Source organism: SAR86 cluster bacterium, from assembly GCA_023703615.1.
In the GTDB taxonomy this organism is placed as follows: domain Bacteria; phylum Pseudomonadota; class Gammaproteobacteria; order Magnimaribacterales; family D2472; genus MED-G85.
In genome coordinates, this window is sequence record CP097971.1 from 865,071 (window position 1) to 980,413 (window position 115,343).

120 protein-coding genes and 1 tRNA gene (2 of these 121 cut by a window edge) are annotated in these 115,343 nt (G+C 31.4%); 29 read left to right on the plus strand and 92 right to left on the minus strand.

The window, feature by feature from the left end; all coding sequences use genetic code 11:
- Together M9C80_04480 and M9C80_04485 are read right to left on the minus strand one after the other, a co-directional pair.
- On the minus strand, positions 1-148 hold the 5' portion of the coding sequence (locus tag M9C80_04480) for a hypothetical protein (protein URQ69195.1). Its footprint begins 44 nt before the window's first position; only the first 148 of its 192 coding nucleotides appear in the window; its start codon is at positions 146-148; its stop codon lies off the left edge, out of view.
- Positions 141-392 (minus strand): hypothetical protein, encoded by a 252-nt coding sequence (locus M9C80_04485; protein URQ69196.1) that lies wholly within the window; start codon positions 390-392, stop codon positions 141-143. The genes M9C80_04480 and M9C80_04485 overlap by 8 nt, the downstream gene beginning before the upstream one ends.
- A 79-nt stretch (positions 393-471) precedes the next feature.
- On the opposite strand from M9C80_04485, the gene M9C80_04490 reads away from it, so the two are divergent.
- Both M9C80_04490 and M9C80_04495 read left to right on the plus strand, forming a co-directional pair.
- Positions 472-801, plus strand: a complete 330-nt coding sequence (locus M9C80_04490) for a DUF393 domain-containing protein (GenBank protein ID URQ69197.1) — start codon at positions 472-474, stop codon at positions 799-801.
- Between the two features lie 135 nt (positions 802-936).
- Positions 937-1,371 carry a bacterioferritin gene (locus M9C80_04495; protein URQ69198.1) on the plus strand — a complete coding sequence of 145 codons (435 nt, stop codon included), beginning with the start codon at positions 937-939 and terminating at the stop codon, positions 1,369-1,371.
- 6 nt (positions 1,372-1,377) lie between these two features.
- Here M9C80_04495 and M9C80_04500 read toward each other — a convergent pair whose 3' ends face one another.
- Entirely contained in the window at positions 1,378-1,815 is a 438-nt protein-coding gene (locus tag M9C80_04500; protein ID URQ69199.1) for a DUF1289 domain-containing protein, read from the minus strand.
- Positions 1,816-1,907: 92 nt separating this feature from the next.
- Between M9C80_04500 and acnB the strand changes: the two genes are divergently transcribed.
- Entirely contained in the window at positions 1,908-4,490 is a 2,583-nt protein-coding gene (acnB, locus tag M9C80_04505) for a bifunctional aconitate hydratase 2/2-methylisocitrate dehydratase (protein ID URQ69200.1), read from the plus strand.
- Here acnB and purF read toward each other — a convergent pair.
- From purF to M9C80_04600, 19 genes are all read right to left on the minus strand, one after another.
- On the minus strand, positions 4,487-5,971 hold the full coding sequence (gene purF / locus M9C80_04510; GenBank protein URQ69201.1) for an amidophosphoribosyltransferase: 1,485 nt from the start codon (positions 5,969-5,971) through the stop codon (positions 4,487-4,489). The two genes, acnB and purF, sit on opposite strands and share 4 nt — an antisense overlap.
- On the minus strand, positions 5,971-6,555 hold the full coding sequence (locus tag M9C80_04515) for a CvpA family protein (GenBank protein ID URQ69202.1): 585 nt from the start codon (positions 6,553-6,555) through the stop codon (positions 5,971-5,973). Before M9C80_04515 ends, purF begins: the two co-directional genes overlap by 1 nt.
- Positions 6,543-7,028, minus strand: coding sequence for a hypothetical protein (locus M9C80_04520; GenBank protein URQ69203.1), 486 nt, complete (start codon positions 7,026-7,028; stop codon positions 6,543-6,545). The genes M9C80_04515 and M9C80_04520 overlap by 13 nt, the downstream gene beginning before the upstream one ends.
- Positions 7,029-7,113: 85 nt before the next feature.
- Entirely contained in the window at positions 7,114-7,899 is a 786-nt protein-coding gene (trpA, locus tag M9C80_04525; protein URQ69204.1) for a tryptophan synthase subunit alpha, read from the minus strand.
- The gene (trpB, locus tag M9C80_04530; protein URQ69205.1) at positions 7,896-9,101 is read right to left on the minus strand and encodes a tryptophan synthase subunit beta; all 1,206 of its coding nucleotides are present in this window, start codon (positions 9,099-9,101) and stop codon (positions 7,896-7,898) included. Before trpB ends, trpA begins: the two co-directional genes overlap by 4 nt.
- Positions 9,091-9,711: a phosphoribosylanthranilate isomerase gene (locus M9C80_04535; protein URQ69206.1), complete on the minus strand. Its 621-nt coding sequence runs from the start codon at positions 9,709-9,711 to the stop codon at positions 9,091-9,093. The genes trpB and M9C80_04535 overlap by 11 nt, the downstream gene beginning before the upstream one ends.
- The gene (gene truA / locus M9C80_04540) at positions 9,708-10,493 is read right to left on the minus strand and encodes a tRNA pseudouridine(38-40) synthase TruA (protein ID URQ69207.1); all 786 of its coding nucleotides are present in this window, start codon (positions 10,491-10,493) and stop codon (positions 9,708-9,710) included. The genes M9C80_04535 and truA overlap by 4 nt, the downstream gene beginning before the upstream one ends.
- Entirely contained in the window at positions 10,490-11,791 is a 1,302-nt protein-coding gene (locus M9C80_04545) for a hypothetical protein (protein URQ69208.1), read from the minus strand. Before M9C80_04545 ends, truA begins: the two co-directional genes overlap by 4 nt.
- Positions 11,788-12,804 carry an aspartate-semialdehyde dehydrogenase gene (locus M9C80_04550; GenBank protein ID URQ69209.1) on the minus strand — a complete coding sequence of 339 codons (1,017 nt, stop codon included), beginning with the start codon at positions 12,802-12,804 and terminating at the stop codon, positions 11,788-11,790. Before M9C80_04550 ends, M9C80_04545 begins: the two co-directional genes overlap by 4 nt.
- Entirely contained in the window at positions 12,794-13,873 is a 1,080-nt protein-coding gene (gene leuB / locus M9C80_04555) for a 3-isopropylmalate dehydrogenase (protein URQ69210.1), read from the minus strand. The genes M9C80_04550 and leuB overlap by 11 nt, the downstream gene beginning before the upstream one ends.
- Positions 13,866-14,513: a 3-isopropylmalate dehydratase small subunit gene (gene leuD, locus M9C80_04560; GenBank protein ID URQ69211.1), complete on the minus strand. Its 648-nt coding sequence runs from the start codon at positions 14,511-14,513 to the stop codon at positions 13,866-13,868. The genes leuB and leuD overlap by 8 nt, the downstream gene beginning before the upstream one ends.
- The gene (gene leuC, locus M9C80_04565) at positions 14,513-15,907 is read right to left on the minus strand and encodes a 3-isopropylmalate dehydratase large subunit (GenBank protein URQ69212.1); all 1,395 of its coding nucleotides are present in this window, start codon (positions 15,905-15,907) and stop codon (positions 14,513-14,515) included. The genes leuD and leuC overlap by 1 nt, the downstream gene beginning before the upstream one ends.
- 5 nt (positions 15,908-15,912) lie before the next feature.
- Positions 15,913-16,995, minus strand: a complete 1,083-nt coding sequence (aroC, locus tag M9C80_04570; protein URQ69213.1) for a chorismate synthase — start codon at positions 16,993-16,995, stop codon at positions 15,913-15,915.
- 53 nt (positions 16,996-17,048) lie between these two features.
- A complete protein-coding gene (locus M9C80_04575; GenBank protein URQ69214.1) occupies positions 17,049-18,506 on the minus strand; it encodes a bifunctional 2-methylcitrate dehydratase/aconitate hydratase in 1,458 nt (485 codons plus the stop codon).
- Positions 18,507-18,509: 3 nt separating this feature from the next.
- On the minus strand, positions 18,510-19,631 hold the full coding sequence (prpC, locus tag M9C80_04580) for a 2-methylcitrate synthase (protein URQ69215.1): 1,122 nt from the start codon (positions 19,629-19,631) through the stop codon (positions 18,510-18,512).
- The gene (prpB, locus tag M9C80_04585) at positions 19,628-20,506 is read right to left on the minus strand and encodes a methylisocitrate lyase (protein ID URQ70203.1); all 879 of its coding nucleotides are present in this window, start codon (positions 20,504-20,506) and stop codon (positions 19,628-19,630) included. Before prpB ends, prpC begins: the two co-directional genes overlap by 4 nt.
- Position 20,507: 1 nt before the next feature.
- A complete protein-coding gene (locus M9C80_04590; protein ID URQ69216.1) occupies positions 20,508-21,167 on the minus strand; it encodes an epoxyqueuosine reductase QueH in 660 nt (219 codons plus the stop codon).
- On the minus strand, positions 21,160-21,771 hold the full coding sequence (thrH, locus tag M9C80_04595) for a bifunctional phosphoserine phosphatase/homoserine phosphotransferase ThrH (GenBank protein ID URQ69217.1): 612 nt from the start codon (positions 21,769-21,771) through the stop codon (positions 21,160-21,162). Before thrH ends, M9C80_04590 begins: the two co-directional genes overlap by 8 nt.
- Positions 21,772-21,773: 2 nt before the next feature.
- Positions 21,774-22,682 (minus strand): 5'-nucleotidase, encoded by a 909-nt coding sequence (locus M9C80_04600; GenBank protein URQ69218.1) that lies wholly within the window; start codon positions 22,680-22,682, stop codon positions 21,774-21,776.
- 64 nt (positions 22,683-22,746) lie between these two features.
- On the opposite strand from M9C80_04600, the gene lexA reads away from it, so the two are divergent.
- On the plus strand, positions 22,747-23,361 hold the full coding sequence (gene lexA / locus M9C80_04605; GenBank protein ID URQ69219.1) for a transcriptional repressor LexA: 615 nt from the start codon (positions 22,747-22,749) through the stop codon (positions 23,359-23,361).
- Here the strand turns inward: lexA and M9C80_04610 are convergent.
- From M9C80_04610 to M9C80_04645, 8 genes are all read right to left on the minus strand, one after another.
- Complete coding sequence (locus M9C80_04610; protein ID URQ69220.1) at positions 23,358-23,612, minus strand: hypothetical protein; 255 nt, start codon at positions 23,610-23,612, stop codon at positions 23,358-23,360. The two genes, lexA and M9C80_04610, sit on opposite strands and share 4 nt — an antisense overlap.
- Positions 23,613-23,635: 23 nt before the next feature.
- Complete coding sequence (locus M9C80_04615) at positions 23,636-24,091, minus strand: hypothetical protein (protein URQ69221.1); 456 nt, start codon at positions 24,089-24,091, stop codon at positions 23,636-23,638.
- On the minus strand, positions 24,067-26,685 hold the full coding sequence (topA, locus tag M9C80_04620) for a type I DNA topoisomerase (protein URQ69222.1): 2,619 nt from the start codon (positions 26,683-26,685) through the stop codon (positions 24,067-24,069). Before topA ends, M9C80_04615 begins: the two co-directional genes overlap by 25 nt.
- Positions 26,686-26,749: 64 nt before the next feature.
- On the minus strand, positions 26,750-27,184 hold the full coding sequence (locus M9C80_04625; GenBank protein URQ69223.1) for a hypothetical protein: 435 nt from the start codon (positions 27,182-27,184) through the stop codon (positions 26,750-26,752).
- Positions 27,185-27,186: 2 nt separating this feature from the next.
- Positions 27,187-28,167 carry a quinone-dependent dihydroorotate dehydrogenase gene (locus tag M9C80_04630; protein ID URQ69224.1) on the minus strand — a complete coding sequence of 327 codons (981 nt, stop codon included), beginning with the start codon at positions 28,165-28,167 and terminating at the stop codon, positions 27,187-27,189.
- Positions 28,164-29,030: a UTP--glucose-1-phosphate uridylyltransferase GalU gene (gene galU, locus M9C80_04635; GenBank protein URQ69225.1), complete on the minus strand. Its 867-nt coding sequence runs from the start codon at positions 29,028-29,030 to the stop codon at positions 28,164-28,166. Before galU ends, M9C80_04630 begins: the two co-directional genes overlap by 4 nt.
- Positions 29,027-29,650, minus strand: coding sequence for a rhomboid family intramembrane serine protease (locus M9C80_04640; protein ID URQ69226.1), 624 nt, complete (start codon positions 29,648-29,650; stop codon positions 29,027-29,029). The genes galU and M9C80_04640 overlap by 4 nt, the downstream gene beginning before the upstream one ends.
- A 2-nt stretch (positions 29,651-29,652) precedes the next feature.
- Positions 29,653-30,525, minus strand: coding sequence for an NAD(+)/NADH kinase (locus M9C80_04645; GenBank protein ID URQ69227.1), 873 nt, complete (start codon positions 30,523-30,525; stop codon positions 29,653-29,655).
- Between the two features lie 127 nt (positions 30,526-30,652).
- Between M9C80_04645 and M9C80_04650 the strand changes: the two genes are divergently transcribed.
- From M9C80_04650 to M9C80_04660, 3 genes are read left to right on the plus strand one after another with little or no spacing between them, the layout of a single operon-like run.
- The gene (locus tag M9C80_04650) at positions 30,653-31,846 is read left to right on the plus strand and encodes an acyl-CoA dehydrogenase family protein (protein ID URQ69228.1); all 1,194 of its coding nucleotides are present in this window, start codon (positions 30,653-30,655) and stop codon (positions 31,844-31,846) included.
- Positions 31,847-31,855: 9 nt separating this feature from the next.
- Positions 31,856-32,995 carry an acyl-CoA dehydrogenase family protein gene (locus M9C80_04655; protein URQ69229.1) on the plus strand — a complete coding sequence of 380 codons (1,140 nt, stop codon included), beginning with the start codon at positions 31,856-31,858 and terminating at the stop codon, positions 32,993-32,995.
- 15 nt (positions 32,996-33,010) lie between these two features.
- Complete coding sequence (locus M9C80_04660) at positions 33,011-33,895, plus strand: acetyltransferase (GenBank protein URQ69230.1); 885 nt, start codon at positions 33,011-33,013, stop codon at positions 33,893-33,895.
- On the opposite strand, the gene rraA is transcribed toward M9C80_04660, so the two are convergent.
- Positions 33,884-34,369: a ribonuclease E activity regulator RraA gene (gene rraA, locus M9C80_04665; protein URQ69231.1), complete on the minus strand. Its 486-nt coding sequence runs from the start codon at positions 34,367-34,369 to the stop codon at positions 33,884-33,886. The two genes, M9C80_04660 and rraA, sit on opposite strands and share 12 nt — an antisense overlap.
- A 72-nt stretch (positions 34,370-34,441) precedes the next feature.
- On the opposite strand from rraA, the gene M9C80_04670 reads away from it, so the two are divergent.
- Positions 34,442-35,596, plus strand: a complete 1,155-nt coding sequence (locus tag M9C80_04670; protein ID URQ69232.1) for a nitronate monooxygenase — start codon at positions 34,442-34,444, stop codon at positions 35,594-35,596.
- Positions 35,597-35,602: 6 nt separating this feature from the next.
- Here M9C80_04670 and M9C80_04675 read toward each other — a convergent pair whose 3' ends face one another.
- Genes M9C80_04675 through M9C80_04685 form a run of 3 tightly spaced genes read right to left on the minus strand, consistent with a single transcriptional unit; the run spans position 35,603 to position 37,867 of the window.
- Entirely contained in the window at positions 35,603-35,983 is a 381-nt protein-coding gene (locus M9C80_04675) for a VOC family protein (protein ID URQ69233.1), read from the minus strand.
- Complete coding sequence (gene msrA / locus M9C80_04680) at positions 35,980-37,263, minus strand: peptide-methionine (S)-S-oxide reductase MsrA (protein ID URQ69234.1); 1,284 nt, start codon at positions 37,261-37,263, stop codon at positions 35,980-35,982. Before msrA ends, M9C80_04675 begins: the two co-directional genes overlap by 4 nt.
- On the minus strand, positions 37,247-37,867 hold the full coding sequence (locus tag M9C80_04685; GenBank protein URQ69235.1) for a glutathione S-transferase family protein: 621 nt from the start codon (positions 37,865-37,867) through the stop codon (positions 37,247-37,249). The genes msrA and M9C80_04685 overlap by 17 nt, the downstream gene beginning before the upstream one ends.
- Positions 37,868-37,958: 91 nt before the next feature.
- On the opposite strand from M9C80_04685, the gene M9C80_04690 reads away from it, so the two are divergent.
- The 10 genes from M9C80_04690 to M9C80_04735 are packed head-to-tail and all read left to right on the plus strand — an operon-like array spanning position 37,959 to position 50,374.
- On the plus strand, positions 37,959-39,617 hold the full coding sequence (locus M9C80_04690; protein URQ69236.1) for an acyl-CoA carboxylase subunit beta: 1,659 nt from the start codon (positions 37,959-37,961) through the stop codon (positions 39,615-39,617).
- Positions 39,614-41,536 (plus strand): biotin/lipoyl-binding protein, encoded by a 1,923-nt coding sequence (locus tag M9C80_04695; GenBank protein URQ69237.1) that lies wholly within the window; start codon positions 39,614-39,616, stop codon positions 41,534-41,536. Before M9C80_04690 ends, M9C80_04695 begins: the two co-directional genes overlap by 4 nt.
- 7 nt (positions 41,537-41,543) lie before the next feature.
- Complete coding sequence (locus tag M9C80_04700; protein ID URQ69238.1) at positions 41,544-42,158, plus strand: TetR/AcrR family transcriptional regulator; 615 nt, start codon at positions 41,544-41,546, stop codon at positions 42,156-42,158.
- On the plus strand, positions 42,158-43,933 hold the full coding sequence (locus tag M9C80_04705) for a DUF1446 domain-containing protein (protein URQ69239.1): 1,776 nt from the start codon (positions 42,158-42,160) through the stop codon (positions 43,931-43,933). Before M9C80_04700 ends, M9C80_04705 begins: the two co-directional genes overlap by 1 nt.
- The gene (locus tag M9C80_04710; GenBank protein URQ69240.1) at positions 43,930-44,715 is read left to right on the plus strand and encodes an enoyl-CoA hydratase-related protein; all 786 of its coding nucleotides are present in this window, start codon (positions 43,930-43,932) and stop codon (positions 44,713-44,715) included. Before M9C80_04705 ends, M9C80_04710 begins: the two co-directional genes overlap by 4 nt.
- 12 nt (positions 44,716-44,727) lie before the next feature.
- Positions 44,728-45,954 carry an acyl-CoA dehydrogenase family protein gene (locus M9C80_04715; protein URQ69241.1) on the plus strand — a complete coding sequence of 409 codons (1,227 nt, stop codon included), beginning with the start codon at positions 44,728-44,730 and terminating at the stop codon, positions 45,952-45,954.
- A 1-nt stretch (position 45,955) separates the two neighbouring features.
- Positions 45,956-47,044 carry an acyl-CoA/acyl-ACP dehydrogenase gene (locus M9C80_04720; protein ID URQ69242.1) on the plus strand — a complete coding sequence of 363 codons (1,089 nt, stop codon included), beginning with the start codon at positions 45,956-45,958 and terminating at the stop codon, positions 47,042-47,044.
- 5 nt (positions 47,045-47,049) lie between these two features.
- On the plus strand, positions 47,050-49,113 hold the full coding sequence (locus tag M9C80_04725; GenBank protein ID URQ69243.1) for a carboxy terminal-processing peptidase: 2,064 nt from the start codon (positions 47,050-47,052) through the stop codon (positions 49,111-49,113).
- Between the two features lie 2 nt (positions 49,114-49,115).
- A complete protein-coding gene (gene xthA, locus M9C80_04730; GenBank protein URQ69244.1) occupies positions 49,116-49,931 on the plus strand; it encodes an exodeoxyribonuclease III in 816 nt (271 codons plus the stop codon).
- Positions 49,931-50,374 (plus strand): GNAT family N-acetyltransferase, encoded by a 444-nt coding sequence (locus tag M9C80_04735; protein ID URQ69245.1) that lies wholly within the window; start codon positions 49,931-49,933, stop codon positions 50,372-50,374. The genes xthA and M9C80_04735 overlap by 1 nt, the downstream gene beginning before the upstream one ends.
- Here M9C80_04735 and M9C80_04740 read toward each other — a convergent pair whose 3' ends face one another.
- From M9C80_04740 to M9C80_04750, 3 genes are read right to left on the minus strand one after another with little or no spacing between them, the layout of a single operon-like run.
- A complete protein-coding gene (locus M9C80_04740; protein URQ69246.1) occupies positions 50,375-50,830 on the minus strand; it encodes a nucleoside deaminase in 456 nt (151 codons plus the stop codon).
- Positions 50,831-50,833: 3 nt separating this feature from the next.
- Positions 50,834-51,373, minus strand: coding sequence for a CIA30 family protein (locus M9C80_04745; GenBank protein URQ69247.1), 540 nt, complete (start codon positions 51,371-51,373; stop codon positions 50,834-50,836).
- Positions 51,373-52,524, minus strand: coding sequence for a glycine cleavage system protein T (locus tag M9C80_04750; protein ID URQ69248.1), 1,152 nt, complete (start codon positions 52,522-52,524; stop codon positions 51,373-51,375). Before M9C80_04750 ends, M9C80_04745 begins: the two co-directional genes overlap by 1 nt.
- Positions 52,525-52,629: 105 nt before the next feature.
- Between M9C80_04750 and M9C80_04755 the strand changes: the two genes are divergently transcribed.
- From M9C80_04755 to M9C80_04770, 4 genes are read left to right on the plus strand one after another with little or no spacing between them, the layout of a single operon-like run.
- Positions 52,630-53,727, plus strand: coding sequence for a hypothetical protein (locus tag M9C80_04755; GenBank protein ID URQ69249.1), 1,098 nt, complete (start codon positions 52,630-52,632; stop codon positions 53,725-53,727).
- Positions 53,727-54,137, plus strand: coding sequence for an adenylyl-sulfate kinase (locus M9C80_04760; protein URQ69250.1), 411 nt, complete (start codon positions 53,727-53,729; stop codon positions 54,135-54,137). Before M9C80_04755 ends, M9C80_04760 begins: the two co-directional genes overlap by 1 nt.
- Positions 54,130-54,522 (plus strand): cytidyltransferase, encoded by a 393-nt coding sequence (locus M9C80_04765; GenBank protein URQ69251.1) that lies wholly within the window; start codon positions 54,130-54,132, stop codon positions 54,520-54,522. Before M9C80_04760 ends, M9C80_04765 begins: the two co-directional genes overlap by 8 nt.
- A complete protein-coding gene (locus M9C80_04770) occupies positions 54,519-55,040 on the plus strand; it encodes a cupin domain-containing protein (GenBank protein URQ69252.1) in 522 nt (173 codons plus the stop codon). Before M9C80_04765 ends, M9C80_04770 begins: the two co-directional genes overlap by 4 nt.
- Here M9C80_04770 and M9C80_04775 read toward each other — a convergent pair.
- The 7 genes from M9C80_04775 to M9C80_04805 all read right to left on the minus strand — a co-directional run bounded on the left by M9C80_04775 (position 55,037) and on the right by M9C80_04805 (position 59,604).
- Positions 55,037-56,206 (minus strand): saccharopine dehydrogenase NADP-binding domain-containing protein, encoded by a 1,170-nt coding sequence (locus M9C80_04775; protein URQ69253.1) that lies wholly within the window; start codon positions 56,204-56,206, stop codon positions 55,037-55,039. The genes M9C80_04770 and M9C80_04775 overlap by 4 nt on opposite strands.
- A complete protein-coding gene (locus M9C80_04780; protein URQ69254.1) occupies positions 56,199-57,005 on the minus strand; it encodes an enoyl-CoA hydratase in 807 nt (268 codons plus the stop codon). The genes M9C80_04775 and M9C80_04780 overlap by 8 nt, the downstream gene beginning before the upstream one ends.
- A 4-nt stretch (positions 57,006-57,009) precedes the next feature.
- On the minus strand, positions 57,010-57,420 hold the full coding sequence (locus tag M9C80_04785) for a CoA-binding protein (GenBank protein ID URQ69255.1): 411 nt from the start codon (positions 57,418-57,420) through the stop codon (positions 57,010-57,012).
- Positions 57,421-57,443: 23 nt separating this feature from the next.
- Positions 57,444-57,854 carry a DoxX family protein gene (locus tag M9C80_04790; protein ID URQ69256.1) on the minus strand — a complete coding sequence of 137 codons (411 nt, stop codon included), beginning with the start codon at positions 57,852-57,854 and terminating at the stop codon, positions 57,444-57,446.
- An 8-nt stretch (positions 57,855-57,862) separates the two neighbouring features.
- Positions 57,863-58,471: an NAD(P)H-dependent oxidoreductase gene (locus tag M9C80_04795; GenBank protein ID URQ69257.1), complete on the minus strand. Its 609-nt coding sequence runs from the start codon at positions 58,469-58,471 to the stop codon at positions 57,863-57,865.
- A 90-nt stretch (positions 58,472-58,561) separates the two neighbouring features.
- Complete coding sequence (locus tag M9C80_04800; protein ID URQ69258.1) at positions 58,562-58,852, minus strand: hypothetical protein; 291 nt, start codon at positions 58,850-58,852, stop codon at positions 58,562-58,564.
- A gap of 224 nt (positions 58,853-59,076) precedes the next feature.
- The gene (locus tag M9C80_04805; GenBank protein URQ69259.1) at positions 59,077-59,604 is read right to left on the minus strand and encodes a YHYH domain-containing protein; all 528 of its coding nucleotides are present in this window, start codon (positions 59,602-59,604) and stop codon (positions 59,077-59,079) included.
- Positions 59,605-59,743: 139 nt separating this feature from the next.
- Here M9C80_04805 and M9C80_04810 point away from each other — a divergent pair, with 139 nt between their 5' ends.
- Positions 59,744-60,046, plus strand: coding sequence for a hypothetical protein (locus M9C80_04810; GenBank protein ID URQ69260.1), 303 nt, complete (start codon positions 59,744-59,746; stop codon positions 60,044-60,046).
- Between the two features lie 15 nt (positions 60,047-60,061).
- On the opposite strand, the gene M9C80_04815 is transcribed toward M9C80_04810, so the two are convergent.
- The 6 genes from M9C80_04815 to M9C80_04840 all read right to left on the minus strand — a co-directional run bounded on the left by M9C80_04815 (position 60,062) and on the right by M9C80_04840 (position 66,148).
- Complete coding sequence (locus M9C80_04815; protein URQ69261.1) at positions 60,062-60,964, minus strand: endonuclease NucS; 903 nt, start codon at positions 60,962-60,964, stop codon at positions 60,062-60,064.
- 142 nt (positions 60,965-61,106) lie between these two features.
- Complete coding sequence (gene guaA / locus M9C80_04820; GenBank protein ID URQ69262.1) at positions 61,107-62,672, minus strand: glutamine-hydrolyzing GMP synthase; 1,566 nt, start codon at positions 62,670-62,672, stop codon at positions 61,107-61,109.
- Positions 62,673-62,675: 3 nt separating this feature from the next.
- On the minus strand, positions 62,676-64,139 hold the full coding sequence (gene guaB / locus M9C80_04825) for an IMP dehydrogenase (GenBank protein ID URQ69263.1): 1,464 nt from the start codon (positions 64,137-64,139) through the stop codon (positions 62,676-62,678).
- Between the two features lie 41 nt (positions 64,140-64,180).
- The gene (locus M9C80_04830; GenBank protein ID URQ69264.1) at positions 64,181-64,408 is read right to left on the minus strand and encodes a hypothetical protein; all 228 of its coding nucleotides are present in this window, start codon (positions 64,406-64,408) and stop codon (positions 64,181-64,183) included.
- Positions 64,409-64,420: 12 nt separating this feature from the next.
- Complete coding sequence (locus M9C80_04835; GenBank protein ID URQ69265.1) at positions 64,421-64,762, minus strand: 4a-hydroxytetrahydrobiopterin dehydratase; 342 nt, start codon at positions 64,760-64,762, stop codon at positions 64,421-64,423.
- On the minus strand, positions 64,763-66,148 hold the full coding sequence (locus M9C80_04840) for a class II fumarate hydratase (GenBank protein ID URQ69266.1): 1,386 nt from the start codon (positions 66,146-66,148) through the stop codon (positions 64,763-64,765). It abuts the gene before it with no gap.
- 58 nt (positions 66,149-66,206) lie between these two features.
- Between M9C80_04840 and M9C80_04845 the strand changes: the two genes are divergently transcribed.
- Positions 66,207-67,016 carry a class II aldolase/adducin family protein gene (locus M9C80_04845; protein ID URQ69267.1) on the plus strand — a complete coding sequence of 270 codons (810 nt, stop codon included), beginning with the start codon at positions 66,207-66,209 and terminating at the stop codon, positions 67,014-67,016.
- On the opposite strand, the gene M9C80_04850 is transcribed toward M9C80_04845, so the two are convergent.
- The 6 genes from M9C80_04850 to M9C80_04875 form a co-directional block, all read right to left on the minus strand.
- Positions 67,013-68,440, minus strand: coding sequence for an aldehyde dehydrogenase family protein (locus tag M9C80_04850; GenBank protein ID URQ69268.1), 1,428 nt, complete (start codon positions 68,438-68,440; stop codon positions 67,013-67,015). The genes M9C80_04845 and M9C80_04850 overlap by 4 nt on opposite strands.
- A gap of 67 nt (positions 68,441-68,507) precedes the next feature.
- The gene (locus M9C80_04855) at positions 68,508-70,187 is read right to left on the minus strand and encodes a formate--tetrahydrofolate ligase (protein URQ69269.1); all 1,680 of its coding nucleotides are present in this window, start codon (positions 70,185-70,187) and stop codon (positions 68,508-68,510) included.
- A 53-nt stretch (positions 70,188-70,240) separates the two neighbouring features.
- Positions 70,241-71,662, minus strand: a complete 1,422-nt coding sequence (locus M9C80_04860; protein ID URQ69270.1) for a DNA photolyase family protein — start codon at positions 71,660-71,662, stop codon at positions 70,241-70,243.
- Positions 71,655-72,641 (minus strand): mitochondrial fission ELM1 family protein, encoded by a 987-nt coding sequence (locus tag M9C80_04865; GenBank protein ID URQ69271.1) that lies wholly within the window; start codon positions 72,639-72,641, stop codon positions 71,655-71,657. The genes M9C80_04860 and M9C80_04865 overlap by 8 nt, the downstream gene beginning before the upstream one ends.
- A 9-nt stretch (positions 72,642-72,650) precedes the next feature.
- Positions 72,651-73,400: an inositol monophosphatase gene (locus M9C80_04870; GenBank protein URQ69272.1), complete on the minus strand. Its 750-nt coding sequence runs from the start codon at positions 73,398-73,400 to the stop codon at positions 72,651-72,653.
- Positions 73,400-74,521 carry a PQQ-dependent sugar dehydrogenase gene (locus tag M9C80_04875; protein URQ69273.1) on the minus strand — a complete coding sequence of 374 codons (1,122 nt, stop codon included), beginning with the start codon at positions 74,519-74,521 and terminating at the stop codon, positions 73,400-73,402. The genes M9C80_04870 and M9C80_04875 overlap by 1 nt, the downstream gene beginning before the upstream one ends.
- A 38-nt stretch (positions 74,522-74,559) precedes the next feature.
- Here M9C80_04875 and M9C80_04880 point away from each other — a divergent pair, with 38 nt between their 5' ends.
- Both M9C80_04880 and M9C80_04885 read left to right on the plus strand, forming a co-directional pair.
- The gene (locus M9C80_04880; GenBank protein ID URQ69274.1) at positions 74,560-75,945 is read left to right on the plus strand and encodes an undecaprenyl/decaprenyl-phosphate alpha-N-acetylglucosaminyl 1-phosphate transferase; all 1,386 of its coding nucleotides are present in this window, start codon (positions 74,560-74,562) and stop codon (positions 75,943-75,945) included.
- A 2-nt stretch (positions 75,946-75,947) separates the two neighbouring features.
- Positions 75,948-76,385, plus strand: coding sequence for a TerB family tellurite resistance protein (locus M9C80_04885; GenBank protein ID URQ69275.1), 438 nt, complete (start codon positions 75,948-75,950; stop codon positions 76,383-76,385).
- On the opposite strand, the gene M9C80_04890 is transcribed toward M9C80_04885, so the two are convergent.
- Positions 76,382-78,085 carry a carboxylesterase family protein gene (locus M9C80_04890; protein URQ69276.1) on the minus strand — a complete coding sequence of 568 codons (1,704 nt, stop codon included), beginning with the start codon at positions 78,083-78,085 and terminating at the stop codon, positions 76,382-76,384. The genes M9C80_04885 and M9C80_04890 overlap by 4 nt on opposite strands.
- A 145-nt stretch (positions 78,086-78,230) precedes the next feature.
- Between M9C80_04890 and M9C80_04895 the strand changes: the two genes are divergently transcribed.
- Positions 78,231-78,307: transfer RNA gene (locus M9C80_04895), tRNA-Pro, on the plus strand.
- Positions 78,308-78,561: 254 nt separating this feature from the next.
- Here M9C80_04895 and M9C80_04900 read toward each other — a convergent pair.
- The 10 genes from M9C80_04900 to M9C80_04945 form a co-directional block, all read right to left on the minus strand.
- Positions 78,562-79,005 carry a hypothetical protein gene (locus M9C80_04900; GenBank protein ID URQ69277.1) on the minus strand — a complete coding sequence of 148 codons (444 nt, stop codon included), beginning with the start codon at positions 79,003-79,005 and terminating at the stop codon, positions 78,562-78,564.
- A gap of 79 nt (positions 79,006-79,084) precedes the next feature.
- Positions 79,085-81,103 carry a YjbH domain-containing protein gene (locus tag M9C80_04905; GenBank protein URQ70204.1) on the minus strand — a complete coding sequence of 673 codons (2,019 nt, stop codon included), beginning with the start codon at positions 81,101-81,103 and terminating at the stop codon, positions 79,085-79,087.
- Between the two features lie 130 nt (positions 81,104-81,233).
- Positions 81,234-82,988, minus strand: a complete 1,755-nt coding sequence (locus M9C80_04910; GenBank protein URQ69278.1) for an SLBB domain-containing protein — start codon at positions 82,986-82,988, stop codon at positions 81,234-81,236.
- Positions 82,985-83,260 carry an HU family DNA-binding protein gene (locus M9C80_04915; GenBank protein ID URQ69279.1) on the minus strand — a complete coding sequence of 92 codons (276 nt, stop codon included), beginning with the start codon at positions 83,258-83,260 and terminating at the stop codon, positions 82,985-82,987. The genes M9C80_04910 and M9C80_04915 overlap by 4 nt, the downstream gene beginning before the upstream one ends.
- Before the next feature lie 6 nt (positions 83,261-83,266).
- A complete protein-coding gene (locus M9C80_04920; protein ID URQ69280.1) occupies positions 83,267-85,171 on the minus strand; it encodes a phenylalanine--tRNA ligase subunit beta in 1,905 nt (634 codons plus the stop codon).
- Positions 85,168-85,893 carry a phenylalanine--tRNA ligase subunit alpha gene (gene pheS, locus M9C80_04925; GenBank protein ID URQ69281.1) on the minus strand — a complete coding sequence of 242 codons (726 nt, stop codon included), beginning with the start codon at positions 85,891-85,893 and terminating at the stop codon, positions 85,168-85,170. The genes M9C80_04920 and pheS overlap by 4 nt, the downstream gene beginning before the upstream one ends.
- Before the next feature lie 13 nt (positions 85,894-85,906).
- A complete protein-coding gene (rplT, locus tag M9C80_04930) occupies positions 85,907-86,254 on the minus strand; it encodes a 50S ribosomal protein L20 (GenBank protein URQ69282.1) in 348 nt (115 codons plus the stop codon).
- Between the two features lie 5 nt (positions 86,255-86,259).
- On the minus strand, positions 86,260-86,454 hold the full coding sequence (rpmI, locus tag M9C80_04935) for a 50S ribosomal protein L35 (GenBank protein URQ69283.1): 195 nt from the start codon (positions 86,452-86,454) through the stop codon (positions 86,260-86,262).
- Between the two features lie 18 nt (positions 86,455-86,472).
- Entirely contained in the window at positions 86,473-86,943 is a 471-nt protein-coding gene (gene infC / locus M9C80_04940; protein ID URQ69284.1) for a translation initiation factor IF-3, read from the minus strand.
- A 215-nt stretch (positions 86,944-87,158) separates the two neighbouring features.
- Positions 87,159-87,758 (minus strand): pyridoxamine 5'-phosphate oxidase family protein, encoded by a 600-nt coding sequence (locus M9C80_04945; GenBank protein ID URQ69285.1) that lies wholly within the window; start codon positions 87,756-87,758, stop codon positions 87,159-87,161.
- 74 nt (positions 87,759-87,832) lie between these two features.
- Between M9C80_04945 and gmd the strand changes: the two genes are divergently transcribed.
- Positions 87,833-88,903, plus strand: a complete 1,071-nt coding sequence (gene gmd / locus M9C80_04950) for a GDP-mannose 4,6-dehydratase (GenBank protein URQ69286.1) — start codon at positions 87,833-87,835, stop codon at positions 88,901-88,903.
- Positions 88,904-88,924: 21 nt separating this feature from the next.
- Positions 88,925-89,839 (plus strand): GDP-L-fucose synthase, encoded by a 915-nt coding sequence (locus M9C80_04955; protein ID URQ70205.1) that lies wholly within the window; start codon positions 88,925-88,927, stop codon positions 89,837-89,839.
- A 1-nt stretch (position 89,840) separates the two neighbouring features.
- Here the strand turns inward: M9C80_04955 and M9C80_04960 are convergent, their stop codons facing one another.
- The 25 genes from M9C80_04960 to M9C80_05080 form a co-directional block, all read right to left on the minus strand.
- The gene (locus M9C80_04960; GenBank protein ID URQ69287.1) at positions 89,841-90,641 is read right to left on the minus strand and encodes a class I SAM-dependent methyltransferase; all 801 of its coding nucleotides are present in this window, start codon (positions 90,639-90,641) and stop codon (positions 89,841-89,843) included.
- A 24-nt stretch (positions 90,642-90,665) separates the two neighbouring features.
- The gene (locus M9C80_04965; protein ID URQ70206.1) at positions 90,666-91,862 is read right to left on the minus strand and encodes a UDP-N-acetylglucosamine 4,6-dehydratase; all 1,197 of its coding nucleotides are present in this window, start codon (positions 91,860-91,862) and stop codon (positions 90,666-90,668) included.
- Between the two features lie 13 nt (positions 91,863-91,875).
- Positions 91,876-92,643, minus strand: a complete 768-nt coding sequence (locus tag M9C80_04970; GenBank protein URQ69288.1) for a glycosyltransferase — start codon at positions 92,641-92,643, stop codon at positions 91,876-91,878.
- Entirely contained in the window at positions 92,640-93,737 is a 1,098-nt protein-coding gene (locus M9C80_04975) for a glycosyltransferase family 4 protein (GenBank protein ID URQ69289.1), read from the minus strand. The genes M9C80_04970 and M9C80_04975 overlap by 4 nt, the downstream gene beginning before the upstream one ends.
- Entirely contained in the window at positions 93,734-95,020 is a 1,287-nt protein-coding gene (locus M9C80_04980) for a hypothetical protein (protein ID URQ69290.1), read from the minus strand. The genes M9C80_04975 and M9C80_04980 overlap by 4 nt, the downstream gene beginning before the upstream one ends.
- Positions 95,021-95,124: 104 nt before the next feature.
- Positions 95,125-96,324 (minus strand): glycosyltransferase family 4 protein, encoded by a 1,200-nt coding sequence (locus M9C80_04985; GenBank protein ID URQ69291.1) that lies wholly within the window; start codon positions 96,322-96,324, stop codon positions 95,125-95,127.
- A gap of 5 nt (positions 96,325-96,329) precedes the next feature.
- Complete coding sequence (locus M9C80_04990) at positions 96,330-97,277, minus strand: NAD(P)-dependent oxidoreductase (GenBank protein URQ69292.1); 948 nt, start codon at positions 97,275-97,277, stop codon at positions 96,330-96,332.
- Positions 97,278-97,302: 25 nt separating this feature from the next.
- Entirely contained in the window at positions 97,303-98,190 is an 888-nt protein-coding gene (locus M9C80_04995; protein ID URQ69293.1) for an FkbM family methyltransferase, read from the minus strand.
- Complete coding sequence (locus tag M9C80_05000) at positions 98,190-99,287, minus strand: hypothetical protein (protein ID URQ69294.1); 1,098 nt, start codon at positions 99,285-99,287, stop codon at positions 98,190-98,192. Before M9C80_05000 ends, M9C80_04995 begins: the two co-directional genes overlap by 1 nt.
- 312 nt (positions 99,288-99,599) lie before the next feature.
- Positions 99,600-100,445 (minus strand): FkbM family methyltransferase, encoded by an 846-nt coding sequence (locus M9C80_05005; GenBank protein URQ69295.1) that lies wholly within the window; start codon positions 100,443-100,445, stop codon positions 99,600-99,602.
- Between the two features lie 33 nt (positions 100,446-100,478).
- Positions 100,479-101,045, minus strand: a complete 567-nt coding sequence (locus M9C80_05010; protein ID URQ69296.1) for a hypothetical protein — start codon at positions 101,043-101,045, stop codon at positions 100,479-100,481.
- 2 nt (positions 101,046-101,047) lie between these two features.
- The gene (locus M9C80_05015; GenBank protein ID URQ69297.1) at positions 101,048-102,514 is read right to left on the minus strand and encodes a hypothetical protein; all 1,467 of its coding nucleotides are present in this window, start codon (positions 102,512-102,514) and stop codon (positions 101,048-101,050) included.
- Positions 102,511-104,043 (minus strand): hypothetical protein, encoded by a 1,533-nt coding sequence (locus tag M9C80_05020; protein URQ69298.1) that lies wholly within the window; start codon positions 104,041-104,043, stop codon positions 102,511-102,513. Before M9C80_05020 ends, M9C80_05015 begins: the two co-directional genes overlap by 4 nt.
- 2 nt (positions 104,044-104,045) lie before the next feature.
- Entirely contained in the window at positions 104,046-104,936 is an 891-nt protein-coding gene (locus M9C80_05025; protein URQ69299.1) for a class I SAM-dependent methyltransferase, read from the minus strand.
- Positions 104,923-106,002, minus strand: coding sequence for a nucleotidyltransferase family protein (locus M9C80_05030; GenBank protein URQ69300.1), 1,080 nt, complete (start codon positions 106,000-106,002; stop codon positions 104,923-104,925). The genes M9C80_05025 and M9C80_05030 overlap by 14 nt, the downstream gene beginning before the upstream one ends.
- Positions 106,002-107,213 carry a UDP-N-acetylglucosamine 2-epimerase gene (gene neuC, locus M9C80_05035; protein ID URQ69301.1) on the minus strand — a complete coding sequence of 404 codons (1,212 nt, stop codon included), beginning with the start codon at positions 107,211-107,213 and terminating at the stop codon, positions 106,002-106,004. Before neuC ends, M9C80_05030 begins: the two co-directional genes overlap by 1 nt.
- A 13-nt stretch (positions 107,214-107,226) precedes the next feature.
- On the minus strand, positions 107,227-108,030 hold the full coding sequence (locus tag M9C80_05040) for an NAD-dependent epimerase/dehydratase family protein (GenBank protein ID URQ69302.1): 804 nt from the start codon (positions 108,028-108,030) through the stop codon (positions 107,227-107,229).
- 5 nt (positions 108,031-108,035) lie between these two features.
- Positions 108,036-109,085, minus strand: coding sequence for an N-acetylneuraminate synthase family protein (locus M9C80_05045; protein URQ69303.1), 1,050 nt, complete (start codon positions 109,083-109,085; stop codon positions 108,036-108,038).
- Positions 109,063-109,785: an acylneuraminate cytidylyltransferase family protein gene (locus M9C80_05050; protein ID URQ69304.1), complete on the minus strand. Its 723-nt coding sequence runs from the start codon at positions 109,783-109,785 to the stop codon at positions 109,063-109,065. The genes M9C80_05045 and M9C80_05050 overlap by 23 nt, the downstream gene beginning before the upstream one ends.
- A complete protein-coding gene (gene hisH / locus M9C80_05055) occupies positions 109,782-110,417 on the minus strand; it encodes an imidazole glycerol phosphate synthase subunit HisH (protein URQ69305.1) in 636 nt (211 codons plus the stop codon). Before hisH ends, M9C80_05050 begins: the two co-directional genes overlap by 4 nt.
- A 3-nt stretch (positions 110,418-110,420) precedes the next feature.
- Positions 110,421-111,179, minus strand: a complete 759-nt coding sequence (locus M9C80_05060; GenBank protein ID URQ69306.1) for an imidazole glycerol phosphate synthase cyclase subunit — start codon at positions 111,177-111,179, stop codon at positions 110,421-110,423.
- 5 nt (positions 111,180-111,184) lie between these two features.
- On the minus strand, positions 111,185-112,351 hold the full coding sequence (locus M9C80_05065; GenBank protein URQ69307.1) for an N-acetyl sugar amidotransferase: 1,167 nt from the start codon (positions 112,349-112,351) through the stop codon (positions 111,185-111,187).
- 9 nt (positions 112,352-112,360) lie between these two features.
- Positions 112,361-113,776, minus strand: a complete 1,416-nt coding sequence (locus tag M9C80_05070; GenBank protein ID URQ69308.1) for an aminotransferase class I/II-fold pyridoxal phosphate-dependent enzyme — start codon at positions 113,774-113,776, stop codon at positions 112,361-112,363.
- A complete protein-coding gene (locus tag M9C80_05075) occupies positions 113,773-114,618 on the minus strand; it encodes a sugar phosphate isomerase/epimerase (protein ID URQ69309.1) in 846 nt (281 codons plus the stop codon). Before M9C80_05075 ends, M9C80_05070 begins: the two co-directional genes overlap by 4 nt.
- Positions 114,619-114,630: 12 nt before the next feature.
- On the minus strand, positions 114,631-115,343 hold the 3' portion of the coding sequence (locus M9C80_05080; GenBank protein ID URQ69310.1) for a hypothetical protein. The gene runs 58 nt beyond the window's last position; the window shows 713 of its 771 coding nt (coding positions 59-771); its start codon lies off the right edge, out of view; its stop codon occupies positions 114,631-114,633.

Genomic DNA, 115,343 nt, shown 5'->3' on the forward strand with positions numbered 1-115,343 from the left:
CCCAATCATGTGGGGTCCCAACATTTTGAATTCCTTTTTTTGCACGATAAAGACTTTTTGTTCTTAACTTAGACATATCTTCTTCCTTGCCAAAAATTTTATTCCATCCCTCTTCAAAAAATTGTTTAAATTTATTTTCGTTACTCATTTGTATCATTTTTAAATTCACAACTCATTTTTGCAACAACTTCACCTTGAACGTCTAAATTTAATTTAGCCCTTCCCTCCATAGTTCCAGTTACGATACATTGTTCGATACTCTCTTCAACAATTTGGCGAACTATTTGTTTTAATTCATCAACACTTAATTCACTGACTTTTTTTTCAGTATCGATAACTTCAGCATGTAAAAAACCAAAAAAAAGGAAAGTAAAAATAAATATAATTTTCATGATTTGACCTCTTCAATTTTATTGAAAAATTATTCTTGTTAATAAACATAGTAACTAAAAAAATTGATAAAATAAATTCATGAAAGATGGCAAAGTATTATTTAATGAAAAATGTTTTATTTGTAATATGGAAATAAAACATTATAAAAAAAGATCAAACTTAGAATTTGAAGACTGTAGTCAAATGGAAGATAAATATCTAAAAAAATTACATGTTGTATTTGCTGATGGCAAAAAATATGTTGGGGTTGATGCTTTTATTTATGTTTGGCAAAAAACAAATGGCTACGAATGGTTAGCAAAAATAGTTAGCCTTCCAGGCATAAAACAAATTGCAATCATAGCATATTCAATAATTGCATTTTTTTTATTTTGGCGCTTTAAATTATTTGGTCCATCTATAAGTTAATAGTATTAAAAATAACTTAAATGCAAATGATTATCATAATGATTTGCATTAAAAAAAAACCTTATATCAGTAGTTTACAAAATATAATAACTATCTTATATTGTTATTATATTAAAATATATGGAGTACATTAAATTGGACAAAATTAATACTGACGAGGTATGCGAGGTTTTAAATGAGATCATGGAATATGAGTTAGCAGGTGTTGTTCGCTATACTCATTCATCTATGATGGTTACAGGTCCTCATAGAATTCCAATTGTAAATTTTTTAAAAGAGCAAGCCAATGAATCATTGCTACATGCTCAAGGTGCTGGTGAAATTGTTGCTGGATTAGATGGGCATCCAAGTCAGAAGATAGCAAAGATTGAGGAAACAAATCGTCATTCAATTAAAGATATACTTGAAGAAAGTTTAGAGCATGAATTGCATGCTCTTGGTCTTTACAACAGTTTATTAGATAAGGTTGAAAACAAGTCAATTTATTTAGAAGAGTACGCTCGAGGAATGATTGGTGAAGAAGAGGAACACTCTCTTGAATTAAAAAGAATGTTAAAAGATTTTGGCTAAAATTATTTAAAGTTTTTTAAAATATCTTTCATGATGTGCTTCAGAAAGTTCTAACAGGGCATTATTAATTTCATCTTTTATAGTTTTAAAATCACAAATTTGAATAGCCTTGATACCAAAATAATTTAACTCAAGTTCTTGTGTACCAGATGCTCTAAATAAATCATAGATCCAAGTCAATGGATCTAATGAGTTGTTATAAATAATTGCATTCTCTTTTAGTCTTAAAGCAAAAAGATCTTTATCAACAATAGTAAATTTTTCTTTAAGAATGGTGATTTTAAATTTTTCTAGTCGATCATTTACAAGTGCCCTCTCATCATTTGAATATTTTGGCCAATTTATGACTTCATGAACAAATCTTTTGCATCCTTTGCATACATCGTCACCATATGTTGTCGAGCAAATCCCTAAGCATGGAGTAGTTGATCTATTTTTTTGCATAATTAGGAAAATAATAACTCATTTTTAAATAAAAATTGATATTTAGTAGAAGCCTTTTACTGATAAGAGTAAAATACAAGTGGAGATTTCTAATGTTAAATGAATATAAAGCACACGTTGACGAAAGAGCTAAGCAAAATATACCTCCACTTCCATTAAGTGCTGATCAAACTTCTGATTTAATTGAACTTTTAAAATCTGAAAATGACGAATCTGAGTATTTACTTAATTTATTAAAAGAAAGAGTGCCTGCAGGTGTTGATCAATCTGCATACGTCAAAGCAGCGTTCCTTGCTGATATAACTTCAGGAAAGACTCTAAGTCCTTACATTAATAAAATAGAAGCTGTTCGTATTTTAGGTACGATGCTTGGTGGGTATAACATTGAACCTTTAATTAAATGCTTGAAGATTGATGAATTAGGAGATGAGGCAGCAAATGCTTTGAGTAACACCCTTTTAATTTTTGATGCATTCAATGAAATTTTAGAGTTATCTAAAGATAATAAATATGCAAAGAAAGTCATTAATTCTTGGGCTGAAGGTGAATGGTTTACAAAAAAGACTGACATAGCAGAACAAATCAAACTTACAGTTTATAAAGTACCAGGAGAAATAAATACTGATGATCTATCACCTGCCACTGATGCTTGGTCAAGACCAGATATTCCTCTTCATGCATTGGCAATGTTCAAAATGCCAAGGGAGGGACTTGATAGACCATTAGAAATTATTGATGAATTAAAAGCAAAAGGTAATCCTTTAGTTTTTGTTGGAGATGTTGTTGGAACCGGATCATCAAGAAAATCTGCAACTAATTCTGTTCTATGGCATATGGGTGATGAGATTCCATGCATTCCAAATAAGAAAGAAGGTGGTTACTGTTTTGGAGGAAAAATTGCACCTATTTTCTTTAATACTCTTGAAGATTCTGGAGCTTTTCCTATTGAACTTGATGTATCAAAAATGCAAATGGGACAAGAAATAATTCTTGAGCCCTATGAAGGAAAAGTCCTAGATGCAAATACGAATGAAGTAATTAGTACTTTTGAATTAAAAACTGATGTCTTGCTTGATGAAGTAAGAGCTAATGGAAGAATCCCATTAATTATTGGAAGACAGTTAACAGATAAAACACGAGAAACATTAGGATTAGAGCCTACAAATATTTTTAAGAGACCAACTCCAGATAAAACTTCAAAAGCAGGATTTACTTTGGCACAAAAAATGGTTGGTAAAGCATGTGGGGTAAACGGGATCAGGCCAGGCACTTACTGTGAACCAAGAATGACAACGGTAGGATCACAAGATACAACTGGACCAATGACAAGAGACGAATTAAAAGAACTTGCATGTTTAGGATTTTCTGCTGATCTTGTTATGCAATCTTTTTGTCATACGGCAGCCTATCCCAAACCTGTAGACATTGAAACACAACATAATTTACCAGATTTTATTATGAATCGAGGTGGAGTTTCCTTGAGACCAGGTGATGGAATAATTCATTCTTGGTTAAATAGAATGCTAATTCCAGATGGTGTTGGCACCGGAGGAGATAGTCATACAAGATTTCCAATAGGTATTAGTTTTCCAGCAGGATCTGGATTAGTAGCATTTGCTGCTACGCTTGGTGTGATGCCGCTAGATATGCCTGAATCTGTGTTAGTAAGATTTAAAGGAGAAATGCAACCAGGGATCACACTTAGAGATCTTGTGAATGCGATCCCGTATGCTGCAATTCAAAAAGGCTTGTTAACAGTTGAAAAGAAAGGTAAGAAAAATATATTTTCAGGTAAATGTCTAGAAATTGAAGGATTACCAAATATGAAAGTAGAACAAGCTTTCGAGCTTTCAGATGCTTCTGCAGAAAGATCGGCTTCTGGCTGTACGGTTAGATTAAATAAGGAACCAATCATTGAATATTTAAACTCAAATATTGTTATGTTGCGTTGGATGATAGCAAGCGGTTATGGCGATGCTAAAACTTTAGAAAGAAGGGCCAAAGCAATGGAAGAATGGATTGAAAAACCTGAGCTTTTAAAACCAGATGACAATGCAGAATATGCTGAAATAATTGAAATAGACCTAAATGAAATTAAAGAACCTTTACTAGCATGTCCTAATGATCCAGATGATATTAAGCCTTTATCAGAAGTAGCAAATACTGAAATACAAGAAGTGTTCATTGGTTCATGTATGACCAATATCGGTCATTTTAGGGCAGCTGGAACCCTATTAAAGAAATATAATGGTACTAAAGCAAGATTATGGGTTGTTCCTCCAACAAAAATGGATGAAAAACAGCTTATGGAGGAAGGTATTTATAATGTTTTTGGAGTATCAGGTGCAAGAACAGAAGTACCAGGTTGTTCATTATGCATGGGTAATCAGGCAAGAGTTTTAGCAAATTCAACAGTTGTTTCTACCTCAACTAGAAATTTTCCAAACAGGCTTGGAGATGGTGCAGATGTTTTTCTAGCTTCAGCAGAACTTTCTGCCATTGCATCTGTTCTTGGAAAACTTCCAACTGTTGAGGAATATCATAAATATATGGAAGATATAAATCCTCTTGCTGATGATATTTATAGATATTTAAACTTTAATGAAATAGAAACTTATGTCAAAAGTGCTAATTCTGCAGAAATTCCAGCGATAAATATAGTAAATCCCAATTAAGCTTTTTTCTTTTCTCTTTGCTGTTTTACTTCATCCTGTCTTGATGCCTCTAGTTCTTCTAGATAATTTTCAGCCAAAGGAGTTATGTAATGACCTGTAAAAATTGAGGTTTCAAATTCTTTTATTTCAGGATTGCCAGTCTGAACCGAACTTATTAAATCCTCAAGAGTTTGATAAATAAGCCAATCAGCTCCAATTTCATTTGCAACCTCTTCATCTGATTTATTTGATGCAATCAATTCTCCAATTGCTGGCATATCAATTCCATATAAATTTTGAAATTTTATAGCTGGAGCTGCTGATGCAAAATATACTTTTCTTGCTCCAGCCTCTTTTGCCATTTCAATAATTTTTTTACTGGTGGTGCCTCTTACAATTGAATCATCTACTAATAATACATTCTTATCTTTAAATTCAAGATCAAGAATATTTAATTTTCTTCTTACAGATTTTTTTCTTTCATCTTGGTATGGCATGATGAATGTTCTTCCTATGTATCTATTTTTAACAAAGCCTTCTCTGTAAGGAACCTTTAAATCTACTGCTAATTGAAGTGCAGCAGTCGATGAGCTATCCGGTATCGGAATTACAACATCAATATCATGCTCAGGGTTAGCACGCTGAATATTTTCTGCAAGTTTAGAACCCATTCTCATTCTAGATTTATAAACTGAAATATCATCCATGCTTGAGTCAGGTCTTGAGAAGTATACATATTCAAATATACATGGAATTTTTCTAGGATTTTCTGAACATTGTTGTGAAAATAAATTACCTTTTTTATCAATAAAAATAGCCTCGCCGGGCTCTATATCTCTTAATTTTTCAAAACCTTGAGATGTAAATAACGCATCCTCTGATGCAATCATATATTCGTCTCTTGATTCTCCTTTTCTAATCCCTAATGTCAGTGGCCTTATTCCATTCTCATCTCTAAAAGCAAGCAATCCAAAACCTGTTATAAGAGCTATTACAGCATATGCTCCATCACATCTTCTATGAGTTTTAGTTACAGCTTTAAAAATATGTTGAGCTGATGGATATATTTCTCTTTGCTTTCCAAGCTCATGAGCAAAAATATTTAAGAGAACTTCAGAATCAGAATCGGTATTTAAATGCCGCATTTCTGCATGAAATAATTGACTTGCTAGGAGCTTTGAATTTGTAAGATTACCGTTATGGGCAAGACTAATGCCATATGGTGAGTTAACATACATTGGTTGAGCAAATTCCTTCCCTGCACCACCTGCAGTTGGGTACCTAACATGCCCAATGCCATAGTTACCAGAGAGTTTGTTCATATGATTTTGTTGGAAGACATCCCTAACATAGCCCATTGATTTTCTGCTATGCAGTCTATCATTTTTGTCACATACAACCATTCCAGCTGCATCTTGACCACGATGCTGTAGCATCAAAAGAGAGTCGTAAATCTCAGCAGCTACGTTTGTTTCTGCAGAAATGCCAACAATTCCACACATTAAGAGTCCTCACTAATATTTTTAACTTCTTCAGAAGCTGGAGTTAAGTTTTCTATAACAGGATCAATTAACTCTTTAGCATCCTCTACAATATCTTTATTATCTATCAAATTTCTGAAATATGCTTCTATTTGTGGTGCATATTCTTCAATTAATGGTGTTATTTTTGATTTGCTAATAAGATCAGTCGTTTTAACGCTACTAGGCAACAATAAAAAAATAACAAATAGAACTATAAGTCCCCTGCTCAATCCAAATAAAACACCAAGAAACTTATCAAATCCAGAAGCTCCGGACCATTTGATAACTTTAACTATAAATTTTATTAGAAATCCTCCAAGAACAATACAAATCATAAAGACAACAATATAAGAAACAATCTTTGATATTTCTTCATTTCCAATATATTCATTTATTTTAGGAGTAGCTAAATACTCTAAACTTACTGCCGCAATAAAAGCAATTAACCAAAGAAATAATGATAAAAATTCTTTTGTAAATCCTCTTGCTAAAGAAATTAAACCTGAGGCTGTCAAAACTATAATTATGAACCAATCTGCAATATTTAACCCTATAGCTTCCATCTAGAAATTTCTCCTTTAGATGTATCAGATGCTTCATAAATTTGTTTTAGATTTTTTTCAATATCATTCTTTTCAATAAATGGTCCTACATATACAGCAAATAAATTTTGTTCTTTTCCAAATGGCTCTATAAAAGCAGGGAAACCTGAATTGTTTATTTTTACGACTATTTTTTCAGCACCCTCCAAAGAGGATAAGACATGAACTCTAATTACAAATAGATCAAATTCTGATAAATCAAGTTCTAACTTTTCTTTATCAACAGAAGAGATATTTAGATCTTGATTATCCTTTACAGGATTTTCTGATATTGTAATTTCTGGGCTGTTATCTGATATATTCTCTTGTAATAAAGGTTTTTCTAAAATTTTTTGATCCTGTTGATAGTCTATTTGAGGAGATAGGACAAATAAAAAAACAATGATTAAAATACCAAAAGTAAAAGTAAACCCTATTAGCCGCTCTAGACCCATTTACTGGTGCTCCATGGTACATACTGTACCTTATTTTTACGATTTGAGGTTGATTTTGATATTACTATGAAGCTATTAAAGCTTGTCATGATATAGCAGTTTTTATTTCTCTAATATAATCTTTTATTTCATTAAACTCTTTTGATTCAGATTTTTCCTCTATCATTTTGACTATCGATGAACCAATTATTACTCCGTCCGAACAGCTTGCTAGATTTTTTGCATCATCAGCTGTTTTTATTCCAAATCCAGCGAGTGTTGGTAGGTCAGAAAAACTTTTAATATTTTCAATGTTTCGTTTAATTTCATCTATATTTAAATTTGAGGAACCAGTTACACCTCTCAAAGTCACGTAATAAATAAATCCCGAACTATTTTGTGCAATCTTACTAACTCTGTCGTCTTTAGTAGTTGGAGAAATCAATGAAATAACGTTTATATTAGGATTATCAATTCCGTAGTCATTTAGTTTGAGTTCTCCTGGTACATCAACAACCAAGATTGCATCAACTCCATCTATATCAGACTTCTGAATTAAATCAATATGTGAAATGAAATTGTTTAGATAACCCATAAGAATTACAGGAGTTTCTTTATCTTTTTTTCTAAATAATTTAACCATGTCTATGATATTTGATAAAGAAATAGAATTTTTTAGCGCCCTATCATGAGCTTTTTGAATGACTGGTCCTTCTGCAATTGGATCTGTAAATGGCACGCCAACTTCAATAATATCAACGCCTGCATCTACAAATGAATGCATTAGTTCTAACGTGGTTGATATATCAGGATCTCCAGCAACAAGATAGGCTGCAAGAGCTTTTTTATTGGCAGACTTTAGTGACGATAGTTTTTCTTCAAGTTTATTCAAAACTTAATTCCATCAATTTCTGCAACTGTATTAATATCTTTATCTCCTCTTCCAGAAACATTAACAACAACGTTTGCTGTTGCTTCTAATTCAGGCATCAATGTATCCAAATATGCAAATGCATGAGCTGTTTCAAGAGCTGGAATAATTCCCTCTAATTCTGAAACGTCATGAAAAGCTTTTAGAGCTGCATCATCATCAACTGCTACATATTCTGCTCTACCTAAATCTTTTAAAAGTGAATGCTCTGGGCCAACACCAGGATAATCCAATCCAGCAGAAACTGATTTAGTATCTTTTACTTGACCTGATTCATCTTGCATTAAATAACTTCTGGCACCATGAAGAACTCCAGGCTCACCATCATTTAGTGGAGCAGCATGCTCTCCAGTCATAACTCCTTTTCCACCAGCTTCAACTCCAATTAATCGAGTTTGATTCATTTCAATAAAAGGATAAAAGATTCCCATTGCATTAGAACCACCTCCAACACATGCAACAATAGCATCTGGCATAGAATCAAAGAATTGTTTTGACTGATCAATAAGTTCTCTGCCCACAATAGCATTAAAATCTCTGACAATCATTGGATATGGATGAGGACCAGTAACACTTCCAATAATATAATATGTGTCATCAACATTTGTTACCCAATCCCTTAATGCTTCATTCAATGCATCTTTTAATGTTGCAGAACCCGAATCTACTGGATGAACGTGTGCTCCCAATAATTTTATTCTATAAACATTTAGAGCTTGTCTTTTAACATCTTCAGTACCCATGTATATATGGCATTCGAGTCCCAATCTTGCAGCAACTGTAGCAGTAGCAACTCCATGTTGACCAGCTCCTGTTTCAGCAATAATTCTCTTTTTTCCCATATATTTTGCGAGCAATATTTGCCCAACAGTATTATTTATTTTATGAGCACCTGTATGATTAAGGTCTTCTCTTTTAAGCCAAATTTTTCCGGTACCGTATTGATTTGTTAAGCGTTCTGCATAGTAGAGTGGCGAGGGCCTTCCAACAAAATTTACTAAATCTTCATCTATTTCTTTAAGAAAAGATTTGTCCTTTGATAATTTTTTATAAGTTGATTCAAGTTGCTCTAATGCATACATTAAAGTTTCAGGGACAAATTTGCCACCATACTCACCAAAAAAACCATCATTGTTAGGAAAATCGTAATTATTAGAGTCCATAGTTCTTTATTTTATTTAAAATTTCTTCGATCAACTTAAGGTCTTTTATGCCAATACTATATTCAACTCCTGAGTTGATATCTATGCACCAAGTCCCTTTACTTAATGCATTATCGACATTTTTAGAATTAATTCCACCAGAAAGTATTAAATTTTGTTTTATATTTATTTTGTCTATTACTGTCCAATCAAAAGCTTCGCCGGTACCGCCATATAAATTTGGATTATAATTTTCAAGTAATATGGCATTCGCTGATTTATAGCGATCTATCATTCCAAGATCATTTTCATTTTTTATTGCTACAGTTTTCCAAAAATCTCTTCGGAATGATTTACAAAAGTTCTCTTCTTCATCTCCATGAAATTGTAATATTGGATTTACAAAAATAGAATCTATCTCATTAATATATTCCTCATCAGAATTTACAAAAACACACACCGGCCTAGTTTTTTTAAAATTAAAGTTTTTAAGTTTTCTTTGAAGCTCTTTATTAACGAATCTAGGACTTTTTTCATAAAAGATAAATCCAACAAAATCAACGTTAAGATCTATAATGTTTTCTAGAATATCTAGATCTGTTATTCCACAAATTTTAATATTTGGTTTCATACCTTAAATCTTTCGAATAAATCTTTAAAAGGACTGGAAATTTTTAGCTTAGATTCATATTTAGGTCCTAGAAAAAATAAACCTTGAGGACTTAAAGTTCTTCCAGATTCGTTTCTATTTTTTGCACTTAAGATATCAATAACAGAGTCTTTTATTTCTCCCTTAGCTATATCTAATAATGTACCAACAATAATCCGCACCATATTATGAAGAAAAGCATTCGCAGTAATCGAGATAATTATAAACTTTCCCGAAACATTTATATCAATTTTAGTTATCTTTTTGTTAGGATTTTTTGAATTACAACTCGAGCTCCTAAAAGAGCTAAAATCATGGTTTCCTAAAAAATGTTTCGCTTCTTTTTTTAACAGGCTTAAATCAATCTCTTTACTCTCCCAAAAACAAAATCTATTAAAAAATAATGGTTTATTTTTAGAGTTATATATCACATATGAGTACGAACGCTCCTTTGCCGAGAATCTAGAATGAAAATCATCAGATACTAGTGAAATATTTTTAATATTTATTGATTTTGGAAGATTTGAATTTAGACCATCAAGCCAATTTTTAGAATCTCTATTAATAGATGTCTCAAAATCAAAAACTTGAGAAAGTGCATGAACTCCAGCATCAGTTCTGCCAGAATAATTAATAGGTATTTTTTTCTGTGTTACCTGTTGTAATGCAACCTCTATGCATTCTTGAATACTTTTAGCATTAAGTTGTCTTTGAAATCCTGAAAAATTAGTTCCATCATACTCGGTTACGCAAGCATATCTCACTTTTGAATCATAGCTAAAAGTTCTTCAGCTTTAGTTTTAATGCTAGTTATTTTTGAGTTTTTAATTATTTGGTTCAAAATTTTTACAGCATCTTCATAATTTCCCATTTCATAATATGTGTAAGCTAGGTCGATCTGTTGCTCGTCGTGATTATTTTCAATACTTAAGCCTTTTGGTAGTCCATCTATTTTGGAATCATTATCTGCTGCTTCTATAAAATCATATTTTATTTTATTGTCTTTCTTTGATTTTAATTGAATATATATCAATGCTATTAAAATTCCAGATAAGACAGAAATAATTGCTACAAATAATAAATCAAATCTACTTAGGCCTGTATCAGAAATTTCATTAGGCTTATTTTTAGATTCTTCAATTAAATTTGATATTGGATCATTTTCAAGATCCATAACAAGGGTCTTTGTATTTTTTTCAATAAAACTTTTTGCATCAACAGCATTTTCTTGGGAAAGATCTATTTTAATTTTTTCATCTTGTTTTTCATTTGTATTTATTTTTACATTTTGACTTTGTATCTTTGGAGCCGTTAAAACTAAAAGAGATTTTGCAGCTGGAGCAAAATCAATTGAAAAACTTTTATTCATTTTTAAAATTGATGATCTGGCCTCATCATCAGAAACTGAAGTCATTTGTGAAGAGGTTGGTATGATGATATCAATATCGTTTCTTATTAAATTAATGTTGCCTTTAATAAAAGCATTTTTATTACCTAAATATATAGACCACATAATTTGATAAATTGAAGCATTTGTTTCTTCTTTAAATTGAGAAGCTAGACTCCACATTGTTGTAATTTCGTCTGCATTAATTATTTGCTCAGCATCTTTTGTTGGTTCTTCAGATATTTCTGGGATTAATTTTTTTTCGTAAACTAATTGCGAAGAGTTTTTTTCAATTATGTTTTTTGTAACTTTTTGTTCTGAATCTATTAATCTTGATGGTAAAAAAACAAATATATCTTTTGAAACTTCATTAGAAATCTCAATTCTAAAACTAAAATAGTTCTCTTCGAATTTGTTATCTATAATAATTTCAAGGATTTGGTAATCCTCATAATTTTTTAAAATTAGATATGCGAAATCTTGATACTCTAAAATATCATCAGATTTATATGCCTTTATAACAATATCGTCATCTTGAATTTTTTCATCATTAATTCTAAATTCAATAATTCGCTCATCTTGATTATTAAATTTAAGCTTAGGTGATGAAATGGAAATATCAGCGTGAGCATTAAAAATTAAAAATCCTGATATAAAGAAAAGTATTCTTATCACAGCTTATTATTAGTTATAAGTAAATCTAAAATTTGAACAGCATTTAAAGCAGCGCCTTTACCATAAACATTATCAGCTACTATCCATAGAGCAATCCACGTTTCATTAAGAACTTTCTGAGATCTTATTCTGCCAACATATACATCTTTAGTATCATGAGCGTTTTCAATTGGATTAGGATATTCTTGAGTAGTTGGATTATCTATAATTGAGACGCCTTTGATACCTGTTAATGAATCAATAACATCCTCTTTGGATGCATCTATTTTTGTTCTAAGGAATACTGCTTCAGAATGACCATTAAAAACAGGAACTCTTGCACAAGTGGCCTGCACTTCTATATTAGGATCAAGAATTTTTTTTGTTTCCCATACGAGCTTCATTTCCTCTTTAGTGAATGCATTTTCTAAAAAAACATCACATTGTGGCAGCACGTTAAATGCTATTTGTTTTGGATAAATTTTTGGAGTTACATTATCTGGATCTATGCTTTGTTGTTTCAGTTCATCAACAGCTGCTTTGCCAGTGCCAGAAACTGCCTGATACGTTGCTATGTTTACAAATTCTATTTCAAATTTTTTATGAATTGGTTGCAAAATCATCAATAGCTGTGAAGTTGAGCAATTTGGATTAGCTATTATCGAGGGCTTATTGAGGTTACTAATTAAATTTCCATTTACTTCAGGAATAATAAGTAATTTGTCATCGTCGTAACGAAATTCTGAAGATAAATCAATGACATAGCCTCCTGAGTCAATAAAAGATTGAGCAAATTTTTTTGCAACAGATGATCCAGCTGAAAAGATTGAAACATCAACATTTGATGGATCAAATGATTCTAAGTCTTGTATTTTAAATTTTTCATTGTTAAAAAAAATATCTTTTCCAACTGATGAGCTACCAAGAAAAAAAACTTCACCGATATCTAATGCCATCTCCTCTAAAAGTTGGATTATCTTTTGACCAACAACTCCAGATGCTCCAACTATTGCTAATTTAAAATTATTTTTCATTTTTTAGAATATCTATTATTTTAGAACTTACTTCAGATGTTAATAAATATTCATCTGAAGTACTTATATCTTTTGTTCTGTTACCTTGCGATACATATTTCATTATTGAATTATCAAGCATTTTTGCAATATTTTCTTGATCTAAAGAGTGCCTTAATGCCATTGATAAAGATGCAATCATCGCAATTGGATTTGCTATATTTTTACCAGCAATGTCAGGCGCACTTCCATGACATGGCTCATACATTCCTTTTGAAGAACTATTTAGTGAAGCGGAAGGTAACATTCCAATTGAACCAGATAATGTAGCAGCAATATCAGAAAGTATATCTCCAAAAAGGTTACTTGAAACAATCACATCAAACTGGTTCGGATTTAGCACTAATTGCATGGCCGCATTATCTGCAAGCTGGTGAGATAACTCGACATCAGGATAATCTTTTGACATATCTGTAACAATTTCTCGCCAAAACTTTGAAACCTCTAATACGTTAGCCTTGTCAACAGAACATAGTTTATTATTTCTTTTCTGTGCTGATTCAAAACCAATTTTAGCAATTCTTTTGATTTCATCTTCGTTATAAATCATGGTATTAAAGGCATATTTTGGATTTTCTGATTCAACTAAACCCCTAGGCTCTCCAAAATATATACCACTTGTAAGCTCTCTAACAATAAGTATGTCTAGATCTTTTATAATTTCATTTTTAATCGGCGATGCTGATGCCAACTCATTGAATAAAAATGCAGGCCTAAGATTTGCGAATAGTTCCAAATCTTTTCTTAATTTTAAAAGTGCATATTCTGGTCTTAAATCCCATTCAAGATTATCCCATTCAGGTCCACCTACTGCCCCAAATAGAATAGCATCAGATCTTTTTGCTTCATGTAAAACTTCTTCTGGCAAAGGGGATCCAAACTCATCATATGCAGCACCACCTACTTTCATAGTATTTATTTCAAAATCAATATCATAATTATCAATAATAAAATCTAATACCTCTTTTGCCGAAGAAGTGACTTCCTCTCCTATACCATCTCCTGGAAGAATTAATATTTTTTTAGTCATTTACAAATATCCATGGTTTTTCTTTTATTCTTTGAGATTCAAATTTTTTTATGACATCTTTTTTTTGCATAGTAATATCTATGTCATCTAGTTTATATATGATTCTTTCAAGCAGACTCTCTTTTACTTCAAAAGTAAACTCAAAATCATTTAAAGAAACTTTCATATTGTCTAAACTAATATTAATTTCACAAGGACTCTTTGAACAACTGGTGAATAAATTATCTATTTCATTTTTTTGCAATCTAATAGGTAGAACGTTGTTTTTAAAACAATTATTATAAAAAATATCACCAAAAGAGGATGCTATTACTGCTTTTATACCAAAGTCTCTTAAAGCCCAAACAGCATGCTCTCGTGACGAACCACACCCGAAATTGCTTCTAGACAACAAAATTTTTGATTCATCAAAAGGCGGGATATTTAAAATAAAATCTTTATTAATTTTTCTTTGGTCTTTAGTTAATCCAAGGATGCCATTATCTAAATATCTCCATCCATCAAAAAGATAATCCTCAAAACCAAATTTCTTTATAGATTTTAGATATTCAGTAGGAATAATTTGATCAGTATCAACATTGTCTCTGTCGATATACGCTGTGATACCCTCAATAATGAACTCGTTGCCTTTTAATTTCATTATAAGTTTCCTATTTTTCCTTTAAGTGCTGTTTTTGCTGCCATCCTCGGACTCATTAAATGAGTTCTACCTAAATTACCTTGCCTACCTTCAAAGTTTCTATTTGATGTTGAAGCACATCTTTCGTATGGTTTAAGTTGATCAGGATTCATCCCAAGACACATTGAACAACCAGGGTCTCGCCATATGAATCCAGCTTGAGTAAAAATTTTATCAAGCCCCTCTTCTTCAGCCATTTTTTTTACCAATCCTGATCCTGGTACAACAATTGCTTCGAGTATCTTTTCAGATATTTTTTTTCCTTCTACTATCTTTGCTGCATCTCTTAAATCTTCTATTCTTGAATTAGTGCATGATCCTATAAAAACTTTGTCGAACTTAAGTTCAGAAAGTTTTTGTTCTTCATCAATTCCCATATACTTTTTTGCCAATTCAATGCTCTTTCTTTTATCAGTTGGAAAATCTGAAGTACTAGGAATACTATCGTCAAAATCAATTACCATTTCAGGAGAAGTGCCCCATGAAACTTGAGGTTTTATTTTTGAAACATCTATTGTTATTTCCTTTTCAAAAGTTGCATTGCTATCAGTATTTAATTGCATCCAATATTCTTTTGCCTCATTCAATTTATCAGCAGTTAATTTTGAGTGTTTTTCAACATAGTCTATTGTCGTTTCATCAGGTGCTATTAATCCAACCTTTGCTCCAGCTTCAATTGACATGTTACATATTGTCATTCTAGCTTCCATAGAAATACTTTTTATATAAGATCCCGAGAATTCTATAGCGTGTTCATTTCCTCCTGCTGTTCCAATTTTCCTAATAAGATATAAGACTATATCTTTGGATGTAATCTCTTCATTAGGACTGCCTTCAAAACATACTCGCATGTTCTTAAGCTTTGTTGTTTTTAATGTTTGAGTTGCTAGAACATGTTCAACCTCAGAAGTACCAATACCCATAGCCAAACAACCAAAAGCACCGTGAGTTGAGGTATGAGAATCACCACATACTATAGTCATTCCAGGAAGTGTATATCCTAGTTCAGGTCCAATAACATGAACAATACCCTGATTTTCGGAAGTAATATCAAATTGTTTGATGCCAAATTTACTACAATTTTTGTCGAGTTCTACTACCTGAATTTTTGATATGTTGTCATCAATTTGATCAACGTCAAAGGTTTTACCTCTAATTGTTGGAACATTATGATCTGGAGTAGCAATATTTGCATTTAATCTCCATGGTGCAAGATTTTTTTTCTCTAAACCCTCGAAAGCTTGAGGAGACGTGACTTCATGTAAATAATGTCTGTCAATATATAAAAGAGACTCACCAGAATCTAGTTGTATTACGTGATGCTCTTCCCAGAGTTTGTCGTACAAAGTTTTCATTATTTCTATTCCGTAAATGGTAAATTTTGTTCAACATTTGCGCATTGTGCTTTGTTAATTAATAAATGATCGACTAAAACAAGACTTACCATTGCCTCAGCAATAGGCACTGCTCTAATGCCAACACAGGGATCATGTCTTCCTGTAACCTCGATTTTAATCTCCTCGCCTTTTTTATTTATCGTATTTCCTTCTGTTTTAATGCTTGAAGTTGGTTTTATAATAAAACTTAAACTTATATCATCTCCATTTGATATTCCTCCAAGAATTCCTCCTGAATTATTTGAAGAATAGCCCGATGAAGTAATTTCATCTCTCGCTTCAGAACCTTTTAAATATAAAAGCTCATCAGCATTACCTATAGAGACTGATTTGACAGCATTTATCGTCATAATTGCTTTTGCCAAGTTTGCATCTAATTTTTCAAATACTGGATCGCCAAGCCCAACTGGACAATTCTCAACAATAACACCTAATTTAGCACCAACAGAATTACCCTCTTCAATTAAATCATGAAACATTGAATCTAAATTTGAAAGCTTAGAATCATCACAAAAGAAATATTTATTATTGATTTCTTTATGATTAATTACGTCAGCTTTAACTGTACCTATTTCAGAGACAAATCCATTTACCGACACTCCCTCTTTTTGAAGTATTTTTTTTGCAATTGATCCAGCAGCAACCCAATTAACCGTCTCTCTTGCACTAGCTCTTCCACCACCCCTATAATCTCTATGACCATATTTCGCTTGATACGTGATATCAGCATGATTAGGTCTGAAGAGATCTTTTATATTTGAATAATCCTTAGATTTTTGATCCTTATTGTAAATTATCATACCAATTGGCGTACCAAGTGTTTTCCCTTCAAATACTCCTGATAATATTTCTACTAAATCGTCTTCTTTTCTTTGTGTAGTTACATCAGATTGGCCAGGCTTTCTTCTATTTAATTCTAATTGAATATCTTCATTGCTGAGACTTATATTAGGTGGACAACCATCCAATATGCAGCCCATAGCAAGTCCATGACTTTCACCAAAAGTCGTAATTTTAAATATTTTTCCAAACGTATTGCCTGACATGGCGATAATTATAGTCCAAAAAGCTAAAAAAGCTTTATTTTTAGGGTTTTTTACTAGTTTTGAGTTTTCTTAGACAAAAGAGATTGAAAATCCAACACTGAAGTCTCCTCTAGTTTTCTTTGATCCATACAGAGTTTAAATATTTTATTTGCTACTTCTTCTGTATATGTAATATTTAAATTATTCATAAATTTTTTCTCTAATACCGGTATGCCTTCTTCTCGTCTTCTCATGTGGCCTATTGGATACTCAACCTCGCAATTCTCAGTTGATGTTCCATCATTAAAATGAATTTGTATGCTGTTAGCAATCGATCTTTTATCTGCTTCAAGATATTCTTTTGAGTACCTTTTATCTTCATTGACTATCATTTTTCCTCTTAGTACATCAATTCTTGGATCTTTAGCAACAGAATCTTCATAATCTTCTGCTACTAAATTACCTTTTAACAAAGCAATTGCAACCATATATTGTAAGCAATGATCTCTATCTGCTGGATTATTTAAGGATCCAACTTTTGAAATAATTCTAATAGCAGATTCATGAGTGGTTATATTAATTGATTTGATTTGATCAACTTTATCTTTAATCTCACTATGAAGTTTTACTGCTGCTTCTACTGCTGTTTGAGCATGAAATTCAGCTGGAAAACTAATCTTAAAAAGAATATTTTCCATAACATATGTTTCAAAAGGCTGCGGCAAGGACAATTTATTACCATCGAAGGAAACATCTTCAAATCCCCAAATAGGAGCAGAAAGAACACCTGGATAACCCATTTCACCTGACAAAGTTATCATCGCTAATCTTACAGCCCTGCTGGTTGCATCACCTGCTGCCCAACTTTTTCTTGAACCAGCATTTGGAGCATGCCTGTAAGTTCTTAAACTTTGGCCGTCTAACCATGCTTGACTTACAGCATTTTTAATTTGATCTAATGATCCACCAAGTAATTTTGTTACAACAGCAGTTGATGCAACTTTTACTAATATTACATGATCGAGACCAACTTTATTGAAACTATTTTCAAGTGCTAGGACTCCTTGTATTTCATGTGCCATGATCATTGACTCCAATAAAGCACGCATGGATAAAGGTTCCTTTCCAATAGAAATATTTTGCTGAGATACAAAATCACAAACAGCTAATATTGCACCTAAATTATCCGATGGATGGCCCCATTCCTCAGCAAGCCATGTATCATTGTAATCAAGCCATCTAACAATACAACCAATATCAAATGCGCCTTTAATAGGATCCAACTGATAATCTGTTCCTGGAACTCTTACACCAAAAGGGACATGTGTATCTTTAACAATAGGGCCAAGCATCTTTGTGCAAGCAGGGAATTTAAGTGCAAGCAGACCGCATCCGATTGTATCTATTAAACAGTTTCTAGCAGTATCTAATGCTAAGTCAGATTTAATTTCATATGAATAAACATAATTTGCTATTTTAGATATTAATTCATCAAAATCTGGTCTGACATTCAGATCAAAATTCGATGACATTTTTTAAGACCTATCAGAAATATCAACCCAATCTGATGATACAACTCCAGTATATTCAGCACTTGGTCTAATAATTCTATTATTTCCTCTTTGCTCCATACAATGAGCAGTCCATCCTGATACTCTCGACATTACAAATATTGGAGTGAATAATTTTGTTGGTATGCCCATATAGAAATAGGCTGGAGCATGGAAAAAATCAGCATTAGCGAACATATTCTTCTCATCGGCCATAACTTTTTCAACTTCTTCTGCAACTTGATAAAGAGAATCGTTATCTGAAATTTCGGATAGTTGTTTTGCATATTCTTTTATGACAGCATTTCTTGGATCTTTTATAGAATAAACTGCATGACCAAATCCCATTATTTTTTCTTTCTTATTTAACATTTCAATAATATTAGATTTGGCTTCTTCTTTTGATGTCCAGTTTTCAATTAATTCCATTGCTTTCTCATTGGCTCCTCCGTGAAGAGGACCTCTTAAAGATCCAATTGCTGCAACAACACATGAATGAATATCTGACATTGTTGATGCGCATACTCTTGCTGTAAAAGTAGATGCATTAAATTCGTGTTCAGCATACAAAATCAGGGATACATCCATGACTTTCTTATGAAGATCAGAAGGTTCTTTATCGTGAAGTATATGAAGAAAATGTCCCGCCATGCTGTCCTCATCATTAACTAAATCAATATCTAATCCCTCATGAGAAAATTTATACCAATATGTAACAATTGAGGGCATAGTTGCAATCATTCTGTTTATTGAATTAAGTTGATTAGAAAAATCTCCTTCGGGTTCAATGTTGCCTAGCATGGATGTTCCAGTTCTCATTACATCCATTGGATGAGCGCTAGCTGGTATTTTTTGAAGTACTTCTTTTAATGAATTAGGGAGGTCTCTGTTCTGCTTAAGTAATGATTTATATTCATCTAATTCTGCTTGATTAGGAAGTTTATCGTATAGCAAAAGGTAAGCTGTTTCTTCGAAGGTTGATTTTTCTGCAAGCAACTCAATCTTATGACCTCTGTATGCAAGGCCCTCAATTTGACCAACTGTGGAAAGAGATGTTTCACCTGCAACTTGTCCTCTTAGACCGGCTCCTTCTAATTTTTTTGTCATTTTTTTTCCTTATTCAACATTTTGTTGTCAAGTTGCTTTTCAAAATAATAGTAATCTAATACTTCATACAATTCTTCTCGGGTTTGCATTATATCTAAGAGGGGCTTCTGTGTCCCGTCTTTAATAATTGATTTATAAATTTTTTCTGCGGATAAACTCATAGCTCTAAATGCTGTTAGTGGATATAAGACCATATCAACTCCAACTTTTTGCAATTCATCTTGAGTAAATAAAGGAGTTTTTCCAAATTCAGTGATGTTTGCAAGTATTGGAATATCAAAATTTTCTTTAAAAATTTTGTATTGATCTATTGAAGTCACAGCTTCAAGGAAGATGCCATCAGCTCCCTCCTCGATATATTCTCTACATCTATCAATCGCACTATCAATACCCTCAGTTGCAATCGAATCAGTTCTGGCCATCACAAAAAATGATTCATGTTTTTTGGCATCTAAAGCAGCATTTAGTCTAGCTCTCATTTTTGTTTTTGAAACCAATTTTTTATTAGGTCTATGTCCACATCTTTTATCAAAAATTTGATCTTCAATATGAACAGCCGCACAACCAGCTTTTTCCATTTCAACAATTGTTTTTGATATTTCTTTTACATCACCCCAACCAGTGTCTATATCGACAAGAAGTGGTAATGATGAAGCACTAGTTATTCTTTTTACATCAATTAAAACATCTTGCATTGAAGTAAAACCAAGATCAGGTAAGCCATATGAAGCAGCAGCAACTCCACTTCCTGAAAGATATATTGCTTTATGACCTGCCATCTCTGCTAACTTTGCAGAATAAGCATTTATTGTTCCAGGAATAATTAAAGGAATGTGTTGTCTTAACGATTCTCTAAATAAAACACCTGGCAAAATATTAATAAAATTTTACTCCTCTAATAATCCTATCTCTATTATTTTTTCTTCTCCATTTATTGGTATCTCTCAAGCTGTAAACACATCCACAATATTCTTGTTGATAGAAATGTTCTCTTTTTGAAATTTCTATCATTCTTGAAGAACCTCCTTCTTTTCTCCAATTAAAATCCCAATATTTAACTTCATCATATCTTGATGCAGCTCTTAAACCAGCTTCGTTAATTTGATTCATATCTTTCCATCTAGAAATTCCCAACGTCGTTGCAAAAACTTTAAAAGAATTTTCTTTAGCGTAAAGTGCTGATCTTTCAAAACGAATATCAAAGCATTTTGTGCACCGTTTTCCTCTTTCTGGTTCATTTTCTAATCCTTTGACTCGCTTAAACCAATTATCCTTATCATAATCTGCATCAATAAACTCAAAACCAAGCTTGTCACAGAATCTTTTATTTTCATCTTTCCTAATTTCATATTCTTCTATAGGGTGTATGTTTGGATTATAAAAATATATGCTTGTTTTAATTTCAGATACAGATAAGGCTTCCATAATTTCTCCAGCACATGGCGCGCAACAGCTATGAAGTAGTAATCTATTTTCACCATTAGGTATTTGAAGCTTTGGTCTTTCAAAATTTTTTAATTTTAAATGTTCATTCATGATTAAAATTTGAATTATCTGTTAATGCTTTTTCAAGATCATTATAATCATGAAATGATGGAATATTAGGGTAAGTGTCCGAAATTTTTTTTGGAGCATTCATAAAAAATCCTTTATCAGCTATCTCAAACATTTGAATATCATTATATGAATCCCCTGTTGCAAAACATTTGTACCCAAGAGATTGAAAATTCTTAATTGCTAATTTTTTTGTCTTAGTGTCTCTTAAATTATATGAAATAATTTTATTGTTTTTTAATTCTAAGGTATGACATATGATCATAGGAAAGCCAAGTTTTTTCATTAATGGTTTAGCAATTTCATGGAAAGTATCTGACAAAATAACTATCTGGAATTTCTCCCTTAACCTATCTAAAAATTCTTTTGCTCCAGGTAAAGGATCAAGCTGAGACGCAGCTTTTTGTATATCCAGAATATTCATATTATTTTTATTCATTAAATCCAACCTAAAATCCATTAAATCTGAATAATTAGGTATATCTCTTGTGGTTTTATTAAAATCATCTATTCCTGAATTTTTTGCTACTTGCTCCCATATCTCAGGAGTTAATGTCCCTTCCATATCAAAACATAAAATTTCCATTTTTATTGTCCTTTATTTTTTATTCCGTATGGAACATGACCTGAAGGTGTATCTTTTGAAATTTCGATAATATTATTTTTTTGATCATCAAAAAATATATCTGCTTCAAAAGATTTTAAAAAATCTTTTTTAGGCAATCCTCCAAGAAAAAGAGATTCATCAATTCTTACACCCCATTCCCTTAAAGTTTTTATAACTCTTTTATCAGATGGTGCGGATCTTGCGGTCACTAAAGCAGTCCTAATTGGGCAATCAGATTCATCAAATTCTTTTTGGATTTTATTTAATTCAATTAAAAAAGATTTAAAAGGTCCTTCTTTTAAGATAGTTTTAGCTTTTTTTTCATTTTTTATAAAAGCGTCCAAACCTTTTTTATGATAAATAATCTCAGACTCATCTGAAAATATTACTGCATCTCCATCAAAAGCAATTTTAAGTTGGTTATTAGATTTCTTTGCAGAAAAATTTTTTTTTGTTGAAATAATTGTTGCTGCTGCAACATTACTATCTATTGCTAGTGAAACATCCTCAAGGCTGCTAGATAAGAAAAGATGAACTCCAAAATCTTTTACATATTTATGCGGACTTTCTCCTCCGCAAAATGCAGCTCTACTAATATTTAAGTCATGTGCCTCTATAGAATTTCTAATTCTTAGACCTGTATCTGATGTATTTCTTGAGAGAAGAATAACTTCAATTCTCTCTTTATTTTTATAAAAATTATTAATTTTTAGTATTTTTTTTACAAGATCAAAAGCTTCTCCAGGATCGAGAATATTTTCTTCGTTATCAATTTGGTATTTTCTATATGATTCTAATCCTTCTTTTTCATAGATTTCATGACTTTCATCTAAATTAAACAAAGCTCTTGATGAAATACCAATAATTAATTTCGAATCTTCTTTTTTCATATTTCTTGAAATCTTATGTATATTTATATTATACTGTATATATATTCAGTATAATTAACATATTATGAAAGATATAACTCCACAACAAAATAAAGTACTTGATTGTATAAAAATTTACATTAATAAGACAGGTTTTCCGCCTACAAGAGCAGATATTTGCAGTGAACTTGGTTTTAAATCACCAAATTCTGCAGAAACGCATCTTCGAGCTTTAGAAAAAAAAGGATTTATATCAATTGAAAGTGGTGCATCGCGCGGAATTTCTGTAATTAACAATGATTCCAACACAGAGCCTGATGCATATCCTATTATTGGTTTGGTTGCAGCTGGCTCTCCAACCTTGGCAACAGAGAATATTGAAAAGTTTGTAAATTGTTCCAAAAGTATTTTTAACAAAAAATTTGACTATTTTCTTAGAGTAAAAGGTTTAAGCATGAAAGATGCTGGCATTATGGAAGATGATCTTATAGCTGTTCACAAAACTTCAGAGGTAAGAAATGGTGATATTGTAATTGCAAGATATGATGATGAGGTTACTGTAAAATTTTTTGAAAAACTCTCTGATAAAAAAATTAGACTTATCCCAGCAAATTCTGACTTTAAAAATTTAGAAATTAATCTAGAGGAAACAGAATTACATATTGAAGGTAAAAGTGTTGGATTGATAAGAGAAAACTAGTGAAGAGTAACTGGTTTTTTGTTAATGCCTTTTTGATTTTCTAGAAATTCGTCAAGATCACTTACATTTCCACTAACACTTTCAATACCAGCTTTAATCATTTCTTTTGCGACTGCTAATTCTTGACCTTGCAAAAAATCTTTTGATTCATTAGAAAAACTTATTTTTACAATTGGATTATCATGATCATCAGAACGTCTAAGAACTATAGTTCCATCAGGTAGTTGAGCGAGCTCTAAATAATTTGTCATAAATTCTCCATGTATGAATTAGCTTAGCATTCTATTAAGGATTTGCGAAGTAATGAACAAAACCTATTGTACTTATTTAGTGTTGAGTGCAAATTATTCAAGTCATTTGATGCACTAGAGGCAATAATGTTTAAATCTGGGACCTGTAGGAGATTTTTTTTTGAATTTTCTAAATCAAATAAAAAGCCTCCTGAATTAATTTCTGATTGAATTATATTTTTTATAGAATCAGAATTTTGAAGTAATTTACATTTTTCTGAAAAATTAAAATTATCAAAATCTTTTATACTTAGATCTAGTTCATTATGAATTGCATCACAAAAATAGCTAATACTTTCTTCAATTGATAAATAAAAAAGGGAATACAAATTTTTATCTGTGTTATCAATTTCTATTTTTTTTAAAATATCACACGCTATATCCTGATAATGATTTGCAAGTTCGAATTCTTCCACTAGCTTTTTAAACTCTCTTTCCATTCCCCTTTATTAAAAGAAGCGGTCCATTTTGTTTTCTTTCCATCTTTTTCTGACGCAACATAATGGATATCATCTGTCCTGTTATATCTTATAACGTATGGATTTCCATCCTTGTCTTTTACAGGAGCGTTCAAAAGATAAAGGTGTTTGTCTTTATCAGGCAAAAATCTGCATGAATAAGAAAATTCATCCTTGAGATTATTAATCTCAGATACTTTTGGTGCACGCGTTTCTCTATTTTTAGGATATTGGCTTGCTGCCAAAAATAAACCTTTCATACTATCTCTGAGCAAATAATGATCATCACATTTTATGCATTTTAAATCAGGCAGATCTATTGGCTCCATAGTTAAAGGCTTAGGCTCTCCATTTCTTTGTAATGCTCTTGTGGCACCACAATTATCGTTAAGACATCCAAAATATTTTCCAAAACGTCCTGTTTTTAATTGCATATCAGATCCGCATTTATGACATTCTAATGTTGGTCCGTCATAACCTTTAATTTTAAATTGGCCATCTTCAATAAGATAACCATCACAATCAGGATTTTTACCACAAACATGAAGTTTACGATTTTCATCTATTAAATAATTATCCATGCTCGTATCGCACTTTGGACATCTTTTCTTAATAAGGAGGTTTTGAGCTTCTTCGGTATCATCAATACTTATCGCCTCATCACCTGAAATGAGATTTAAAGTTTTTTTGCATTTTTCATCTCCAGTATTTTCATATCCAGAGCAACCCAGGAAAACTCCATTTGATGAATTCCTAATAACCATATTAGTTTTTCCACATGGGCAAGTAATATCTGTTGAGGTTGGTTGATTTGTTTTCATCCCATCCTCACTTGAGGCTGAAATTAAATCTCTTTTAAATGCATCATAAAAATCATCGAGAACTTTTTTCCACTCTAACTCTCCATCAGCAACCCTATCAAGATTATTTTCAAAATTTGCTGTGAAGTCGTAATCCATAATTTTATCAAAGTTTTCAACTAATCTTTCAGTAACAATATGACCAATTTTTTTTACAAATAATCTCCTGTTTTGAATCTCAACATAGCCTCTTTCCTGGATAGTTGAAATAATTGCTGCATATGTCGAAGGTCTTCCAATGCCTTTTTTTTCGAGCTCTTTTACAAGTGCAGCTTCAGAAAATCTCGCAGGAGGTTTAGTGAATTTTTTATCAAGATTTAATTTATTTAAGTTTAGAATTTCATTTTCATCTAAGGATGGGAGTATTTCTTCGTCTTTGTCTTTACCTGAAGAATTCATTATTTTTGAATATCCATCAAAAACAATTTCTCTTCCAGTAGCAGAAAATGTGTACTGACCTAAATTAATTTTTACTGAAGTAGATAAATATTCTGCATCAGGCATTTGCGAAGCAATATACTGTTGCCAAATCAGATCATAAAGTTTTTGTTCCTCTTCAGAAATTCCAATTAAATCAGATGCTTTTAAGAAAGCATTTGTAGGTCTTACAGCTTCATGAGCCTCCTGAGCATTTTCCGTGCTTGAATATATTCTTGGTGCATTAGTAAGATACTTTTCACCAATATTTTGAGATATGAAATTCCGAGCATCTTGAATTGAATCTTTGCTTAAGCTGGGAGCATCAGTTCTCATATAAGTAATGAAGCCAGCTTCATATAATTTTTGTGCCACTCGCATTGTTCTTTTTACATTAAATCCAAGTCTGGTTGAGGCTGATTGTTGTAATGTTGATGTAATAAAAGGCGGTCTTGGTTTTGTTCTGGTAGGTTTTTTAACTATTTCATCAATTTTCAAAGATGATTCTTTTATTAATGATTCTATTTCAAGTGCCTCTTTTTCTTTTAATAATGGATCTGATTTCTTTCTTGAAAGTTTGAAATTAATTACCTGCTTACTATCATTTTCTAGAATCATGGAAATCTCCCAAAATTCTTCTGGAATAAATTCTTGAATAAGGCCTTCTCTTTCAGCTAAAAGTCTTAAAGCAACCGATTGAACTCTTCCAGCTGACAGGCCTCTTGCAATTTTTTTCCATAATAGCGGAGACAATTCAAAACCCACTACTCTGTCTAAAAATCTTCTGGCTTGCTGAGCTTTTACCAAATCAAGATCAATTTCCTGTGGATCAGAAAAAGAATCTAATATTGCTGTTTTCGTTATTTGATTGAATCTTACCCTAGAATAAGAATGCTTATTTCCTAATGCTTCTTTCAAATGCCAAGCTATTGCCTCACCTTCTCTATCCAGATCTGTAGCTAAATATATATGATCAACATTTTTTGCTGCTTTTTTTAAATCTTTTATTACCTTTTCTTTTTCTGGAATAATTTGATACTCAACAGACCAAGCATTATCAGGATCAACACCCATTCTTCTGATTAACCTATCTCTTTCTTGTTTAACTTTTAGCTCTTTTTTTTCTTCTAGAGAAATATTTTTTGGTAAAGTAATTCTTTTTGCTACATTTTTTGATTTGCCTTTTGGTAAATCTCTTATGTGGCCAACGCTAGATTTGACAATATATTCATTGCCCAAATACTTAGATATAGTTTTGGCTTTTGCTGGTGATTCAACAATTACAAGTGAGGTAGTCATAGTTATAAAAGCATTCTCCTTTTTTTATGAATAACATTAAATGAGTACCTTTGACAAGTAGAATTTAAATTAATTTTATTTCGTTAACTATTTTTTTTAGCTCATCAAGTCCTAAAAACTCTTTCCATAAAAAGGAAATTGTGGAATGAGTATATATAATTTCTTTTATAGAATCTGGAAAAAATTGAACGCTTTTATTTATATTCTCATACTCATTTGAGTATTTTAATTTAACAGGAGAATACAGAATAAATAATGATTTGTCTCTAATAAAATGAGCGTCTTTTAAATTTGTTGTATTTTTTATTTGGTAGCATATTAAAGTTGGATCATTTTTTTTAAATTTAATTCTGGAGTGAGAAAGAGAAACTACCTTACAACCAATCTTTGATGCTTCCATTCGTAATTTTGATATTTTCTTTGCAGATTTAGTTGGAAGCGCAAGACTAATTGAACCAATAAGAAAAGTGATAATAATAATTATTATTACCAACTCCATGGTTATTGCAAAATCTCATTTACTATTTTTGGACCTTTTATAATAAATCCAGAATAAATTTGAACAAGAGATGCGCCAAACTCAATTTTTTTTAGAAAATCATCTTTTTTTAAAACTCCACCAACTCCAATTATTGGCATAGAGGGATGTTTTGTACTTATTTTTTTTATCATTTCCGTTGACTTCTTCATTAAAGGTGCGCCTGAGAGTCCGCCCTCAAAATTTTTTTTACTTTTATTCAATGAACTTTTATCAAGAGTTGTATTTGATACTATAAGACCAGATAGTGACGATAATTCAATTAGATTAGAAATGTTCTCAATAGTTTCATTTGATTCATCTGGTGATATTTTTAAAAAAATTGGTTTGAAAGTACCTAGTTTTTGAGATTCATTTTTAATAGCATCAAGCAATTCTCTAATATTATCATCAGAATGAAGATCTCTTAATTGCGGTGTATTAGGTGAAGAAATATTTACGGCTATGTAATCACAATGATTAAAAACTTTTCTTAAACAAATAAGATAGTCCTCAATTCTTTTGTTACCAGTCGATGATTTATTAGCACCAATATTTACGCCAATAATGCCTGTATAGATTCTTTTTTTTAATCTATTAACTAAATAATCTACTCCCTTATTATTGAATCCCAGTTTATTTATAATTGCATTGTCTTCAAAAGCTCTGAACATTCGTGGCTTAGAATTGCCAGCTTGTGGTAATGGTGTAACTGTTCCAACCTCAATAAAACCAAAACCCAAGCTACCAAGACTATCAATATAGTCACCATTTTTGTCTAAACCTGCTGCAACTCCAAGTTTGTTCTTAAAATTTAATCCTAATAAATTAAAATCATGGGTTTTAACTGGTTTATAAAAAAGTTTTAATAAATTAGTTCTGTATAGAATATTCAATGATTTTAAAGCCAAGGTATGAGCAACCTCGGGCGGAAATAATTTAAATATATTTAAAAAAAAGTTCAATCTATGCTCTTAATAAATTTTTTAATATCTTCTTTGATTTCATTATCACTCAAGGCATAAGAGATAATTGCTTGGACGTATCCAAGCTTGCTGCCACAGTCAAATTTTTTACCAGAATAAAGTAATGCTGAAATAGGTTCTTCTTTAGCCATTAATCTTATAGCATCTGTTAATTGTATCTCGCCTGATTTATCTTCTTTGACAAGTTTTAAAAAGTCAAAGATATCTGGAGTTAATATGTATCTTCCACAAACCGCGATATCAGATGGAGCATTGTTCTTATTTGGTTTTTCTACAATATCATCTATTTCTATTAAATTTTTGTTGATTTTTCCTGGCTTTATTACTCCATATTTATGAATTTGATTAGAATCAATTTTATTTACTGCTACAACAGAATTTTTGGTTTGAAAATATGCTTCACTTAATTCCTTTATGCATGGAACTTCTGAAACAAATAAATCATCGGGCAGGATAACTGCAAAGGGTTCATCTATTACGTAATCAGCAGCTAAAGAAATTGCATGCCCTAAGCCAATTTGTTCCTCTTGAGTAATAAAATGAAATTCTATTGAGTTATATTTGTTGGGATTAATTTTTTCAACTAAATTAGATTTTCCCTTTTTTAATAGTTTATTCTCTAAAGATTCAGATCTTTCAAAATGAGTTTTTATTGAATATTTGTCTGGACTAGTAACAAATATTATTTCATCAACTCCAATAGAAATAGCTTCATCAACAGCATATTCAATAAGAGGCATATCAACAATTGGCAACATTTCTTTTGGAATAGCTTTTGTTGCAGGTAAGAATCTTGTACCTAATCCTGCCACTGGTAAAATTGCTTTCTTAATCTGTGTCATATTTTTTTAGTAGGTATTATTAGATACATCATAGCAAAAATTATTCCAGAAATAAGGCCACCAAGATGAGCAAAATTTGCTACTGATCCAAATCCAAAAAGATCCAGCACTCCTGAAAATCCAAGAAAAAGCCAAATTATCATAAACAAATATAAAGCTGGTGGCATTTCGTATATGTTTTTGCTTGCTTCGAACTCTCTGATCATACAAAAACCAATCAATCCATAAACTACTCCTGACAAACCCCCAAAAAAGGCACTTTCGCTGAAGAAATACTGCGCAATATTTGAAAGTATCGAGGAAAAGATTACCAATGATAGAAAAATAATTTTTCCATCAATTTCTTCGATTCTTAATCCCAATATATAAATCCATAAGCAATTAAATGCTAAATGTGTAAAAGAAAAATGCAGCAACATTGGAGTAAGGAGCCTCCACCACTCATTATAAATATAATAAGTTTCACTAAATGAGTAGGTTCCAATATTTTTATATGATGTAATCTCGAATTTTAAGAATGTTAAGTAAGAAATAATTTCAGCATTTGAACCAAAATTTGAAATAAAACTAACAATTATCGATATGAATATAATTTGAATTGATAAATTTTTTATTATCAAAACTATAATTTATGGTTTTGTGAAATATCTAAACTCCAACCAAGTTTTTCTCTGCAAGCCTCGAAAAAATCATTACTTTTTGGATGAACTAAATTAAGGTTTTTATCCAATTTCTCTATAAAAATTTTTGTATTATATTTTACAGGTACATCATCTTGACCATCTGCACATATTCTCGCAACTTTATTTGGTCCATCTAAGATTTCAATAAAAATTTCCTCATTAGATGATATTACAAAAGGTCTTGATGAAAGACTTTGAGGAAGCATTGGTAGTATTGTCCACACATCTAGCTTTGGATGAATAATAGGGCCTCCAGCAGATAGCGCATAAGCAGTAGAACCTGTCGGTGTAGCTATGATTAATCCGTCTGATCTTTGTTCATAAACAATTTTTCCATTAACAGTGAGTCTATATCGCATAAGTTGCGCATAAGATCCTGAGTGAATAGTAATTTCATTAAGGCCGTATAAATTTTTATCTTCAAAAGTAGCTTTAACTAGATTTCTTTTTTCTACATCGTAACTACCATCTAATATTTCCTTAATTGCGTTCTCAAAATTTTTTATATTTATATCAGTCAAAAAACCTACTTTACCCATGTTAATTCCAAGTATTGGGATATTGCTATTTATATATTTTCTTGATGAATTTAAAAGTGTTCCATCTCCACCAAAAACAATAATTAAATCAACTTTAGCAATGAAGTCATCGTGAAATAATTCCTCACAAAATTTATTTGTGTATCCAAGACCCTTTTCAATAAAAATTTCTGGTCGCAATTTAACCAAAGCAGACAAAAGAGAATCTAAAATTTTTACATCAAGTGCAGGGAAATTTTTTTCTCTGACATAAACACCGATACTAGTAAACATTGCAGCATTATACTCTTTCAGCTATGTGAATAAATATTGATAAGGATTTTTTTTTCTTTCATCCTCGAAAAAAAATTTTTTATCCTTATAATAAATAAATGTTAATACACACATTTTTTAACTCAAGATGGATAATCTAGAAAAATTTAGACAGGAAACAAAAGAATGGTTAGATACTAACTGCCCCAAATCAATGAGAACTGGTGCAGATCCAAAAACTCCAATTGATGAGGTGTGGGGTGGCAGAAAAGCTGTGTACAAAAACCCAGAATCCAAAATTTGGTTAGACAGAATGGGCGCTAAAGGTTGGACTATGCCTACAGTCCCAAAAGAATACGGAGGCGGAGGATTGTCCGCTGATGAGGTAAAAATTTTAAATCAAGAAATGTTCATGATTGGAGCAAAATCACCCCTACTGAGTTTTGGTATTTGGATGCTTGCTCCAGTACTTCTAGAGTATGGAACTGAAGAACAAAAAAAAGAACACCTTCCAAAAATAATCAAAGGTGAAATTAGATGGTGTCAAGGTTATAGCGAACCTGGCTCTGGCTCGGATTTAGCTAGTTTGTCAACAAAAGCTGATGATGTTGGTAATAATTTTTGTGTAAATGGTCAAAAAGTTTGGACATCATATGCAGATAAAGCTGATTGGATTTTCGCACTGGTTAGAACAGGCCCTAAGGAACCAAAACATGACGGAATAAGCTTCTTGCTAATTGATATGGAAAGTAAAGGTGTATCGACAAAACCAATAACTCTTATCAGTGGGAAATCACCCTTTTGCGAGACTTTTTTTGATGATGTTGAGGTACCTAAAAAAAATTTAGTTGGAGAGCTAAATGCTGGATGGACTATTGCAAAAGCATTACTTCAACATGAAAGAGCTTTCATATCAAACTTTGGTCTTGCATCTGCTATGGGTAGTGGGAAGGACCTAGTTTCAATTGCTAAAAAACATGTTGGTGAAGAAAATGGAAAAATAAAAAATAATTTTTATAGATCTCAAATTGCATCTCACAAAATTAAAGAACATGCATTTGGCCTAACGCTTAAAAGAGCTGGTGATGAGGGCGGTAAAGCAAGCGCTACTGCATCAATGTTTAAACTTTATGGAACAGAACATAACAAAAAAAGACACGAGCTTATGGTTTCTGCGATGGGAACTGATGGAGTTGCTTGGGATGGTGATGAGTTTGATAAAGAAGACAAAAACTTAACTCGAGCTTGGTTAAGAACAAAAGGTAACTCTTTGGAAGGCGGAACTTCTGAGGTGCAATTAAATGTTATTTCTAAAAGAGTATTAGGATTGCCAACTAATTAGTAAAAAAGTATGAAACTAATTCTCACTGAAGAGCAACAGTTTTTAAAAGATACTGCTTCAGATTTTGCATCAGAAAAAACACCAATTTCGCATTTTAGAAATTTGAGAGATTCAAATGATCCACAACTATGGGATAGCGAAGTGTGGAAAGAAATGGTCGCTCTAGGTTGGGCAGGAATTTTGATACCAGAGGAATTTGGAGGATCTGATTTTGGTGTTACTGGAATAAGCGTTATCTTACAAGAATGTGCAAAAACTTTGACGCCGTCTCCACTTTTTGCAACAGGTGTACTAGGTGCTTATGCCATTACAAATTTTGGCAATCAAGAACAAAAAGAAAAATACTTACCTAGAATAATTTCTGGAGAGATCACAACAGCCTTGGCTATAGACGAGTCCAGTCATCATGATCCTCGTAATATTTCAATGACTGCAACATTGAAAAAAAATTCATATGTTCTAAACGGTAAAAAATCTTTTGTTGTAGATGGATCAAGCGCTGATACATTGATTATTGTTGCCAGAACTTCTGGAAACAAAGGAGATGATACTGGTTTAACAATTTTCATAACAGATGCAGACAATGAGGGAATTAAAAAAGTCAAAACTGATATGGCAGATTCAAGAAATTATGCAAACATTTATTTTGATAACGTTTTGATACCTGCAGAGAATATACTCGGTAGTTTAGAAACTGGTGGTGAATCTATTGAAAGAATTCTTGATATTGGAAGAATAGCAATATCTGCAGAAATGTTAGGGAATGCAGAAGCTGCATTTGAAACAACAATTGATTATCTAAAACAAAGGAAGCAATTTGGTGTATTAATAGGTACATTTCAAGCCCTTCAACATAGAGCAGCTCAAATGTTTTGCGAACTTGAATTAACTAAATCATCGGTCATGGCTGCCAGTCATGGAGCAGATGAAAATTCAAATGAATTGCAACGCCTATCTAGTCTCGCAAAAACTGTTGCAGGAGAAACCTTACATTTAGTTTCAAACGAGGCCATCCAAATGCATGGTGGGATTGGAGTTACAGATGAATATGATATTGGTTTCTATTTAAAAAGAAGTAGAGTTATTGAAAATATATTTGGTAATTCTATATTTCATACAGAAAGATATGCTAATTTAACTGGCTTTTGATATTAATAAATAAAAATGAAATTAATCAAATCAAGTATTACAGGCTTGGTATTTTTTCTACTTTTAATTGTTGAATTAACCATAGGATTTTCAAGCCTGACTATTGCAAACATTCCAAGAATGCTTTTGCCAATCAAATCTATAAAAAAATCTTTAGCTAAGTTCTCCAATATTATTGGAGATCTAACTGTTATTGGTTTCAAATATATTATGATATTGATTCATGGAAATAAAATTCAGATTATTAATAATGAAACTTTAAGTACAAAAGATTGGTATTTAGGAATATCTAATCATCAATCATGGGCAGATATCTTTATCATTCTTGCCTCTGCAAACTATAAAATTCCTCTTATTAGGTTTTTTATGAAAAAGGAACTCAAATGGGTCCCCTTTGTATATCTTGCAAATAAATGTTTAAACATGCCATTTGTAAATAGACACTCAAAAGAAGACATTGAAAAAAATCCTGATTTACAATTTCAAGATTATAAAAATACAATTGCAGAATGCAAAAGACTTACAAGAGCCCCTGCTACAATTTTTAGTTATGCTGAAGGCACAAGAAATACTAAAGAAAAACATGCAATTCAACAGTCACCATATAAAAATCTTTTAAAGCCAAAAATCGGTGGTATTGCAACGGCATTATCTGCTGTTACAGAAATAGAATATCTTCTAGATTTTTCATTAATTTATAAATCTGACAAAAGAAATTCTTGGTCTTTTCTTAATGGTGATATGAGAGATGTAAAAGTGCTAATTAAAAAATATAAAATTCCAGAAAATCTTAAAAATAAAAATTATTTTTCTGATCAAGAGTATAGAGAAAATTTTAAAAATTGGATCGAAGAGATTTGGGCTGAAAAAGACTTAAATATCGAAAAGTTAAAATTTTAATTCAGAACTACTCACAACCCATCCATTAGCATCAACATAAATCCAATCATCAGGATTAATATTTATAGAACCAAAAGTTACAGGAACATTTATAATTCCAACACCTCTACTTTTATCAGTTTTCAATGGAAATGAATTTTTTGCATATACACCAATATCGATGTCTTTAATTATTTCAATATCTCGAATATGTCCATTAGTAATAATCCCATTCCATTTATTGTCAAATGCTTGGTTGACTATCTGATCACCAACCATAGAACATAACTTCGAGCCTGTATGCTCTATCAATAAAACTTTTCCCTTTCCATTTTCTTTTACAATATCTTTTACAACGCTATTTGAGTGTTCACATTTTGCAGTGATAATTTGTCCATAAAATTTTTCATTACCGCCATAAGAATTTAAAAATAGGTCCCCTATTTTAAGATCATCGAAAGTATCGCATATGTCAGGAACTGTAAAACTCAACATATGCACATTCTAATTCATTCAAAATTTAAAGTAAGTAATATAGAATAAGATTAAATTTATAATAAAGAAATTATGGAATCACAAATTTGTAAAATACTTGATATAGAATTCCCATTAGTAGCGTTTAGTCACTGTAGAGATGTTGTAGCAGCTGTTTCAAAAGCCGGTGGTATTGGTGTTCTTGGTGCAGTTGGGCTTTCACCAGAAAAATTAGAAATTGAGTTAAATTGGATTGATCAACACATTGACGGCAAGCCTTATGGAGTTGATGTTCTAGTCCCAAATTCATATGTTGGAAAAGGGGAAAATCTTACAAGTAATGATTTGAGATCTATGATACCTCAAGAACATCGCGAATTTCGTGCTGATGTATTAGAGCAATATGATATTGATGCTAATGATTTGAGAAGCATTAAAGATTCAGAAAAAATAGAACAAAACTCTAATGAAGTTCTTGGAGCTGGACTAGATGGCGCAAAAGAAGTCTTAGAAGTTGCTTTCTCACATCGCATAAGTCTTGTAGCAAATGCGTTGGGGGTTCCACCAAAATGGATGTTAGAAATGGGCAAACAGAATAATGTACCAGTCGCAGCTCTTGTTGGAGCTAAACAACATGCTATTAAACAAGCTGAGGCCGGAGTTGATATTATTGTCGTTTCAGGAACAGAGGGCGGTGGGCATTGTGGGAGTGTTTCTACAATGGTTCTTGTACCAGAAGTAAGAAGAGCGCTTAAACCCTATGGAAATGTTCCAATACTTGCTGCTGGAGGAATCTGTACTGGAGAACAAATGGCAGGCATCATGGCTATGGGTGCTGATGGAGTATGGTGTGCATCTGTTTTTCTTCCAACCACAGAAGCTGAGACGTCTGATAACATAAAGGAAAAATTAGTTGCTGCATCATCAAGTCATACAGTGAGATCAAAAAGTCGAACAGGTAAACATTCAAGGCAACTTTCTTCACCATGGGTTGAAGCATGGGAGGATAAAAATGCTCCAGAGCCCTTGCCAATGCCACTTCAAACAATGGTTAGTGAGCCTGCTTTAAAAAAGATATCTGATCAGGCAGCCATTGGTCATGATGGCGCAAAACAACTTGAAACTTATTGGGTTGGTCAAGGTATTGGACTCGTGAATGAGTCAATCTCTGCTGGACAGACTGTTCAAAAGTTTAAAGAAGAATTCTTAAATTCTTATGAGAGAATTAATGAATTTCTATCAGAGTAAAAAAGTCTATCCAAACTTGCAAAAAGTAAGCTTATTACCATCAAGATCTCTAACATAACCTCCATAAAAACCTGTAGCTCTTTGACCAGGAGCACCAGCATCTGTTGCACCTAATGATATAGCTTTTTCATATAAAGTATTCACATCTTTTTCTGTTTTCATTGTAAAACCTGTCATGCTTCCGTTACCCACAGATGCTTCCTCACCATCATATGGAACAAAGACTGCAAACATAGTGTCATCTCCAGGAATAGTCCAAAAATAACTTCTTTCGTTTGGCTTGAAACTTTTAACTTCCATTTCACTAAATAATTCGTCATAAAAAATTTTTGCTCTTTCAAGGTCATTAGTTCCAATGGTTATGTAACTAGCTATTTTTCCTTTCATGCACTCTCCTTTATTTTTACATTAGTAATCTCATCTCTCGTCTTAAATTCAAGAACCGTGGCATTTATACAATATCTTGGCATTCCATTTGGACCATCATCAAAAACATGTCCTAGATGTATATTCGAGGAAACTGATCTTATTTCAGTCCTTTTCATACCATAACTATTATCAGGTAATTCATATACAGACCCCTCAACAGGTTTTGTGAAAGATAACCATCCTGACCTTGAGACAAATCTATTTTTTGTATCAAATAGAGGTTCTCCGCTTAGTTTGTCTATAAATAAACCATCCGGTGTATTTTTAAAAATTTGATATTCTTTGCAAAAGCGCTCATCAGTTCCTTTGTTAAATGCCACGTTATATGCTTCAGAATCTCCTAATTTAAATTTACCTAATAGTTGATAAAAATCTTTTTGATTTATATAGCCTTGATGTGAAAAAACTTCTTTTCCATTTTCTAGAAAAATTAATGATGGTGTAGCCCAAGTTGGAGATGAAATTTCAAGGCCATGCAATTGATCTGAGGTTCTGTAACTAAGTGGGATGCTTCCTTTATAACCACTAGTCACATCATGCTTAAATTTCTCACAATAAGGACAATAATTTTGTGAGTCTAAAACTAAAATTTGCTTTGCAGTAAGGAGATATTCATTATCTAAGAAGTTTTTTTCTTTATTATTAAATACAATTCCTGTGGATAGATCAGGACAATAACCATTGGGATTCTTTTTTAAATAGTCCTGATGATATTCTTCGGCAAGATAGAAATTATCTAAAGGTTCCAGCTTAGTTCTAATTTTTCCATAATCTCCCTCAATCAAAAGTTCTTGGTATTCTGCCATAACTTTCTCTGCGAGTTCTTTTTGATATTCATTTTGAAAAAGAATTGTTGATCTGTATTGTGTGCCTATATCATTGCCTTGCCTATTCAGTTGAGTCGGGTCATGAGTTTCAAAAAAGTGTTTTAAAATATTTTCAAGGGAAACAGCATTACTGTTAAAAGTGATTTTTACAACTTCAACAAAATTATTATCGTTATACTTATTTTTAAACTGAGTTATTGATCTGTAATTTGGTGAAATGCCATACCCATTTGCATAGCCAGATTCTGCATTAATGACTCCATCCATTAATTCATAACCCTTTTCAGCTCCCCAAAAGCAACCAGAGCCAAGATATATTGTTTTGACATGTGAGGTTTTGCTTGCATCTAGATATGGAATGGCAAATAAGACTAGTAATAAGTAATTTAAAATTTTAGTTTTTAAGTTCATATTTATAACTCTTACTTTTAATAAAAGCAGGTCTTGAGAATAAATTATCAGACCACCTCTTTATGTTTGGTTTAAATGCTTGCTCAATACCAAGCGCTTCAGCAAGATTTATTGCATAACTTACACAAATATCTGCCAATGTGAAACGGTTTGAACATAAGTAATCTTTATTATCTAAGGATTTTTCAAGAAGTTTCAACCTTGAAACAAACCATCTGCTATATCCTTCAACAGCAGCATCAGCAACTCCTGGCTCTTGAAATTTATATCTAAGAACAACTGTTTGTGGAAACGTCAATGTAGCATCAGAGTGAAATAACCAATTTAGATATAATGGGTAATCGTCTTCATTTGGTAATACTTGAAGATCAGTTGGGCCGTACTTTTCTACTAAATATTGAGAAATTCCAACAGATTCTGTCATTTTAATGTCGCCATCAATCATATATGGAACTGTTCCAAGCATATTAATATCTAAATATTCTTTCATAAATACCCTTGGAGGAAATGGCATCATTACTAATTCATAATCTAATCCCATTTCTTCTGCAGTCCATATTGGTCGCATTGCTCTAGAATTTTCTGTGCCGTATATTTTTATCATAAATAGAATTACAAATAATTATTTTACAACTAATTAGTGGTAATATTACATATATTATATTACCATTAATATCTAATTAAGGCTTATTATTATGAAAAAAGAAAATATTTCTCCAGAAATTAAGACAAATCTAGACACTAAATCAGAACAATATCTCAAAAATAAAGAAGTGATGCTTGAAAAGCTAAAATTTTTAGATGGTCTTCTTGATTTAGCCGAAATCGGGGGAGGTATTCATCATCATGAACGTTTAGCAAAACGAGGAAAAATGCCAGTTAGACAAAGAGTCTTGAATGTTCTTGATCAAGACAGTCCTTTTTTAGAAATTCAACCCTTTGCGGCCTATGGAACCAACAATTACAATGTAGGCGGTGGATGTGTTTCTGGTGTTGGCATTATTTCTGGAATAGAGTGTGTAATTTTTGCTAATGATCCAACTGTTAAAGCAGGGGCTATGACTGTTTATGTTGGTGAAAAATGGAAAAGGGCTAAAGAAATTGCAAGAGAAAATAGAATACCATTTATAAGTTTTGTTGAATCAGCTGGTGGTGATTTAAGCATACCAAACAATAGTGGTGATTCGCCGCCAATTGCACCAACCCTTCAACAAGGACACTTTGCATCCACAGGTAGATTTTTCTATGAAATGACTGAATTATCAAAATTAAGAATTCCTGTGATTTCGGTTGTTTTTGGTTCCTCTACAGCTGGTGGAGCATATCAACCAGGAATGTCTGATTACAATATATTTATTAAGGACCAATCAAAAGCTTTTCTTGCAGGTCCACCTTTAGTGAAAATGGCAACTGGAGAAGAATCAGACGATGAAACACTTGGTGGAGCTCAAATGCACTCTGAGGTTTCTGGACTTTCTGATTATTTAGCTGAAGATGAAATGGATGCTTTAAGAATATGTAGAGAGGTTGTATCTCATTTGAACTGGTCAAAAAAAGGTCCTGAACCAAAAATTTTATCTGAAGAACCAAAATATGATAAAGAAGAGTTATTGGGTATTCTTAGCGAAGATCTAAAATCTGCAGTTGATATAAAAGAAATTATTGCCAGATTTGCTGATGGTTCAAAATTTGAAGAATTCAAACCTTTATATGGCTCATCTTTGGTGTGTGGTTGGGCTTCAGTTCATGGATATCAGATTGGAATTATTGGTAATAATGGGCCGATATACCCTGAATCTGCTGAAAAAGGTGCAAGTTTTATTCAATTGTGCAATAAAAGAGATATTCCACTTATATTTCTTCACAATGTAACTGGTTTTCTGGTAGGTAAAGATTTTGAAAGGCAAGGTATTATTAAAAAAGGCTCTCAGCTTATAAATGCTGTTTCAAATTCAATGGTGCCGCATATAACATTTATTGTGGGAGCATCTTATGGAGCTGGGACTTATGCAATGTCCGGAAAGGCATTTAATAATAGATTCACATTCCTATGGCCAACAGCCAAAATTGCAGTCATGGGACCAGAACAAATGGCAGGAGTAATGTCTATTGTTAGAAAAGCAAAAGCCAAAAGAGACGGTAAAAAGTTTGATGAAAAAGCCGATGAACAACTTAAAGCAATGGTAATTGACTACCTTGAAAAATTATCTCATGGACTAGTTGCAAGCAGTATGCTTACTGATGATGGGATCATTGATCCAAGAGATACAAGAGATGTAATTGGATTTTGCCTTTCAATTGTTAGTAATAACGTTATTGAAGGAGCAAGAGAATATGGAGTATTTAGATTATGATATTTAATTCAATACTTATTGCCAATAGAGGCGAAATTTCATGCAGAATTATTAAAACTGCAAAAGAAATGGGAATAAGATCTATTGCTGTATATGTTGATGCTGACAGGGATTCGCTATTTGTTAAACAAGCCGATGAATCAATTAGATTGGAAGATGGAGGATATCTTGATGGAGATCAAATAATTGAAGCTGCTAAAACATCTGGTGCTCAAGCAATTCATCCTGGGTATGGATTTTTATCAGAAAATGCTTCTTTCGCAAAAAAAGTAAGAAAAGAAAAATTAATTTGGGTTGGTCCCTCCCCGCATGTTATCTCAGTGATGGGAGATAAATTAAAAGCAAAGGAATTAGCAATTAAAGCTGATGTTCCTACCCTACCAATGACATCAAAGCCTAGCGAAGCAAAAAAAATTGGGTACCCTCTTCTTATTAAAGCAGCTGCTGGTGGTGGTGGAAAAGGAATGAGGATTGTGAATCAAGAAAGGGATTTAAAGGAATCTATTGTAAGTGCACAAAGAGAAGCTAAAAGTGGATTCAATGACGAAAGAATCTTTATTGAAAGATATGTAAAAAAATCTAGACATATTGAAATTCAAATTTTAGGTGACTTTAAAGGTAATGTTGTTCACTTAGGTGAACGAGAATGCTCAATTCAAAGAAGGCATCAAAAAATAATCGAAGAGTCCCCATCTCCAAGAATTTCTGATGAAGTAAGAAATAAAATGGGTGAAGCAGCCGTCAAACTTGCAAAAAAAATTAAATATGAATCTGCTGGTACAGTAGAGTTTCTATTTGATGATAAAACCGAAGAGTTTTGGTTTTTAGAGGTTAATACAAGGCTTCAAGTTGAACATCCAGTAACAGAGGAAGTTACAGGAGTAGATTTGGTATGCGAACAACTTAAAATTGCTAGAGGTGAATCTATTGAATTTGATCAAAAAGATATAACTTGGACTGGATCATCTATCGAGGCAAGACTATATGCTGAGGATCCAAATAATGACTTTCTTCCAGAAATAGGGACTTTAATCGCTTTCGAAGAAAATAATTCTGCAGAGGCAAGATGGGATACAGGTGTTCAGAAAGGCACTATAGTAGGAACGGATTTTGATCCCATGCTCGCAAAAATAATTTCGTATGCTCCAAACAGAACTGATGCTGCAGTTAAACTAGCAAAAGCTCTTGAGTCAGCTCATATTGGAGGTGTAAAAACTAATAGAGATTTTTTAATAAATTGTCTTAAAACTAAGGAATTTTTAGACGGAGATACTACCTCAGATTTTATTGAAAGAGTAAAGCCCAGCAGGAAGCTTGAAATCAATCAATCAGAAATAGAGCATGTTTCAGCTATTGCAGCAATGTGGATGCAACAACAAAACAGAAACAATTCGAATACAGCAAAATTTATGCCTTCAGGCTGGACAAACGGAAGATTACCAAATCAAAAGATAACTTTTGAATTTGAAGCTACTGAATATGATATTGAATATAAACAACAACGAGACAGAAAATTTCTTTTTTCAAATAATAAGGAAGCATATATTTATTCATGCGATGAAGATGGAATAGATCTTCTCTTTGATGGCAAGAGACACTATTCCAGAGTTACGGTATCAAAAAATAAAATATTAGTTCATATGCCGTTTGGTGATGTGATGCTGCAATTGAAGCCGAGATTTAAGATACCAGGTACAGAAGTTACTGCTGGCGGGCTTGTAGCCCCTATGCCTGGAAAAGTCATTGATGTAAAAGTGAAAAAAGGTAAAAAAGTAAAGGCTGGCGATACCTTGGTTATTCTTGAAGCAATGAAAATGGAACACTCGATTAAAGCTGTCGAAGATGGCACTGTTTCAGAGCTATTAATATCTTTAAATGATCAAGTTGAAAATGGTGCTTTATTGATGGTAGTCAAATAATTAGTTAATGCATAATTTAGAATATAAAAATAACTCTCTGGGCAATAAAAATTCAAGAATCTATACAAAAAGACACTATGAAATTATAGATGCTTTAGAAAGATTACTGGAACAAGGTGTTCCAGACCTTACAATGTCTGAAATAGCTACGAAACTTAAAATTTCTCTACGAACGCTATACGAAATTGCTCCAAGCAGAGATAAATTGATTTTAATGACAATGGACAATATTCTAAAAAAATTAGGTAAATTTGCAATGGATTCTGTTAATGAAATTGATTCGCCAATAAATAAATTAGAGCAATACCTTTTTATAGTTAATCAAGCTGTTGGCCCAAAGTTTGATAGATTTTTAATAGATATGGAAAAAATTAATGGGTCAAAAACAACAGCTGATTATCATGAAAACTTTATAAAAAATTATATTAAAAGGCTCTTAGAAGAAGCTATTGAAAGAAAAGAAATTAAATTAATTGATGTCAAAGCTTTCGCAATACTTCTAGGAGGAATAGGTAGAGAATTTTTTAAAGAGGAAAATAAAAATTCAATTAATTTAACACCTGAAGAATCTGCAAATTCAATTACAAGCATAATTTTGAATGGAATTAAATTAGAAAACTAATGAATAAAGACTATATAAAAATTGCTAATTGCAGTGGATTTTATGGGGATAAATTATCTGCCGCAAAAGATTTAGTAGATGGAGGCCCTATTGATGTTCTGACTGGTGACTATCTTGCTGAATTAACCATGGCAATTCTCTTTGGTCAAAAAATGCAAAGAGGAGAAGATAAAGGCTATGTAGGAACCTTTTTGAAACAAATCAATCAAATTGCAAAGTCATGCATGGAAAAGAATATCAAGATTGTAAGTAATGCTGGTGGATTAAATCCAAAGTCTATGGCCAATGAGATTGAGAAAATTTTAAAGCAACAGTCAATAAATATGAAAGTAGCCTATATAGATGGTGATGATTTAATGCCAATAATTCCTGAATTAAGTGAATTGGGAGAAGAGTTTAAGAATATTGATAAAGATATCAAATTAAACGAATCGGATTATTCACCATTGACAGCAAATGCTTATCTCGGTGCTTGGGGTATAAAAGAGGCTCTAGATAAAGGTGCTGATATTGTCGTCTGTCCAAGAGTGACAGATGCAGCCGTGGTAATTGGGCCAGCTGCATGGAAGTTTAATTGGGAAAGAGATAACTATGATTCTTTAGCAGGAGCACTTGCAGCAGGTCATATTATTGAATGTGGGTGTCAGGCAACTGGTGGCAATTATGCTTTTTTTAAAGAAGTTAAAAGTTTTGATAATATTGGTTATCCGATTGCTGAAATATATGAAGACGGCAGTTTTTTCATTACAAAACATCCTAATACTGGAGGTTTGGTTTCCTGTGGAACGGTAACTGCTCAACTATTATATGAAATAAATTCGCCAGCCTACGTTAATCCAGATGTAATAGCTCATTTTGATACATTAAAAATTGAAGAGGTAGAAGAGGATAGAGTCTATGTGTCTGGTTGCAGAGGTAGTTCACCACCAAATAAACATAAAGTATGTATAAATCTTGCAGGAGGTTTTAGAAATGGAATGGAAATTATTCTGACTGGTTTAGATATAGAAGCCAAAGCAAAAGTTTTTACAGATGCGTTATTTAATTCAGTTGGTGGTAAAAAACAATTCGATGAAGTTTCCATTCAGCTTCATCGTACAGATAAAGAAAATCCAATCACTAACGAAGAAGCAATGGCATCACTTTTAGTTTCAGTTAAATCAAAAGATCAAAACTTAGTTGGCAGACTATTTAGCGCAAAAATAATTGAATTAGCTTTAGCAAATATCCCAGGTTTTTTTGCACAAGGCGGCGTTAAACCTAGTGGACCAGTGATTGTTTACTGGCCCTCTTTGGTGAATAGTAAACATATTAAAGAAAAAGTTCATATTGATGGCAAAGAAATAGAAGTTATACCAACGAGTCAATTAGAATTGGATGAAATTTATTATCAGAAAGAGCCCATTAAAGTTAAAAAGATTAAAAAAGAAGATGAAAAACAAATCTACTTTGGTGAAATTTATGGAACAAGATCTGGTGACAAAGGAGGATGCGCAAATCTTGGCGTTTGGGCCAAAAATTCAGACTCATTTGCTTTTCTTCATAATTTTTTAACAGTGAAAAAGCTTAAAGAATTATTGCCAGATTTAAATCAATTTAAAGTTGAACGATTTGAATTAGCCAATATAAACTCTCTTAATTTTTATATTCATGACATATTACAAGATGGAATTTCATCAAATGACAAAAAAGATGGACAAGCTAAATCTTTAGGTGAATATTTAAGAGCAAAAAAAATCAAAGTTCCACAAAGTATTATTGGAGAAATCAGATGAAAAAATTATCTTTAGATGGTCTCATATTTAAAGCAACTGAATTAGATATAAAAAATAATATCATGAGCATCATGCTCAATAGGCCTGAAAAAAAGAATGCTCTAAATAATGTAATGATGAATGAAATTAATTATGCTTTAGCATATGCAAAACAAGAAAAATCTATAAGAGTAGTAATTATAGCTGCAAAGGGTGATATTTTTTGTGCTGGTGCAGATCTATCAAGAAGCAAATCTGAATCAAATGTACCAAAATTAGAAGATGCTGATGATATAAGCTTATCCTTAAGGCATTTATACAAACCTGTTATTTGTAAAATTCAAGGTTCGGTCTTAGCTGGTGCTCTCTTGATTGTATCTAATTCGACTCATGCAATTGCGGTCAATGAAGCAACCTTCTCAGCACCTGAGATTCATAGAGGATTATGGCCTTTTATGGTGATGGCTGGTTTATTTCGAGTTATGCCTAAAAGAGCTGGCCTTGATTTTATAATGCGAGGCAAGCCAATTGATTCAAAAAAAGCAGAGGACTGGGGTTTGATAAATGAATCTGTAAAAAAAGAAGAACTTAACGAAAAAGTTGATAAACTAGCTAATGAGCTTGCAAGTTTAGCGCCAGAAACAATGAAATTTGGCCTAGAGGCATATGAGAAACAAGACGCAAAAAGTTTCGATGATGCCCTTCCATACTTAAAGGAACAAATAGAAAAATGCTTCAAAGGCGAAGATGCTAAAGAAGGTATAAGTGCCTTTCTAGAAAAAAGAAAACCAAATTGGGATTAAAAAGGAATTGTTGTGGATTTAAATTTTGGAACAAAATATAAAGATTTTAAAAAAGAAATAAAAGAGTTTTGTAAAAAATATAAAGGAGTGCATTTTACAGACTCATCTAAGGTGCCTCTATCTGATTCATTTAAATCAGGTGAAATTAAAATGACAAGATCAGATTGGCAAAAAAAACTTATTGAAAAAGGTTATTTTGCAAGATCGATACCAGTGGCATATGGGGGCTATGGTGGAGAGAGTGATATTGTTAAAAGCAGAATAATTGCAGAAGAGTTTGCAAAGGCAAAAATACCGCCACCAATGGGTGGTCAAGGAATTGATATGCTTGTTCCAACTCTTTTAGAACTTGGAACTGAAGAACAAAAACAAAAATATATAAAACCTACATTACATGGAGAAATCATATGGTGTCAGGGTTACTCAGAACCTAATGCTGGGAGTGATTTAGCAAATTTGCAAACAAAAGGCGAGTTAATTGATGGTAATTGGGTAATAAATGGGCAAAAAATTTGGACTAGTACCGCTCAGTTTTCACAAATGATGTTTTGCCTGGTGAGAACAGAGATCAGTGCTACAAAACATGCCGGAATAAGTTATTTGTTAATCCCAATGGATACTCCAGGAATTGAGATCAGGCCATTGGTTGATATGACTTTAAATGCTGGATTTAACGAAGTATTCTTTACGGATGTCACAATTCCTGAAAAAAATATTGTTGGTAAACGAGGTGAAGGTTGGGCGGTTGCAAATGCAACATTAAGCCATGAAAGGGGATCACTTTCAGATCCAAATGCAATGATGAACAGATTAAATTCACTTATTGAAAGAATGAAACAAGAATCTGTTAACGGTGAAAAAGTTATTAATAATCCAGTTTACAGAGATAAACTTATGAAAATTCAAGGAAAAGTAATTGCTTTTCAATCAAACTCGCTTAGAGTTTTATCTGCTAAGGTAAATAAAAATCAAGATGTAAAGATTGCTGGCATGATTCAGAAGCTTGTTGGGACAGAGTTAAGGCATGAACTTGAAGGTTTTGCCATAGATGTTATGGGTGAGCTAGGAACACTGTATGAAAATAGTCCTAATATTAGAGATGGTGGATCATGGCAAGTTGCATACATGTATTTTCTTGGATTAATAATTGGTGGAGGAACAAGCCAAATTCAAAAAAACATTATCTCAGAGAGAGGCCTTGGCATGCCAAGAGAGCCAAAGGTTCAACAAGGAGCGTAATATGTATTTTGGATTATCTGAAGATCAGATATTTTTTCAAGACAATGTAAAAAAATTTCTTGAAGATAATGGGCCTTTGGATATCGTCAGAAAGATTGCGAATAATGATGATATGACAACCAAAGAGGATCTCCATAAAGGAATTATAACTTTGGGTATCAATAACATTTTAATTCCTGAAGAAAATGGCGGGCTTGGATTAGATCTACTTTTTGCAACTGCAATTTCACAAAGTCTTGGAGAAAGTATTGCTACCCTTCCCTTTACGGGCTCGTATGTAATGGCTCCAATAGCAATGAAATATGGTGCTAATAAAAAACAAAGAAATTTCTATTTAAATGAGATGTCAAAAAATAATATTAATTTTAGTGTAGGTTTTTCAGAATTTTTTGGATCGAGAAATGAATCAAATCTTGAGTTTTCAAACAATAAAATAAGCGGTAAAACATTTTTTGTGATAGATTCTGATTATGCAACACATCTAATGGTATCTGATAAAAATGGTCAATTAGGTATAGTCTCTATGGAGTCTAGTGAAATTGAAATTATTAATTTAATTACGGTTGATAAAACTAGAGTCTTTCAAGAAATACTTTTTAATAATGCTGAAATAGATATTTTAGAAAGTACTTCAAATTCTATTGAGGCAGTAAATAATGCTATTGATGCAGGAAGAATAACAATAGCTGCTGACTCATTGGGTGCATCAAAAGCCATGCTAAATAAAGCAATAGAGTACTCGAAAGAAAGAAAGCAATTTAATAGAGCTATTGGATCATTTCAGGCTGTCAAACATATGTGTGCAGAGATGGCTTCAGAACTAGAACCATGTTATTCACTTTTATGGCATGCTGCTCATTCCTTTGACAATAATGAGAAAAACAAAAAAATTATGGCCTGTCATGCAAAATCACATATCTCAGATGTTTCTAAGATGATTTCAAAAAAAGCGACAGAAGTTCATGGCGGTATGGGCTTTACAGATTTATTAGGTTTACATTTTTGGTTTAAGAGAATTGGTGTAAATAGACAGTTATTAGGTGCACCAGAAATTATTCGAGAAGAAGCTGCGTTATTTCAAGGCTTTTAAAAAAAATGAGTATAAGTTTTATAAATAAAAATTTAGTAATTTTTGCCTTATTAAGCTCTTTTCTTAGTTCGGAAAGTTATGATTTTAAAGAAATAGATCTAAGTGATGAAAAAATGAATTTAAGCAAAGAAATATTTAGAAAACTCGAAAGAAATCATTTTCTTAAAAATAAATACTTAGTGGATTTTAATCAAAATTATATAGAGTCACTTATAGATAAATTAGATGAAAACAAAATGTACTTCACTGAGGACGAAGTTTTCAATTTTATAAATCTATCAAATTCTGAAATTAAAGTTAATTATGATTTAGAGCTTGCTTATAAAATTATTAATTTGTATTTTTCCAGAATCGTTGAATACTCAAATTATCAAATTAATTTAATTAATCAGATAGAGTTTGATTTTGAAAAGAAAGACTTTATGGACATTTATTATGAGGATAATTTATGGCCAATAGATAAAAAAAGTCTAAAGGAAATATGGAAGTTATCAACAAAGAATGATCTTTTGGTTTTAAAACTTACAGAAGAAGCTTCATTAGATCCAAAAAAAGATTTGGTTAAAAGGTATAACAATAGAATAAAAAGAATTTCTCAACAAAAAGAAGAGGATATTTTTTCGCTAGCTATAAATATTTTAACTAATCAGTTTGACCCTCATTCATCATACCTTTCTCCAAGATCAGCAGAAGATTTTGATATGGATATGAGTCTAAGTCTTGAGGGTATTGGTGCGCTTCTTGGAACAGATGATGACTACACAAGAATAGTTAGCCTGGTCCCAGGTGGGCCAGCCGAAAAATCTGGAAAGATATCTCCTGATGATAAAATCACAAGAATAAGACAAACAGATTCCGAAAATTTTGTTGACGTTGTCGGATGGAGAATTGATGAAGTTGTTAGGCTTATTAGAGGCGATTCGGGTACAAAGGTAGAAATTGAATTAATCTCTTCAGAAACTGGAAATGGCGCTGACAGAAAAAAAGTTATTCTTCAACGAGAGGAAATTAAACTAGAGGATAGAGCAGCAAAATCAAAAATATATGAATCTGACGATGGTTACAAAATTGGGATTGTAGACTTACCCAGTTTTTATATTGATTTTAATTCTTATCAAGATAGAGATTTAAATTACAGAAGTAGCAGCAAAGATGTAAAAAAAATATTAGAGCAGTTTAATGAAAATAATGTTGACGCTGTTGTTTTAGATTTAAGAAATAATGGTGGCGGCGCTCTAATGGAAGCAAATAGAATTATTGGATTATTTGTTTCATCTGGACCAACGGTACAAATAAAATATAGTGCTGGTTATATTCAACCATGGGGAAGTTCAAGAGCAGTACAAATTTGGAAAAAACCTGTGATTGTTTTAGTTAACAGATATTCTGCATCAGCCTCAGAGATAGTTGCTGCAGCAATTCAAGATTATAATCGCGGAATAGTAGTTGGTCATAGAACTTTTGGAAAAGGTACTGTGCAAAGCTTAGAAAATCTTTCAAGTGGGCAAATAAAAGTTACTGAATCTAAATATTATAGAATTGATGGAACAAGTACCCAAAATAAAGGCGTTCTTCCAGATATTATTCTTCCATCAACTTGGGATACAGAATCAGTTGGAGAGAGTTCTTATTCTACTTCCTTGTCATGGGATACGATAAGACCTTATAAACACAAAAAATTCTATCTTCCTGACGAATTTATAAATGTAATTAAGTTAGAGCATTCAAAAAGATTGGAAAATGAGCCTAACTTAAAATATATTTCACAACTAAAAGAAAGGTATGATTTAAATAAAAATAAAAAGGTTCTATCTTTAAATTTAGATGAAAGAAACATACAAAAAAGTTTAAGAAGGTCTTGGTTACTTCAGATAGAAAATGAAAGGAGAATTAATCTTGGATATGAGCCTTTTAAAAGTTATGAAGATTATGACAATACAAATAATGATCCTTCAATATTAGAGAATGAAATTGATTTAAAAAAAGATTTTCTTTTAATTGAATCTACTAATATAGCCATAGATTTTTTAAACTTAAGTAAATCCTTTATGGTAAGTATGAATAACTAGCTATGAAAATTGTATCCTTTAACATTAATAGTATAAGAGCAAGGCCGCATCAACTAATTCATCTGAGAGACACAATTGATCCAGATGTAATTGGATTGCAAGAAACAAAAGTAAATGATCCAGATTTTCCCATAGAAGTTATTGAAGAAATTGGATATCACCCAGAGTACTGGGGGCAAAAAGGTCACTATGGTGTTGCCATATTAAGCAAACTAAAACCAACTAAAACTATCAAAGGTTTTAAAGATGACATTGATGAAGATCAAAAAAGGTTTATTCAATGCACCTATGCTGTTAATAATTCAGAAATTACAATTATGAATGGTTACTTTCCACAAGGAGAAAATATTCATCATGAAACAAAATTCCCAAAAAAAATTAAATATTATGAAGATCTAAAAAAACATATTGAAGTTTTGAAAAAATCAAAAGAAAATTTAATTGTAATGGGCGATTTTAATGTTGCACCTAAAGATATTGATATAGGAATCGGTTCAGAAAATGTAAAAAGATGGTTAAGGGATGGAAAAACTTCTTTCCAACCTCAAGAAAGAGAAATGTGGAATAGTATTCAGAATTTAGGGTTTGTTGATTCTTGGAGAAAAAAATATCCAGAAGATTCATCTACATATTCATGGTTTGATTACAGGTCTAGAATGTTTGATGATAATCCTAAAAGAGGCTTAAGAATAGACCATATAATGATTTCAAATAATCTTGCTGATGCGATTTCTAATGTTGGTATAGATTATGATGCAAGAGCGATGGAAAAACCATCTGATCATTGCCCTGTTTGGGTTGAATTAAAAATACCTTAATGAAGAATAATTTTGAGATAAGATCTCCCTCAACAAAAGAAGAATGGAAAAATTATGAAAACTTTAGATGGGAGGTATTGAGAAAGCCACTAAAAATGTCGCATATACCTTTACAAGATAATTTCGAAGAAATTAGCATTCATCTTATGGGCATCACATTAAAGCAGAAGGTAATAGCATGTGGAAGATTTCACTTAAATAATCCAAACCAAGGGCAAATAAGATATATGGGTGTATCTAAAAATTATAGAAGGCTTGGTATAGGATCAAAAATAATAAAAGAGTTAGAAAGATTAGCTATGAATCATGGAGCAAATCATATTTTGCTAAATGCAAGAAATAATATTGTAGATTTTTATAGATCACTCAATTATGAAGTAGTTGGTCCCTACACTTCAAACATACAAATTCCACATAGTACAATGAAAAAGGATTTATCTTAATTACCTTCTATCTTTAAAAAAGTCCTTTAGTAATTTTTCGCTCTTTTCTTTCATTAAGCCATATCGAAAGTAAACCTTATGATTTAACTTGATTCTATCAAGAAAATTGTCAATTGAAATTATGCTGCCAGTTTTAGGCTCAAGTGTTGCAAAAATAACTTCATCAATTCTTGCATCAATCATTGCTTTTAAGCACATGTGACAAGGCTCAAGTGTGACATACATAGTTGATCTATTTAATCTATAGTTCTTAATTTTTTTTGATGCGTCTGTTATTGCCTCTATTTCCGCATGAGATGAAACATTTTGATTTTCAATTACTCTATTTCTTCCTTTACCAATTACTTTATTGTCTTTCACTATTATTGCACCGACAGGTACCTCATTATTTTGATATGCTGCTTTGGCTTGATCCATTGCAAGGCTCATGAAAGAGCTTTCTGCGCTTGAAAACATATTTTAATATAGCTCTATATTAGCTATATCTAGTTTTGCTTCAAAGTCCTTACCATACGCAGCAAAAGCAATTGTCCTAATTTTAGATAAATTAATTTTTCTTGGCATATAAAAATTCGATTTTTTTAAAGATGAAAATGGTATTTCAATAATACTCCAGTCTTCGTTGGGTTTAAACGAAGCTATGTATCTATCCCATGGAAATCTGCTTGCAGGTGTTCTCAACCATAAATAATAGTCATCATTTGTTCCTCTGACTGTAAATCGAACACCTTTAAAGTTGTTGGCATCAACAGGAAACTTTATGACTGACTGAATAAAACCACCGTTATTTTTAGTACTAACATTCCCTTCTAATCTGTAAAATTTTTCCTTACCATCTGTAAATTCTGAAAAAGTAACTTCTGAAATGCCTCCCATGACTTGATCTGAAATCGCTGTCCATTGACCTCTTTTATCGTCAAGATTATCAATGATCATAGAATGAACATTTAATGAAAAAAGAAGTATTATTAATGCTGGTAATCTGAATTGAATTAACATTAATCAAGATTAGTGTTTTTTTCTGCTTTGTACCAAGGCAACTTTACAACTTTTGCATTTAAATCACCATATGGTGTTACAGCTAGTACTTCTGTGCCCTCTAAAGTGAAATCAATATCTAAAATTGCAAGGCCAATATTTTTTTTAAGTCGTGGTGAAAAAGCTGCTCTTGAAATTCTGCCAACTTTAATATCATTGTTATTTACTGGCCAAAAATTTTCTGGCGCCTTGATTAATGGATCGCCATCTATTTCCAATCCAACTAATTTTTCTTTAAGCTCCTCATTTTTAATTTTTTTCAAAGCGTCTTTGCCAATGAAGTCTATTTCCTGATCAACATCAACTAATCGCCCAAACCCGATTGTAAATGGATTGTGCTCTCTACCAAAATCACTCCCATATGATAATAAACCGCCTTCTATTGTTCTAATGCTATTAGGTGCAATAACTCTGCCACTAAATTCTTCTGCAGCTTTATAAACTTTCTCAAAAAGATCATTTCCAAGTTTTCTATCTTGAAGATATAGTTCATAACTAAGCTCCCCACTCCAACCAGTTCTTGCAATAACCATAGGTATGTCATCAAGCGATGTTTGTTCAGCCTTATAATAGCCAAGATCATCGTGTTTACCATCAAAAAGTTTTTGTATCAGTTTGCCAGCTTTAGGTCCGCTTATTTGCAAAGGAGATACATCTGGTTCGTGAATTGTTACATTCATTCCAGAATTTATAGCTATTCCTTGCAACCATAAAATTACATCACCATCTCCCGGTGAAATCCAAAATTTATTTTCCTCTAGTCTAAGAAGACAAGCATCGTTAACTATTCCTCCATCGGTATCAGTAAGAATAATATATTTACAATAGCCAATTTCACAGTTTTCAAGATTTCTAGGTTGAATATATCTTACGAAGGCATATGCATCAGGTCCATTTATTTCAATTTGACGTTCAGCTGCAAAATCACCAAAAGTAACATCATTAATTAAACTTTGATATTCTTTTTCAGGACCAGAAAAACTAGTAGGAAGATACATTTTATTATAGACAGTAAAACCTGTAACACCGTATTTTAAATTAGATTCATAATATGGAGATTTTCTTATTCTCGCCCCAATTCCTATGAGTAATGGTAATGATGTCTTGGACATATAACTTCCTTAAATTTCTTGTATTTTAATCTCAAAATATCCATAGAGTAAATGAATTATTTGCTTATTTTTATATTTATTTATATAGTCTCCTCTGGGGTTAATATGGGCAAAAAAAGATTTTTTGATGACAGGTTGAAATACCTTTCATTTATTCAAAATACTGGTGAAAAAAGAGCTATTTCTTCTGAAATATATTCACATATCAAATCATTGCCACAAAATAAAACCTATTTAAGAATTTTAGATGCTGGTACTGGAGACGGGACAATTAAATCAAATGTCATAAAAAGTTTTCATAAATTCCATCCATATACTTCCTTGCTTATTACTGGAAAAGAAATAAGTTATGAGGACTTAAAAAATACTCTAGAGAAAATGCCTGATAGATTTGTGGAACATCCTAATCTTATGGTCACAATGACTAATGTTAAATTTTCAGAACTTGGCAGAATTGAAAATGCAAAAAAAATTAGAGATAAGAAAGTTAAAGTGTATACCTTGGTCTTGAAAGAAGATAATTCTTTCGACTTCCATGATCAAATTAATAAACTAGGTGGATTTATCAAAAAAAATTGGGGTATTGAAATTGACTCTAAAGGAAAGACTTCATATTCAAATCCATGTTTGCTTAGGATCTATAGAGAAGATCATAAAAGATATCTTGAGCCTTTCATAAATAATGACTATGAAAACAACAATTATGACTTAGTAATAGCATCACAAGCTTATAGAGCAGCAGCAAATACAAAGTCAAAAGTTACAAACGTAATTGCGCCGTTAATGAGGATACTAAATAAATCAGGAAAATTATTAATAACACATTCATGTGGCGGTGATTCAGTTGAAAAAATTCTTAAAATTGCATGGAAAGATAGAGTACCTTTTCCAAGCAAAGCAAAAAATATAGTAGATTTTTTAAAAGAAAATCCAGTTGGAGAAAATAGTAAATATTCTTACTCAAAAACTAAAAACTATACTTTTAAATTTAGAAGAACCCCTGATCAAACAGTCTCAGAACTTTTTGGTCATGGTATTGATGCAAAGTGGGCAAATATTCTTTATGTTGGACAAATACCAGAAAAAGACATTCAAAGTGTTGAAAAAAATAGTCTTCTCTCAAAAAAAATAAAGGGAGCTATCTTAAAAGAAAAGAATATGTTTTTTAAGAACGAAATATTTAGTATAAAGAAAATTAGGTAATGAAAATTTTAATCATGGGATTGCCTGGAAGTGGTAAAACTTATTTAGCTGAAAGATTACAACCTCTTTTAAATGCAGCTTGGTATAACGCAGACAAAGTTAGAGAAATGGCTAATGATTGGGACTTTTCTCCAAAAGGAAGAGTTCGACAAAGCCTTAGAATGAGAAATTTAGCTGATTTCGAGAAAAAGCATAACAGAACAGTTTTATGCGACTTTGTATGCCCCACTAAAGAAACACAAAATATTTTCCATCCAGATATAATTATTTGGATGAATACAATTAAAAAAGGTAGATATGAAGACACTAATAAGATGTTTGAAAATCCAACTAATGTAGATTATGAAGTTAATGAATTTAATGACAAAAATCATAATGAAATTGCAAAAAAAATAATCGATAATGTTTGATCCAAAAAAGCCAACAGTTTTAATGTTAGGAAGATGGCAGCCATGGCATGAAGGACACCAAGAATTATTCAAAAGGTGTATAAGAAAAACTGGTCAAGTTGTTATACAAGTTAGAGATGTGGGCGGCTCGTCAGGAGGAAAAAATCAGGATGATAATCCATTTGACTGGATAACTGTATGCGGCAATATTGAAGCTGGATTAATTAAGGACAACTTTCATAGAGGAAAAGAGTATGAAATCATACTGGTGCCTAATATCGTAAATATTTCATATGGCCGAGGAGTTGGCTATAGCATTGAAGAGGAAGTTTTTGAGGATGAAATAACAAACATCAGTGCTACAAAAATTAGAGAAAAATTAAGAGATGAAGGAAAAATTAAATGAGAAGAATAGTTACTGGACATAATAAAGAGGGTAAATCAATGATTATGATGGATGGCCCTCCTCCAAGATCAATTGGAGAGGAAGTTGGAGGCCTATTTGAATTATGGAACACAGATGGCGATCTTATAAAAACAACCGACAATAATGACAGAGCGGACAGTGAAATAATTTTATCACCAATAAAAAATGGAACAAAATTCAGATATTTTCAGATAAACCCAACGCCCGAAGGAGTTCCGCTGGATAAGTTAGAAGAAATGGCAGAATCTGCTTTTAGACAAATTGGTGCTGCTCATCACAGAATAGACACTTCAAAACATCCTGCAATGCATAAAACAGAAACAATTGATTACATCATTTTATTAAAGGGTGACGTTACATTAATTCTGGACGAAGACGAGGTGAAATTACAACCTTTTGATGTTGTTGTTCAAAGGGGAACCAATCATGCATGGCAGAACAATGGAAATGAGCCTGCTCTGCTTATTGCTGTTTTGATTGACAGCAAATTAGATTAATTTAAGAGTTTAAACTTAAGGCCAGCATTCTTTTCCAATCTAACTATCAACTTAACTCCCATTGAGGAAGATGGCGTATATATTCCACCAACTAATTCATTGCATTCTTTTACGATGCATATAGCACTTTCTGCAATCATTTTTGATGTTGAGCCATAGCCAGGATCCATATCGCCAGAGACTGAAGCTGATAAAAATTCATCATTAATATCTGCATAAAAATGAATATCATAACTTCCCTTTTCTCTTGATTCCTTTGATGGTCCTTCACCTGGTTTAGGAATATTATCTCCCATTAGAGGATTGGTTGATGCAATTAGCTTAGAAAGTTTTTCTCCTTCATCACCTGGACCTGATGCCCACATTTCATTGTATTTAAAATCTTTTCCATAAGGAAAATTTAGCAAACTGTTTGATCTGTGGATATTTTTGGTATTTATTGGTGCCATAAAAAATGGTGCAACCCATGATTGTAACTTTTCATCATAAAATGGTTTTGAATCTTGAGGTTGTGGTGTTACATCTTTTATTTTTGATAATGACAAAGGATTTGCAAGCACTTCAAAAAGTTCTGGTTTATGTTTTAATGACTTCATTGTTGCTTTTAAAGATGCAGCTGTCCCTCCAGAAAATTCTCCATCCATTACGATCACCCTTGCCCTAACAGAGCTTGCAGCTTTACCATAAACTTTTTTAGTTTCTTTTTGAATAAAATGAACACCCAAATCAAATGGAATACTATCAAATCCACATGAAAAAATAATTCTTGATCCTGATTTTATTGCGGCTTCTTCATGATTTTCAATCATTTCATACATCCATCCAGGTTCACCACATAAATCTACGTAATCAACTCCAGAATTAACGCAAGCCTCAACAATATTACTTCCATACAACTGGTAAGGACCAACAGTAGTTAAAACACATTTTGTTTTATTAATCATTGCGTCGATTGAAATTTTATCATTACTATCTACAATGAAAATTTCGAGATCATTGGGGGCATCTAGATCTGCTTTTATTGACAACAGTTTTTGTTTATTCCTGCCTGCAATAGCCCAATTAATACCAGAATTAAAACCATAAGTTTTCAAAACATATTCAACAACTAGTTTTCCAGTAAAGCCTGAGGCGCCAAAAATTATAAAATCGTATTTGTTATTCATCTGACCAGTTTGGCTTTCTTTTACTTAAAAATGCTTCAATACCCTCAATGGCATCCTTTTTTTTTATATTTTCTTCCATAACTTTTGAAGTAAAATCATATGCCTCTGATAAATCCAATTCAATTTGTTTGTAAAAAGCTTGTTTACCAAGTCTTATAGTCATTAAAGATTTTTCTGATATTTTTTTTGCTAGATCGTCTACTTCTAATTTAAGATTATCTGCTGTTGTAATTTTATTTATAAGGCCTATATCATAAGCTTTCTTTGAGTCGATCATTTCGCCTGTTAACAACATTTCCATAGCATGTTTTTTTGCTACATTTCTTGATAATGCAACCATTGGAGTAGAGCAAAAGAATCCAATATTTACTCCTGGGGTTGCAAATTGTGCATCTTCTGAAGCTACGGCCAAGTCACATGATGCAACTAATTGACAACCAGCAGCAGTTGCGTGACCAGCAACTTCAGCTATAACAGGTTTTGAACAATTTACAATATTTTTCATTAACTCTGAGCATCTTTTAAATAGATTTTCAAAATAAGCATCGCCATCATCATCATTTTCTCTTGCATTAGTGATCTCTTTTAAATTGTGTCCAGAGGAAAAAGTTGAGCCAATTGCAGAAATTATTATGACTCTTATTGAACCATCTATATTACCTTTTTGTATTTCCTTGTTTAATTCGATAATCATTTCTTCAGATAGCGCATTACGATTTTTTTTATCATTTAAGACGAGCTTTAAAATACTATTCTTTGATGTATCTTTTATTAAAATGCTATTTTTACTATCTTTCATAACATTATTTGGAAAGTTCTATTTTGGGGCATCTGTTCATTATAACTTTTAATCCTGCTTTTTCTGCAATCTCTGCAGCTTCATGATCAACTATATTTAACTGAGTCCATAAAACTTTTGCGCCAATAGCAATAGCTTCTTTAGTAATTTCCATTACTGCATCTTTTTGCCTAAATATGTCTACCATATCAATTTTTTTATCAACCATATTTAATGACGGTAAACATTTTTGATTTAAAATTGTTTTATTTTGAAGGTTTGGATTAATTGGGAAAATTTTATAGCCTTTTTCTATGAGAAACTGCATAACTTTAAAGCTATCTCTTTCTGGCTTGTTGCTTGCTCCAACGATGGCAATCGTGTCAATTTTTTTAAGAATTTCTTTAATATTATCATTTGATTCATCTTGAATCATATTAGATACCCCCTTAATGCGAACTACCTATTATACGCTGGAAGTGTGACAACATATGCCCAATAAAAAAATAAAAATTGAAGAGCTAATCGAAAATATAATAGTTCAATTGAAATGTTTGGAAATGCCTCTGGAGTTAACGCCATATAGATATTTGCTGGATATACCGTAACTAACAATACAATTAATCCCCACCCCGCTATTTTTCGAAATCGAAATATTAAAACACCTAATCCTCCCAATATCTCAAAAAATCCACTTATGTATACAGCTTCTTTATGCAAAGGAAATGCAGGTGGCATTATTGATAAATAAAAATCTGGATTTATGAAATGATCTATGCCAAAAAATATAAAAAATATAGCTAAACCAAATAAAACTATTTTTCTTAAAATTCCATCTGGTAAATTAAATATTTTATGAATATATTCCATTAAGGTCTCTATTTTAAACTTCTTGCAAATTTTCTCACTTTTCGCATATGTTTTTCAAAGTCACTTTTTTTCATGTTTGGTAGTACTGAATAGAATCTTAAATACTTCGTCTTGAGTCCACCGGATTGAAATATTGATTTTTTCAATCTTCTGTAAGGAATATTATCAAATAGAGAAAAATTAAAATAACTCACCATTGGTCCACCATAGGTCATAGAAACAATACCAATCTTATTCTTCATTGCTCCTGCAACAGGATATCCATAGTTACCAAAAAATTTACTATCAGGTAATAATGATTTGTATGAAAAGAACCATGTGGGATGAAGAACCCAGTCAATCCAATTTTCTAGAATCACATTCATTCTTAAATTATGACAAGCACTCATTAAAAACATTGCATCTGAATCTTCTAGTCTGCTTCTGTAATCCATTACTAATTGAGGAGGAGGATTTATATCACTTCTGTAAAATGGTAATTGCTCTTCTTCATCAAACAAATTTATCAAATCTATTTCATGTCCAATTTTTTTTGATTCTTCAATAAAGGTATCTCTAACAGATGCATTAAAAGAATCTTTAGTATTAAAATGGCCAAAAACTATACAAATTTTCATATTATTCCCACTCAATAGTAGAATGCCTCTGAAACCCTTGTATAGATAGTGTTTCAGAATAGTGTGTCACATTTGTGTCATACGAATTATTCATTTGTATGCCCTATCGTAAACTTCTATAAATTCTTCGATGTCTGCTATGTGTCCTTCAAAATGTAAAATATCTTTTTCATAACCGTCTATGAGTTCTTTAGTCAATTTCTTAATTCTTGCAAAATCGATTTCATACATTCTACCGTTTTCATAATGTTCCCGATTTTCATCTAATAAATCAATGACTACTTTTTGTCTTTTTTTAAAACCTTCAAGAGTTTTCTTTTGATTAGGTAATTTTCGTTTTACGACTTTATATAATTCGTGGTCATTCTCTAAATAACTCATTTACCTGTAAGTATATATTGAAAGGAATACTTTGAAAAAATTAGGAAACCGTAAAGAGCGCAAAGTGCTCTCCATGCAGGCATGTCGAAATTTTCCATAACAATAAGAAGAGGACTGGGAAAATAACCATCATTTGGAATTATAGATATTGTCAAAATTACAAATAGTATATTGTGTAACCTCTGAATTTTTTCGTTCATCTTTTAATCTGTTTATTCATTAACTTATTTTTTTGACCATGACCAAGATATAGTTGTATTTTTTACACAATGGTTGTTTGTTACGAAGTTGTGGTAACCAATTCCACTAGACATATTTGATACCGAACCACTATATTTGGCAACTGCTCTTCCTCTTGATTGTATTAATATATCTTCAGACCATGACATTAATGGATCTTTATCGGAATCTAAAAAAGTTATTTCATATTTTAATGTCGCAGTATTTTTAGTTCGATTAACAACATCCATTTTCCATCCTGACAACTGATAGCATCCTAAATTTTTAACTATAAAATCACCATTAAATAACTCGGTATCATTAAAGGATAAAACTTTTTTATCAAGATCAGAACTCCCTATAACTGATGAGGAACCACTACCTGACAAAGAACCTCCCCAACCAGAACTTCTATGACAATGATATCCACCAGTTTTAGTCTCTTTATGACAACCGTATCTGTCTAAACCGCCTCCATGTGAAAATAGAGCACTTGAAAAAGCAAAAAATATAACTGCAAAAAGATATTTCATTATGATTATTATACACATTGAAAATATGCAAAAAATCCCAATATAAATAAGTGTAAAGAAAGAAATATATTCCTTATTTCAGATTCCATTACTCACATCAACATACCTAATTTTGGGTGTGTTTTTTATGGAGAAAAATATGCAAGTATTTAAATGTGAAATTAACAATCCGAAAGGAAAAATCAATCATAACGTTCACGTTGATTGGGATGATCAAGGTAACCTACATTTTTGTGAACACGATCTTGGAGATGGTGTAAAAGAGTTTTGGGGAACTGATGAGTATGAATACTTTATGATGATTCCGCAAAAGCATGTCGCAAAGTTTATTCTTTGTTCTTTTTGGAAAGGTTTTACTTTTGAAGGGAGATTCACAGTTAAAGAATTAAGAGAATTATGTGATGAATACAAAATTGAATATCAAACTGATTTTTGGATGTAATTAATTAAAAAATAATTATCTTTTATATTCGTTTAGACTGAAGTTAACCTCATATGTAAAAATCTCAACATCCTTTGCTCTTTTTTGTGCGTAGTAAAGTTTTTCATCAAATTTTCCAGCAACAATAATACCTTTAACATTCTCATCTTGTTTTTTCTCTTCAATCCATCCCATGTATCTTAAAATTTGTCCAACTGTGTCATCACTCGTTTGATTTCTTTTTAGTTCTATCACAACGTGGTGTCCGTCTTTTTTATCTTTTGCAAGAATATCTATTCTTCCAATGTCAGTCATATACTGCTGACTTTTTAAATCACCCTCTTCATATATAAGATCATATTTTTTTCCAAACTCTGTTTCATTCCAATTTTCAATAATGAAGTCTTCTAGTTGTTGCTCCATATAGAACAAACCAGAACTCATTGATGACTTTTCATCTTTAAGTTCTATATTAAGACACTCTTTAAAAAAATTAACTATTTCTTTTAATTCTTGGAGAAGTTCTTCATCTGATATCTCTTTACCGTCTCTACAAAAAATTACATCACCATTTTTAATTTCAGGTTCGTAATGTTTGTATACAAATGAATCTCCATATCTGAAAGGATTTTCAATAAAATTTGAAATCTTTGTCTTGGAATCATGTATCTCTCTAGTCCAACTTGTTTCTGGAATATGAGTCTCACTTATGCCATATGCAAGAATCAATATATTCTGTTCTTTATAAAATAAATAAACTGGGTTATATCCATTACTCACCGGCATATCCGGTGCTCTCAATGCAACCCATGGCACTTTTGATAAATTACCTTGTCCGAAAGATACCTTCATTTTAAGATCTAAAAATTCTTTAGGGTAATCTTTCGTTTTAAGACTATCTGTCTCTGTTTGCTTGATAAAATCTTTTAAGAATTCCATTGAATAAGTATGCCATGAACTTATGACTTTCAATAGTTCTTAAAGTGTGTCAGATTTGTATTTGTAAGATTTGGAAACCTGCATTCCTACATTGAAGTGACAAATTGTCTCATACGTAAACTACTGATATAAGGTAATTATTTCATTCCCACTCAATAGTTGCAGGCGGTTTACTGGAAATATCGTAAACTACCCTGCTTACATCTTCTATTTCATTAACTATTCTATTAGAAACATGTTCTAAAAATTCATAGGGTAAATGTGCCCATCTAGCTGTCATAAAGTCGACTGTCTCAACTGCTCTTAATCCTATAACTTCTGCATATCTTCTTTCATCTCCAACAACTCCAACTGATTTTATTGGTAAAAGAACTGCGAAAGCTTGACTGACTTTATTGTAATGATCTGCTTTAATGAGCTCCTCTATAAAAATATTATCTGCTTCTTGCAATACTTTCACTTTTTCTTTTGTTACCTCTCCTAAAATTCTTACACCCAAGCCTGGACCAGGAAAAGGATGTCTATTTATCATTGATGAAGATATACCCATTGCGGCCCCCATTTTTCTTACTTCATCTTTAAATAGATCTCTTAAGGGTTCAACTAAATTTAATTTCATCTCTTCAGGCAAACCACCCACATTATGATGGGATTTTATGACTCTAGCTTCTTTTGATTCTGATCCTGAGGACTCTATTACATCAGGATAAATTGTCCCTTGTGCTAAAAATGAAATATCTTTTAACTTTGTTGCTTCTGAATCAAATACATCAATAAAGGTTCGACCAATTATCTTTCTTTTTTGTTCTGGATCTTCGATATTTTTTAAATGTCTAAAAAAAATTTCTTGAGAATCTGATTTTATAACATTGAGATTCATGTGTTCTTTAAATGTTTCCATTACTGAAATAGCTTCATCTTTTCTTAATAATCCATTATCAACAAATACACACGTAAGTTTTTTACCAATTGCCTTGTTAAGCAAAGCAGCTGTAACTGAAGAATCAACTCCGCCAGATAGCCCTAAAAGAACTTTTTTGTCGCCAACTTGATCTTTGATTTCATTTATTCTTGATGAAATTAAATCATCCATCTTCCACTCTGATTTTGCTTTTGCGATATCAAAAATGAAGTTATCCAATATTTCATTTCCACTTTTAGTGTGAGTAACTTCTGGATGAAACTGAAGAGCATAAATTGGTAAGGTTTTGTGCTGCATTGCTGCTACTGGAGCTGTTTGAGTTGATGCGATAAGATCAAATTCATCTGGTAAATCTTGAACTTGATCTCCATGACTCATCCAAACGTTTAATTTTTTAGGTAAATTTTTAAATAAAGTTGAGTCATTCACAATCTTTAGTTCTGAATGTCCAAATTCTTTTTGATTTGATGATATGACGCTACCACCCATTTGTTCAGCAAGTGTTTGCATGCCGTAGCAAATTCCTAAAATCGGAACATTAATATCAAAGAGGCATTTTGGTATTCTTGGTGTAAAACTCTCAGTAACAGAATTAGGTCCACCCGAAAGTATTACTGCTTTGGGATTAAGTTTTATAATTTTTTCTTCAGATATGTCCCATGGTAATATTTCAGAATAAACAAGGCTCTCTCTAACTCTTCTTGCAATTAATTGAGTGTATTGTGAACCAAAATCTAAAACTAAAATTGTGTCAATCTTTTTATTGCTAACAGATAGTTTGCTCATTTCTTAGCTTCTTTGGTAGTTAGGAGCCTCTTTTGTAATCATCACATCATGAACATGACTTTCAGTCATACCAGCATTTGTAATTTCAATAAATTGACTATTTTTTTGCATTTCATTGATTGTTTTACATCCAACGTATCCCATGCTTTGTCTTAAGCCGCCTATAAGTTGATTGATTACATTAATAACTAATCCTTTATATGGAACTCTACCTTCAATGCCTTCTGGAACAAGTTTATCAGCATCAACATCTTCCTGTAGATATCTGTTTGCATCTTCTCTTTCAGTCATAGCACCAATGGATCCCATGCCTCTGTATGTTTTAAAGCTTCGACCTTGGAATAATTCAACTTCGCCAGGAGCTTCCTCAGTACCAGCAAATAAACCTCCAAGCATAACAGAGTCAGCACCAGCAGAAATAGCTTTTGCAATATCACCAGAGAATCTAATACCACCATCAGCAATAATATTTACATTTTTATCTTTTAAAGCATCTTTAATATCTAGTATCGCTGAGATTTGTGGAACACCTATGCCTGCAACAATTCTAGTTGTGCATATTGATCCAGGTCCCATACCTACTTTCACCGCATCTACGCCTGCCTTTGCTAGCTCAATAGCTGCATCAGCAGTAGCAATGTTTCCACCAATGATATCAATGTCTTTGAATTCTTTTTTAATTAATTGAACTGTTTTTATTACATTTTTTGAATGTCCATGAGCACTATCGATGACAAATACGTCAACACCTGATTTAAATAAAGCTTCTGCTCTTTCCATAGTATCACTACCTGTACCTAATGCAGCACCGACCATTAACCTGCCTGATGAATCTTTGGTTGCGTCTGGATGTTGGGCTGATTTTTCAATATCTTTCATCGTAACCAAACCAGTTAATAATTTTTGAGAATCTAAAACTAAAACTTTTTCAATTCTATTTTCATACATTAATCTTTTAACTTCATCTTGAGAAGTTCCCTCTTGAACAGTTACTAATCTATTTAATGGGGTCATGATTGATGCAACAGAGGATTCCATGTTATCTGCATAGCGAAAATCTCTACTTGTAACAATACCCATCAGTTCACCATTATCTAAGACTGGCATACCAGATATATTTAACTCATTAGTTAATTGCTTAAGCTCAGAGATTGATTTTGTTGAATGAATAGTAACTGGATCTCTAACGATTCCACTTTCATATTTTTTTACGGCCCTTACTATATTTGATTGCTCTTCAATTGAATTATTTTTATGAACAATACCAATGCCACCTGCTTCAGCAAGAGATATACCCATCCTGGATTCAGTTACAGTATCCATGGCTGCAGATATTAATGGAGTTTTTAAGGCTATGTTTTTAGTGAGATAAGTTTCTGTTACAGCTTCGCTAGGTAAGAAATCACTGTACCTAGGCAGGAGAAGAACATCATCAAATGTCAGTGCTTTAGATTTTACTTTGTCCATGTTGGATTATACCAATACTTAAAAGAAAAAAAAATATCTATTTAAAAAACTAGTCCTAAAATATAAATGGCTGTGAGTCCGGCATTTAGAACAATCAAAGATTGTTCCTTCCATAAAATTCCAACAAGAACCCATAATGAGTTTGCAGAAATAAAAGCCCAATGATGGTACTCTAACTCAGGAACAAAGCTAGCAAGGCCTGCAGCGATAATTAAAATTGCTGTGGCAATCCATGCTAATGATTGATAAGGCTTTTCGTTTTGATTCATAATTTAGATTAATTAATTTTTGTATAATCTATCTGTTTTGGCAGCGCATATAAAATCATTCTGATGTAAGCCTTGAATTTTGTGAGACCACCAAATAACTCTAACTTTTCCCCACTCAAGGGTAATTTTTGGATGATGATCTTCTTCATCAGCAAGAGTCGCTACTTTATTTGTGAAAACTAAAGATTGTTCGTAATCGGAAAATTTAAATAGGCATGTTAGTTTTTTTATATTGTTTTCTTCAATTACGTCCCACAAAGGTATTTGAGACATAAGAATAGGAATTTCTTCATTCGACACTTTTGGTGCATCTATTCTGCAAGCTTCACATTTTTTATTAATTAATTCATTCATTTAAATGCCGCCTTTAGAAAGTTTGGATGGATTAAGAAGTTTAGCAAGTTTAGCTTTAGATATGTTCGTTTCTTCTTCAGCCACATCAATGATTGGCCTCTTTTCTTTATATGCCTTTTTTGCAATAAATGCTGCTTTTTCATATCCAATTATTGGGTTGAGTGCGGTAACTAAAATAGGGTTTTTTTGTAAAGATTCATTCAAATTATTATGATTAACCTTGAAAGATTTGATTGCTTTCTTTGACAAAACTGACATTGAACCAGCTAAAAGGCTTATGCTTTTTAGCAAATTGTATGCGATTACAGGTAACATTACGTTGAGTTGAAAATTTCCAGACTGGGCTGCTACTGAAATTGATGCGTCGTTTCCTATTACATCGGCAGAAACCATTGCTACTGCCTCAGGTATAACTGGATTCACTTTACCTGGCATTATACTGCTGCCTGGCTGAAGCGCTTTTAATTCAATTTCAGACAATCCAGCCAAAGGTCCACTATTCATCCATCTCAAATCATTAGAAATTTTCATCAGGACAATAGCAAGATTTTTAAGCTCTCCCGAAAGCTGGACAGAAGTATCTTGTGCACTTAATTCATGATAAAAATTCTTACTTGGAACAAATTTATGCTTTAGCAATTTTGATACTTCTATTGAGAAATTTTTAGCAAATTGTTTGTGTGCATTAATCCCTGATCCAACTGCAGTTCCTCCTTGGGGAAGTTGAAGTAATTTATTTTCTAGGATATGTAACATTTCTTTTGATGATTTTAATTGACTTGACCAAGCTCCAATTTCTTCAGCAAAATCTATAGGCATTGCATCCATAAGATGAGTTCTGCCAGTTTTAATTACTCCTTCAACAGATACAGCCTTAGAATCAATATCTTTAATAAGATTTTCTAAAGCAGGCAAAAGCTTACTTGTTAAATCCATATGCGCACTTATTTTTATTGCAGTTGGGATAACATCATTGCTACTTTGACTCATATTTACATCATCATTCGGTGAAATTGAAGTTTTTGAATATTTTGAAGCGAGATTAGCAATAACTTCATTGGCATTCATATTTGAGCTTGTTCCTGACCCTGTTTGAAAAACATCAATTGGAAACTCATGATGATGTTTTTCTTGCCATATCTCTTTAGCAGCTTTAGAAATTGATTTTGATTTCTTTGAAGAAATCAATTTTAATTTTAAATTAGCTTTTGCAGCTGCATCTTTGATTATTCCAAGGGAACTCACAAAAGACTTTGTAAATGGGAAGTCCATTTTAATACCACTGATAGGAAAATTATTGATAGCCCTCTGAGTTTGCGCACCCCAAAGAGCTTTAGATGGCACTTTAACTTCACCTAAACTATCTTTTTCAATTCTAAATTTCATATTTTGCCTTTTTTTGATAAGCTATTTTAACACTAATGAGTGATGGAGATAAAAAACTATGTCAAATGTTTCACCAATTAAGATAGATATTTTAGATGGAAGGCTTCCGGTAAAAGAAAAAGGTATTAAAATGCAAGAATTTTCAAGTACGGCTGAACTTAGAAGAAACCAACTTGAGAAACTTGCTGCAGGCTTTAGATTGTTTGATTATTTTGGTTTTAATGAGGGACTTGCTGGCCACATTACTTATAGAGATCCAGAATTTGCAGACCATTTTTGGGTAAATCCTCTAGGTGTTCATTTCTCCCAAATTTCAGTATCTGATCTTATTTTAGTAAATCATGATGGTAATATTATTCAAGGTGATAAGGACATTAATGTAGCTGCTTTTGCAATTCACTCAAGGCTTCATCAAGCCAGACCTGATATAAACTCAGCTGCTCATTCTCATTCTATATATGGAAGGACATTTTCAACATTAGGAAAACTACTTGATCCAATATCTCAAGATGCTTGTGCATTTTATGAAAATCAAAGCATTTATAAAGATTTTTCTGGAGTCGTTGAAGAAGTTGATGAAGGTGATGAAATAGCTAAAGCTTTGGGTGATAAAAAAGTTATTATCATGCAAAACCATGGAATTTTAACAACAGGCCCATCAGTCGACATCGCCTTGTGGTTTTACATGTCTATGGAAAGATCCTGTCAGGCTCAGTTGATGGCAGAAGCAGCAGGAGATCCAGTAATTATTGATCATGAAACAGCTGTTAAAACAAGAGAGTTTATTGCAAATGACATTGCAGCTTGGGCAAGTTATCAACCAGCTTTTGACAAAATTGTTAAAGCCCAGCCAGATCTATTAGATTAACTAGCTTGAGGAAAAATTAAGGCCTTTGTTTCTAAAAAGTCTTCCATTCCATGGACACCATGCTCTCTTCCATTTCCAGACGTTTTATAACCGCCAAAAGGAGCTCCTGTACCTCTTGCTCCCCCATTAATAGTAATTTGCCCTGCTCTAATTTTTCTTCCAACCTCTTGAGCATGAGATAGTTCGCCTTGGACATAACCAGCCAAACCATATTCTGAGTCATTAGCAATATTAATTGCTTCATCCTCTGTATTATATTTTATGATACATAACACAGGTCCAAATATTTCTTCTTGAGCAATAGTCATATCATTAGTTACATCAGCAAAAACCGTAGGTTTAACATAAAAACCTTTTTCATAACCATCTGGTTTATCAATGCCTCCAGCAACAAGTTTTGCACCTTCTTCGATACCTATTTCAATCATTCTTATTATTTTTTCATATTGGGTTCTATTTGATATTGGTCCAATTCTATATTCTCCATTTGGATCACCAACAGTTGTTGAATTTGCTACCTCAACTGCAACTTCTACAGCTTTTTCATAATTTTTTTCTGAAACTAAAAGCCTTGTGGGTGCATTACAAGATTGACCAGAATTTAAAAAACAATGGCCAACTCCACCTTTAACTGATTTTTCTAGATCTGCTACAGAGTCGAGGATTATATTTGCTGACTTACCACCCAATTCTTGCGAAACTCTTTTAACAGAGGCTGCAGAAGCTTGAGCAACTGCAATACCTGCTCTAGTTGAGCCTGTGATAGACATCATATCGACATTGACATGCTCAGATAATGCTGCACCAACTATTGGGCCATATCCATTTACTAAATTGAATACGCCTTTTGGTAGTCCAGCTTTATCAATTACTTCAGCTAATAACATCGCGCAATATGGAGATATTTCGCTGGGTTTTAATATCATAGTACATCCAGACGCAATAGCAGCAGATACTTTAGTTGTAATTTGATTCATTGGCCAATTCCAAGGAGTTATCATGCCAATTACGCCAATTGGTTCTTTTCTTAATAAATAATCTCCTTCAGGCTTCTCAAATTCATAAATTTTTAAAGCATCAAGTGTTTCATTAAAATTTTTAATGCCAGTTGATGCTTGAGCTCTATTAGATAGCCATGTTGGTGCACCCATTTCAAGAGTAATAGTTTCAACAAAATCTTGATATCTGTTTTCATATTCTTTAATAATAGCTTCTAGGTATTCGATCCTCTCTTTTTTTGTTGTTTGGCCAAACGATTTAAATGCTTCATTAGCAGCCTTAACTGCAGAATTAATATCTTGTTTTGAACCTGCAGTGACATGTCCAATTATTTCTTCATTTGCAGGATTAACCACCTCAATTGTTTCAGAAGAATCTGATTCAACCCATTCACCATTAATATAGAAATTTAATTCATCTCTCATTTTTGCTCCAGTGTCTTATGTAAATTTAAAAATTATACCTAAATAAAAAACTTCTTTAACTAGCTTTTTAAAATAAGCCCTTTATATTTTTTTTGTCATCCACGCTTATAGCCTCTGATGCAGGTTTCCTAGGCAACCCTGGCATAGTCATTATTTCACCGCAAATAACTACGATAAATTCAGCCCCAGAACAAAGTCTAATTTCTCTAATAGGAACTTCGTGTCCAGAAGGTGCTCCCATCAAAAGTGGATCTGTAGAAAAACTATATTGTGTCTTTGCCATACAAATTGGATAGGAACCAAAACCATCTTTTTCAAATTTTTCAAATTTATTTCTGACTTTTTTATCTGCAATAATATTCTCAGCACCATAAATATTTTTTGCAATTGACTTTGTTTTTTCCCAAAGAGTCATTTCATCATCATAAAGCAGTTTGAAATTTGAAGTGTTCGATTCAATTATTTCTACGACTTCTTGTGCTAAACTTTCAGCGCCTTTGCCTCCATCTGACCAATGTGAAGAAATTTTACAACTTACTTTTAAATTTTCACAAAACTTTACGATTGCATTGTGCTCATTCTGTGTATCAGTAATAAAATCATTGATTGCAACAACAACAGGTACACCAAATTTTTTAATATTTTCTATATGTCTTCCTAGATTTTCACATCCATTTATAACAGCATCAATGTTTTCAGAATTAAGGTCTTCTTTTTTTACACCACCATGCATTTTTAATGCTTTAGTAGTCGCTACTAGCACTACTGCATCTGGTTTAAGTTCAGCTTTTCTACATTTAATATCAAAAAATTTTTCTGCTCCTAAATCAGCACCAAATCCAGCCTCAGTGACAACATAATCTGCTAATTTTAATGCGCTCTTTGTAGCAATAACTGAATTGCATCCATGAGCAATATTAGCAAAAGGGCCTCCATGCATTAATGCAGGATTATTTTCAAGAGTCTGAACTAAATTAGGCTGAAATGCATCTCTTAAAAGTGCAGTCAATGCTCCTTGTGCATTTAATTGCCTAACTTTAATTGGCTCTTGATTTCTTTTGTATCCAATAACAATATTTCCAATTCTTTCTTCTAAATCTTTTAAGTCTGTTGCCAGACAAAATACTGCCATTATTTCAGATGCAACTGTGATATCAAATCCACTTTGACGAGGTATACCATTTCCAACTCCTCCAAGTCCACAGGTAATATCTCGAAGTGACCTATCATTCATGTCTACTACTCTTCTCCATGTAATTCTTCTGGGATCAATTTCTAAAGAATTTTCCCAATGAATATGATTATCAACTAGTGCTGATAATAAATTGTGAGCAGCACTAATCGCATGAAAGTCTCCTGTAAAATGAAGATTTATATCTGTCATAGGCACTACTTGGGCATAGCCACCTCCAGCTGCACCTCCCTTCATACCAAAACATGGACCCAAGCTTGGCTCTCTTAGACAAATTAAGGCTTTTTTACCTATACTGCATAAGCCATCAACTAAACCAACACTTGTTGTCGTTTTTCCCTCACCAGCAGGTGTAGGTGAAATTGCAGTTACAAGAATTAATTTTCCGTCTTTATTTTTAGTAGTTTTATCAAGAAAATCATATGTAATTTTTGCTTTATCATTCCCATAGAGAATGAGACCATTTTCATCGATACCAATACTTGATGCTATTTCAGTAATTGGCTTTTTTTTAGCTAAACTAGCAATTTCTAAATCACTTTTTACACTGGTCATATCACTACTCCAAGAACCATAAGAAACTTAGTATATCTATCTTAAACAGACAATCAAAGGCTTTTTTTTGCTAAATTAAAAGCTTCTACAGCCCTAATTCTTGAAGTTTTAAGATCAAGAATTTTGTTGGGATATTTTAGATATTTTCGGTGCTCATCAGATGGATCGTGAATAGAAGATTTATCTAAATCTTTTAACTCTGGGACGTATTTTTTAATAAATGAGCCATCTTTATCAAAATTTTTAGATTGAGTGATTGGATTAAAAATTCGAAAATAAGGAGCTGCATCTGTACCAGTAGAGCTGCTCCATTGCCAACCACCGTTGTTAGAAGCAAAATCGCCGTCAATTAAATTTTTCATAAAAAACTCCTCTCCAAGTCTCCAATCATGAAGCATGTTTTTAGTAAAGAACATTGCGACAACCATTCTTAGCCTGTTGTGCATCCAACCTTCATGCATTAATTGACGCATTGCTGCATCTATTATTGGAAATCCAGTAGCTCCATTTTTCCATGCTTCAAATTGTTTAGAATCAAATAACCAATTTATAGAATTTGTGTAGTCTTGGAATGGCATCCCTTTGCTAACTTTTGGAAAACAATACATAATATTTTTGTAGAATTCTCTCCAAACAATTTCATCTACCCATTTGGTAATGCCAATGTTGCCAGAAGTAAATTCAAAATTATTTAATTTCATAGCCTCTAAGATACAGCGTTTTGGTGAAATTATTCCAAGTGAAAGATATGGTGATAGTCTACTAGTTCCGTCCAAAATAGGATCATTTCTATCTTTAGAGTAGTCATAAACTTTTTTAGATAAAAATTTTTTTAGTATTTTTTTTGATTCTTGTTCACCTATTTTCCAATTAGTCATATCAACTTTGTGAGATTTTTTGAACTTAAAATCAAATTGATTTACATTTGATTTAAGATTTGATTTTTCAAATATTGGATAAGTAAAATCTATATCTAGTAATTCCATTTTAAAATTTTCTATCCATCTTCTCTTAAAAGGTGTGAATACTGAAAAAGGTTTGCCCTGACCTGTCTTTAAAAAACCTGGTTCAAATAGAACTTTATCGTGAAAAGATTCTGAGATAATATCATTTTTTTTAAGTAGAACTTTTACGGCATCATCTCTATTTTTTTCATCTTCTCCAAATTCATTATTTAAAAATAATTTATTAATATTATTTTGTTTTGAATAATCCAAAATTAATCTAGGTATTTCAATAATATTTTTAGATTTTATAATAGTAAGAGGGATATTAAGCTTTTTTAAAGATTTGTTAAGATCTTTAAGTGATTGTATTAAAAAATCTATTTTACAATTAGCTTCATAGTGTTTTTTTATTTGATCTTCAGAAAATATATATATAGCTTCAACAGATTTAGAATTTTTGCATGCATTTTTTAATGCAGGATTATCATCAATTCTTAAATCAGTCCTTAGCCATACTAAACTATTCATTATTAATTCCTTTTAAAATTTTATTTTTTAAATCTTGCTTTTCCATTTTTATTTTTTTTATATTATTTCTTATATTACAGTCATTAAATTCTAGCTCAGATTTAATTGAGATTCTTGTTATAAGATTTGTCTTAATATACTTATATACTTGATCTTGATGTCTTTTTTCTTTTTTATGTTTTTCAGGATAAATTGTAACAACAGGCAGTCCACTACATATTGCTTCTGCAATCATTGTCGAGCTCTCTTCAGTTACAAAAATCATATCTGATTCGTTAAAAAGTTTCTGAAGATTAAAATTTGAATTGTCTTTATGATACCAGACTGAGCTTGAGTCACATATATCTTTTAGCTCTGCATGCATTAAATCTTCCAAAAAAAACGGCGTCCTTCGAGAAGTAACAATTATTGGTGATATATTATTTTTAGTCGAAAATTTTTTTATGTTATTTATGAGCACATTAAAATCATTCTTTTGGAAGGTATAACCAGACCCATTTCCTCCAATTAAAAATAAAACTTTATTATTTTTTGAAGTTTTATTAACTAATTTAGTTGTATTTGGTGGGAAGAATGTTCGTATATTCGAAGGTCCCTTTCGTTTATCCAAAGTTATGTGAAGTTTGTAATTGCTGGATAGAATCCCACTTGCTTTACCATTTTGTATTGTCATAACACTATAAATTTTTCCTAGAGATGCACATATATGTGCTGTGTTCCCTCCGGTTGCAATTAGTAAATCAACATTTTTAATTTTAATATCTTCATACAAACTTTTAATTATTTTTGCATTACGAGTACTTAAATTTCTTGATAAGAATTTTTTATAAACTTTTATTAAGGCTCTCAAAAAACTATATTTTTGGTGAAGTGGAATTATTTCAAATTCAATAGAAATATCTTCACTCAATAAATTTATTATTCCTATTGATTGATTGACGTGGCCAGGAATACCATCACTTAAAATAGCAACTTTCATAGTAGATGTTTAAGAAATTTTTGAATTTGATAGAACTACATCTACCTGAAAAGATGAGTCATCATAATTTTCAATAATTGCAGTCCCTCCTGCTGATTCAACTATGGCTGCGCCTGCTGCAATATCCCATAAAAAAGTATTGAATTCTTTATACAAATCGACTTTGCCCGATGCAACATATGTAGATGCAATTGCGGCAGAACCAATCATTCGTACTTTTTTCCAATTTTGGAAATCATTTATGAATTTACTAATAACTGCCTCAGAAAAATCTGACTTATTTGGAAGACCGGTAAGTAATATTGCTCTATTTTTTTCGGTAACATTAGAAACATTTATCTCTTTATTGTTCTTTTTTGCTTTTGTGTAAATAGATCCCTCGTACATAAAATCGTTCTCAAAATCATATATAACTCCTAATACAGGTTTAGAATCTTTAACTAAAGATATTGAAACTGCGCATATTGGTATATCTCTAGAATAGTTTACTGTTCCATCGAGTGGATCTACAACCCAATAAATAGAACCAAGATCCTCCGATGACTTACCAGACTCTTCAGCTAATATTGGAAAATTTGATTCTAATAAATGAGTTTTAATTAAGTTTTCTGATTCTGTATCAGCTAAAAGTTTAGTATCTCTACTAGACACAAAAGTCTCCAAATTTATTGTAAGTTTTTTTTTAAGCAAAAACTTGCCCGCTTGTTCAGCAGTTTTTTTTGCAAGTTCTAACTCTTTAATAATTAAGCTTTTTTCCATTAATAATCTTTGCTATATTGCACCCTATATATCGCATTATATTTATCATCAGATATTAATAGTGAGCCATCATTCATCACAAATGGGGAAACGGGCCTTCCCCATGCATTTTCATCTTCTAACCATCCATTTATGAAATCTTCTTGATAAAGATAATTGCCATTATCATCTAAATTTACAAAAACAATTTTGTATCCAGATTTCTTTGTTCTATTCCAAGAACCATGAAGTGCAATAAATACTCCATTTTGATATTTTTTTGGAAACATACTATCGTCATAGAAAGAAATACCCAATGGAGCAACATGAGGCCCAAGTTCAGCAATTGGATCTATAAATTCTCTATTAATAGTTGGAATTAAATTTCCGAATTTAGGATCAATGACATTTTTTGCATGCTTGTAAGGATATCCATAAAAGCTTCCTTCCTCATTAATTACGTTTAATTCACATGATGGTGAATCATCTCCCAGCCAATCTCGTCCATTGTCTGAAAAATACATTTTTTTTGTAATAGGATGCCAATCAAAACCAACACTATTTCTTACGCCTTCTGCAACAGGTATTAATTTGCCATTTAATAGTTTATGTATTGCTGCATACCTAGGATCTTTTTTTTGAGGCTCAAGGCATATATTACATGGCACACCAACGGGAATATACATGTTCCCATCAGGCCCAAAATCTATATATTTAAAGCCATGCCATCTGTCTGAAGGAAGCCCATCAAAATATAATTCTTTTTTTGGAATCTGATCATCGTATGATTCAACCCATTTATCTATATTTTCAATTTTCCAAATTTTATCAATTTCAGAAAAATATAAATCCTTATTCCAATATGTTACGCCTGTTGGATTTTCTAAATCTTTAGCAACAATATATTTATTTTCGATAATACCATCATTATCTTTATCAATAAGTGCAATTATTGAGTCGCCATTCTTGGACCCGACAAAAATATAACCATTTTCAGATTGTGTTATCTGTCTTGGTGATTCAATGTTGCTTGCATAAATTGATATCTTGAAACCATCTGGTAGAGTCAATTTTTGTAAATTATCATCACTAAATATGTTGAGTGTAAAAATAAATAAATAAAACCAAACTTTATTCTTCATAATTAAAATAATAAAAATCTTAGACTATAATGGTATATATGCAGACTAGTCTAACATTATCAATTCTTTTTTTAAGTTTTTTTGCTTCGATTACATTTAACGGTCTTTTAAGAAATATTGCAAAAAAAAGAAAAATTTTAATTGATATACCAGATAAGAGTAGAAAATTTCACTCTAGATCAACACCATTAACAGGAGGGATCGGAATTTTTCTGGGCATGATAACTGCAGCTATCCTTCTTACTGGTCTAACTGAAGGGGAGTATAATTTTAAATTTAAGGATCAAGGTATTATTTCTAATATCTCTGGTAACAGTAATTTAGTTTACAAAAACTTTGAAGTAAATAATGAAGACTATAAATTATCACTAATATCAGATACAGACTCTGACAAGATTTCAGTAGGTATTGATACATTATCAAATAAAGAAAGAAATTCAAAAATTGATATAGAGCCAATATCTGATAATAAATTCAAAGTTATTTTATCTAATGGTGAATATCAAATATTTATTGTTCAAGATAATAAAGTTTCAGAAATATCTCCAAATAATGAAGAAATTTTAAACGAATACATAACCAAAAATACCGATGATTTAAGGATAAATGTCAATGATTTTGCTTTTTATTTATATTTATTTGGATTGTTAGTATTGATTTTTATGATTCTGGATGATTATTATGGTCTAAAAGCAATAACTAGACTTTTTTTTCAAGGATCGATTGCAGCAGCAATGATTTTTTTTAGTGGCGAATACTTGGTTTCTCTTGGAAATTTATTTAGCTCAAATGAAATCATACTCGGAGCAATTGGAATACCATTTACAATCTTTTGTGTAGTAGGATTAATGAATGCATTTAATATGATAGACGGTTTAAATGGTATTTGTGCCTCCTTTGTATTAATTCCCTTGGTATTTCTTACTTTTTTAGGAAAGTTTTCATACGGACTTTTAATTCCTATTGGAGCACTTCTAGGATTTTTAGCATATAACTTGGGTTATCTAGGAAAAAAAAGAAGTGTATTTTTAGGAGATAGTGGATCTAACTTACTTGGATTCATGATTGCATTTATATGTATTGAATATAGTCAAAACATCACACATGCTAGTTATATTAATCCAGTAACAGCATTATGGTTAGTTGCGCTGCCTCTTATTGATTGTCTTGGAGTCATGTTTTCTAGATCAATGAATGGTATTATGCCTTTTCGTCCTGGAAGAGATCATCTGCACCATAAATTATTAGATATGGGTTTTAAACCAAAAAGTATTTTATTAATATTTATAAGCGCTTCAATATTTCTCTGTGGTTTTGGCTTTTTGTTACAAACACTCTTTTCAGATAGCTCATATATATCTTTTTACATTTTTGTATTATTCTCTTTATTATTTTATTTATTTACAAAAAAAAGGAAAATTTAAAAATGCTTAATTTTTTTAAGAAGAAGAAAATTGAAAATGAAATTAAAGAATCAAAATATGACATTAGATTAATTGGATCTATTCTTGCCTATGAAATAGCGCGTTCTGATGGAGATATTGATGAAATCGAATTAGAGCTAATTTTAAATCAAATTAAAACAATTAGCTTGGAAGTTGAACAAAGTGAGGAAGATATTCTTAATTTAGTGGAAACCTATCATCAGGACAATGTTTCGTTCAATGAATTTATTAATGATATTAATATCAATTTTTCTTCTGATGAAAAAAATGAGCTTATTAGGTTTCTTTGGGAAGTTGCATATGCTGATAAAACTCTTGAGATCAATGAAGAAAGATTGATAAGAAGAATAGCTGATTTAATTAATTTAAAAGATATAAAGGTTCTTAAATTAAAGAATGATGCAAAAAAAAATAATTAAAAATCTATATAACTGCTATGTTCTTTTATAAAAGCCATCGCATCGGATCGTTTGCAATTGCCACTAAAATTTTTGATATGGTCATCGTAAATATCTTCGCCTACAAAAGTAGTGACTTGAAAAAATACTACGCACTTTTCTATTTCATTTAATCTATCATCCGCATTTAATTCCGTAATAAGTTTATTAAAAGTATTTTTTAGATAATTCATTTTTAGATTAGGCTTGTTATCAATTACTATTAAATTGTGTTGATTTTTATCAATGGGTTGATATTTGTTCCACTCAACTCCATTTGATGATATTCCTGGTTTACCAAAGTAGGCAAAATTTTTCCAAAAATTCATCATATTTTTTGATGTAAATCTTTTCGAAGGTCCTTTTGGATAAATTAAAAATCCATAATCGCCAACTAAACCATCATCTCCTGAAATTAGAGGAATTTCTGTAGCATGAGCAGCACCAAACAATTCTTTAAAGTTAGCCACATAAAAGCTTCTATGGTCATCCCAATCAAACCTGTATAAATATAAATTATTGTTGTCTGCAATGTTTAATAACATAGCAGGCTCTAAAACGCCCCTAATTTGCCAAGCAGCACTTCTATAATAATTGAATGCCTCAAATGCATTCTTATCAGCTAATACAACTTTCGGAATATTTAGGATTTCTCCTATTAATGAGTATTCAACATCAACAAAATAGTCTGCTGTACCAAGCCATAATTTGACTTCATCTTTGTTAGAACCAAGAATCATTGGTACATTATTAACGTGCTCTTTTTTTCCAAGGGCATGTTTTAAACCAATTTCAGGTATTACTATGCCATCTGAAGTCAATAAAGGAATATCTTGATTTGAGTCACTAGAGGTATAAAATTTAAAAATTTCAGATGCTTTTGAACTCTTAAGCAAATTTCTAACATTTTCATCATCAAGTTTTTGAGACGAATTTTTAAGAAGGTAATTTACTAGTTTTGAGCTAGTATAATCGGAGGTATTTGAAATTTTACTTTGTTTATAAGCATTTTCTGGACTAATTGAAGTAGTGTAGCCTGACTGTACTATGGCTTTGTTAAATAAACCAGAAGCCTGAGAGGAGACAATTAACGAAAGTACATTATGACCTCCTGCAGATTCCCCAAATATTGTAATATTATTAGAATCACCACCAAACTTTTCAATGTTATTTTTAGTCCAGTTTAATGCACTTATTATATCAAGAGTTCCAAAATTTGAGGTTTGATCTAGTCCATCTTGATTTTTTTGAATTGCTGGATGTGAAAACCACCCAAATGGTCCTAACCTATAATTTATAGATACAACAATAACATTGTGTTTTCTTACAAATTTAGAGAAATCATAAATATCTTTTAAGCCTGAAACATTGCCTCCACCATGAATCCAAAACATAACTGGTAAAAGTTTGTTATTTGAATAATTTGTTGGTGCTTTGATATCTAGATATAAACAATCCTCTTTGCCAACAAAAAAATTGTCACCGTCAACTCCGCCAAGATTTGATGGTTCTTGGATGCAAAAATTATTATCTTTATCGCTAATTAGTGCATCTTGTGTATTTATTAGCCTTGGAGCCCGCCATCTTAGGTCGTTTATGGGTGGTGCAGCATATGGAATGTCATTCCAATACAATATTCTGTTTTTTATAACGGCCTTGGTTATACCAGAACTAGTTTTCACAGTATATTTCTCATTGTCAGCATTTAAAGACACAAAGAAAAAGGCGCAAACCATGATATGAATATATTTTGTGAAACTAAAACGCATTGTTGTTATATTATTTAATTGAAATTATTTTATTTTTGAAAGAAATTATATATTAAATCGGGATGTAGCGCAGTCTGGTAGCGCACTACACTGGGGGTGTAGTGGTCGTCGGTTCAAATCCGGCCATCCCGACCAATTTAAATATTCACAATAATTTCACAATAATGAAATAAAGCACGTGTATAGTATTTTATTGGCATGAAAATTGCCTTACATTATATATATGTATGTATATTTAAGTTTATTAATAAAAATGTATAAAAATTAGCAAATCATGTTATTTTTATCTATAATCTCTCAGATAATTATTAAATAATAGGGTTAAAAATTATGGCAAAATTCATTAAATCAAAATTCAGAGTTCTTTGGGGTACGGTTTTTGCATTCTTTTATGGCTTCTTTGCCTCAGAAGCAATAGCTGATGACCACGAAGGAGATATGGCAGAAGAGGAAAAGGCTCCAGATAGCAAGTTGAGTCCTGGTGCAATTGCAGCTGCAGTAGCAGCGGCAGCTGCTTTAATAGCATCTGATAGTGATGATAGTTCGGCAACACCAGCACCAGCACCATTACCATCACCAACGCCTACGCCTACGCCTACGCCTACACCAACGCCTACGCCTACGCCTACGCCTACGCCTACGCCAACGCCAACGCCAACGCCAACGCCTACGCCTACGCCTACGCCAACGCCTACGCCAACGCCTACGCCAACGCCTACAACACCGGCAACTACTACTAGTACTAGTACTAGCACAAGTACAACACCAGCAACAAGTACAAGTACAAGTACAAGCACAAGCACAAGCACAAGTACAAGTACAAGTACAAGCACAAGTACAAGCACTGGCACATAATCAATACATGAATACAAAAATAGCGGCTTAGCCGCTATTTTTTTGTATATAAATTAATTAATTAAGAAATCCATTCCATTGATCATTTAGTTCGTATCTAGATGAGTTATAAATCAAACCCCTAAGATCTTTATCAAAAATTAATTTAGCACCGCCATCTCTTGTAAGAGGCGCTAATTTAAAAGTTGAGTAATTACCTTTATAATTATTATCAAAAAAATCTATAGGTATCTGGAAATAAAACCCCTTATCAAAACTACCCTCTCCAAATGTTTCGGCTGAAATATTAGTTCTTGTAAAGTAAACTCCTGCCTTAAAACCCGATTGAGTTCTTCTACCGATATCCAAAGTATAACCATCATCTTTTGCAAGGTATCTGCCAAAACTTAAATTAGATTCAATACCAGCTGCAAATCTATAGCCGAGATTTATATGTCCTGTAACAGTCTCATATTCTTGAAAATTAAACCTTTGATCAAATGTTCTTTGTTTTACGTGAAATAGCTCAAGTCCCAAATTATAGTTTTTATTAAAAGGCTTGTATAAAAGCTCTCCACCAAAACCTCCAAACATTTGCTCAAAAATACCGCCACTAATCTTTGCATAAACCTCTTTATGAGGCGACCAAATATAATCTAATTGCATTCTTCCTATGTATGGGTCATCTTCTTTAAGATATTGAACCATATCAGTTCTAACATGTTCCATTACAGACCCTGGGCCTGAGATAGTATTTCTGAAATTATCATATAGCCGAAGATTAAGTTCACTTGAAAGAAGAAGATTTCTTGAAAATTGAATCTCAGAAATATGTTGAAGATTAATACCTCCAAAATAAAATCTTTCTGGATTACCAATATGAGACACTATTGTGGGGCTAATGGATGAAAAGATAGAGGGAAATATAACGCGTGGCCTAAATTCATCATCTAAGAAATGATTAGGATCTCCAGAATCTATTCTAGAATTTCTAATTTTTAATTCTATTGGAGTATTTAAATTCTCATTAACATGATCGGCGATATAAGTTATGTTATTCAGCTCGATACCAGCATTGATGTGAGAGATATTAATTAAGCTTAAATCAATCTCATTTAAGTCTGCAACCTTTTTTGATATAGATGCAGCATATGATGATGACCTTATTGCATTTCTGTGATCAGATGTTGAGATAGATACATCAAGGTTACCATTTTTATGCAATGTAGAAGTTTGAAGGAAAAGTCTGTTGCTATTTAAGTTATTAAGAAGATCTTCATAAAAAATATTTTTCTCTCCTTTTATATCATTTTGCTTAATAACTTTAGGTTTAAATTTTGGTTTAGTTGACAGAGAGTTATCAAAGGTAATTGCTAAATTAAAACTTAAATTAAAAGTGTTACCCTTTATGTAAGATGCATCTATAGTCATATGCTTGTTTAGTGTATAACTTAAACCAAAATTTATGTCAGTGTCTTTCCTTCTGAGTGCATCTATCGCATCCCCTCTATTGTTTGCAGAAAAATTTAAATAATCTAAAGGATCGTATTCAAGTTTTAAATTTAAACTTCTAGCAAAAGATAGTGAGTGTTCAATACCACCAAAAACGGTTGCATCTCCTCTAAACCATTGATCATATGAAGGAGATCCTCCTAATTTATAATTATTTGATGTAGCTGGCCTTGAAGAAAGAGATGAGAATAGACGAGATAAAGGATTTTTAAAAGAATTATCTCCAGCATACTTACCCCAACCCATTCCAACTGTAAGTTTAGTATTATTAAATTGATTGGTTGCAACAATATATTCTTTAGTAAAAAAACCTGTTCCAGCAAAGTCATCTAAACCAATGGCTAAATTAGGAATATTATTATTTTTTGGTCTATAAATAAACTTAACATTAAAACCTTTGTCGAGGTAATGACCTCTAACTTTGTTGCCTTCCCACCTTAGATCTGATGGTCTGTAATAAAAATAACTCGCTTCAAGCCAATCAAATGGTGAAGCAGTAAGCGTTCCAAACTTCCACATATCATTTTTATTAAGAGTTAAAGCTATTGAACCCTCGGGTCTTGAATCGGCAACTGGAGTCTGAATTAAGCCAATTTGCCCAAATGAATTATAAGAAAAGTTATAAATCTGTTTACTATTTGGCTTTAAATAATCTAAATATCCAGAGTGAATTGAAGTACTAAAAATTAATAAAAAAAAAATCTCATTAAACTATTTAATTTGAATTATTTAAAACAGATAGAGAAGTTAAACTTAGAGCAATACTGCTTATTATCGGTGCCCAAATTGAGGCTAATTGAAGAGAGGTAGCAAAATTAGTTGTTTGAGGTACGTATATTATTGAGCCTGGATAAATTAATTTTTTATTGCTGTCTTGAATAATAAATGAAAGTCTTGCATTAGAATTCAAATTCTCAGTTTCGCCGTTTGGATGAATGATAAAGATATTATCTTTATCAGCTGTTCTTAAGTATCCCCCTGCCTTATTAATATAAAATTCAATGTCCATATTAGGTGAGTACCTTATTGCACCAGAATTACCAACCTCTCCCTGGACAAATACTTGTTGTGTTATTTGTGGAATCAATAACTGATCTCCATCTTCTAAGATAGTGTCTAGAGATGGATAATTTTTGATTAGATCTAAATCAAATTCAGCAATGATTCTACCAGTTGGTTCTGTTTCCTTAAGTTGTAAAAGTAGATTACCTATTGCGGAATCTTGATTTGCAGCTGATGCTCCATTTGTAATTAGATTTGTTATGAATTCATCATAAAGTCTTTCTTTTGAAGTCTCATTAACTTCTAACGCTTTTTTATTCTCAAGATATCCACCAAAAGGATATGCGGATGATTCATATCCACCTGCGGCAATGATTGCTTCACTTAGTTTTGTTCCCCGATTTAGCTTATAAGTACCTGGATTCATTACAGATCCAAGTATTGTAATTGTATCTACCTTATATTCCCTAATATAGATTGAATCATTATCAAAAAAATTTTCTGCATAAAGTTCGTCTAGTGATAAATTAATTACTTGACTTTTTCCAGACGAGACTCTTTTAAGAACAATATTTTCATAGTCATTGTCTTTAGCAAATCCATTTGCAAAATTTAAAAGATCCTGAAAAGTATCACCCTCTTTAAGTTCATATGTAGCGGGCCTCATCACTCCTGATTCAAAAGAAACTAGTTTTCCTCTGGGGTTTACAACAATGCTATCCCCAGATCTTAATCCATTTGAAAAGTTATATTTACCGTAAATTAATACATCATATATATCCAATATATCAATAACTTCACCAGATCTAACTAAACTAATATTCCTATAGCTACCTATATCATTTATTCCTCCTGCCATACTCAAGGCATGAAGCATATTTGAGTTTCCATTTAGAGTATAAATACCTGGGTTATATGAATTTCCAACAATTAGAATATTTATATCTCTTATATTTTTTAATGAAATATATGCCTCAGTACCAATATAAGAATTCTTAACCTTTGCTTTGATTAGGCTGCTTGCATCATTTAATGACAGTCCTGCAAGGTTAAGCTTTCCGATATCTGAAAGATTAATTGATCCATCTCTACTTATTGCATACTCATCAATATTATCTTTTTGACCAATAAGCTGGATTTCAAGAACATCGCCAAAGTCAAGAATATATGAAGAATCAAGATTTGGCTCGTTTATTGGCATGAATGATGTCTGCATAACATCAAAAAAATCTGCTCCAAATATTGATGAAGCCAAATCATCTTCATCATCTTCATCTTTTTCTTTATCTACAAAAGTAGATGCTCTTCTGTAAACTGGTTCTTCAAGTTTTTTTTCTGCCTCCATTTTACTTTCTAAGTCTTGTCTGACTGTTTCTGGAAGGCTTTCTAAATATGATTCATCTAACTCTTGAGAGTAGGAAACTATTGGAATTAAGAGCATAGCTGATAAAAGAATTTTTTTTGTCAATTTATTTCTCTCTTTACATTCACTGAAGGCTTAAAATTTAATTTATCTACTTCAGGTATTATATATGAATCTAGTGTTTTTGGGTTTCTGCCAATACGTTTAGGTGTTTTTTTAAAACTAAAAGTACCAAAATTGCTTATTTTAACTAATTTAGATTTAGATTTAGATTTAATGATCTCTAAGAATAACTCAAATAAACCTGAAGCATCATTGTTTGAAATTAAAGAGTTTTTTGCTAGATTTTTAATTATATTTTTCTTTCTTAAATTCATATATTATTAAATTCCTGGTATTGATACTCCTTCAATTTTTAAAGACTGATTTACAATGTCATTATAGATTAATTCTATTTGCGATGAGGTAAGTGTTTGTTCTTTAGATTGAAAAATAAATCTAAAACCAATTTTTATTTCTTTTTGCTTTTCATTTTTAAAGTAATCGAAAATAAACATATCCTTAATAAGATCGCTTTTAAAGTTTAGTAATAAATCTTGAAGATCCTTTATTTTAGTATAGTCCTTAATTGAATATGAAATATCTTTAAAAGAGGAAGGTAATTCAGATACAGGACTGTACTTATGAAAATGTTCTGGAGGTTTTGATTTTTCTTTATAAGATAGAATATCATTTGAGAAAATATCAATATCAACTTCTAAACTGACTATTTCATTCTTTATTTTTGTATCTAATGAATCCCTTGATAATATTTTAAAATTAAAATTCTTATTTGGCAGTATTTCTTGAAATATATTTTCTAGGTATTTCTTATTAATTTTTTTTGAGAAATCTTGATAATTCAGGCCCACTCTTCCGCTTGCGATAATAGATAACTTTCTTTTCTTATGATGAACATCGTTAGATGTATATATGTCTGATATTTCAAATAATTTTATTGACTCTTTTTGCCTTCTCTCATTGTATAAAAGATTATCTAATAAAGAGTTAATTAAATTTGTTCTTAAAAATTCTCTGTTTGAATCTAACGGATTATCAACTTTTATTGCTTTATCCGAAGATAGAGGTACAAATGGAGAGTTAATAACTTCATAAAAACCATGATCTAAAAGAAAGTATCTTAATTTATTCTCAATATCTTTTTGATTATGCTTATCATTTTTTAGAACATTTATATCTGCTCTTGAAATATTGTCATAGCCAATAACTCTTGCAACCTCTTCAGCTAGATCATTTTGGGTCTTAATATCACTTCTAAATGCTGGGACTTTTATAACATCATCCTGAATGCCAAACCCAAGCTTCTTGAGATAATTCAAATATTCATTTTTACCTATATCAATACCAATAATTTGATTTATTTTATCAATATTGACTGGTATTTGATGAATAATATTATCTTCATACTTATAAGAAACGATAGACATGTCTATTATTTTAGTATGTTCGGCTACAACTTTAATAAATCTTCTGAGTACGTTATCTTGACATTCATAATCAACACCTCTTTCAAATTTATAAGATGCTTCTGATTGAATATCATACTTAACAGATTTACCTATAATTGCCTCTGGTTTAAAAAAAGCACATTCAATAATAACTGTCTTCGTATCGGCTGAACATGAAGTACTATTTCCACCGACAACTCCTGCAAGATTAATTACAACATTATTTAATGAAAATACTGCATTCTTACCTTTAAGAGAAATTTTTTTATCAAGCAATGTTTCAAATTCTTCATTTTTTTCTATCTCATGGAATACTAGCTTGTTGTTAATTGTATTTGCATCATAGCAATGAGTTGGCTGACCTGTTTCATAGGAAAGATAGTTAGATACATCTGTAAAGAAGTTATTTTTATTTAAACCAAAATCTGAAAAATAATTATCTAAAGAGTTTTTATATGTTTCTGGAACTTGATCAATTTCTAGTTTAAGAAATGATATTTTAGGGCAAATGCTTTGTGATAGATTCTCAAAATCTAGCTCAAGTTCATTAAGTTTTTCAGTAAATACCTCTCGATTAGGTTGAACTGTATAAAAAACAGCTAATTCTCTTAATAAGCCATTTATTGAAAGGCAATCGCCTCTATTAGGAGTGAATTCCATATCAAAAATGCCGCTGTCAATTTCGTGCTCATGGCCAAGTTGAAATAAGCTATCAGATATTTGTTTAATACTGGGTTTTTCTTCTATGTATTGAACTAAATGGCTATAAGATATTTTCATTTGAACTGGCTCAAAAAATCTAAGTTAGACTTATAAAACTCTCTTATATCTGATACCCCATGTTTTAGCATAGCTATTCTTTCAATTCCTAGGCCAAATGCTAGACCGCTATACTTATTTGAATCTATATTACAATTTTCTAGAACAACTGGATTTACTAATCCACATCCTAGTATTTCAAGCCATTTACCTTCATTTGATAGGATATCAACCTCAGCTGAAGGCTCTGTAAATGGAAAGTATGAGGGTCTGAACCTTAATTCAACATCTCCACCAAATAGTGAGTTGATAATTTTATAAATAAGGTCTTTAAGCTGAGCAAAACTTATATTCTCATCGACATATATACCCTCAACCTGATGAAACATAGGCAAGTGAGTTGCATCATCATCCTTTCTATATACTTTTCCGCCAGAAATAAACGCTAATGGTGGTTTTTTTTTAAGCATACCTCTTATTTGAACCGGCGATGTATGAGTTCTTAGAAGAAATGACTTATTTTCAACATAAAATGTATCATGCATTTGTCTTGCAGGATGCGATTTTTTTATATTAAGCATATCAAAATTAAATTCTTCTGTTTCTATTTCTGGTCCATCAATAATCTCAAAACCAAAAGAAGTTAGAAGATTCATAATAGAATCTTTCATATGATTTATTGGATGGAGTGTTCCCCGATCTTCAACTAACTCAGGAGGTAAAATGTCTTTTTGTTCTGACATTAAATCAGTACTTCTAGCTAGTGGCTGTTCTTACAATCTTCTCAAAAGTTGCATTATCAGAAATTGCTATGTCAGAAAGAATTTTTCTATCTAAAGCTATTTCTTTTTTAGACAATGAATTTATAAGATCAGAATATGAAACACCAAGGTCTCTCGCTCCAGCATTTATCCTAGCTATCCAAAGTGATCTGAAAGATCTTTTTTTATTCTTTCTGTCTCTAAAGGCATATTGCATCGATTTGATGTTAGATTGTTTTGCAGTTTTATATAGCCTGCTTCTAGCACCATAATGACCCTTAGTAGCACTTAATACTTTCTTATGTTTTGCTCTTGCTGTTACTGATTTTGTTACTCTTGGCATGGTTATTACCTTCTAATTAATACGGAAGCCATCTTAAGAACAGTTCCACTTAACTTATTTAGACCCCTATTATGTCTTTTTCTTTTTGTAGACTGCTTAGTAAGAATGTGATTTCTATTAGCGCTTTTACTTTTAACAGAAGAGCCTGTCTTCTTAAATCGCTTGGCAGCACCAGAATGTGTTTTTAATTTATAACCCATATTTATTATTCTGTATAATTACTTCTTTTTTAAAGGTGATAAGACCATCAGCAACTGTCTACCTTCAAGAGAAGGCTCTTGGTCTACCTGTGATATATCTTCTAGCTCATCTCTTAACCTATTAAGTAAATTAAGACCAATGTCACTGTTCAATATTTCTCTACCTCTAAAACGGACACTTATTTTAGTCTTATCTCCGTCAAGAATAAAGCTTTTAATCTTTTTTAATTTAATATTATAGTCCCCAATATCTATTGATGGCCTAAATTTAATTTCTTTAGTAGTATTTTTCTTTACTTTAGTTTTTGATGATGCAGTATTTTTTTTCTTATTAAAGAGATGTTTGCCATAGTCTAAAAGCTTGCATACAACTGGATTGGAGTCTTGTGGTGAGACCTGAACGAGGTCCAGAGAAGCATCTTTTGCTTTACCTAAAGCTTGCTCAAAAGAGACTAAACCTTGTTTAGTTCCATCAGCATCAATTAGCATTACCTCAGCAGCTTTAATTTTTTCATTAATTAAAGATGATTGTTTTCTTTGAATAACTATAATCGATACCTAGTGTTAGAGGTTATAAGGAAGTTGATGCATTATTAAAATTTTAACAAGGATATTAAATAATGATTGGTGTAAGGTAATAAATACATATTTTCGTGAATTTTAAACTAAATATAATTTTTGGCAAATTATTTGTGAAAACTTTATTAGGGTTGGAGAAAAGATAAATTCCATTGGGAACCAGCTTTTTTATACAATCGTCTCTTGTTTATCCTTGTTTGGTGCCCTTCCCAGAATTCAAAACAATATGGTTCAAATGAAAAACCTCCCCAGTATTTTGGTCTAGTTAGAGGATACGAAATATTTTGTGAGTTTTTTTTCATTTTTTCTAAGAAATTATTATAGGAATCTACCTCTTTGGATTGCTCTGAAGTTATAGCTAAGATATTTTTTTCTGAATTTCTCAACTTAAAATGATTATCACTAAAACTACTTCTAGTTTTTTTTATTTTTGCTTTTATTCTTATTTGAACATCGATTTTTTCCCAGTAAAAAAGTGCTGAGATTTTTTTATTATCACTGAATTGAATAGCTTTTGGACTTGAATAATTACTAAAAAAAATCCATTCAGATCCCTCGATATATTTTAAATTCACAAACCTTGAATCTACCTCTTTTGTCTTAGAACAAAAAGAACTTATAGCAACTGCTTCTATTGCTGGTTGTTTATGTTTAATAGCAGAGACATAGAAGTTTTTAAATATGCTGTATGGCTTCGATTTGTCAATTTTTTTAAATTTTATCAAAAGAAAAATGGAGTTAATATAAATTATAAATAGTATAATGTTTTAGTTATTAAATAAAAAGAACATTTGTAAATATGAAAAAAATTGCTCTTATAACTGGTATAGCTGGTCAAGATGGAGCCTATCTAGCTAGGTATCTCTTAAAGAAAGGTTACGAGGTACATGGAGTCAAGAGACGAGCCTCATCGTTTAATACCAAGCGTGTTGATGATATTTATGATGATCCAAACGAAAGCAATGTAAATTTTTATATGCATTATGGAGACCTTACTGATGGATCAAATCTCATTAGATTAATACAAGATATTCAGCCAAATGAAATATACAATCTTGCAGCACAATCACATGTACAGGTGAGTTTTGAAACTGCTGAATATACTTCAAATGCAGATGCAATAGGAACGCTTAGAATTCTTGAAGCGATTAGAATTTTAGGTTTAACTGATAAAACCCGTTTTTATCAAGCCTCAACTTCAGAGTTATATGGAAAGGTTCAAGAAGTACCGCAGTCTGAAAAAACACCATTTTATCCAAGATCACCATATGCAGTAGCGAAACTATATGCATATTGGATAACTGTCAATTATAGAGAGGCTTATAATATTCATGCGTCTAATGGAATTCTTTTTAATCATGAAAGCCCTATAAGAGGGGAAACATTCGTAACTCAAAAAATAGCCATGGCGGTGGCCAATATTCATTTGAAAAAACAAAGCTGCCTATTTCTTGGCAATCTTGATGCCAAAAGAGATTGGGGCCATGCCAAAGACTATATTGAAGGAATGTATAAAATAGTTCAAAACAATGAGGCAGATGACTTTGTTCTTGCTACAGGAAGAACTGAAACAGTAAGAAAGTTTGTTGAGATGGCTTTTAAGCAAATTAATAAAGTTATAGATTGGAGCGGTTCTGAAGTTGACGAAATTGGAAAAGATTCGCAGACAGGAGAAACGCTTGTTCAAGTATCACCAAAGTATTTTAGACCAACAGAAGTAGATATTTTAATAGGTGATCCGTCAAAAGCTAAAAATATTTTAGGGTGGAAGGCAAAAACTTCTCTTGAGGATATTGTTGAAGAAATGGTTCGCTACGCCATCATTAACAGCAACTCCACAAAAGAAAAAAATCAATTAGCTGATTTTTAAATGTCTAAATATTTCTTTGATATAAAGGGGAAAAAGATATTTATTGCTGGGCATAATGGAATGGTAGGAAGCGCTGTTCTTAGAAAATTAATTGGCGAAGATTGCATTATTCTAACTGCAAATCGCTCCGATCTAAATCTTATTGATCAAAATGAGGTAAACGAATGGTTTAATGTAAATAGACCGGATGTCGTTGTGTTATGTGCCGCAAAAGTAGGTGGGATACATGCAAATAATGAATTTCCTGTGGATTTCTTATATAACAATTTAATGATAGAAACTAATATTATTAATGCCTCTTACCAGAATAATGTAAAAAAATTGGTTTTCTTGGGCTCAAGTTGTATTTATCCAAGAGATTGCCAACAACCAATGAATGAAAAGTATTTATTAACTGGTCAGTTAGAATCTACTAATCAATGGTATGCCATTGCCAAAATAGCTGGAATCAAGTTATGTCAAGCATACCGCAAGCAATATGGAAAAGACTATATTTCAGCAATGCCAACAAACTTATATGGTCCTGGTGATAATTATGATCTTGCTACAAGCCATGTTATTCCAGCATTACTAAGAAAATGTCATGAAGCAAAAATTAATAATGATGAATTTATGGAAGTATGGGGAACAGGAAAGGTTAAACGAGAATTTCTTCATGTTGATGATTGTGCAGATGCAATAGTATTTTTACTTAAGTATTATTCAGATAATGAACAGATAAATGTGGGTACAGGAACAGATGTCACAATTGAAGGGTTAACTAATATTATCCAAGAAGTTATTGGTTATGATGGCAAACTACAATTTGACACTACAAAGCCAGATGGCACGCCAAGAAAGCTTTTAGATACATCAAGAATTAATTCGCTTGGCTGGAGCCCCAAAATTTCTTTAAAAAAGGGAATACAACAAGTCTATAAAGATTATATTAAATAGGTTATTTATATTTATTTACTGCCCAATCTTTATTAAAAATAATTTCATTGTCCTTTGACTTCTTTAGCCAGGGTTTTAGTTTTGATTTAGAGGTTGGTTTTTTTATAAAAAAGGCAAATAAATTTTGCTGCTTCTTAAAGATCTTTATAAAAACCAAATAAAAGGGTAAAACTGATTTCAAAAAAATTGTCTTTAAAGTTCCTCTTTTTTCCAGAGCAGCGGTACATGGAAATGCAGCCCCATATTTGTATTGAAATTCATGATCGTAGCATGGTGAATATGTATTTATAGTCTTCTCAATTTCCCTTTCAGTCCATCTGTATATGTAATTAGGTATTTGAGTGTTATTAATACCTCCATATTTACAGTCATTATGATAAACAGCTGCATGCTCATATGTTTGAGTCAGATTAAGCCTCTCAAATAGATTCATTAATAATGAATCACGAGATTCAAATGCTAGGACTCCATATTTACAAACTCTAAATAACTCTAGAAGTGTTTTGTGAGGCATTGATGTATGATGAATTGCTGCGTGAATTACTACATAATCATAAGATTCATTATCATAAGATAGGTCTTGAGCATTTTGAAGATCCCATTTAAATGGAGCATATTCTTTTTCAGGAGTTCTAGTATCTAAATTAGTTATTGTAACATTTTCAAACCCAAGCTCATTAAAGACAGATTTATCTAGCAACCCTCCTCCACATATAAGAATAGATGATCCATTATTTGGTATTAATTCTTTCACAGTTTCAAAGTAAAAATCATTCCTTTGATATAAGTTTTTAGATTTCATATTTAAGATTTTTATTACATATTATTACATTTTTTGATCTAAGTTTTTTCCTTTCTCGATATGCTCAAAGTCTGGCAAAATATTCTTAAATAAAAGAACCAATTCTTTTTTAGACCAACTTTCTGATAACCTTATCTTATTAATTTCTCTAATAAAAAAATTGAGTTTGTTATTAGAGAAATCATGAGAGTTTTTAACAATGCCCATATTGATGAATCTATCTAAATCTAACTTTTCATTCTCAGTATAGAATTCTTCAAAATCTTTTTCTCCGGTAGTATCACTTTTAAAGAAGTAACATGGCCACTTTTTCATAGAAATCAATTCTTTACTCCTTATTCTGGCCTCTTCTTCTGTTTCACATTCATATACATCATAGCCATAGAATGCCAAAAATTTCTCAGCAATAGAGGAGAATGTGATTAAATCTAATTCTTCGTTAAGTTTTGGGAATAAGATATCTCTGTTTTCTCCCAACAGACATGAAACTAGGCATAATTCGCCTGATTCCTGCTTTGTTACAAAATACCTTCTAACATCATTTGGTGCAGCAATTGGCTGATTGTTAAGAAATCTTTTATTAAAACCATGCAAGAGAGATCCATCAGAAAATGCAACATTTGCAAATCTAGCTGTAGAAATATCTATATTTTCACTTTCTTTCATTAAAAAAAGTTCCATTATCCTTTTTGAAGCTCCCATCATATTGACTGGATTAGAAGCTTTGTCAGTAGAAACACAAAAGTATTTTGATGTATTAATATTTTTTGCTATTTCTATCGTTTTGATTGTATTTAAAATATTAACGTCGATCATTCTCATTAGTGTGAAAGGATCTTTTTCACTTCTTACATGTTTTAAGGCTGAAAGATTAAGTATATAGTCATATTCATTCTCATTAGTTAAAAGAACTTCAAACTCTCTGCTTCCACAATCAAGTGCAAAGGTTTTAAAATCTCCACTAATATATCCATAAGTGCTTCTTATATTTCTTACTAATTCGACTAAGTTATTTTCACTTATATCAACTGCATGAAGCTTTAATGGATTCCTCTTAAAAATCTCTTTTACAGTTGCTTGACCAATTGTGCCAGCAGCTCCAATAACAAGAAATTTACTAGAGCTTACTATTTGATTAAGTTTTTTGTTAATATTTTTTATATCTTCTTTGAAGAGATGTTCTTTACGATTGATTAGTTTTAAATAATCCATGGAATTTATATTATGTAATATTTTATTGTAATTCTTTATTCTTCTTGAAGGCAAAAATATATTGACCAAATCGATTTAGTATTTTTTTTAGTAAAAATAAAAATATATTAAATTTTATTTTATTTTTCTTAAAGGATTTTATAACTTCTAAATTTTGGTTAAAGATACTTCTGATGTTACCATTTGAAGCTCCACCAACCCTCATTCTTACAAGAGTCTCAGGTATATATTTTGTCTTAATTTTGTCTATTTCCATTAATTTTGACATTAATTCAACATCTGCAGAAACTGAATATACTATATCGAATCTATTTTTTCCTAAAATTGAAGTCTTAATGTAAAAAGTTGGATGAGGTGGAGACCAGCCTAGTCCAAAACTTCCTTCAAGAAAATCATTAGATTTCCAATATCTAATAACCTTATCATTATCCTTATCTACATATACCAAATCAGAAAAGCATGCATCTATGTTATCTGTTAAGGCTGATACAATTAGGTGGACAGCTTCATTTGTGAAAAATGTATCATCAGAATTAAGGAACCCAACTATTTCTCCAGTTGCATTGTTCAACCCTTTATTCATTGCGTCATAAATTCCATTATCAGGCTCTGAAATAACTTTAATATTTTTGTTGTCAAAATTATCAATGATTTGCATGGTACTGTCTGTTGATTGACCATCAATAATAATATGCTCTATATCTTTATATGATTGATTTTTTACCGAATTTAAAGTGTCGAGTATGGTTCTTTCACTATTGAAAGTTGATGTGATTATTGAGACTTTCATCTTGATTTAATAATATCGATCATACTTATGAAGTTATCTTTCATATGGTCAAGTGTATATTTGCTTTCAACAATATTAATACAATTTGCTGAAAGGTTTTCTCTATCACATTCATTAAGTGTTTTCTGCAAAGCCTTTACAAGTGAATCAACATCATGATTTAAAAATGATATTCCTGTAATTTTATTTGTAAATGCACAAAATTCTGGCATTTGTTGCCTCCAGTTGTTGTGAACTACTGATGGAAGACCATAGCTCATGGCATGAATAAGGCTAAGACCAACCTGTCCAGGATAGCAAAATATTTTTGATCGATTTGCATACCGAGATATGTCTTTTTCATTAGAGCTTCCATTAACGACAAAGACTCTATTATTTAATCCATGATTAGAAATCTCATTACTAATAAATAATTTCTCTGCATCATCTTGGGCTCCCATGAGAGTCAGGTTAAAATCTTTACACCTGCTATCTTGCATAGCTTTAAGAAGAATCTCTATGTTGGCTTTAGGCGCAATTCGTCCTAGAAATAATATGTCTATATCCCTTCTTTTATCATTTAAAAGATATCGATTTCTATACTTAATAATATTTTCAAGATCTACTCCATTATTCAAATAAAAAATGTTGTTTTTTCTTTTATGCTCCTTAATAAAATATTCCACTTCTTTGTCTGTATAGAATAATACATAAGGAATCAATTTTATTAATTTATAACGAAGAGAAGCTTTGTAATGTTTTGATGAAGCACTCCAATAATGACCCCACCAAACTAACTTAGCACCTTTTAACCATGATCTTATAATAATTATAAAATTAGAAATTATTCTAATTGAGCCTTCAATTATTATAATATCGTTCTTATTAATATCTAACTTAAAAACTCCTGATTGCCAAAATGCACCTGGAACTTCATAAGTTTTTCCAATTTCATAAATCCATGTATATTTATCTTTAGAACTCTTCATCAATGGCCCTCTTCCTTTATTAAAGGAAGTATGGACCTGAAAATCATTTCCATAAACAAAATGAAGTTTTTTAAAAAAAGTTTGTCTGTAGGTGGGGACAATTTTTTGAATGATCTTTATTTTCACAAGACTTTTTTCTTTCTGCCATTCTTAATTTGAATAAAGTTATATAATTGAGGAACTAATTTAAATAATATTATTATTATAAAAATAGATAAAGCCATTTTTAAACCTCCTGCGATCGTCGCTCGCACTGCATAGAAGCAACAAAAAACATAAATAATTGCATAAAATGCTGAGAATTCTCCTAAACTTGAAGTTGCCTTTCTTGCAAAAATACTCAATAAATTAATTATTTCGCAATATATAAATCCAATGATAAATGATATGAAAGGTATAAAGCTTACCGTAGCAATCATTCCTATAATATACCAAGTACCAAAAGGGGTGAGTTCATATTCACGACTTATATTAATAAAATCCATATAGGCATATTTATTAGAAAATATCTGAGATGGGATCATTTGTATAAAAAAGTCATTTAATAAACTCGACATGGGTAAATATCCATCTAGCGAGGAATGAATAACAATAAGTAGGTTATAAAATGTGTAATATGTTTCAGATAGAAATAGTGAAAAAGATAATTTAAATATTAAAGGTAAGTCGTTCAATATGGTAAATATTAGTCCCACGTCTTTATTTACTCTATAGCTTACAGTAATAGCAAATACAGTAACTATTAGAGAAATGATGGCTAAATATTTTGTAAGTCTTTTAATATTAGTCATTGATAGTAGACTTGTTTTTATTCGAGCTTGATATATTAATTGTGAAATAAAAAGAATAAGTAATCCCCAGAATATTGTTTGCCTTGTTCCCATATATGCAAAAACTGCCATGATTAAAAATAAAGGAATGACTTTAGATATTGATAATTTTCCTGTGGTCGCAATAAAAACAGCATAAATAGAGAAAATAAAATAACTCATAAAAAATGTTAAGCTCACTCCTTCTAAGGTGTATTCGGAGCTTATTCGGTTCCAGTCTAGAAATAATAGTGTTACAAAAAAAAGAATATAGCTAATGTATAGTTTCCAGTCATATTTACTTAAATTTTCTTTTAAAAGTCCTTTACCATTAAGCTCACTTAGGTAATTTATAAATTTATTTTTTCTAAAAATGATATGCATACATATTCCAAGACAAAAATAACTTACAAATTGCAATGCTTTTAAATTAAGGTCATATGATTCAAGCAACGCAAAGCTTTTGTAACTTCCAATACCAACATCATGAGTATTAAATATAAAAAAATTTGTAATAGGGAAAAAAGAATAAACTGAAATCATGCCTAAAAAACCTACTCTATAATCAATTAATCCTTTTTTTATGAATAAAATTACCATTAGAAGTACTAATAAGAAGTATGATATTAGTGGAAAAAAAAACTGAATGCATATAGTTAAGGTAAAACAGATTAAAAATAAAGGGGCGGCAACTATATTTAAATTCATATACTAGATAAGATATTAGAATATTCATTAATAGCAAGGTCTGCAGACGTATCCCATGAGAAATTTTCCATCACTCTTTTTCTAGAATTATTTCCCATTTTTATAATATCTTCTGGACTGTCAATTAGTCTCTTAATTGCAGTAGCAAGATCTTTGGATGAATTTGGTTCAATTAATATTCCGCAGTCCCTATTAATTTGGTAAGGTATGCCGCCAATTTTTGTTGATATTACTGGCAGATTTGAGACCATCGCTTCAAGAATAACTAATGGAAAGGTGTCAGCCCTAGATGGAAATACAAAACAATCAGCAATCTTATAGAGTGCAATTGCTTCTTCATCAGTTAAAAAATCTGTAAAAACATACCTATCCTCATTTTCCAATAAGTCACATTTAGAAATTAACAATTCATTCTCTTTTTTTGATCTTATCTTCCCTCCTATTAATATCTGAATGTCTCGATCGATATATTTTAAAGAGTTAAGTATTATATCTATACCTTTGTTATAAGTATGATTTCCCATAAAAAGAAAGGTAGGTTTATTGGGTTTAATATTAAATTTAGAAACACATTGGTCAAGAAGATTATTACTTATCTCTATATCGTATTTTTTATCATAGCCATTAGGAACAACGCTTATAGTATTATTAAACTTAATATTTTTATTCAATATTTCTTTTTCATTTGGAGATAATAAAAAAATTCCAGCTGCATTTTTTAGTGTTCTTAAAAAGGGAGACATTATCATTGGATATATGGCAAGCCCCTTTAGAGTGCCGATGTTATATGATTTCTTATAATCAAACATTTCTACAAAACCATGTGATGTAATGACATAGGGTATTTTATTTTTTATACATGTTTGAGCTAGTTTCCATAATGCCATTGGTGGGACTGGATTATGAAAGTGAACAATGTCTGGTTTAAAATCTTCTATGTATTTATCAATTTCAGAAGTCCAAAAATAATTTTTTAATTGACTGGGTATGATTCCTGAAATTTTAGATAGGATATTTTGACATTTAAAGTTCTTGATTATTAAATTATCTTTTTGTTCTTCAGAGTTTTTATCAGACATTACTGCAAGTCGCACATCACAAAGCTTAGATGTTGCAATAGATAAATTTTTTGCAGCAGTAACTGCTCCGCTAACTGAGTAACCTGGAGAGGTAATAATCACAGCAAGGACTTTCATTAAGTTTAGTTTTCAAGAGATGGAAGTGTCTCATCATCATCCCAAGTTATTTTGAGAGTATCCTTAATGTTATAACAAGGTTTCCATTTAAGAGATTTTTCTAACTTTGTAATTGAAGCTAAGATAACTGGATTATCAACTTTTCTAAATTTACTAAGATCTTTTTTAATTTCAAAATTTATACCACATATCTCCTTCACGTAGTCAAGTAATTCTCTCATACTGTAAGTAGTTCCTGAACCAAGATTAACAATCCTGCTATCTGGAAGATCTTTAAAGTCTATAGTACATAATTTCAGAAAACCAATAGCAGCATCTCTTACATCAATAAAATCTCTCTTTGATTCAATATTGCCAAGATTTAACTCTTTTCTTCCTTTTTTTAACTGAGAAAATATTTCTGGCAAGATATGTGGATTGGTTTCCCCAGGCCCAATGACATTAAACAATCGCACTATGCATGTATCTAATTGATATCTTTCAGTATAAAGATTTACATAGTGCTCGCCATGTAATTTACTATATCCATAAACATCCACAGGAGAAACTTTGCTTACATCCTCAATTAATTCTTTATCTGAAGGTGAATATACAGCAGCAGAGGATGTAAATATAAATTTTATATTTTTATTTAGGCATTCTAATAAATTTATAGTTGCTAATATATTAGTTGTGCAAGCTAGATCAGGCTCATTCTCACATTGAGGTATAAAATGGATCGCAGCGAGATGAACTATAATATCTGGATTAATATCTTTTATTAATAACTTTGTCTTATTTTTATCTCTTAAATCAATATGATGGAATTTAAATCTTTCTGAATTCATTTTATTAAGTCTATGTTCTCCGCTTAATAAATTATCAGCTACATGAACCTCAAACTCATCTTGAGAAATATTAACTAATTCTCTTCCAACAAAACCATAACCGCCTGTAATTAAAAGTTTTTTCATAATATATGTATTAATTAAATACTTATTATATATACTTACCCCATAATTGATTAGGTTTATAATCTTTAATTTTTTGGGATGCTTTCATATAATTTTTTATAAATAATGTGTTCCCATTGGTTTTTATATGATTCATTTTATGAAGTTCTTTATTTGAATAATCATATCTATATGCATGGTAACCAAGATTATTAAGAAATTGAATCATTTCATTGGTTTTATGATTATACCTTAGGTTATTACCATTGATCTCTGCCAATAAACCTATCATCTCAGGTGAATCTAAGACTTTTAAACCACCTCTGATAACTTCAAATTCTGTTCCTTCAGTGTCGATCTTAATGAATGTCGGATTCGATTCAAACTTTATATCATCAATTCTTTTGATTTCAACCTTAATAGCATCATCGCTTTCTGTAACTAAATGATTTTCAGGGCCTTTTGAATCTGTCATGAAAAAGCTACCGTTTTCATTACCAGCACCGATATTCATACAAGTAACATTCTCAAAATTATTTAATTCAATATTTTTTTTCATTCTATTGAATGAAGATGGCGAAGGTTCAAGACTAAAAGTCTTGGACTTACAAATTCCTCCTGCTAATAGAGAATAAGAACCTAAATTGCTTCCAATATCCAAAAAAACATCATCTTTATCAAGCAAGTGCAACATAAATATCATATCTTCGTATTCATGCAAACCAAAGTATAAATTCCCCGTAAATCCAGTATCACCTTTTTTACAGATAACTTTAATATCATTTACCCAACTTTCAATTAAAACAGGTCTTATTCTAGACAAAATTTGCCATCTAATAATTCTGTAAAAAGTAAAAAAAATATTTCTTTTTGCAAAAGGATGGGTAAATGATTTGATAAAAAGATTAACCAAAGTTCTGATATTTTTTTTCATTATATTTTTTGCAAAAAAGACTGTTTCCAATCTATATATTTTTCAGAAATAGAAATCAATTTAGAAAATTGGTTAGGATCTTCAAAGTCATTACGAGTCTTTTGTATTAATCTATTTCTTTCCTCAGCTAAAGATGAGGCAGCTATGCTTTTAGCACCGTATTTTTTATAAATGGGTAGTTTTAATCCTTGCGAAAGTAATTTTCTTGGAACCTTTTGTCTAGCCATTTCTTTAATTGTTTCTTTGTTGATTTTAACGTTTAAGTGGGACGATACTATATCAATCCATTTATTTGGATTTGTAACAAATTCCTCAAATGGAATAAAGATTAACCTGCTATCAAATAAATTCTCAGCAAAATCAGTATTAAAGTAAAAATCAAAAAACCTTTCGATATAATTGATTAAATTCTCCTCGTGGGTAAGATTTTCTTCATCAAGGAAGACTTCTTTGTTGGAGTAAAAATCTAAATAAGTTCTTGAGATATCTTGATCAACCGCCCTAAAGGTAAAATCTTTTTCTGAATGAGTATCAAGAATATTATTGCCTAATATTGAAAGCTGCTCATACATTAACAAAGGATCTCTCACGGTTTCTAAAAAAAGTAATCTACTCTTAAATGCATTAGCTATAGATGGAAAAAGGGGAAGTAAATGACAAGTTGTAAAACATGATATCGGTTTGTTATTTTTAATAATTGGAACTACGTGATCATCTCCAGCATTGAAAAGCCTTTTAAAATAATCTAATTTTTTGGTTGATCTAAACACACTTGATAGATCAGAGGGTCTAAAATTAACTGACCTTGACATCTGTTGATTATATATAGATTCGTCTACGACCATCTTAATAAACTCCCTATAGCCTTCTGGAGACATATTATTTGAGTACAACATTGATGAAGCCCATTCTATAGGATACATAAAAGTCATTAACTCAACTTTAGGCAAAGAAGCTACTATTGGAGAAATAAGAGTTTTTCCGGAACCATTGAAACCATTTATAAATATTACAGGATTGTTAAAAGATGAGGATTTTTTTATAGATCTGTTATTTGAATTTTTTTTATTACCAGAGAAAATGTAAAAGGGATCCATGCTGAGCTATTGATTAAATATACGACGATTATAAACATAAATCCTTTATTATTAAATCTTATTCAAGCACTATTAAAGAATGTATGCAATTGCAATAACTTGCTTACTAGCAATGTAAGATAAAGAAATTGCATGCGTTATGGTCTGGATAGTTTTTTTACTAACTGCTAAGCAATCTTAAACAAATGAGAGGCAAATGCCCTAAGTAATAGAAACTATAATATTTTAATCTATTTATATCTAAATTAATAAAAGCTTTAACTACGATCAAAAATGTATTGAGCTAAATGTATGACATGATCAAGAATGAGTTTATTTTGGTTCTTGAAATTTAGAATTAATACAAATTAAACTATCATCAATTGGGATTATTGCATAGTTTTCTGTTGCCAAATATTTAATGAAACTATTTGATGATCTTAGTAAATTAGCAGGCTCATATCTATCATGAATTTCAATAATTATTATTGCGCACCTATCAAGCCAAGAAAGATTCTTTGAAAATATTTCATTTTCACCGCCTTCTACGTCAACCTTTAATATAAATAAATCATTTTCCTTAATGAGGTTACTTATTTCTTCTGGTCCAAATCCAGGAACAGATTCTATTGATTCTTTTTGAGATTTTGCAAACTGTTTACTCCCATATTCACTCCCATTAATGGAACCTTGAAAGAATCCCGGTTTTGAATCAGAATTAAAGTACCCATAGATTGGAAGAAATTGTGATTTATGAATTGAATTTTCTTCAAACAATCTAAAATTTTTTTTTAGTACATTGAAATTATTCCTATCTGCTTCGATACCAATAACTAATTCAAGGTGAGGAAAATCATTATAAATAGCCAAGCTAGCTGAGCCTATATTAGCTCCAAGGTCAATTAATACATTTGGACTTTTTGTAAGTGGAAAGGTTTTGGTATATTTTCCAATTCTATTAACTCCTATGTGAATTTCATTCATTCTTGACATGTCTGAAGGTATTTTTCTCAGATAAATGTCTCTCTTTAATACTCTATATTTGAAAAGCTTAGTTGAATTATTAAATTTAAATTGAGTAACTGGTTTTAAAATTCTAAAAAGTATATTACCAATAATAATGCCAACTCTTCTTGCATTTGAAAATAAAAAGACCCTAATTACTGTTAATGGCTGCATGACGTTATTTAATTATTTCTTATTGTTAAACATCTAAATTTTACTTTTTTCGTTTTCATTAGTAAGTTGTTTTGTATAAATTATATCTTCTTTGGAGTCTTTGTACTTGATAACAATTAGTTTATTGCATTCAAAGATATTTAGTTGATTTAATTTAAAAGAATTTTTTAGCGATTTACAAAACTCTGTGTCAACTTTGCTTGTTGTAAAAAGAGTAGTTTTAGCAATCCAATCATCTCTGCCATATCCATTAAGAGCATTATATTCTATGAAGTCATTAAAAAATTTATAAACCATCTTTCTATACTCTACTAAATTAAAACTATGTTTCCACCTGAAATGAAAAACTATTTTTTTATTGATGAATATACCGATACCATTATTTTCAACATTAATTTTTGAAAATTGAGTGGAGTTGAAAATCTTTTTGATTTCTTCAGCATATTTATCTTCAATTCCTGCAAATAAAGTCAAATGAAGAGATGGCGCAATTAAATATGAATTATTTTTAGATGTAACGCATGAGGAAAGAATTTGATCAGAGTCTTTCTTTAAATTCTTAAGTGAGTTTTCATCAAAATATAATGCGATTGCTAGCACGTTTATAAATCTGTGAGTCTTTTAATATTTCTTAACAAACTAATTATTGGAGCTCTAATTGATTTATTTTCATAATAAAATTCTTTTGGCTCTATTTGATCTAAATTTTTAAAGGAATTATTGCCAAAAGAAGAAAAATACACACCCCAAGCTAAAGCATCATCATAATTGCCAATTTCATTAGAATCAGAAAGAATGAAATTTTTTATATCATTATGTGATTTTGCAGTTTCAAAACATTTAAGGTCCTGAAACATGTTTCTTCCAACAAATAATACTGGCTTACCTCTTAAACATGATTCAATAGAAATAGATGAACCAAAACCAATAACCTTTTGGCACTTATCAATTAATGAGTAACTACTAAAATCTGATTCAGGTCTTATATGAACAACGTTATTGGGTGCATTTTTAATTATTTTATTTAGCCTTTCTTTTTCACCGCCATTAATATGTCTTGAGTTTGGATGCCATCTTACAACTAATATTGCACCACTAGGTATCGTTAAATCATCTTGTAGAAATTCAATACCATCATAGAAAGTTTTGCAAAAATCTTTTGATGTGTCATAGCCGGGGACTCCAGCAAATTCAGAGTATGTCCCAGTAAAAACAGCAATAATTTTTTTATTTTTGTGCTTTTGAAAAAATTCAGTATCAACTTTATAATTCCTTGAAAATTGATAATACCCCAAGTAGTTTATTTCCTTATTTTCACTTTTATTTTCTTTCTTGCCACTTGCAACACTAAAAAATTTATTTCCTCTGTCAATAAGACTTTCTCTCTTAGTTGGATCTTTTAGATTATATTTTATTTTATCAAGCTCTTTTATGGCGCTAGGAACATCATGAACAGTCCCAACATTTTTTCTAACAAGAATTTTGTTATATCCCCCACCTGATATGAAGGTAAAATGATCAATGTTTAGTTTTTTAGCAGCATATACTGATGGACCATCGCAAGACCTTCTCCCATTCCAAATATATATTTCTTTTATATTATTATCCTTTATATAATCCAATGTAAATTTATAGATTCTAATCGCATTTAGCATCAAGTCATTGATTCTTTTTTTGTGTATATTGGTATCAAAAAAGCTATCATTAAGTTCAGTAACAATTGTTGAATAAACCATATTGCCAATTGGTGCATCTTCATACTTATAGTTTTGTAATTCTTCTATTGAAGAAATATTAAAATTTATCTTTACTGAAGAATCTAAATCAATATATGCCTTGATATACTTTTTATCCTTAAGAATTTTATTGTTTGTATAATAAGTTTGGGCTCTACATGCAGCGCATAAAAGGAGATTTTTTTTTGGATTTGCTGGACAGCCCAATAAATTTGATTTACACGAAATGAAATGAACCTTCTTTGATTTTTTAATATTTTGTATAGCTAATTCTATGGCCTCAGCATGATGTGAAATCCAGAGAGGTGCTTCAGAAAATATTGCAATGTTCAATTAGATACTCTCTCTATAATAGCATCTGCGATGTTGTTCACCGCTATATCTTTATTTTTTGATGATATAAAAAATTCTAGATGATTGTTATTTAATGCGCCGTATATCAGCGATGTAGAAATATTTTCGATGAATTTAAATAAATGACCTTCTATTTCTTTAGGTTTCATGTTCATATATTGATGTATGGCATTTTTAGTCGAATCTACATCAAATACATATTGAGAAGCATTACAATCAGTATGCCAATTTTGTGAAAATATCAAAGAAGGCTTGCGATTTAATAAAGTTTCCCATCCAACTGATCCAGAAACGGTTGCAGTAATTTTTGAGCGAACAATTAACTCATTCTGAGGAAATTCTGAATCAATAAAAAAAACATTTTTAAGATTATTTATAGTTTTATAAAAATTAATGCTTCTCGCATGAAAGGTCCTTAAATCATACTTAAATTGCTTTGGGTGTTCTTTAACAATTATGCACCAATCATCTGGTATAGATTCTGAGATAATTTTTATCATTAACGATTGGTCATCGAAATAACCCCCTTCTGGATTTGTTGATCTTTCAGGCTGAAGATGAAGCGATACATAGATAAAATTTTTATTAGGAAGTTCTTTTAATGCAATTGAATTATAAAAGTTTTTAATGCTATTTATCTTGGACTGAAATTTAAGATGAGTTAAAAGAAACTCAAACCACGAAAAATAATTATATGCTGCAAATGTACTTTTTTGCGAGGTATCTTGTGTTGCTTTTTTATGAATAGTCGGTTTGCCTTCCTTAATAATTCTTAAAGTTGTTAATAATCCAGAGAGGCCCAAAAGACCGGCAAAATCTTTGATTAATTTTTTAATAGGCGGAATTTTTTTATTCCAAGCGCCTCCGATTTGACCCTTTGTAAAGTTCATATCTCTTAAGTTAGCAAGTGATAATTTTTTTATCCTATCGTCATCATTGAGAGTTAATATATTTTTATTGTAGGTGTAATCTATATTAGTTTTACTAGGTCTGAAATCGTTATCAATATATAGATATCCTCCAATACCTGTTTTTCTTAGAAAAGTCGTTTCAATATCATTATGTTTTGCAAAGTAAAACAATAATATATCCCATGGCATATGAGGTACATTACAAAAAATAATTGAAGATACACCTTTCCTAAAATTAAAATAATTCTCATAAAAACCTAAAAGAGTCCAAAAATAATGAATTCTCTCATTGGTCGGCATACCAAGAGGATCTATTCTGTCAAAACAAGTAAGAAAAGTTTGCAAACACTCTAAATATTGTGAATTCTTAGACTTATCTATAATTGATATTGAAAAATCAATGTTTAAAGAATGCAAACCTGAGATTGAATAGAGTAAGTTAGCATCCAAATGTTCTAAGTCATTCAAACTGGAATATTTCTTTGGTAATGTGTGACTAATGAGATACTTGAATTTATCAGGTTTTTTTGAAACAAGATTTTCAGACACATTGCATAAATGTTTGTCACCCATGAAATCACATATTAAATAAGACATTTTTAGTTACTCTTTTTATAAGCAATAGCGAAAAGGGTATCTGATGTTTTGTTTTTTTCGTGCCAATTACAATAAGATTTATTTAAATCAGAGTCATATCTCGATGCATATTTTATATGTCCGCCAGGCTTTCTATCATTAAGCCAACCAAAATGATTCTGAAATCCATATCTTTGAATAAATGAGATATCGATGTTCTTGAAACCAGAGGCACTAATAATCTTTTCTAATGAATCTTCAGTATGGAGAACTAGATGCTCATTCCAAAATGTAAAATCTCTAAACTCAGGCAGATTAACATTTTTAATTAAAAAATCGTTTGCATGAGGAACTTCTATAACAAGCATAGCCCCTGGACACATTTTATCATGCAAGATTTTAAGAAAATCAATTTGATTCGGTATATGCTCTAAAACATGAAACATGGTTAAGATATCAGGTTTATCTTCAACGAATTTTACGTCTTTATGAACTTTTACGCCTAAGTTGTTTTCTACATATTTAACTGCAGCTAAATTTAATTCAGCTCCTTCTATTTTTTTTGAAGCCTCTTTAGCAAGATTAAGAAAGCCGCCCCATTCAGAACCAACATCCAGAATATACTCTGAATTTTTTATAAATCCTTTTAAATATTCAAATCTTCTAAGATCATCTTCAAAATATCCATTCTGATTAAAATAGGAATCAAAACCTGCTGCTCCAGGAGACTCAATATAGTGATCTTCAATGATATTGAATTTTTCTAGAAAAATTACTCCAGATGATTCATCGATGAGAACATTAAAACTACCATCTCTTGTTTTATCATGAAGTAATTTAATTGTATTTGGATTAATAGCCTTAACATTTTCAAGGTCACTAAATACAGGATTTGTTATGTTAAAATTTTTCATCTTTAATTGAATTATACTCTTCCTGATTGCCTATATCTTTCCAATCTTCATGCATTGGGTACGCAATAGTCCTTAAGCGATCTTTTTTCATATCTAAAAATAAATTTGGCATATCCTTCCTTGATCCGTCAAGATAATTAAAAATGCCAGGATTAAGCATATAAATTCCAGTATTTATGTAACTAACGTATACTGGTTTTTCTTCAAAACCAATAATATCTAGATCATGAGTACTAACCACACCAAAATCACTTTGTACTTCATGCGGTCTCACAACCATCGTTGCATCTGATCTTTGTTTTAGATGGAAAGAAATTAATCCTTCAAAGTTTACAGAGGTTATTATGTCTCCATTCATAACCAATAATGGCCCATTCACTTTGTTTCTTAGATGGTATAAGCATCCTGCAGTTCCAAGTGGTTTATTTTCTTCAACATACGTTATTTCAACATCAAGAATTGACCCGTCTTTGAAGTAGTCTTTAATGTGATTCGCAAGATAATTTACAGAAATAAATATTTTGTTATAACCATACTTTTTTAAGTTATTAATTATTATTTCAAGCATTGGTTTGTTATTTATTAAAAGCATTGGTTTAGGACAGTTTTTGGTTAAAGGCATAAGTCTTTTTCCCATGCCCCCTGCCATTATTAGTGCAGACCTTTCAATATTGTTGTCTATGCTTTCTTTATTTTCAAAATTATTAATTTTAAAAACTAGTTCTACTATCCTACCTTTTTTATCTAATATCGGCAGTGAAGACACTTGGTGTTTGTTTATGTAATCTATGCACTCTTTATCTGAAGTCACTTTATTTAGAAATTTCGGAGTTGCTTGCATTGCTTCACAAACACTTGACTTTACATCAAACCCACCCAAGAGAGATCTCCTAATATCTCCATCAGTTATTGATCCACAAAGTTTAAAATCATCTTTTGATACCACATAAACAATTTTTTTGTTTTTATTTAGGGTTTTAATTGCATCAATTATTTTTTTATCTTCAGTGATAAGAAAATCTTTAGTTGGTAAGTCTTCAACTGAGATCCTTGATAAAGATGACATTATTGAAACCATCCATCCTTGACATTACCTTTCAAAGTCATTTTTTTTCTGATGAGGTCCTGATTCAAATCAATTTCTGCTAAGACTTTTGCAATTTTTGGTCCTGCATCTCCCATCCAGTATGGATTGTCTCCTTTTCGACATAAATCCCTAAAATTTTCATCAAAAAGGCATTTTTTAATAGCTTCCTGTAAATCAGATGAAGAATAATTACAATCAATAACATTGACACCCCTTAATCTTCCATCCTGTCTTGAGCCAATATTTACGGTTGGGCATGAAAAGGCTGGCGTTTCTTTTAAACCAGAAGAAGAGTTACCCACACAGGCAACTCTAACACCTTGTTCAGATAAAGATAATATTCCATGGTATAAATATCTTCCTAAAGATCTATGGACTTGGATGTTGCTATTAGATGATTCTGAGAATTCATTAATTCTTTGAATAATTTGTTTTCCTCCAGCATCATTATTTGGATAAGTAATTATAATTTGAATGTCTTCATTAGAAAGTCTAGCTAGTCCTTCGAGGCATGGATTTATCTGATCAACAGATTGATCAAACTCTGTAGTGACAGAGTGTTGTGTAAATAAGATAATTGGTTTATTTAAATCAAGATCAAGCTCTGAAACTATTTCATCTTTGGTAGCAAAATTGTTCTCAGATATTAAATCAATAGCAGGAAATCCAACGGTGTGAACTCTCCATTCCTCTTCTCCAAGACCCAAAATTCTATTGGATGCTTCTTGGTTGGTTGTAAAGTGAATATGAGATAATTTTGTCATTGCATGCCTTACAGAATCATCAAGAGCACCTCCCTCTGTGATATCACCACCTTCAATGTGCGCAGTAGGTATATTCATTTGAGAGGATGCTATAACAGCTGCCAACCCTTCAAATCTATCTGCATAGACAACCATAATATCTGGTTTCATTTTTGCTAATACCTTGCTAATTTCTAATATGCCAGATCCTATTGCTTGGGCAGTTGCAAATAATGTTTTTGCATCCATCTCAATTTTTATTTCAGCATCTATTTCGAACCCATCTGAACGTATTTCTTGCAAAGTTTTTCCAAAGTTTTTATCCAAATGAGCTCCAGATACCAATAACTTATGTTCGAGATCAGGATGTTTTTTTACCGCTCTAAGAATCGGAAACTGAAGTCCGTATTCAGCCCTGTTGCCTGTAAAAATTGCTATTTTGCGCATGAGTGTTTTGCAATTAAGTGTAAATTTTATCTATTATATCTTTAAATACATTGTCAGGCATCCAATTAAAATCTTTATTAGCCTTTTTTATAGATAAAATATTGCATGAAAGATGATCTATTTTTTTTGTCTCTATAATCTTTTCAAATTTATGATCAAATTTTGTGTTTAGTGTATTAATTATTTCATGAACTGATGTTCCAAATCCTGATCCAACATTATAAATAGTATTCTTGGTTCTCCCTGACAGAATAACTAACTCTATAAATTTACTTACATCATTTACATGAATGTAGTCTCTAATTGAAGTTGTATTTAAGATTGTTAAATCTTGATTTTTATTGTCTATAAATTTTTTTATATGCCCCAAAACATTTTTTTTATGCATTCCTTTGCCGATAACATTTGATAGTCTTAAAACCATACCTCCATTTTTAAGAACAGTTTTCTCATTTATTAACTTAAGTTTTGAGTAAGGGTCATTACAAAAAACTTTACTATCTTCATCATAAGGGGTAATTGATTTGTCACCATAAACAGATCCTGATGAAAAATATATCAACTTATTCTTCAGTACTTTGGATAAATTTTCTATATTTTGTTTTAACTTTTTACATAATTGATCATCGTAAATATGTTTTAAAGAGGGTTCGGATAGATGAATAAAAAATGAACATTCATCAATAAAATCATTTGTATCTAAATCAAAGCTAGATTTATCTTGAGCAAAAAAATGTTTTATCTCAAATTTTTTTTTTAAATGGCGGTCAAAATTAGATCCAAGAAATCCTGATGAGCCTGATATATAGATTTTCAATTTCTTCACCAAATAACATCTTCTTTTTCAATATGATGATCTTTTGTAAAGTCATTAACTGCAAGCTTTCCAAGTACATCATTATATCTATCAGCTTTCATACCTTTATTGCCTGGTCTTTTGACCCAAATATTTTCTTTTGTAAACTTTTCGCCTTTCTTAATGGGCTTTATTGTGACAATTGTAGAAAATGCAAAATCCATTGTAACCTGCTCTTCTTTTACTGGGCCTTTTGTTCCTCCTCTTTCTTCAAATAAAAGATTGGCTCCAAAAATTAAATCTTTTAAAGCAGATGGATCCATTGAGCATACAATATCCGGTCCTTCTCTTGTCATTGTATCCGTAAAATGTTTTTCAAGAATAGATGCACCAAGTGCAACAGCGCCAAAACATGAATGATTTGTTGTTGTGTGGTCTGATAAACCATAAACAATTCCAGGAAACTTTTGAGAAATCTCTTGCATTGCTCCAAGTCTTACTAATCTTGGTGGAGTGGGATATAAATTTGTTGTATGTAAAACAGCATACTCAATACCTGCATCTTCAAAAATTTTTATTGATTTTTCAACTTCCTTCATTGTATTCATGCCAGTGCTTAAAATTATTGGTTTTTTAAAGCTTGCGATGTACTCTAACAAAGGATAGTTGTTGCATTCTCCTGAGCCTATTTTAAATGCAGGCACTTTCATTTTGATTAATCTATCTACAGCTGCTCTTGAAAAGGGAGTACTAATAAATATCATTCCTTTATCTTCAATATATTCTTTTAATGCGAACTCCTCATCTTCAGATAAAGCGCAATCTTCCATGATTTTATATATAGATTTATCACTATTGCCAGGAATGACCTTTTTTGCCTGTGCGGACATTTCATCTGAAATAATGTGAGTTTGATGTTTGATAACTTCGACCCCAGTAGCCGCAGCAGCATTAACTATCTTATATGCCTCTTCTAAAGATCCATTATGGTTAATTCCCAACTCTGCAATAACTAGTGGTTTATGATTTATGCTTACTTTTCTATCTAAAATATTAACTTCTCGTATTTTTGTCATTGTCTTGTTTCCATAATTTATTGTTTGAATAATATCTAGCTAACTCTAAATCATGATGTGTGTCTATATCAAGACATTCGATATCATTATTTAGAATATATGGTATTGTTTGATCTGTAAAAAAAGATTTATTTTGAATTAATGCTTTTTTGTATGTTAAGTAGATATTGCCATTTACAACATATGCAGGATCTAAGTCTTGTGATCTTGTATTAAGACCATGATCCTCAAGATAAGTTTCAAGATACTCATTTGAATACTTAAATGTCCATTTGGGATGAGAGTGAGTTAAATTAACACTTATTACACTTTTACAATTCTTGTTTATTAATAGATCAATAGCTTTCAATATTGAGGATTTTTTTCTAAAGGGGGATGTGGGTTGTAATAATAAAATTGCATCAACCTCATTTATATTAGATTCATACCAATTTAATGCATGAATCACAACATCTACACTTGAAGCCTCATCAGATGAAAGATTTTTTGGTCTAACAAATGGAGCAAGCAATCCCAGATCCTTTGAATGATTTATGATTTCTTTTGAATCAGAAGTTACAATTGTATCGACCACATGATCAATATTTCTTACAACGATTGAAGCTCTTTCAATTAATGATTGTCCATTAATGTATTCTAAATTTTTTTTTGGTAATCTTTTTGAGCCGCCTCTTGCTGGAATTACACATAAAATTTTCATGATATAAAAGCCTTAAGAATTTCTAGTCCCGCTTCTCCACTTTTCTCAGGATGAAACTGGGTTCCAAAGATATTATCTTTTTTTATTGCAGCGATAATCTTTGCATCGTAGTAATCTAAAGTACATAATTCAATATTTTTATTCTCAGGCTGAACACCATATGAATGAGCAAAATACATATGCTTATCTGAAACCTTATTAATTATTTTTGAAAATTCTGTTTCTTCAGATAATGTCCATACTATCTTATACCAACCCATTACAGGTATTTTATAATCATCTGCAAAATCACAAAAATTTTCTAACGGAAGTATTTTTCCTTTAAGAATTCCTAAACCGATGTTTTTTCCACCCTCATCTCCATGTTCAAAAAATAATTGAAGTCCCAAGCAAATGCCAAGAATTTTTTTATTGCTGTTTGCAGCTTCAATAAGGGCCTCAAATAAACCAGTTCTCTTCATATGTCTCACTGCAACAGAAAAAGATCCCATACCTGGAACAATAATATATCTTATTCCATCAAGATCACTTTTTTTACTGGCAAGAACAGGCTCGCAATTTATTGCCTTAATAGCTCTAAATATATTCTTTTGATTGCCTGCTCCGTAATCTATTACAGCAACTTTTTTCATTTCTTATCGGACATTGATTGAATTTTGTCTTGACCAAGATTTAATATCACTTATTTTGCCTCTTTTATAATGCAGATAATCAGCAATTCCAATACCTTGGACGTTATAAACAGAAACTAATTCATGAATATTCTTTGGATTATTAAACCCGCCACAAAAAATTACTGGTACATTAGCAACTTTTATGTAGTTTGCTAGCTTTAAGTCAAAACCCTTTTTTGTTCCCTCATTATCAACAGAAGTTATAAAGATTTCTCCAACTCCTTTATCTTGTAGTATTCCCATCCATTCATTAATTTCAATTCCTGTATTTTCTCTTCCAGATTCAGTAACAATTTCCCATCTATCATCATTTATGCATTTTGCTTCAATTGAGCCAACTACAGATTGACTTCCGAAAAGTTCAGCAAGTTTTTCTATAAGTTTGGGGTTTCTTACAAAAGCTGTATTTAAGGCAACTTTATCAGCTCCTTTTTTGAAAAGATAAACTGCATCTTCAACAGACCTTATTCCTCCTCCAACAGTAACGGGAATAAAAACTTCGTCAGTAATAAGTTCTAGGAAATCACCTAAATGATTTTGATCATATAGGCTTGCTACAGCATCATGAAAAAAAAGCTCGTCGGCACCATTTTTATAATATCTAATTGCTGACTCAAATGGATCACCTACAATACGAAGTCCTTCCAATTTTATACCTTTAATTAATTTACCAGACTTTATATCAAGCCTAGGAATAATACGAATATTAGATTTTGACACTTTTATTAATCTTTATTAAATACAGTATTCTTAAGATTCCATTTGTTATCTTTCTTTTCCCAAAGATGATCACTCCTCCATGAATCTATAACATCATTAAACTGCTGTTCTGTTATTCCGGCATATTCTAAAAATATCTCATAATATTTTTTAGGGAATTCGCCATCATATTTTTTAACTAAAGCAACGCCCTCTTCCCTACTTAAATAACCATCCCTGATTTCATGAGCAGCATCAGAGGTGCACCTCCCATGACCGAACTTAATGTAGGCAAGATAAAAATGAAAGCCATCCAATTGGTCATCCAGGCTGGCGTATTTTGTAAAAGTGCCTTCGCTTCTTTCAGGGTTTAAATTAAAGCCTGTATGTTCTAATGAGTAATAAAAATTTTCTTGAGGGACCCACTTATGATAGTAGCTAAAAAAATGTTGCTCGATGTTAAGTTCTTTTAAACCTTTAAGCTCATCATTAGATAAAGAATATCTTTCAAGATCTTTTGACTTAATACCGTACTTCGCAAAAAATTCTGGAAAAATTCCTGAGAATCTATGATTAACAAAGTCTTTGTAACCAAGGCTTGGCCTATCTGACATATCCATTGAGCCACCATACTCAACCTCGCCGTCCTCTCCATAAAATACTAATGGAATTTTATATTGAATGGCAACTCTGAAAGGTGCTGAATACTGACCAAAAATAAATGGCTGGAATGGATCTCCCATTTCCAAAAATGCTGCTTTGGTCATCAATCTGTGAACAGCTCCATTTGGCGTCACCAAAATATTATCAAAACCAGAATCTATAAAAGATGTTAGGTTTTCTCTTCCAATTTCTGTATAAATATGTGGGGCCCAGGTTACAGTTAAAGGTGTCATGCCATATTGATCTTTAAGCATGTGTGCAACATAATTACTATCCTTACCTCCACTGCCTGGAACTACCACATCATGAGAGCCATCACAACTTCTGTGTTTATCACATAGGCTTTCTAGCTCTTTCTTTCTTTTATCCCAGTTAATACCAGTATTTTTATGGTCAGCAAACTGGCATGCAGAGCAAACACCGTCATCATTAAATGATATTCTAGGTCTTTGATTAGAAATTACACACCTTGTACAGTACTCGACTTTTTCTGGTAAATTATAAAGCTCTTTAGGGTTTCTATTTTTCATTTTGGCACCTTAATAATATTCTTTTATTTTTTTGGTTATCTCGTTGATCCTTAAATTATTATTAAATGTTGGAAAGGATATGCCTCTTGAAGAAATATCTTTTGTAATAGGGCATGGATTTTTAGCAAACTGTTTATAGGGAGGCATATCAGACAAAGGATAAAAAAATCTTCTAACATCTATTTTAATTGCTTGCATTTTTTCATATAGTCGCTCCCTGTTTTCTGAAGAATCAGTTAGCGCACATGCTAGCCAAACTACTCTAGTTCTTCCAGGAATATTCTCTTGAAATGAAAGGTTCATATCAACATTGCTAAATAGTTCTCTATACTTTTCTTCATGATCTGCTCTAATTTTTAGCATATAATCTATTCTTTCAAGTTGAGCTACACCTATTGCAGCTTGTGTATTTGTTAATCTAAAATTAAAGCCGGGATGTTCATGCCAATATTTTTTCTCTTTTGACATGCCATGATTTTTCAAAATATTCATCTTTTCTAAAATTTCTTTAGAGTTAGTTGTGCACATCCCACCCTCACCAGTAGTCATTATTTTGTTAGCAAAAAATGAAAAACAGCCAATAGTACCAATGCTACCAACAGGTACATTATTAAAACTTGCTCCATGTGCCTCAGCACAATCTTCTATAATTGGAATATTATATCGCTTACCTATTTCACATATTTTATCCATCGAAGCAGGTTGACCATATATATGAACAGGAATTATAGCGGATGTTTTTTTTGTTATAGCCTTTTCAATTTCATTAGGTGAAATACACCAACTATTTTCTTCAATATCCACTATTACAGGAGTTGCTCCAACATGTATTACTGCATTTATGGTAGCTGCAAATGTTAGGTCTGGGATTATAACTTCTGAACCTGCACCGACTCCAATTGATTTGAGGGCTAGCTCCAATGCAATTGTGCCATTACATACAGAGGTGCTGTAATCAGTATTACAATATTTTGCAAAATTATTCTCAAGCCTATTAATATATTCACCGGTACTCGAAATCCAGGTACTTAGGAAGGCATCGGTTAGATATTTTAATTCATTACCATAAAGATCAGGTGTGGCAACTGGTGTCATTGGTATGTGATTATAAGAAGCAAAATCAACTACATGTTGGCTCTGATCGACAATAGGAATAATTTTTATTTCATCACTCAGCCTGCTCAAAACTTTATTTGCATCATCATCAGTGGTGGCAAAAGTATAATTTTTATTAATAACATTTTTAATAGGAGAGGATAAATCATGTCCATTGAGCAATGATCTTCTTAAGTCACCATCTGTTATAACACCTATGAGAATATTTTGATCATCAACAACAAAGCATGTTCCGTGCCCATTCTTATCTATCTTATGAAATACATCTCTTATAAGAATATCTGATTTACAAACCAAGTCTTGTATCACAATAACTCCATTAAGATATTGTAAGAATCAGTTAATCCTTCAATATCATTGTTTATTTCTAAGGTAAACGTTTTATCTTTTAGGTTAGAAGCTAGTAAGGCATTATGAATTTTACTTCCTTTTTTAAGTCTCTTATTTTCATCACTTACTCCATTATTATCGCTTATATGAATATAGTCTGTTAATTGACTTAACAAATTAAATTCCTGATCAAAATCTTTACCTAAGGTGTTGCAACTAACATAAAGATGACCGATGTCTAAAAGCAAATTAAAATCTAGTTTTGATTTCATTGCCTCAACATCTTCATAACTTGTTAAAAGAAAGCAATTTTGATTACCAAAGTTAGAATAATTATTCATAGACACTACATTGTTCTCGATATAAAGCCTAATACCATCTTGTACATCTATATTTTTAAACCTTTCAATAAATCTATTATTAGCTTCTTTTCTATCAAATAAATCTCTTCCCATAACAGATTTTCCAATTTCACTGGTGCTTATGTCAATCAAAAAACCTGCATGAAAACCATATTCAGTAGCGCCAAATATTTTAGATAATTTGATAGATTCATTGATAATATTGATTGTTTTACTATATATTTCGTCTGAATCAGATGCTAGGTTCATAACAAAGTGTTCTTCTGGAGGTGGAAAATAATTATGACACCTATAATTTAAATTAAACTTTTCTTTGAGATCATGTAAGTGTTTTATATATCTTGAATCCCTTTCAGTTCCACCGCTGAGCTCAATATTTTTAAAGCCATTTTTTGCAAGTGTTTCTACACTTTGCCAAATGAATTGGTTTTTGACACATGATGAGGATACATAAATCATAAAATTAATGCCTTACTTAAATTCGTGAATAAAGGATTCGATATCTTCTATTGAGTTTGCTTCTTTAACCACGCCACTATTTAGTTTAAATTTTGCTCCATCAAAGGGAGGAAAATACATTGCTCTAATAAATCTGCTAGCTTCCTCATAAGTTGTATCTTTTGTCTTTAATACACCTCCAAAAGGTAAATCACGACTAAAATAGTGTTTAGATTTATCAATTTCTAATTTTTGTTTAACGCCGCGGTAACCAGATATGTATAATTTTAAAGCATTTGGTAACATTTTGATAGCCAAGCTTACAAGTCGATGGTAAAGAGAATAGGCTGTGTCTGAAGGAAATATCTCAGTGGTTTCTTGCATAATGATATTTCCGTTATCAACCTCTTTAACCATTTCATGAATTGATATGCCTGATAACTTCTCATTATTAATTATTGCCCAAGGAGAAGAAAAGGTTCCTTTATAATGTGGCAATAGAGATGGATGAATATTTAAACATCCTAATTTTGCTAAAGAAAGTATATGTTCCTTAATGATGTATCTGTAGTAACAAGAGAGGATAATATGTGGGCTAAACTTAAATACTTCATTCTCAAAATTATTAATATTTTTATCTATACACTTTATATTTAACTTTGAGCACTCCTGAATAATTTTTTTGCTGTCTGAATTAGCATGAGTGAAAACTAAAACTGAATCCTTATCAACAAAACTTTCAGATA

Bases quoted from the DNA above. Each gene is read 5' to 3' on its own strand.
- M9C80_04485 (URQ69196.1), bottom strand. From the start codon at position 392: ATGAAAATTATATTTATTTTTACTTTCCTTTTTTTTGGTTTTTTACAT.
- M9C80_04490 (URQ69197.1), top strand. From the start codon at position 472: ATGAAAGATGGCAAAGTATTATTTAATGAAAAATGTTTTATTTGTAAT.
- M9C80_04500 (URQ69199.1), bottom strand. From the start codon at position 1,815: ATGCAAAAAAATAGATCAACTACTCCATGCTTAGGGATTTGCTCGACA.
- acnB (URQ69200.1), top strand. From the start codon at position 1,908: ATGTTAAATGAATATAAAGCACACGTTGACGAAAGAGCTAAGCAAAAT.
- purF (URQ69201.1), bottom strand. From the start codon at position 5,971: ATGTGTGGAATTGTTGGCATTTCTGCAGAAACAAACGTAGCTGCTGAG.
- M9C80_04515 (URQ69202.1), bottom strand. From the start codon at position 6,555: ATGGAAGCTATAGGGTTAAATATTGCAGATTGGTTCATAATTATAGTT.
- M9C80_04520 (URQ69203.1), bottom strand. From the start codon at position 7,028: ATGGGTCTAGAGCGGCTAATAGGGTTTACTTTTACTTTTGGTATTTTA.
- trpB (URQ69205.1), bottom strand. From the start codon at position 9,101: ATGGACTCTAATAATTACGATTTTCCTAACAATGATGGTTTTTTTGGT.
- M9C80_04535 (URQ69206.1), bottom strand. From the start codon at position 9,711: ATGAAACCAAATATTAAAATTTGTGGAATAACAGATCTAGATATTCTA.
- M9C80_04550 (URQ69209.1), bottom strand. From the start codon at position 12,804: ATGAAAAATAATTTTAAATTAGCAATAGTTGGAGCATCTGGAGTTGTT.
- leuB (URQ69210.1), bottom strand. From the start codon at position 13,873: ATGACTAAAAAAATATTAATTCTTCCAGGAGATGGTATAGGAGAGGAA.
- leuD (URQ69211.1), bottom strand. From the start codon at position 14,513: ATGAAATTAAAAGGCAACGAGTTCATTATTGAGGGTATCACAGCGTAT.
- leuC (URQ69212.1), bottom strand. From the start codon at position 15,907: ATGAAAACTTTGTACGACAAACTCTGGGAAGAGCATCACGTAATACAA.
- aroC (URQ69213.1), bottom strand. From the start codon at position 16,995: ATGTCAGGCAATACGTTTGGAAAAATATTTAAAATTACGACTTTTGGT.
- M9C80_04575 (URQ69214.1), bottom strand. From the start codon at position 18,506: ATGTCATCGAATTTTGATCTGAATGTCAGACCAGATTTTGATGAATTA.
- prpC (URQ69215.1), bottom strand. From the start codon at position 19,631: ATGACAAAAAAATTAGAAGGAGCCGGTCTAAGAGGACAAGTTGCAGGT.
- M9C80_04590 (URQ69216.1), bottom strand. From the start codon at position 21,167: ATGAATGAACATTTAAAATTAAAAAATTTTGAAAGACCAAAGCTTCAA.
- thrH (URQ69217.1), bottom strand. From the start codon at position 21,771: ATGGAAATTTTATGTTTTGATATGGAAGGGACATTAACTCCTGAGATA.
- M9C80_04600 (URQ69218.1), bottom strand. From the start codon at position 22,682: ATGAAAAAAGAAGATTCGAAATTAATTATTGGTATTTCATCAAGAGCT.
- lexA (URQ69219.1), top strand. From the start codon at position 22,747: ATGAAAGATATAACTCCACAACAAAATAAAGTACTTGATTGTATAAAA.
- M9C80_04610 (URQ69220.1), bottom strand. From the start codon at position 23,612: ATGACAAATTATTTAGAGCTCGCTCAACTACCTGATGGAACTATAGTT.
- M9C80_04615 (URQ69221.1), bottom strand. From the start codon at position 24,091: ATGGAAAGAGAGTTTAAAAAGCTAGTGGAAGAATTCGAACTTGCAAAT.
- topA (URQ69222.1), bottom strand. From the start codon at position 26,685: ATGACTACCTCACTTGTAATTGTTGAATCACCAGCAAAAGCCAAAACT.
- M9C80_04625 (URQ69223.1), bottom strand. From the start codon at position 27,184: ATGGAGTTGGTAATAATAATTATTATTATCACTTTTCTTATTGGTTCA.
- galU (URQ69225.1), bottom strand. From the start codon at position 29,030: ATGACACAGATTAAGAAAGCAATTTTACCAGTGGCAGGATTAGGTACA.
- M9C80_04645 (URQ69227.1), bottom strand. From the start codon at position 30,525: ATGTTTACTAGTATCGGTGTTTATGTCAGAGAAAAAAATTTCCCTGCA.
- M9C80_04650 (URQ69228.1), top strand. From the start codon at position 30,653: ATGGATAATCTAGAAAAATTTAGACAGGAAACAAAAGAATGGTTAGAT.
- M9C80_04655 (URQ69229.1), top strand. From the start codon at position 31,856: ATGAAACTAATTCTCACTGAAGAGCAACAGTTTTTAAAAGATACTGCT.
- M9C80_04660 (URQ69230.1), top strand. From the start codon at position 33,011: ATGAAATTAATCAAATCAAGTATTACAGGCTTGGTATTTTTTCTACTT.
- rraA (URQ69231.1), bottom strand. From the start codon at position 34,369: ATGTTGAGTTTTACAGTTCCTGACATATGCGATACTTTCGATGATCTT.
- M9C80_04670 (URQ69232.1), top strand. From the start codon at position 34,442: ATGGAATCACAAATTTGTAAAATACTTGATATAGAATTCCCATTAGTA.
- M9C80_04675 (URQ69233.1), bottom strand. From the start codon at position 35,983: ATGAAAGGAAAAATAGCTAGTTACATAACCATTGGAACTAATGACCTT.
- msrA (URQ69234.1), bottom strand. From the start codon at position 37,263: ATGAACTTAAAAACTAAAATTTTAAATTACTTATTACTAGTCTTATTT.
- M9C80_04685 (URQ69235.1), bottom strand. From the start codon at position 37,867: ATGATAAAAATATACGGCACAGAAAATTCTAGAGCAATGCGACCAATA.
- M9C80_04690 (URQ69236.1), top strand. From the start codon at position 37,959: ATGAAAAAAGAAAATATTTCTCCAGAAATTAAGACAAATCTAGACACT.
- M9C80_04695 (URQ69237.1), top strand. From the start codon at position 39,614: ATGATATTTAATTCAATACTTATTGCCAATAGAGGCGAAATTTCATGC.
- M9C80_04700 (URQ69238.1), top strand. From the start codon at position 41,544: ATGCATAATTTAGAATATAAAAATAACTCTCTGGGCAATAAAAATTCA.
- M9C80_04705 (URQ69239.1), top strand. From the start codon at position 42,158: ATGAATAAAGACTATATAAAAATTGCTAATTGCAGTGGATTTTATGGG.
- M9C80_04710 (URQ69240.1), top strand. From the start codon at position 43,930: ATGAAAAAATTATCTTTAGATGGTCTCATATTTAAAGCAACTGAATTA.
- M9C80_04720 (URQ69242.1), top strand. From the start codon at position 45,956: ATGTATTTTGGATTATCTGAAGATCAGATATTTTTTCAAGACAATGTA.
- M9C80_04725 (URQ69243.1), top strand. From the start codon at position 47,050: ATGAGTATAAGTTTTATAAATAAAAATTTAGTAATTTTTGCCTTATTA.
- xthA (URQ69244.1), top strand. From the start codon at position 49,116: ATGAAAATTGTATCCTTTAACATTAATAGTATAAGAGCAAGGCCGCAT.
- M9C80_04735 (URQ69245.1), top strand. From the start codon at position 49,931: ATGAAGAATAATTTTGAGATAAGATCTCCCTCAACAAAAGAAGAATGG.
- M9C80_04740 (URQ69246.1), bottom strand. From the start codon at position 50,830: ATGTTTTCAAGCGCAGAAAGCTCTTTCATGAGCCTTGCAATGGATCAA.
- M9C80_04745 (URQ69247.1), bottom strand. From the start codon at position 51,373: ATGTTAATTCAATTCAGATTACCAGCATTAATAATACTTCTTTTTTCA.
- M9C80_04750 (URQ69248.1), bottom strand. From the start codon at position 52,524: ATGTCCAAGACATCATTACCATTACTCATAGGAATTGGGGCGAGAATA.
- M9C80_04755 (URQ69249.1), top strand. From the start codon at position 52,630: ATGGGCAAAAAAAGATTTTTTGATGACAGGTTGAAATACCTTTCATTT.
- M9C80_04760 (URQ69250.1), top strand. From the start codon at position 53,727: ATGAAAATTTTAATCATGGGATTGCCTGGAAGTGGTAAAACTTATTTA.
- M9C80_04765 (URQ69251.1), top strand. From the start codon at position 54,130: ATGTTTGATCCAAAAAAGCCAACAGTTTTAATGTTAGGAAGATGGCAG.
- M9C80_04770 (URQ69252.1), top strand. From the start codon at position 54,519: ATGAGAAGAATAGTTACTGGACATAATAAAGAGGGTAAATCAATGATT.
- M9C80_04775 (URQ69253.1), bottom strand. From the start codon at position 56,206: ATGAATAACAAATACGATTTTATAATTTTTGGCGCCTCAGGCTTTACT.
- M9C80_04780 (URQ69254.1), bottom strand. From the start codon at position 57,005: ATGAAAGATAGTAAAAATAGCATTTTAATAAAAGATACATCAAAGAAT.
- M9C80_04785 (URQ69255.1), bottom strand. From the start codon at position 57,420: ATGATTCAAGATGAATCAAATGATAATATTAAAGAAATTCTTAAAAAA.
- M9C80_04790 (URQ69256.1), bottom strand. From the start codon at position 57,854: ATGGAATATATTCATAAAATATTTAATTTACCAGATGGAATTTTAAGA.
- M9C80_04795 (URQ69257.1), bottom strand. From the start codon at position 58,471: ATGAAAATTTGTATAGTTTTTGGCCATTTTAATACTAAAGATTCTTTT.
- M9C80_04800 (URQ69258.1), bottom strand. From the start codon at position 58,852: ATGAGTTATTTAGAGAATGACCACGAATTATATAAAGTCGTAAAACGA.
- M9C80_04805 (URQ69259.1), bottom strand. From the start codon at position 59,604: ATGAAATATCTTTTTGCAGTTATATTTTTTGCTTTTTCAAGTGCTCTA.
- M9C80_04810 (URQ69260.1), top strand. From the start codon at position 59,744: ATGCAAGTATTTAAATGTGAAATTAACAATCCGAAAGGAAAAATCAAT.
- M9C80_04815 (URQ69261.1), bottom strand. From the start codon at position 60,964: ATGGAATTCTTAAAAGATTTTATCAAGCAAACAGAGACAGATAGTCTT.
- guaA (URQ69262.1), bottom strand. From the start codon at position 62,672: ATGAGCAAACTATCTGTTAGCAATAAAAAGATTGACACAATTTTAGTT.
- guaB (URQ69263.1), bottom strand. From the start codon at position 64,139: ATGGACAAAGTAAAATCTAAAGCACTGACATTTGATGATGTTCTTCTC.
- M9C80_04830 (URQ69264.1), bottom strand. From the start codon at position 64,408: ATGAATCAAAACGAAAAGCCTTATCAATCATTAGCATGGATTGCCACA.
- M9C80_04835 (URQ69265.1), bottom strand. From the start codon at position 64,762: ATGAATGAATTAATTAATAAAAAATGTGAAGCTTGCAGAATAGATGCA.
- M9C80_04840 (URQ69266.1), bottom strand. From the start codon at position 66,148: ATGAAATTTAGAATTGAAAAAGATAGTTTAGGTGAAGTTAAAGTGCCA.
- M9C80_04845 (URQ69267.1), top strand. From the start codon at position 66,207: ATGTCAAATGTTTCACCAATTAAGATAGATATTTTAGATGGAAGGCTT.
- M9C80_04850 (URQ69268.1), bottom strand. From the start codon at position 68,440: ATGAGAGATGAATTAAATTTCTATATTAATGGTGAATGGGTTGAATCA.
- M9C80_04855 (URQ69269.1), bottom strand. From the start codon at position 70,187: ATGACCAGTGTAAAAAGTGATTTAGAAATTGCTAGTTTAGCTAAAAAA.
- M9C80_04860 (URQ69270.1), bottom strand. From the start codon at position 71,662: ATGAATAGTTTAGTATGGCTAAGGACTGATTTAAGAATTGATGATAAT.
- M9C80_04865 (URQ69271.1), bottom strand. From the start codon at position 72,641: ATGAAAGTTGCTATTTTAAGTGATGGTATTCCTGGCCACGTCAATCAA.
- M9C80_04870 (URQ69272.1), bottom strand. From the start codon at position 73,400: ATGGAAAAAAGCTTAATTATTAAAGAGTTAGAACTTGCAAAAAAAACT.
- M9C80_04875 (URQ69273.1), bottom strand. From the start codon at position 74,521: ATGAAGAATAAAGTTTGGTTTTATTTATTTATTTTTACACTCAACATA.
- M9C80_04880 (URQ69274.1), top strand. From the start codon at position 74,560: ATGCAGACTAGTCTAACATTATCAATTCTTTTTTTAAGTTTTTTTGCT.
- M9C80_04885 (URQ69275.1), top strand. From the start codon at position 75,948: ATGCTTAATTTTTTTAAGAAGAAGAAAATTGAAAATGAAATTAAAGAA.
- M9C80_04915 (URQ69279.1), bottom strand. From the start codon at position 83,260: ATGAATTTAAGAAAGAAAAATATAATTAAAAATCTAGCAAAAAACTCT.
- M9C80_04920 (URQ69280.1), bottom strand. From the start codon at position 85,171: ATGAAAATATCTTATAGCCATTTAGTTCAATACATAGAAGAAAAACCC.
- pheS (URQ69281.1), bottom strand. From the start codon at position 85,893: ATGTCAGAACAAAAAGACATTTTACCTCCTGAGTTAGTTGAAGATCGG.
- rplT (URQ69282.1), bottom strand. From the start codon at position 86,254: ATGCCAAGAGTAACAAAATCAGTAACAGCAAGAGCAAAACATAAGAAA.
- rpmI (URQ69283.1), bottom strand. From the start codon at position 86,454: ATGGGTTATAAATTAAAAACACATTCTGGTGCTGCCAAGCGATTTAAG.
- infC (URQ69284.1), bottom strand. From the start codon at position 86,943: ATGCTAATTGATGCTGATGGAACTAAACAAGGTTTAGTCTCTTTTGAG.
- gmd (URQ69286.1), top strand. From the start codon at position 87,833: ATGAAAAAAATTGCTCTTATAACTGGTATAGCTGGTCAAGATGGAGCC.
- M9C80_04960 (URQ69287.1), bottom strand. From the start codon at position 90,641: ATGAAATCTAAAAACTTATATCAAAGGAATGATTTTTACTTTGAAACT.
- M9C80_04970 (URQ69288.1), bottom strand. From the start codon at position 92,643: ATGAAAGTCTCAATAATCACATCAACTTTCAATAGTGAAAGAACCATA.
- M9C80_04980 (URQ69290.1), bottom strand. From the start codon at position 95,020: ATGGTAATTTTATTCATAAAAAAAGGATTAATTGATTATAGAGTAGGT.
- M9C80_04985 (URQ69291.1), bottom strand. From the start codon at position 96,324: ATGAAAGTCCTTGCTGTGATTATTACCTCTCCAGGTTACTCAGTTAGC.
- M9C80_04990 (URQ69292.1), bottom strand. From the start codon at position 97,277: ATGAAAAAACTTTTAATTACAGGCGGTTATGGTTTTGTTGGAAGAGAA.
- M9C80_04995 (URQ69293.1), bottom strand. From the start codon at position 98,190: ATGAAAAAAAATATCAGAACTTTGGTTAATCTTTTTATCAAATCATTT.
- M9C80_05000 (URQ69294.1), bottom strand. From the start codon at position 99,287: ATGGATCCCTTTTACATTTTCTCTGGTAATAAAAAAAATTCAAATAAC.
- M9C80_05005 (URQ69295.1), bottom strand. From the start codon at position 100,445: ATGCAGCCATTAACAGTAATTAGGGTCTTTTTATTTTCAAATGCAAGA.
- M9C80_05020 (URQ69298.1), bottom strand. From the start codon at position 104,043: ATGTCTTATTTAATATGTGATTTCATGGGTGACAAACATTTATGCAAT.
- M9C80_05025 (URQ69299.1), bottom strand. From the start codon at position 104,936: ATGAAAAATTTTAACATAACAAATCCTGTATTTAGTGACCTTGAAAAT.
- M9C80_05030 (URQ69300.1), bottom strand. From the start codon at position 106,002: ATGTCATCTTTATCAAGGATCTCAGTTGAAGACTTACCAACTAAAGAT.
- neuC (URQ69301.1), bottom strand. From the start codon at position 107,213: ATGCGCAAAATAGCAATTTTTACAGGCAACAGGGCTGAATACGGACTT.
- M9C80_05045 (URQ69303.1), bottom strand. From the start codon at position 109,085: ATGACAAAAATACGAGAAGTTAATATTTTAGATAGAAAAGTAAGCATA.
- M9C80_05050 (URQ69304.1), bottom strand. From the start codon at position 109,785: ATGAAAATTTTATGTGTAATTCCAGCAAGAGGCGGCTCAAAAAGATTA.
- hisH (URQ69305.1), bottom strand. From the start codon at position 110,417: ATGAAAAAAGTTGCTGTAATAGATTACGGAGCAGGCAATCAAAAGAAT.
- M9C80_05065 (URQ69307.1), bottom strand. From the start codon at position 112,351: ATGAAAAATAGAAACCCTAAAGAGCTTTATAATTTACCAGAAAAAGTC.
- M9C80_05075 (URQ69309.1), bottom strand. From the start codon at position 114,618: ATGATTTATGTATCCTCATCATGTGTCAAAAACCAATTCATTTGGCAA.